Source organism: Amycolatopsis bartoniae, assembly GCF_014191255.1.
Classification (GTDB): domain Bacteria; phylum Actinomycetota; class Actinomycetes; order Mycobacteriales; family Pseudonocardiaceae; genus Amycolatopsis_E; species Amycolatopsis_E bartoniae.
Map to the genome: position 1 here is coordinate 1 of NZ_JACHWH010000012.1, position 112963 is coordinate 112963.

Consider the following 112963-nt stretch of genomic DNA (forward strand, 5'->3'; position numbering starts at 1 on the left):
TCATCGGCACCGCCGTGCCCGGCACCGGGCTCCCCACGACCGTGGTCACAGCAGGTCCTGGATGTCCCCGGCGATCGTGTCGGCCTCCGGGCCCACCACGACCTGCACGACCGACCCCATCTTCATGACCCCGTGGGCACCGGCCTTCTTCAGCGCCGCCTCGTCCACCACGGAGCCGTCCTCCAGCTCGCACCGCAGGCGCGTGATGCAGCCTTCGATGTCGATGATGTTCCCGGCGCCACCGAGCGCCGCGAGGATCTTTTCCGGCCTGTCGTCGGCCATCGCGGCCTCCTTCTCTCTTCGTCGAACACGTTCCCGTAACGGTGGTTGACACCCCAACGGTAGGCGGAGCATTCTGCCCCATCAAGAAATGGTCTAGACCGGAACGTACCACTTTCGGAGCCGGGAGCGAGCCCGGTGACGAAGCCGGAACACAGGGAGGTGGCGACCGTGGGCACGCTCGAAGTCGCCGCCGACCGGGTGGTGGACGGCCCCACGCCGAAACACGCCCAGCTGCGGGAGATCCTGCGCCGCGCGATCGAGCAGGAGCTGCCGCCCGGCTCCCCCATCCCGTCCGAGCGGGAGCTCGCCGAGCGCTACGGCGTCTCGCGGCTCACCGTGCGGTCGGCGATCGGGAAGCTGGTCGAGGAGGGCCTGCTCACCCGCGCGCGGGGCAAGGGCACCTTCACCGCGGCGCGGCGGATGGAGCTGCAGCTGTACCTCATGTCGTTCACCGTGGACATGCGGCGGCGCGGGCTCGTACCCACCACCGACGTGCTCGACCGGGCGGTCGACGTGCCGCCGGTGCCCACCGCGAACGCACTCGGCCTCGGCGCGGGCCGGGCGGCCTACCGGCTGTCCCGGCTGCGGCGGGCCGACGGCGTGCCGCTCGCGCTCGAACGCGGCTGGTACCACCCCGGACCGGTGCCCGGGCTGCTCGACCTGGACCTTTCCCAGTCCCTGTACGAGCTGCTCGCCCGGCACTACGACCTCCGCTTCGACCAGGCGAGGCAGACCGTCTGGTCCGAAGCGGCGGACCGGGAAACCGCGAAGTTGCTGGGCATCCGCACCGGCGACCCGCTTCTGGTGTTCCGCCGGATCTCCACCACCAAGGGAGAGCCGGTCGAGGACATCACCTCCTGGTACCGGGGCGACCGGTACCAGGTGACCATGGATCTGGACCCGACACTCCCCGCCGAACACGGAGGTATGCCGTGAGTACCACCACCGCCGAAGGAACGACCAGAGGGAAGGGCAGGGGTGTCGCCGGGCTGCAGCGCTTCGGCCGCAGCCTGATGCTGCCCATCGCCACGCTGCCGGCCGCCGGCCTGCTGAGCCGGCTCGGGCAGGACGACCTGCTCGGCCGCTGGGACGCGACCAAGAAGGTCGCGGCCGTCCTCGCCGCCGCGGGCGGGGGGCTCTTCGACTGGCTCCCGCTGCTGTTCGCGGTGGGCATCGCGGTCGGCTTCGCCCGCCGGGGCGACGGGTCGACCGGCGTCGCCGCCGTCGTCGGTTTCGTCGTGTTCAACAAGGTCGTCCAGGTGTTCGCGCCGATCAGCGACCTGGAGGGCTTCAAGGAAGGCTGGTACCTGCAGCCGATCAAGTGGCCCTACAGCGTGCTGGGCGGCGTGATCGTCGGCCTCGTGACGGCGGTGCTGTGGCAGCGGTTCCACCGCATCAAGCTCCCCCCGTACCTGGCGTTCTTCGGCGGCCGCCGGTTCGTGCCGATCATCAACGCGCTCGCCCTGCTGGTCCTCGGTGTCATCTTCGGCCTGATCTTCCCCGCCGTCGACAGCGTCATCCAGCACGCGGGCAACGCGGTGACCGGCGCGCCGATCGTCGGTGGCGGTGTCTACGGCCTGCTCAACCGCCTGCTCCTGCCGATCGGCCTGCACCAGCTGATCAACGTGCCGGTGTGGTTCATCTTCAAGGGCGGCGACATCACCAACTTCTTCAACGGTGACCCGAACGCGGGCGCGTTCACCACGGGCTTCTTCCCGATCTTCATGTTCGCCCTGCCCGCGGCGGCGCTCGCGATCTGGCACACCGCCCGGCCGGAGCAGAAGAAGGTGGTCGGCGGCATCATGATCGCCGCCGCGCTGACCTCGTTCCTCACCGGTGTCACGGAGCCGATCGAGTTCGCGTTCATGTTCGTGGCGTGGCCGCTGTACCTGATCCACGCGGTGCTCACCGGGCTGTCGCTGGCGATCTGCAACGCGCTCGGCATCCACCTGAGCTTCTCGTTCTCCGCGGGAGCGATCGACTACCTGCTGAACTTCAGCGCTCCGGCGGCCGCGAAGGCGTGGTTGCTGATCCCGATCGGGCTGGTCTACGCGGTGATCTACTACTTCGTGTTCCGCTGGGTCATCACGAAGTGGAACCTGCGCACCCCCGGCCGCGAGGAGGAGGGCGCGGAGGTCGTCGACACCACCAAGGTCTGACGCTCACCCCGGCGGCCCGGTGCGGATTCCCGCGCCGGGCCGTCGTCGTAGGGTGACGGGGTGGAAAGCCTGCGCGGGATCGAGGACTGGCCGGTGGACAACGCCGCCGCGGCGGTGGTGGCCGCCGACGGCACGCTGCTGGGAAGCCACGGCGACGACGGAAGGCAGTACCGGCTCGCGTCGGTCACCAAGCTGCTGACCGCCTACACCGCGCACATCGCGATCGAAGAGGGCGTCGTCGAGCTGGACACGCCCGCAGGGCCGCCCGGCTCGACAATCCGGCACCTGCTCGCGCACACCTCGGGGCTGGCGTTCAACGAGCACCGCGCGATGGCGGAACCGGGCACGCGGCGGCTGTACTCCAACGCCGGGTTCGAGGAGCTGGCGGACGCGCTCGCCGAGCACTCCGGAATCCCGTTCGCCGAGTACCAGTCCGAGGCGCTGTTCGTGCCGCTGGCCATGGGCGCCACGAAGCTCGACGGTTCCCCCGCCGCCGGTGCCGTCTCGTGCCTGCGCGACCTCGTCGCGTTCGCCGCCGAACTGCAGGCGCCCACGCTGCTCGACCCGGTGACGCTCGGCGCGGCCACCGAGGTCGCCTTCCCGGGGCTCAACGGCGTGCTGCCCGGGTTCGGGCACCAGAAACCGAACGACTGGGGGCTGGGCTTCGAACTGCGTGATTCCAAAACCCCGCATTGGACGGGTTCGGCGTCCTCTCCGCGCACGTTCGGCCATTTCGGCCAGTCGGGCACCTTCCTCTGGGTGGATCCGGTCGCCCGGGTGGCGTGCGTCGCGCTCACCGACCGTGCTTTCGGGCCGTGGGCGGCGCAGGTCTGGCCGCCGTTCACCGATCGGGTGCTCGCGGAACTAACGGCGTGACCCGTTCGGGGCCGCTTTCCTTTTTCGCGACTTTAGTCGGATCCGCACGGGTTACCAGGGCGGATAGTTTTTCCTGCACTGCGCCTTTTCCGCGCACGTCCCCCGACCCCGCGGAGGTTTTCCCGTCATGCGCTTTTCCCGGTTGCGCCGCGCCCTGGTGGGCTTTGGCGTGCTCGCGACAGCGGTGGCCACGCTGGCCACCGGCTCGGCCCAGGCCGCCACGCCGTTCGTCGTCGGCGGCCAGAACGCGGCACAGGGCCAGTTCCCGTGGATGGTGCGGCTGTCGATGGGCTGCGGCGGCGCGCTCGTCGCGTCGAAGGTGGTGCTGACCGCCGCGCACTGCGTCAGCGGCACGGGCAGCAACACGAGCATCACCGCCACCATCGGCAAGGTGGACCTGCAGGGCAGCGGCGGCCAGTCGATCCGCTCGACCTACGTCTACCGCAGCCCGCAGTACGCCAGCACCGGCGCGCAGGACTGGGCGCTGATCGAGCTGGCCTCCGCGCCGCCGGCGCCGCTGCTGACGATCGCCGCGCAGGGGCAGACGTCGCTCAACACCGGCAACTTCACGATCATGGGCTGGGGCGCCACCACCGAGGGCGGCGGCCAGTCGCGCTACCTCAAGTACGCAGGAGTGCCGTTCGTGTCGGACGCGTCGTGCCAGCAGTCCTACGGCAGCGACCTGCAGCCCGCCTACGAGCTGTGCGCCGGGTACCCGCAAGGCGGCGTGGACACCTGCCAGGGTGACTCCGGCGGCCCGATGGTGAAGCAGGACTCGGCCGGCAACTGGATCGAGGTCGGCATCGTCAGCTGGGGCCAGGGCTGCGCCGAACCGGGCTACCCCGGCGTCTACGGCGAGGTGCAGTCGTTCTCGAACAACATCAAGGCCCGGATCAGCTCCAGCGGCACGATCGTCAGGTAGCGCTCATCACCCGCACCGGGCTGCCTGCCCGCCAGGCGGCGATGTCCTCGACCGCGTCGCGGAAGAAGATCTCGTACACGTCCCGGGTCACGTAGCCCAGGTGCGGGGTGAGGGTCACGTTGTCCAGCGTCCGCAACGGATGGTCGGCGGGAAGCGGTTCGACGTCGAACACGTCGAGCGCCGCCCCGCCGATCTCCTTGCGGCGCAAGACGTCCAGCAGCGCGGTCTCGTCGACGATGGGGCCGCGCGAAGTGTTGACCAGCAACGCGTCCGGCTTCATCAGCGCCAGCTCGGCCGCCCCGACCAGACCGCGGGTGCGCTTGCTGAGCACGAGGTGCACCGACAGCACGTCTGCGCGGGCGAACAACTCCTCCTTCGCCACCGCCGTCACACCGTGTTCCGCGGCGCGCTCGGGGGTGAGGTTCTGGCTCCAGGCGATCGTCTCCATGCCGAACGCCTGCCCGACCTTCGCGACCCGGGACCCGAGGCGGCCCAGCCCGAGCAGGCCCAGCGTCCGGCCGTGCAGCGGGACGCCGACGGTGCTCTGCCAGCGGCCTTCGCGCATCGCGGGCAGCTCGGTACCGAGGTGCCGGCAAGCCGCGAGGATCAGCGCCCACGTGTGCTCCGCCGTCGGGTGCGAGAGGTAGCCCGTACCGCAGACGACGATGCCGTGCTCCTCGGCGGCCTTCAGGTCGATCGCGGCGTTGCGCTGTCCGGTGCTGACCAGCAGCTTGAGGTCGGTCAGCCGGGCGAGCAGCTCGGCGGGGAACCGGGTGCGCTCGCGCATGGCCACCACCACCTCGGCTCCGGCCAGGCGCCGCACCAGCTCGTCCTGGTCGCCGAGGTACGAGGTGACCACGTCGAGCTCCGCGCCGAGGGAGTCCCAGTCGGCGAAGTCCCGGGCCACGTCCTGGTAGTCGTCGAGGATGGCGATCTTCACCCGCTCGACGGTACCCGCACGGTTCAGGCGATGGGCAGCGGCAGCACGCTGCCGGTCGCCTCGCGCAGGGCGGCCCGCATCTCGGCGCGGGGAGCCGGGTGGCCGGTGAAGTGCTCGACCTGCCCGAAAGCCTGGTGCAGCAACATGTCCAGCCCGGTGGCGATCCGCCCGCCGCGGGCGGCCGCCGCTTCGGCCAGCGGCGTCGGCCACGGGTGGTAGATCACGTCGAGCAGGCACGGCGCGGCCGCGAGCTCCGCCGCCACGTCCACCACCGCCGCCGGGGGCACGGTGTTCACCAGCACGGACACGTCCGCGACGAGCTTGCCGAAGTCCACTTCGGACCAAGTGAGCACCTCGGCCCCGACACCGGCGCGCTCCGCCGCGGCCACCGCTTCCCCCGCCCGCGCGGGGTCGCGCACCACGAGCCGCACGCGGGTCACGCCCAGCTCGGCGAACGCCACCACGGCCGCGGCCGCTGTGCCGCCCGCGCCGAGGACCACTCCCGTCGAGCCCGCCCCGGCGGCGAAACCGCCCGCCCCGCACAACGCGCCCACCACGCCGTCGACGTCCGTGCAGTCGGCGAACCAGCCCGAATCCCGTGGCACCAGGGTGTTCGCCGCTCCCGCCGCGACCGCGCGCGGGCTCGCCCGCGCCGCGAACTCCAGTGCGGCCCGCTTGCCCGGCATCGTCACCGACAGCCCGGCCCACTCCGGCCCGAGCCCGGACACGAACCCCGGCAGCCCCGCGGCGTCCACCTCGATCCGCTCGTAGCTCCAGCCGGGCAGGCCGAGCGCGCGGTAGGCGGCCTCGTGCAGGACGGGCGAGAGCGAGTGCGCGACCGGTTTGCCCAGCACGGCTGCTCTAGTACGCGCCACGCTGCCTCGCGAGGTCCTTGTTCTGGTTGTGCTCGGCCAGCGTGGAAGCGAAGCAGGACAGCCCGTTCTTCTCGCACTTGACGAAGAACAGCCAGTTGCCCTCCGTGGGCTTCAGCGCGGCCGCGATCGCGTCGGAGCTCGGCGAGCCGATCGGCGTCGGTGGCAGGCCCGTCACGAAGTAGGTGTTGTAGACGCCGGGACGCTGGCGGTCGGCGTCGGTGGTGGTCACGACCGGCTTGTCGAGCAGGTAGTTCACCGTCGAGTCCAGCTGCAGCCGCTGGTTCTGCGCGAGCCGGTTGTAGATGACGCGGGAGATCTTCCCGAAATCCTGGCTCACGCCCTCGCGCTCCACGAGCGAGGCGATGGTCAGGATCTGGTACGGGTTCTCCCCCTGCACCGACGAGGACGCCGCCAGCCCCGCGGACTGGATCTTCGTCGCCGAGCTCTTGAGCACGAACCCGAGCAGGTCCTGCGCGTTCCAGCCGGGCTTCACGTCGTACACGCCGGGCGCGACCAGACCCTCGATGCGCCGCGCGTCGGTGCCCTTGGCCGCGACGGAGGCCGCCCAGTCGGGCACGCCCATCGCGGCGAGGTCGGCCGTCGCCGCGGTCTTGCGCAGCTCGTCGGGCGACACGCACGTGCTCTGCCCGTTCAGGTCCGCGCACGACGCCTTCGACAGCAGGCTGAACACGCCCGGCGTCACCGAGCCGTCGGGCTGGGTGACGTCGTCGAGCTGCGTGCCCGCGCGCACCTGCAGCACGCCCACGCGGGCCTGCGCGGACGTCAGCTTCGCGACCGCCGCCGCGCCGGACATCTTCGTCTTCATGACGTAGTAGCCCGGCTGCAGGCTCAGCACCTTCGAGTTGTCCTCGCTGGCCTTGACGAACGCCTTCGCGCTCGCGACCACGCCGGCCTTCGTCAGCTCGCTGCCGATGGCGTTCGTCGAGTCGCCCTGGCCGATCTCGACGAGGACGTCGGAGTCGCCGGAACCGTCGTAGTCGTCGTAGCCGAAGACCTGGTCGATGCCGTACCAGGCGCCGCCGCCGATGAGCGCGATCACCGCGAGGGCGGCCACCCAGCGGAACAGCTTGCGCCCCCGCTTGGTACGCCGCGGCGGCTCGCCGGCGTCCTCCGGCGGTTCGAGGTACTCCGGCTCCGCCCGGTCGTCCTCGGCGTAGTCGTCCTCGTAGCCCTCTTCGTCCTCGTAGTCCTCGGCGTAGTCCTCTTCGTCCTCGTAGAAGTCGTAGTCCTCGACGGGGATGACGTCGGTGGGGCTGTCGTCCGGCGGGATCTGCCTCGGCCGGGGCGGCAGCCGGCGCGGCGGCTCGGGGCGGTCGTCGAACAGGTCGAGGCCGGAGTCGTACCCCCGCGGGCGGCCGACCGGCGGGCGCCGCACCGGCGGCGGCTCGGGCGGCATCGGCCGTTCCTGCGGCCGCAGGCGCTCCGGCGGCATCGACCGCTCGCGCGGGAGCGAGCGCTCCTGGGGCACCGGCCGCTCCTGCGGCACGGGACGGGCGTGGCGCGGTGGCTGGTTGCGTTGCGGCGGGGGCGGCGGCGGGCCGGGGCGGCGCCTGCGGCCCCCGGGCGGGAGCGGCGGAAGCTCGTGGCTCACGATCGCCCCTCCCGAGCAAGGTAGGCAGCCCGGCCGTCCAGCCAGCCCTGCAGGATTTCCACCGCGGCGGCCTGGTCCACCACCGCGCGCTGCTTGCGTCCCTTCACGCCGCGCTGCGACAGCATGCGGGCAGCGCTGACCGTGGTCAAGCGTTCGTCGGCCAACCGTACCGGGACCGGAGTGATCATCGCGGCGAGCTTTCCGGCGTAGGCAACGGCGGTCTGCGCGGCCGGGCCGTGCCGGTCCGCGAGCGTCCTGGGCAGCCCCACGATCACCTCCACCACCTCGTGCTCGGTGACGAACCGGGCGAGCTGGTGCACGTCGCTGTCGCTGTGCTCATCACGGGCCAGGGTAACGAGCGGGGACGCGAGCACGGGGGCGGGATCGCTGAGCGCGACCCCCACCCGGACCGAGCCGACGTCCACCGCGAGGCGGCGGCCGGCCCCGGGATCGGACTCCCCGGGCCGGTCCGCGGCGGGGGCCGTCACCCGGCGGCGACCGCGGCCCGCAGCGCGGCGATCGCCTGCCCGATCCCGGCGGGGTCGGTGCCGCCGCCCTGGGCCATGTCCGGCTTGCCGCCGCCGCGGCCGCCGATCGCGGCCGCGAACGAGGGCACCAGCTTGCCCGCCGCGAAGCCCTTGTCGCGGGCCTCGGCGGTGGTGGCCACCACGAAGCTCAGCTTCTCGCCCTGCGGCGCGAACAACGCGACGATGCCCGGACGTGAACCCAGCCGGGCGCGCACCTCGCCCGCCAGCGACCGCAGCGCGCCCGCGTCGATGTCGCCGTCGAGCCGCTCCGCGACCAGGGCCACACCGTTGACGTCCTGTGCCTTGTCCGCGAGCGAGCCCGCCGAGCCGAGCACCTGCTGGGTGCGCAGCTGCTGGATCTCCTTCTCGGCGTTGCGCAGCCGGGTCAGCACGTCGTCGATCCGGGACGGCAGCTGGTCGCTGGGCACCTTGAAGGTGCTCGCCAGCTGCGAGACCAGCAGCTGCTCCTTGCGCACGTGCTTGAGCGCGTCGGTGCCCACCAGCGCCTCGACGCGGTGCACGCCCGAGCCGATGGACGAGTCGCCGACGAGCTTGACCAGGCCCAGCTCGCCGATGCGGCCCACGTGCGTGCCACCGCACAGCTCACGCGAGTAGTCGCCCATGTCGACCACGCGCACGTCGTTGCCGTACTTCTCGCCGAACAGCGCGACCGCGCCCAGTTCGAGCGCCTTGTCCTTGGTGGTGACGTAGGTCTGCACCTCGACGTCGTTCTGGAGGTAGTCGTTGACCTCCTCCTCGACCTCGGTGAGCACGTCGGCGGACACCGGCCCCGGCGTGGTGAAGTCGAACCGCATGCGGCCCGGCGAGTTCAGCGAGCCCGCCTGCGCCGCGCGCCTGCCGTAGGCGCCGCGCACGGCCGCGTGCACGAGGTGCGTGGCCGAGTGCGAGCGCGCGATGGAGCCTCGGCGGGTCTCGTCGACCGAGCCGGTGACCTCGGTGTCCAGCCCGATCTCGCCCTCGGTGACCTCGACCCGGTGCACCCACAGGCCCGGCACGATCTTCTGCACGTCGAGGACCTTCGCCTCGCCGCCGTTCCCGACGAGCACACCGGTGTCGGCGACCTGGCCGCCGCTCTCGGCGTAGAACGGGGTGCGGTCCAGCACCAGCTCGGCCTTGTCACCGGCGCGGACGCTGCGCACGCCCTGCCCGTCCTTGAGCAGGCCGATGACCTTCGCACTCGCCTGCAGGTCGGTGTAGCCGAGGAAGTCCGTCTCGCCGTGGCGCTCCAGCAGCTCCCGGTACACCGACAGGTCGCCGTGGCCCTTCTTGCGGGCCGCCGCGTCCGCCTTGGCGCGCTGGCGCTGCTCCTCCATCAGCGTGCGGAAACCGTCCTCGTCGACCTCCAGGCCCTGCTCGGAGGCCATCTCCAGGGTCAGGTCGATCGGGAAGCCGTAGGTGTCGTGCAGCTGGAAGGCGCGGTCGCCGGCCAGGACGTTGCCGCCCGCCTTCTTCGTCTCCTCCGCCGCCAGGTCGAAGATCCGCGACCCGCTGGTGAGGGTCTGCAGGAACGTCTCCTCCTCGACCCGCACGACCTCTCTGATCCGGTCGAAGTCCCGCGCGATCTCCGGGTACGACGGCGCCATCGCGTCGCGCACCACCGCGGCGAACTCCGGCAGCACCGGCTCGTGCACGCCGAGCAGCCGGACCGACCGCACGATGCGGCGCAGCAGGCGGCGCAGCACGTAGCCGCGCGCCTCGTTGCCCGGGGTGACGCCGTCGCCGATCAGCATCACGCCGGAACGGGCGTGGTCGGCGATGACGCGGAAGCGCACGTCGTCGATGTGGTTCGCGCCGTAGCGGCGGCCGGAGAACTCCTCGGCCTTGGCGATGACCGGGCGCACCAGGTCGGTCTCGTAGACGTTCTCGACGCCCTGCAGCAGGTACGCGACCCGCTCGATGCCCATGCCGGTGTCGATGTTCTTCTTCGGCAGCTCGCCGACGACCTGCCCGCCCTTCTTGGGGCTCACGTCGCCGCGCACGTCCTGCATGAAGACGAGGTTCCAGATCTCCAGGTACCGGTCCTCGTCCATCGCCGGGCCGCCCTCGCGGCCGTGCTCGGGACCCCGGTCGTAGTAGATCTCGGAGCAGGGACCGCCCGGGCCGGGCACGCCCATGTCCCAGTAGTTGTCCTCGGCGCCGCGGACCTGGATGCGGGACTCGGGGATGTCGGTGGCCTTGCGCCACAGCGCGGTGGTCTCCGCGTCGTGCTCGTAGACCGTGGCCCACAGCCGGGACGGGTCGAGTCCGAGGCCGCCTTCGGCCTGCGGCTTCGTGATGAACTCCCACGCCAGGGAGATGGCGCCTTCCTTGAAGTAGTCGCCGAAGGAGAAGTTCCCGGCCATCTGGAAGAACGTGTTGTGCCGGGTGGTCTTGCCGACCTCGTCGATGTCGCCGGTGCGCACGCACTTCTGAATGCTGGTGGCGCGCGGGAACGGCGGCGGGACCTCACCGAGGAAGTACGGCTTGAACTGCACCATGCCCGCGTTGACGAACAGCAGCGTCGGGTCGTCGAGGATGAGGGACGCGCTGGGCACCCTGCTGTGGCCGTTGCGCTCGAAGTGCTCGAGGAACCGCTTGCTGATCTCGTGTGTTTCCACTGGTTTTTTCCTTGAGGCCGGGGCGGCAGGCGCTGGTGCGCCGCGCCGGGAGGTTCGGGGTGCGGCGACGGCGGAGAGCGCGCGGGAAGGTCAGCTCTCCGCCCGGCGCGCTCGCGCCGGGCGCGGGCGCACCGCGTGCCGCCCGTCGGACGGGCGCGCGGCCGGCACGCCCGACCGCTGCTCCACCATGTCCCGCAACTCCTGCTCCCGCTCGGTCATCCCGGCGCGGATGTCGGCGCCGAACGACCCGATCGCGCCGGCCAGCTCCTGCACGGCGTCACCGAGGTTCGAGGCCAGCCCGGCGGGCGTGGCCTGGCGAACCGTCCGGCCCGCCTTGCGGGTGGCCGCGACACCGGCCGCGACACCCACCCCCAGCCAGAATAGCCGCTTCATGACCGGTTGCTCCCCTTGCGGCCGCGGCGCGAGTGGCGGCCCTCGGCGTCGCCCTTGGCCTTGCGGCGGGCACGAATGGCCTTGCTCACGCCGTAGGACAGCGCGGCGGTCTTGACCAGCGGGCCGCCCAGCGTCGCGGTGAAGACCGACGAGAGCGCCGAGACGTTGCCGCTGACCGCCTGCGCGTTCGAGGTGATCCCGTCGACCCGCTCGAGCTGGGTGTTGACGTGGGTGATCGTCTCGTTGGCGCCCAGCAGGATCGGGTCGGAGTTCTCGTGCGCCTTGCGGATGGCGACGGTGGCCTCGTCCAGCGTCCGGCCGAGCTTGAGCAGCGGGACCGCCAGCAGCAGCACCAACAGCACGAATGCACCAGCGGCGATCAGCGCGGCGATCTGCCCTGCCGACACAGGCCCTCCTTCAAGCAACGGCGTGAATGCCGGTCAGGCTACCGTGCGGCCCCCGCCCCGGCAGGGCTACCCCTGCCGCGTGCCGCGGTGCAGCACCGCCATGTCCTGTTCGCCGTGCCCGGCCTCGATCGCGGCCTCCAGGTGCGCGAGCGCCGCGCGCACGCTGCCGAGGTCGAGCGGGCCTGCGGCGTCGAGGACCAGCCGCGCGTCCTTGGCGGCGTGCTCGGCCGAGAAGGACAGGGGGAACTCGCCGGAGATCATCGCGCCGCCCTTCGCGTGCGCGTACGGCGAATCGAGCGCACCGCCGGAAATGGCGTCGAGGAACAGCTTCGGGTCCAGGCCCAGCTGTTGCGCGAGGGCCACGCTCTCGGCGGTCGCGTTGGTCAGCGCGAGCACCCACGCGTTGGCGACCAGCTTGAGCCTGCTGCCGTTGCCCGCCGGGCCGAGCCAGAGCGTACGGGCGCCGATCGCGTCGAACACCGGGGCGCAACGCTCACGCTGTTCCTCAGGGCCGGAGGCGAGCACGACGAGTTTGCCCTGCTCGGCGGGCTGTTTGGTGCCCAGCACGGGCGCGTCGACGAAGGCGACACCGGCCTTTTCGGCGAGCGCGGCGAGCTTTCCGGTCCACTCCACGCCGACGGTGCTGGCCTGGATCCACACCGGACTGCCGGTCAGCGCGCGCTCGGCGACCTCGTGCACGGCGGGCCCGTCGGAGAGCATCGTGAGCACGAAGTCGGCGTCCGCCACGGCTTCCCGGGGCTCATCGACGACCTCGACGCCGCGCCCGGCGAGCAGCTCGGCCTTCTCCCGGCTGCGGTTCCACGCCCGCACGGTCAGGCCCGCGGCGGCGAGGTTCGCCGCCATCGGGCCGCCCATGATCCCGGTGCCGAGCACGGCGACAGTGGTCCCGGTCATGCGCAGTCCTCCTCGCTCGTGGTTCGAGACCCGGCTTTCCCTCCGCACGCCACGCGCAAACGGCTCACTCGCCCCGCACCGTCCGGCGCAGCTTCGGCACCCGGTCGGCGAGCGTGCGCTCGGCGCCGCGCTGCGTCGGCTGGTAGTAGTCCCGGCCGACCAGCTCGTCCGGCGGGTACTGCTGCGGCAGCACCCCTTCCGGCACGTCGTGCGGGTACCGGTAGCCCTGGGCGTTGCCGAGCTTGGCCGCGCCCGCGTAGTGCCCGTCGCGCAGGTGCGGCGGGACGGTGCCGATCCGCCCGGCCCGCACGTCGGCCAGCGCGCTGTCGATGCCCGTCACCACGGCGTTCGACTTCGGCGCCGTGGCCAGGTGGATCGTGGCCTGGGCGAGCGCGAGACGGCCTTCGGGCATGCCGATGAACTGCACGGCGTGCGCGGCGGCGACGGCGGCCTGCAGCGCCGTGGGGTCGGCCAGCCCGATGTCCTCGCTCGCGTGCACGACGAGCCTGCGGGCGAGGAACCGCGGGTCCTCCCCCGCCTCGATCATCCGCGCCAGGTAGTGCAGCGCGGCGTCCACATCGGACCCGCGGATGGACTTGATGAACGCGCTGATGACGTCGTAGTGCTGGTCGCCGTCGCGGTCGTAGCGCACCGCCGCCTTGTCCACAGTGGACTCGACGGTGGCGAGGTCGATGGTGCGGTGCTCGGTGGCCGCCGCCGCGTCCGCGGCCGCCTCCAGCGCGGTCAGCGCCCGGCGGGCGTCCCCGGAGGCGAGGCGCACCAGGTGTTCCCGGGCCTCCTCGGTGAGCTCCAGCTCACCGCCGAGCCCGCGCTCGTCGGTCAGCGCCCGGGTGATCAGCTCGCGCACGTCGTCGTCGGTCAGCGGCCGCAGCTGCAGCACCAGCGAGCGCGACAGCAGCGGCGAGACGACCGAGAACGACGGGTTCTCCGTGGTGGCGGCCACCAGCAGCACCGTGCGGTCCTCGACCGCGCCCAGCAGCGCGTCCTGCTGGGTCTTGGAGAACCGGTGCACCTCGTCGATGAACAGCACGGTGTTCTCCGCGTTGTACAGCCGGCGGCGCCGGGCCTCTTCGATGACCCCGCGCACTTCCTTGACCCCGGCCGAAAGCGCCGACAGCGCCACGAACCGCCGGCCGGTGGCGGTGGAGACGAGGTTGGCCAGCGTGGTCTTGCCCGTGCCGGGCGGCCCGTAGAGCAGGACCGACGCCGGGGCCGCGCCTTCGACGAGCCGCCGCAGCGGCGCGCCCTCGCGCAGCAGGTGCTGCTGGCCCACCACCTCGTCCAGCGTCCGCGGCCGCATCCGCACCGCGAGCGGGCTGCCCGGCGGCGGCGCGGACGGCTCCCGTGGCGCCTCCACCGGGTCGGGGCGCTCGAGATCCGGGTTCACGGTGAAGAGTTCGTCCTGCACCCTTCCACGTTAGTCGGCAGGTCCGACAAACCCTTCACGCCTGCGGGCTCACCGCGGGCAGCTCGGCGGGCTCCGGCACCTCGACGATCTGGCCGTCGCGCCAGGCGAGGTACGTCTCCTTCGCCGACGCGGCCAGAATGCCCGCCGCGTACGGCAGCAGGTCCCGGCCCCGCCGCCACAGCCACGGGAGGCCCTTCACCACGAGCCAGCCGACGTGGTCGACCGTCCGCGGCCGGATCCCGCCGGAGCACACCAGGCTCACCGGCTCGGCGACCGCGATGCCGGCCGCCGCGAGCAGCCCCGTCAGCCCGGCGGCGAGCATCCGGTGCCCCAGCTCCGAGGGGTGCAGCCGGTCCACGCTCCACGCCGACAGGTCGTAGGCGCCGGGCATGCTGCCCAGGTCCAGGCACGGCACGCCGTGGTGGCGCACCACGCCGTCGATCGCGGCGTTCAGCTCGTCGATGCGGGCCTTCAGCGCCCGGTACAGCGGCCCGGGCAGCCGGAACACCTTGCCGTGGTCGTGGAAGCGCACCGGCACCACCACCGTGCCCAGCGCGCGCAGGGTGGTGACGACGTGGTCGAGGTCGGCCGCCATGTCGACCGGGTCGAAGTCCGAGCGCAGGGTGTCGTTCATGCCGACGATCACCAGCGCCACGTCGGGCCGGTGCGCGACGGCGGCGGGCAGCTGGTCGTAGCGCACGCAGCGCATCCGGGCACCGGTGACGGCCGCGTTCAGGTAGCCGTCCGCGGGCACGGCCAGCGCCTGTGCCACGAACGGGCCGACGCCGCGCCAGCCGCGGCCGGGCACGGGGTCGCCGAGGCCCACGGCGGTGGAGTCACCGAGCACGGCCAGGCGCCGCACCCGTCGGGGAGTCAGTTCGGTCGGGAGGATCGGCTCGCTCACGCCTGTAGACACTCGGGCACGCAGGCTCACCCGCGGTGAGCGCAGGGTAACGAGGCCGGGACCTTCTACCGAAATGCTGGGTACAGCGGCAGTTCCAGGCCGGGGCCATGGCGCGCGTCGAGCGCGGCGGCGACCGCGTGGGCGTGCGCGGCGATCTCGTCCACCCCCAGCCGCTCCGCCTCCGCGGCCAGGTTCCGCCACCACGTGACGAGCGCCGCCGCCCGGCCGCCGGGACCGGCGAGCACGGTCCACGTGCTCACCCAGACCAGCAGCACCTGGTGGTCGAGCAGGTGCGCGAACAGCACGTCGGGGTCGCCCAGCCCGGGCCACACCCCGGTCACCTCGGACCGCCACGCGGCGACCATCGCCTCGCTCATGCCCGGCGGCAGCGCCATCGGCTCGGGGCACGTCGCGAACGGCACCCGCAGGTGCGCGGCGTCGACGAGCGCGTTGCGCACCCGGCCGCGCTCGAAGTCCAGGAACCGCACGCCGCCGCTGGTGACGAGGTTGTTGTCGGGGCTGAGGTCGACCGGGCTGAACGCGCGGTAGGCCAGCGACCGGGCCCGCTCCCCCGCCGTTTCGGCGAACCGGCACACCACGTCCGGCGTGGTGACGCCCAGGTGCTCTTCCAGCAGCGCGGGCAGCTGCGCGCACGCCGTGAGCGGGGTGCTGTCCTCGTGCTTGACCGGGCCGCCGAGGCGGCGCAGCAGCGCGTCGAAGTCGGCCTCGCGGCCCGCGGTGGTGGCGTGCATCCGGCCCAGCGAGCGCGCCCACGACAGCAGCGCCCGCTCGGCGGCGCGGGCGTCGCGGCCGAGCAGCTTGTCCCGCAGTGTCGGCGCGTGGCCGAGGTCGTCGATCACCAGGACGCGGCGGGCGCCGTCGTGCGCCAGCAGCTCCGGGCACATCCGCTCCTCGGCGGGCAGCGCGGTGAACAGCTGGTAGCTGACCGCCTCCTGCGCGAACGGATCGGGCGCACCCTGCGGCGCGGGCTGCGGGTAGTGCTTGATGACCAGGGTGCGGGGCAGGCCGAACGGCGAAGACGCGATCTTCGCCCGGACCACCGTGGCCGGGCCGCTGCCCGGGAGCTCCTCCGGGCCGACGAGCGCGATCGCGCTGCCGAAGCGGTGTTCGAGCACCGCCTCACCGGCCGCGACCGCCGCCGCGACAGCCGGGTCCACGGGGACCTCGGCGCCTGCTGAGCCTTCTTCGGAAGTGTCCACGGTCATCGTCTTCGACCCTACTAGTGGCCGGGAGGCCAACTCCACCACCATTTCAACCAGCGGACCCCGGCCCGACCCGTCCCCGCGGCCCGCGGCGGCGCACGGCGAGGACCACCGACGCCGCGACGACGATGCCGGCCAGGTTCACCGCGAGCTGCGCCACGGAATGCCACGAGCGCGTCCAGTCGCCGGTGACGGCCGCGACGGCGGCGTATCCGGCCGCGGGGACCGTGGTGACCGAGATGAACACGCCCACCAGCGCGGCCGACTTCGCCGACGTCATCGCGAGCATCCCGGCGGCACCGGCGAGCAGCGCCACGATCAGCGAGTACCACCCGACCTCGTACACGAAGTCGACCTGGGGCCGCGCCCCGCCCCGGAACTCGCCGACGTCGAGCAGCCCGACGGCCACGCTCAGCAGCGTCACCAGCGCCGTGACCACCATCGCCACCGGGAAGCCGACGCCCAGCGCGAACCCGGCCCGGCGCATCAGGTCGCCGCGGCGCAGCACGAAGCCGACCGCGAGCGCCGCCAGCGGCCCGAACTCCGGCCCCACCACCATCGCGCCGACGATCGTGACCGGGGAGTCGGTGATCACGCCGACCGACGCCAGCAGGCACGCGATCGTCAGGAAGGCCAGGAAGGTGACGTTGAGCTGCGACTCCTCCCCGGTGCGGCTGAGCAGCTCCTCCCAGACCACGGCGTTGGCGCCCTCGCCCGGTGCGGCCTCCTCGGCGCGTTCGGCCGCGTCGGACAGCGCCGTGTCCAGCGCTTCCAGCGTGATGGCGCCGTCGTGGTCGAGGCCGAGCCCGCAGAGCAGTTCGAGGACCTCGTCGGCCGCTTCCCGCGCTATGTCCGCTTCGACGAGGTCACCGGCCGGCTCGACGGCGGCGCCCCGGTGCACGACGAGGTGCGCCGTGCCCGGGTGCGACCGCAGCCGCGCCACCGCCTCGTCGGTGTCCTCCGCCGGGCTGATCACCCGCAGGTGCAGCACCTAGCTCTCCCGGGCCTCCGGCTTGACCTGCGGCTTCGCGTCGATGCCCGCCTCCTTGCGCTGCTGCGCCGTGATCGGCGCGGGCGCGCCGGTGAGCGGGTCGTAGCCGCCGCCGGTCTTCGGGAAGGCGATCACGTCACGCAGCGAGTCGGCCTTGGCCAGCAGCATCACGATGCGGTCCCAGCCGAACGCGATACCGCCGTGCGGCGGGGCGCCGAACTGGAAGGCGTCGAGCAGGAAGCCGAACTTCTCCTGCGCCTCCTCCTCCGACAGGCCCATCACCTCGAAGACGCGCTTCTGCACGTCGGCGCGGTGGATACGGATGGAGCCGCCGCCGATCTCGTTGCCGTTGCAGACGATGTCGTAGGCGTAGGCCAGCGCGTTGCCCGGGTCCTGCTCGAACTTGTCGATCCACTCCGGGTTGGGCGAGGTGAACGCGTGGTGCACGGCGGTCCACTTGCCCGAGCCGACGGCCACGTCGTCGCCGATCTCCTCGACCGGCGCGAACAGCGGCGCGTCCACGACCCACACGAACGACCACTCGTCCTCGTCGATCAGGCCCAGCCGGTGCCCGATCTCCACCCGCGCGGCGCCGAGCAGCGCCCGGGCGCCGCTGGGCGTGCCGGCGCCGAAGAACACGCAGTCGCCGGGCTTCGCGCCGACCGCCTCCGCGAGGCCCGCGCGCTCGGACTCGGAGATGTTCTTCGCGACCGGGCCGGACAGGGTGCCGTCCTCGGCGATCAGCACGTACGCCAGGCCCCGCGCGCCGCGCTGCTTGGCCCACTCCTGCCACGCGTCGAGCTGGCGGCGCGGCTGGCTGCCGCCGCCGGGCATCACGACCGCGCCGACGTAGGGCGCCTGGAACACGCGGAACGGGGTGTCGGCGAAGTAGTCGGTGAGGTCGGTGAGCTCGAGGCCGAAGCGCAGGTCCGGCTTGTCGGTGCCGTACTTGGCCATCGCGTCGGCGTAGGTCATCCGGGTGATCGGGCGGGGCACCTCGTGCCCGATGAGCTTCCACAGCGCGGCGACGATGTCCTCGCCGACCTTGATGACGTCGTCCTGCTCGACGAAGCTCATCTCGATGTCGAGCTGGGTGAACTCGGGCTGCCGGTCGGCGCGGAAGTCCTCGTCCCGGTAGCAGCGCGCGATCTGGTAGTACCGCTCCATACCGCCGACCATGAGCAGCTGCTTGAACAGCTGCGGCGACTGCGGCAGCGCGTACCACGAGCCCGGCTTGAGGCGGGCCGGGACGACGAAGTCACGCGCGCCCTCGGGCGTCGAGCGGGTCATGGTGGGGGTCTCGATCTCGACGAAGTCCTGCGCGTGCAGGGTTTCGCGCGCGACGCGGTTGGCCTCGCTGCGCAGCCGCATCGCGGCGGCCGGGCCGGAGCGGCGCAGGTCGAGGTAGCGGTACTTGAGCCGCACCTCCTCGCCGACGTCGACGCGGTCGTCGATGGGGAACGGCAGCACCGCCGCCTCGGACAGCACCTCCAGCCCGGTGGCGAGCACCTCGATCCCGCCGGTGGGGATGTCGGGGTTCTCGTTGCCCTCGGGGCGCTTCGACACCTCGCCGGTGACCCGGACGCAGAACTCCGAGCGCAGCTGGTGGGCGCGCTCGGCCATCTCGCCCTCGCGGAAGACGACCTGCGCGACCCCGCTGGCGTCCCGCAGATCGATGAAGATCACCCCGCCGTGATCGCGCCGCCGGGCGACCCACCCGGTGAGCGTGACGATCTGGCCGGCGTGCCCGGCACGCAGGGTGCCGGCGTCGTGGGTGCGAAGCACTGCGGTTGCTCTCCTTGGAAGGCACGGAACTAGCAGGGGATTTGCTGTCCGTCAAGGCTAACGAACGCACCCGCGGCGGCCGTCGGCAGGTTTCACCTACAGCAGCTTCATCTGCTCCGGCACCGCGGCCACCTCCGGCTCCCGCGGCTCCGGCACCCGGTGCGAGGCCGCACCCCGATCCCGCGCGAAACCGTGCCGCCGCAGCAGCGGGCCCACCCGCGCGGCCAGCTGGCGCTGGTAACGCCCGCCTGCGTAGCTGCCCCGGCCGTAGATCTCGCGGTAGCGCTCCACCAGGTGCGGGTGCTCCCGCGCGAGCCACTGCGCGTACCACTCGCGCGCGCCGGGGCGCAGGTGCAGCGCGAGCACCGTCGCACTCGTCGCGCCCGCGTCGGCCACCGCGGCGAGCAGCTCGTCCAGCTGCTCCACCGAGTCGGTCAGGCCGGGCAGCACCGGCGCCACCATGACGCCACACGGCAGCCCCGCGTCCCGCAGCCGCCGCACCAGTTCGAGCCGCGCCTGCGGGCTCGGGGTGCCCGGCTCGACGCGGCGCTGCAGCTCCCGGTCCAGCAGCGCGATGGACACGCCGAGCCCGACCTCGACCTCCGCGGACACCGACCGCAGCAGCGGGATGTCGCGGCTGAGCGTGGTGCCCTTGGTGAGGATCGAGAACGGCGTGCCCGACCCCGCGAAGGCCCGGATGATGCCCGGCATCAGCTGGTACCGGCCCTCCGCCCGCTGGTACGGGTCGGTGTTGGTGCCCATCGCTACGTGCTCGCGCCGCCACGACGGGCGCCGCAGCTGCGCGGCCAGCACCTCGGGCGCGTTGACCTTGACCACGACCTGCGTGTCGAAGTCCCGGCCCGCGTCGAACTCCAGGTACGTGTGCGTGCCGCGGGCGAAGCAGTAGGCGCACGCGTGGCTGCACCCGCGGTACGGGTTGACGGTCCAGGAGAACGGCACGGCCGAGCGGCCTGGCACCCGGTTGAGCACCGAGCGCGCCCGCACCTCGTGGAACGTCACGCCGGCGAACTCCGGCGACCGGACCGAGCGCACCAGCCCGTCGAGCCCCACCAGGGCCTGCTGCGGGTCGGTGCCCGCTCGTTGACTGTCCCACCTCATGCCCGTCAGTCGAACATGCGTTCGACTACGCTGTCAAGGCACCAGCACGACGGCGGCGGGCCCGCTCGTCCTCGCGGCCAGCTCCAGCGCCGCGCCGGGATCGTCGAGACCGACCCGGTGGATCTCCAGCGCCCCGAGGTCGATCAGTCCGCTCGCCACGAGGTGCCACACGGTCAGCACCGTGGCGGGCGAGGCCATCCACGAGCCGCGGACGGTGAGGCGGCGGCGCATCAGCTGCCCGTACGGCAACGGCAGGTCCTGGCGCACGCCGCCGATCAGCACGAGACTTCCGCCGTCGCGCACCGCTCCGAACCCCGCGAGCGTCGGCCCGGGGCCGGGGACCGGGCCGAGCGCGTCGAGCACGACATCGGCGGGCCCGCCCGCGGCGAGGATCGCCGCCGCGTCGCCGTTCCCGGTCAACCGCACGGGAAGCACGCGGTGGTCGAGGGCCTTCAGTCCGTCGAGGACAGTCGCATTGCGACCGACCGCGACCACGCGGGACGCGCCGCGGGCCAGCGCCACCAACACCGCGGCCGTGCCCAGCTGTCCCGTCGCGCCCAGCACCACCACCGAGTCCCCGGCCCGCTGTCCCGCGCGCTCCAGCCCCTCCGCCGCGATCGAGAGCCACGGCAGGAAGGCGAGCCGTTCCGGCGGATGCCCGTCGGCGCCCGGCAGGCGGATGAGAACCTCCTTGGGGCACAACGCTTGTTCGGCCGACATCCCGTCCCGCCAGACCGCCTGCATCGCGCGCGTCCGCTCCGTCGCGACCCCGCGCCCGCCGACCCCGGTCCAGCCGACGAGGATCTCCTCGGGCGCGTCCGCCGCTCCGGTGGACAGCAGCGCGGTCGCCACGACGAGGTCACCCGGCTCGACGTTGAACACGTCGTCCGCGACGGCGCGCACGCGCCCGATTCCCGCCGCACCGAGCACGAGCGGCGTCGGGAGATCGCCCCGCGCCCCCTGCGTCAATGCGGCGGTGTACGCGGGGATGTGCACCGCCAGCACGTCGACGACCGCGCCCCCGCCCCGCACCCGGGGTTCCGGCACCTCGCCGAGCCGCAGTGGTTTTCCCGCCTCGTCCAAGATCCAAGCTCGCATGTCCCCGAGTCTCGGCGGGACGGGAGGACCGAACCAGAATCGGCTTATGCTGGAACCGGAGGTACCAGTGTCCCAGCCCGACGCCCGGCGCGAACTGGGCGCGTTCCTGCGCAGCAGGCGCGCCCGCATCACCCCCGCCGACGCGGGCCTGCCGCGGACCGGACGGCGCCGCACCCCGGGCCTGCGGCGCGAGGAGCTGGCGCTGCTCGCCGGCATCAGCGCGACCTGGTACACCTACCTCGAACAGGGGCGGGACGTGCGCCCGTCGGACCAGGTGCTGGGGGCGCTCGCGCGGGCGTTGCGGCTCAGCGATCCGGAACGCGACCACCTGTTCCGGCTGGCGAACGGCGAGCGGACGCCCCAGGAACCTGCCCCCGGGCAGGCCGCGGCCGTGCCCCTGCTGCTGCAGCCGAACCCCGCATACCTCACCGGTCCCCGCTACGACGTGCTCGGCTGGAACCCCGCGGCGGCGGAGCTGTTCCCGGGCATCGACGCGGCGCCGAACCTCGCCCGCTGGGTGTTCACCAGTCCCTTCGCCCGTGACGTGCTGACGGACTGGGAGCTCGTCGCGCGGGGGCTGCTCGCCCGCCTGCGGGCCGCGGCGGGCCGGCATCCCGGTGACCCCCTTTTCGCCGCGCTCGTCCGCGAGCTGCGGGCGGCCAGCCCGGAGGCGGACGCCTGGTGGCCGCGTTACGACATCCAGGCGGCGCAGGCCGGGACGAAGCGCGTGCGCCATCCGCGGCTGGGCCCGCTGACGCTGGCGCACTCCGCCTTCCACCCGGCGGGACAGCCCGAGCACACGCTGGTGGTCTACGCCCTGCCTTGACATGCAACCTGGAGGTTGCCTATTCTCGGCCGCGTGCCCGAACTGGACGCGGTGTTCCGCGCACTGGCCGATCCGAGCCGCCGCCTGCTGCTCGACCGGCTGAACGAGCGCGGCGGGCAGAGCCTGAGCGAGCTGTGCTCGGGCCTCGACCTGACGCGGCAGGCGGTGACGAAACACCTGGCCGTGCTGGAGGCGGCCGGGCTGGTCACCACCGAGCGGCGGGGCAGGGAGAAGCTGCACCACCTCAACGCCGCGCCCATCGCGGAGCTGTCCGCGCGCTGGATCAGCTCCTACCACCGCGAGCGCGCCCACGCGCTCGCGGACCTGAAACGAGCTTTGGAGGACCAGCCGATGAACCGCACCGAATTCCGGTACGTGACCTACATCCGCACCACACCGGAGCAGCTCTGGCGTGCCCTGACCGAGCCGGAGTTCACCCGGCGGTACTGGGGTGCCGAGCTCAAGTCGGACTGGCAGCCGGGCTCGCCGCTGCTGTGGCGCGAGGGCGACGGCGAGTTCGAGGACCTCGACCAGGTGGTGCTGGAGGCCGACCCGCCGTGGCTGCTGTCCTACAGCTGGCACACCTACCAGCCGCAGCACGCGGAGCTGTTCGGCTGGAGCGCGGAGAAGCTGGCCGAGCTGCGGCAGGAGAAGCGGTCGAAGGTGACGTTCCGGATCGAGCCCGCCGGGGAGACGGTGAAGCTCACCGTGCGCCATGACGGCTTCGACACGGAGACCGAGATGCTCAAGGCCCTCAGCGGGGGGTGGCCGGCGATCCTGTCGAACCTCAAGACGCTGCTGGAGACCGGCGAACCGCTGCCCGAAGCGAAGCCGGCGAAGGGGTCCGCCGAGGCCCTGGCGGAGCGTTAACCGGCGCGTTCGACCAGCTCCCGCAGCAGTGCGACCACCTCCCCGGGGCTGAACTCCAGCGCGTTCTCCCCCACCGTCACTTCGAAGCTGCACCGCGACGGGTCCGGCGACGACCGCACCCGCAGGAAAAGCTGCACCCCCTGTTCCTCGATCAGCTGCTCGCCCGCGCGCTCCGCGGCCGCGCGCGGCACAGGCAGGTGGACGTGGAACAGCGGGGTCTGCGGCGGATCGGGGAAGACCCGGGCCACGCCGTCCGCGTTGATCGCCGCGGCCAGCGCCACCGCGTGGTCCCGGAACTCCGCCATCCGCGGCACGAGGGCGTCCAGTCCCGCGAGGGCCCCGAGCGCCAGTGGCCACGCGTCGGGGATCGCCCCGCCGAGGCGGCGGCGCCACACCCCCGCCTCGGCGACGAGGTCCGCGCCGCCCGCCAGCACCGCCCCGCGCGTGCCCTGGATCCCCTTGTACAGCGACACGTACACCGAGTCGAACAACCCCGCGATCTCGGCGAACGGGCGCCCGTAGTACGGCTGCGCCTCCCACAGCCGCGCCCCGTCGAGATGCGCCGCCGCCCCGCGGGACCGCGCGAGCGCGACCTGTTCGGTCAGGTCCGCCCACTCCGGCAGCACCCCGCCGAGGTCACGCTGCGGCAGCTCCCACACCATCGCCGCGAGCGGCTCCGCCACCGCGGCCAGGTCCGCCGTGCGCAGCAGCTCGTGGCGGTCCCCGATCGCGTGGAAGCGCAGCCCGTGCACGGCGTTGTAGCCCTGCAGCTCCCAGGAGTCCAGGTGCAGCTGCGGGTGCCCGCCGAACGCCCGCCGGCCGCGGCGCTCGGCGTGCACGTGCAGCACGGCCTGCTGCGCCATCGTGCCCGTGGGGAAGAACAGCGCCGCCTCCGTGCCCAGCAGCCCGGCGATCCGCTCCTCCAGGCGCGCCACCGGTTCCTCGGGCAGCGTGTCCTCGTCCACCTGCGCGAGCCACTCCCGCAGCAGGGCCGCCGGCCTGCGGCGGATCGGGGCGTGCAGGGCGAGCGAGCGCTGGATGCCGGTCATGCCCTGATCCTGCCAGTGACCTCCGACAGTTCCGGCTTTCCGGCCAGCGGAAGGTGCCCTGGGCAGCGGGCTCCGGGCTGGCGACACTGGCCGCGAAGCCCGAGCCGACGCAGGAGTGGAGCGCCGTGAGTTTTCTCGACGACGAGGAGTGGACCGGCCGGATCTGGACCGGCAGCTGGGAACGCGGGACGGGTGGGACCGCGCCGGTGGTCGAGCCCGCGACGGGCGGCGAGCTGGGCCGCGTCGGGCTCGCGTCGCCCGAGGACGTGGCCTCGGCGGCCGCCCGCGCCGCCGAGGCGCAGCGGGCATGGTCCGCGACGCCGTTCCAGGAGCGGGCCGCGATCCTGCGCCGTGCCGGGGACCTGTGGCAGGAGCACGCCGACGAGCTGCGCACGTGGCTCGTGCGCGAGGCCGGCAGCGTCCGGGGCAAGGCGGACTTCGAACTGCACGTCGCCGCGCAGGAGTGCTACGAGGCCGCCGCGCTGCCGTCGCACGCGACCGGTGAGCTGCTGCCGAGCGAGGCGCCGCGGCTGAGCATGGTCCGGCGGGTGCCCGCGGGCGTGGTCGGCGTGATCTCCCCCTTCAACGCCCCGCTGATCCTGTCCATCCGCTCGGTCGCGCCCGCGCTCGCGCTGGGCAACACCGTGCTGCTCAAGCCCGATCCCCGCACCGCCGTGTGCGGCGGGGTGGCGCTGGCCCGTGTCTTCGAGGAGGCCGGGCTGCCCGCCGGGGTGCTGCAGGTGCTGCCCGGCGGCGCGGACACCGGCGCCGCGCTCGTCACCGACCCGCACGTGCGCGTCATCTCGTTCACCGGCTCGACGGCCGCGGGCCGGTCGGTGGGCGAGCTGGCCGGGCGCCACCTCAAGCGGGCGCACCTGGAGCTGGGCGGCAACTCGGCGCTGATCGTGCTGGAGGACGCGGACCTGGAGGAGGCGATGGGCGCCGCCGCGTGGGGTTCGTTCTTCCACCAGGGCCAGATCTGCATGACCACCGGACGGCACCTGGTGCACGCGTCGCTGTACGACGAGTACGTCGAGCGGCTCGCGGACAAGGCCGACGCGCTGGCCGTGGGCGATCCCGCCACCGAGGACGTCGCCCTCGGCCCGATCATCGACTCCGTGCAGCGGGACAAGATCCACACCCTGGTCACCGCCAGCGTCGACGCGGGCGCCAAGCTCATGGCGGGCGGCACGTACCGGGACCTCTTCTACCGCGCGACGGTCCTGGCCGACGCCGGCCCGTCCGTGCCCGCGTACGACCAGGAGGTGTTCGGCCCGGTCGCGCCGGTGACGAAGTTCAGCACGCTCGACGAGGCGGTGCAGCTGGCCTCGGACAGCGAGTACGGCCTGTCGCTGGGCATCCTGACCGCCGATGTCCACAGTGGACTCCGGCTGGCCGACCGGATCCCGACCGGGATCGCGCACGTCAACGACCAGACCGTGAACGACGAGGCGCTCGCCCCGTTCGGCGGCGTCGCCGCGTCGGGCACCGGTTCGCGCTTCGGCGGCCCGGCGGCGAACATCGAGGCGTTCACCGAGACCCGCTGGGTCACCGCGCGCGGCGACGTGGCGAGCTACCCGTTCTGAGGCCCGCTCAGCCGACGACCCGGTCGACGAAGCACCAGCGCCAGTCCTCACCGGGCTCGTAGCTGCGGATCACCGGGTGCTCGGTGTCGTGGTAGTGCTTGCTCGCGTGCCGCCGCGGGGAGGAGTCGCAGCACCCGACGTGCCCGCACTCCAGGCACAGCCGCAGGTGCACCCACGTGGTGCCCTCGCGCAGGCAGTCCTCGCAGCCCTCGGCGTCGGAAGTGGCGTCGCCGGGGTGGGTCAGGTGGTCGCACGAACCGGCGGTGCTCGCCGGGGTGCGCAGCTCCAGGCCGTCGGCGCGGGCGGCGTCGTCTTGCGGTTCCAACATGGACTCCTCGATGTCCAGGGTGTCGAGCACGCGCCGCAACACCTCGTCGTCGACCGTGCCGCGGTCGCGGGCGGTGAGCAGCACCTCGCGCTCGGCCGTCAGCATCTCCGCCCGCAGCCGCCGGTAGGCCGCGCTCGGGGTCTCCCGGAGGTTACTGCCGTAGCCGAGCCGTTCCCAGGCCGAGTCCGAGCGGTAGGTCTGCTTGTCCTCCAGCCGGGCGATGACGTCGGCGGGGTCGTCGGGGGTGCGCACCTCCTGCAGGCGGGCGAGCCCGGCCTGCGTCATGTCGTGCAGCAGGGCCGCCTGCTGCAGCGCGTCCTCGCCCGGGTCCGGCGCGGGCAGGTCGAGGCGGCGCACCAGCCGCGGCAGCGTGGTGCCCTGCAGCATCAGCGTGCCCGCCACCACGACGAACGCGGCGAGCACGAGCACCCCGCGTTCCGGGGTGTCGGCGGGCAGCACGAACGCGGCGGCGAGCGTCACCACGCCCCGCATGCCCGCCCAGCCGATGGCCGCCGAGTAGGACCACGGCAGGTCCCACGCGGGCAGCAGGCGGCGCGCGAGCGCCGTGGCGAACACCCACACGATGCGGCTGAGGATCGTCACCAGCAGCACGCACGCGCAGACGCCGAGGATCGCCCAGGCCGAGAGCCTGCTGTCGGCGACCTCGCCGATGATCCGGCGCAGCTGCAGGCCGATGAGCAGGAAGACGACGTTCTCCAGCAGGAACTGGATGGTGCGCCAGTTGATCCGGCTCGCCAGCCGGGCCGGGCCGGGCAGCGTCCGCGGCATCTGCTGGCCCAGCACGAGCCCGGCGACCACGACCGCCAGCACGCCCGAGCCGTGCAGCGCCTCGGCGGCCAGGTAGGCCACGAACGGCACCACGAACGACCAGGCGGTGTCGAACACCGGGTCGAGCAGCCGGCGCCGCAGCTGCACCGCGAGCCAGCCGACCAGCAGGCCCACGACGAGCCCGCCCACGGCCGCGAGCAGGAAGTCCAGCCCGACCTGCCACATCGCGACGGAACCGGCGATGGCCGCGATCGCCGTGCGCAGCGCCACCAGCGCGGCGGCGTCGTTGAGCAGGCTCTCCCCTTCGAGGATGCGCACCACCTGGCGCGGCATGCCCACCCGGCGCGCGACGGCGCTGGCGGCGACGGCGTCCGGCGGCGCCACGACCGCGCCGAGCGCGAGCCCGGCGGCGAGCGGCAGGCCCGGGATGACCAGCCACGTGGCCAGTCCCACGGCGAACGTGGTGAAGACGACGAGCCCCACCGACAGCAGGCCGATCGGCGTCCGGTTGGCCCGGATCTCGACCAGCGACGTGGTGAGCGCGGACGCGTACAGCAGTGGCGGGAGCAGCCCGACCAGCACGAGCTCGGGGTCGAGGTGGTAGTCGGGCATGCCCGGGACGAACGACGCGGCGACCCCGAAGACGATCAGGCACAGCGGCGGGGACCAGTCGAACCGGCGCGCGATCCCGGTGACGGTCAGTACCGCCACGACGAGGCCCACGATCTGGATGGCTAGGTGCATTCGGCCCGTTCCGGGGTGTTCGGAGGAGGAAAAGGCCTCCATGACGAGGAGTACTGCCGGGGCGTGACTCCGGACAATGATGATATCCGCCCCGTTCCCGCCGAGGAGCCGCCGTGCTGTGCTCGTCCGTCCTGCCGTGGACCCGGCGCGCGCTGCCCGCGATGACGGCGGACCTGCGGCGGCTCGTGGAGCTGGAGACCCCGAGCGAGGACAAACCGCTGCTCGACACCGCGGCCACGGCGCTCACCCGCTGGGTCGCCGCCCGGCTCGGCCCGGGTGTGGCGGGCAGGCGGCACCACGGAGGCGACCACGGCGACGTGCTGGAGGTCACCTGTCCCGGTTCGGCGCCGGGGCACGTGCTGCTGTTGTGCCACTACGACACGGTGTGGCCGGCGGGCACGCTGGCGGGCTGGCCGTTCCGGGCGGAGCGGGGCCGGGCGAGCGGGCCGGGTACCTTCGACATGAAGCTCGGCGTCGTGCAGGCGGTGTGGGCGCTGCGGTGCGCGCACGAGCTGGGGCTGGCGGTGCCCACCGTGCGGCTGCTGCTGACCGGGGACGAGGAGATCGGCAGCCCGGTCGGCCGCGCGCACATCGAGCGGCTCAGCGCCGGGGCACTCGCGACGCTCGTGTTCGAGGCATCGCTGGACGGGGCTTTGAAGACGGGCCGCAAGGGCGTCGGGTTGTTCGACGTGACGGTGCTCGGGGTCGAGGCGCACGCCGGGCTCGAACCGGCGGCCGGGGTGAGCGCGATCCACCAGCTGGCGGAGCTGATCCCGGCGATCACCGCGCTCGGCGACGAGGACCGGGGCACCACGGTGAACGTCGGGCTGGTGCGCGGCGGCACCGCGCTGAACGTGGTCGCCGGTCAGGCCGGCTGCGGGATCGACGTCCGCGTCGCGCAGCCCGGCGAGACCGCCCGCCTCGACGCGGGGTTCGCCGCGCTGCGCACGTCCGACCCACGGGCCCGGCTGACCGTGCGCGGCGAGTGGAACCGGCCGCCGATGGTGCCGAACGAGGCCACCCGGCGGCTGTTCGCCCTGGCCGCCGGCGTCGGCGCGGAGCTGGGGCTGGCGCTGTCGGAGGTGTCGGTGGGCGGGGCGAGCGACGCGAACTTCGTGTCCGCGCTGGACCGCCCGGTGCTCGACGGCCTGGGCGCCCTCGGCGGCGGCGCCCACGCCCGGCACGAGCACGTGCTGCTCGACCAGGTCCCCGTACGGACGGCGCTGGTCACCGGGCTGCTCACCGCGCTCGCGCCGACGTAGCCGGAAGCCCGCTGGACGGGGTGCCTACGCTGGGGCGCATGTCCGCCGAACCGGCCGCGCCCGGAGAACTCGACTACCTCTCGTTCGTCGACTACGCCATCGCGCGGACCACGGCCGAACTGCCCGCCGTCGACCCCGTCGCGATGCGGCTCGGGCTGACCCTGCACCGGCTGACCAGCGCGCTCGTCTACGACTGGGAGTCGACCGTGCACCGGCCGCGCGGCTGGAGCTGGGGCGGGTTCCGCGTGCTGTTCGCGCTGTGGCTGGCCGGGCCGATGGAGGCCAAACGCGTCGCGCAGCTGTCCGGGATGAGCCGCGCCGCGGTGTCGGCGCTGGTGAACACCCTGGAACGGGACGGGCTGGTGTCCCGGACGCCGGCCGAGCACGACCGCCGCGCCGTGCTGCTGTCGCTCACCGACTCCGGGCACGACGCGATCACCAGCGCCTACGTCGCCCACAACGAACGCGAACAGGCCTGGGCGAACGCGCTCACCGAGTCCGAGCAGACCGTCCTCATCGGACTGCTGGAGAAGCTCACCACCAGCTCGGCCGCCACCGAGGCCAAGCGGCGCTTCTGAAAGCCCTACCGCGCCAGCGCCGCCTCGATCGCGGACACGACCTCCGGCGACCCGGGCTCGGTGCGCGGGCGGAACCGGGCCAGCACCTCGCCGTCGCCGGTGACGAGGAACTTCTCGAAGTTCCACTGCACGTCGCCCGCCTCCCCCTCGGCGTCCGGCGTGCGCACCAGCTCCTCGTACAGCGGGTGCCGCCCCTCCCCGTTCACCTCGACCTTCTCGAACATCGGGAACGTGACGCCGTAGGTGGCCGAGCAGAACTGGGCGATCTCCTCCGCCGTACCCGGCTCCTGCCCGGCGAACTGGTTGCACGGGAAGCCCGCGACCGAAAACCCCTTGTCGCCGTAGCGTTCCTGCAGCCGCTCCAGCCCGGTGTACTGCGGGGTCAGACCGCAGCGCGAAGCCACGTTGACCACCAGCAGGACACGGCGGCCGAGGCCGCCGAGGGTCGCCGGTTCCCCGGACAGCGTGCGCAGTGGAAGATCACCGAGTGCCATGCCGCCATCCTGCCTCAGCGGCGGCCGGCTCCGCCAACCTCCCGCTCAGTCCGCCGAGCGCGGCCCCGGCACCGTGGTCAGGCCCTCGGTGGGCTTGAGGCCCAGCGCGTCGAGCAGCAGGGCGCAGTCGTCGGCGTCCGCCGCGGCCGAGGCGATCGCCCGCACCGCGCGGCGCCGCTCGTCGCGCACCGCCGCGCTGTCCTCGAAGACGTCGTGCGGCGCGATCACCGTGAAGCCGTTGTCTCGCATTCGTTCCCCTCCGCCTGGTCGCCGAGCCCGTGTAACACCCGGGCACCCGGGGTAGCCGGACACCGGAGAAAGGAGCGGTAATGAGCTACTCCCCCGACCCGGTCCGCGCCGACGGCCCCGCCGTCGTCACCGAAGGTACCCTCGACGGGCCGATCGTGCTGGTGCTCGACCCGGCGGGCGAGGCCAAGCACGACGGCCTGCCCGCGACGTGGCGCGACCAGCTGGACAACTGGCGGGTGATCTGGTGCCGCGTGCCCGCCGAGGGTGGCCTGACCGAGGCCGGCGAGATCCTGACCGACCCGCCGGGCTCCGGCAAGGTGCACGTGGTGACGAGCGGTCCGTGCGCCGACGAGGCACTGCGGCTGGCCGAGGCGCACCCGGATTCGGTGCGCTCGGTGCTGCTGGTCGACCCCGGCGCGTCCGGCTACGTCGAGTCCGGCCACGGTGACGCCGCCGACGAGCACTGGAGCCAGGAGACCGAGCAGCGGCGCTGGGCACTCACCCGGTCCGGGGTGGACGTGCGGATCGTCGCGCACAGCACGGGCGGTCCGCGGGACCGCATCCCCGCCCCGCTGCCGCTGGGCCACCCGGACGTGGTCGCCGGTATCCAGCAGTCCATCGCCGAACTCGGCTGAGAACGACCCCGAGGAGTGTCCGTGACCGATCCCGTCGATATCGAGCAACCCGTCGAAGACGTGCTGGAGCAGCGTCAGGACGTCACCGCGGTGGGCCCGGAGCCCGGCGTGCCCACCGAGGCCGATCCCGCCGACGTGGCCGACCAGCAGCGACCCGTGCCGCTCGACGAGGAGGAGCGCGAGTACGGCTGAGCACGCGCGCGAAGGCGGCGCCGGTCCCCGTGGGGGCCGGCGCCGTTTTCGTCCCTCGAAAGGACGCGTTGACACCCGTTCGAGGGAGGACGAGCATTTGTTGGGTTCTGTTGGCTTCACCGCCGAACCCAACACCGGGGTGTCTGATGTCGTTCACTTCTCGTCTGCTCGCACTCCTGTCGGCCGGTCTGCTCGCGGCGGGAACGGTGTCCGCCCCGGCCGTGGCGGCGGTCCCGGCCGCGCCGCCACGCAGCAGCGACTTCGACTCCGGGTGGCAGTTCTCGCTCGTCAACACCACCGGCGCGGACGCTCCCGAGCCGGCGCCGGGCGACCGGTCGTGGCGGCCGGTGACGCTGCCGCACGACTGGAGCATCGGGCTGGACCCCGTGCAGAACGCGACAACCACCGCGGGCACCGGGTTCCTGCCCGGCGGCCTCGGCTGGTACCGCAAGACCTTCACCCTGCCGCGGTCGCTCGCGGGCAAACAGCTGTCGATCGAGTTCGACGGCGTGTACATGGACTCGACGGTGTACTTCAACGGCCAGGCGGTGGGCAGCCACGCCTACGGCTACACGGGCTTCGCCGTCGACCTCACCGCGCTCGCGCACACCGACGGCCACGCCCCGAACACGCTCGACGTGAAGGTGCGCAACCAGGTGCCGAGCAGCCGCTGGTACTCCGGCAGCGGGATCTACCGGGACGTGCACCTCGTCGTCACCGACCCGGCGCACATCACCCGCCACGGCACGTACGTCACCACCCCGGACCTGGCGAACACCGTCAAGGCCGGATACGGGACCGTGCACGTCGACACCACGACCACCGGCGCCGCCGGGGCGACGCTCACCACGACGGTCCGCGACGCCCGCGGGCGCGCGATGGCCACGCGGAGCGTGCCGGTGAGCGGGGACACCACCGGCACCGACCTGCGCGTGGCGCACCCGGCGCTGTGGTCCACCGACTCGCCCGTGCGGTACACAGTGGACAGTCAGCTTTCGGTGCGTGGCAAGGTGGTCGACAGCGTCTCCACGCCGTTCGGCTTCCGCTGGACCACCTTCGACCCCCAGCACGGCTTCTTCCTCAACGGCAGGGCGATGAAGCTGCAGGGCGTCAACCTGCACCACGACCTCGGCGCCCTCGGGTCCGCCACCGACTACGGCGCTGTCCTGCGGCAGCTGGAAATCATGAAGAGCATGGGCGTGAACGCCCTGCGCACCTCCCACAACCCGCCCTCGCCGCAGGTGATCGAGGCGTGCGAGCAGCTCGGCATCGTGATGATGGTCGAGGCGTTCGACACGTGGCGCACGCCGAAGGTGCAGTACGACTACGGCCGGTTCTTCGACGCCGACAGTGACGCCGACATCGCCGAGATGGTCAACTCGGCGAAGAACTCCCCCGCCGTCGTCCTGTGGTCCATCGGCAACGAGATCCCGGACTCCACGTCGGTGTCCATCGGGGTGCCGATCGCGCGGCGGCTCATCGCGGACGTGCGGGCGCTCGACCCGACGCGGCCGATCGTGATGGGCTCGGACAAGTACCGCTCGGTGCCCGCCGATGGTTCGGCGCAGGACCAGATCCTGCGGATGCTCGACGGGATCGGCCTGAACTACAACACCGCCGCGTCGGTCGACGCGCTGCACGCGAAGTACCCGGACAAGTTCCTCTTCGAGTCCGAGTCCTCCTCGGAGACGTCCACGCGCGGCGTGTACGACAGCCCGGACCAGCTCAACAGCGGCGAGAACTACACGCCCGGCAAGCGCGGCGCGTCCTCCTACGACAACAACCTCGCGTCGTGGACCTACAGCGGCGAGTACGGGTTGAAGAAGGACCGCGACCGCGAGTACTTCGCGGGGCAGTTCCTGTGGTCGGGCATGGACTACCTCGGCGAGCCCACCCCGTACGACAACGTCTTCCCCGTGAAGTCCTCGTTCTTCGGTGCCGTCGACACGGCGGGTTTCGCCAAGGACCAGTACTGGTTGTTCCGCAGCCAGTGGACCACCGACCCGATGGTGCACCTGCTGCCGATGGACTGGACCGACCACAAGCCGGGCGAGCCGGTGACGGTCTGGGCCTACAGCAACGCCGACACCGTCGAGCTGTTCCTGAACGGGAAGTCGCTCGGCACGCGGTCGTTCGACACGAAGACGACCACGTACGGCAAGCGGTACCTGGAGACCACGGAGGCGACCGGCGACGACAAGACCGTCACCAGCGGCCCGTATCCCGGCAGCTACACGAGCCCGAACGGCAGCGCGGGGCACCTGCACCTGACGTGGACGGTGCCGTTCGCGCCGGGCGAACTGGTGGCGGTCGCGAAACGCGGCGGCAAGGAGGTGTCGCGGGACGTGCTCACCACCGCGGGCAGGCCGGACCACGTGCGGCTGAGCACCCAGCGATACGGCTCGCTGTCGTTCGTCACCGCGGACGTGGTGGACGCGCGCGGGGTGCTGGTGCCCGACGCCGCGAACGAGCTGACCTTCCACGTATCGGGCGGCCAGTTGCTGGGGACGGACAACGGGCAGCAGGAAAGCGCGGAGAACTACCAGTCGCGGTCGCGGGCGGCGTTCCACGGCAAGGCGCTGGCCATCGTCCGGGGCGACGCGCGGGTGACCGTCACGTCGCCGGGGCTCGGCGCGCCGGATCCCGGGCCCGTCGGCGCCGACGCGAGCTTCTCCGGCGCGGCCGACACGGTGCCGGCCGCGATGCTCGACGGGGACCTGGCCACCGGCTGGTCGAACTACTACCGCAAGGACCCGACGGCCCTGCTGCCCGCGGTCAGCCGCCCGCACGCGAGTGACTGGGTTTCGGTCGGGTGGTCCGCACCACGGCCGGTGTCGAGCGCGGATCTCCTGTTCACCACGGGCGGTATGAACGGCCTCCCGTCGGCCATCGCAGTGTCCTATTGGGACGGTCGTCGCTACGTGCCGGTGCGGGACCTGCGGGTCACGTGGGCGACGGCGTCCAACTCGCCGACGCACGTCACCTTCGCGCCGGTGTCGACCACGCGGCTGAGGTTCGACCTGACCAGCGGGGGGACTTTCCTGCGCATCGCGGAGCTGGAATCCTCGTGACGTGAGCGCATACGTGATCTCCGAATCGGAAGTGCTGGACGAGGAAGCGGCGGTCCGCTACCGGGCCATCGCCGCGCAGGCGATCGAGCAGTACGGCGGCCGGTACGTCGTGCGGGGCGCCGTACCGGAAGCCGTCGAAGGCGAGTGGCCCGCCCGGCGGCGGCTCATCATCGTGGAGTTCCCGAGCCTGGAGCAGGCCCGCACCTGGTACGAGTCGCCGGAGTACGCCGAGGCGCGGAAGATCGCCGACACGGCGATGGACCGCAGCCTGACCTTCGTCGAGGGGCTGCCGGGCTGATCCGTGTTAGCGTCGCCAGGGTGGACCTGATCACCCTGCGCCGTGACGTGCACGCCCATCCGGAACCCGCGTTCTGCGAGCTGCGGACCGCCGCGCTCGTGCTCTCCCGCCTGCGTGAGCTGCCGGTGCGGGTGCGCACGGGCGCGCTGCGGCTGGACGGGATCCCGGCGTATCCGGACCGCGCGACGCTCGACCGCTTCGCCGGGCTGGCCGTCGAGTCCGGCGCCGACGAGGCGGACGTGACCCGGCTGGCGGCCGAGGGCACGGCGATCGTGGCGGAGCTCGAAGGCGACCGGCCCGGGCCGACGTGGGCGCTGCGGTTCGACATGGACGCGCTGCCGGTCACCGAGGCGTCCGACGGCGGCCATTTCCCCGCGGCGCAAGGGTTCCGGTCCGCCTACGAGGGGTTCATGCACGCCTGCGGGCACGACGGGCACGTCGCGATCGGGCTCGCGCTCGCGGAGCGCCTGGCCGGCCGCGACTTCCCCGGCACGGTGCGGTTCCTGTTCCAGCCCGCGGAGGAGGGCGGCCGCGGGGCGCGGGCGATGCTCGGCGCGGACGTCGTGGCCGGGGTGGACCGGTTCGCCGCCGTGCACCTCGGGCTCGACCTGCCGGCGGGGGTGGTGGCCGCGGGCATCACCGGGATCTTCGCGACGACCAAGCTGCGCGCCCGCTTCACCGGCACCGCGTCGCACGCCGCCGCGGCGCCGCAGGACGGGCGCAACGCGCTGCTCGCCGCCGCCACGGCGGTGCTCGGCGTTCACGGACTGCCCCGGTTCTCGACCGCCGACACCCGCGTCAACGTCGGCACGCTGCGTGCCGACGGGAACGTCAACATCGTGCCCGCGCTGGCCGAGCTGACGTGCGAGGCGCGGTCGAAGGACGGCGCGGTCAACGCGGACCTGACCGAGCGCGTCAAGCAGGTCCTGCGCGGGGCGGCGCTGTCTCAGGGCGTCGACGTGGACATCGAGGAGACGGGCGGCTCGACGTCGCTGGACTGCGACGGCGAACTGCTCGACGCGGTGCTCGCGGCGGCGGAGGCCACCGGGCACGAAGCGGTGCGGCTGCACGAGATGGGCGGCAGCGACGACGCGAGCCTGTTCGCCGAGGCCGTGCAGCGCTCGGGCGGGCTGGCGACGTACATCGTGGTCGGCGGCGGCAACCCGGCGCCACACCACAACCCGCGCTTCGACGTGGACGAGGTGGCCCTGCCCGTGGCGGTCGACGTGCTCGAAGCCCTCGTCAGGCGCGGGGCGGCAGCGCCGGGTCGGTGACGATCGCGCCCGGGTGCGCGATCACCTTCGCCGCGACGACGTGCCCCGCCGCGGCGGCCTCCACGGCGTCGGCTCCGGAGAGCCGGGCGGCGAGGTAGCCGGCGTTGAAGGCGTCCCCGGCAGCTGTGGTGTCCTTTGTGGACTCGACGGTGACCGCGGGGACCAGGCGCGGCGCCGTCCCGTCCCACACCACGCAGCCGTTGCCGCCGTCCTTGACCACGACGTCCGGAATTCCCAGGCCCCGCAAGCGTTCGACCGAGGCCACCGGGGAGTCGTCGCCGAAGAGCGCGTGCTCGTCGGAGAACGTGGGCGTGGCGATGCTGGTCAGCTCCCAGGTCCGCCGCACCGCCTCCCGCGCCTCGTCGGCGGACGCCCAGCCGGCGGGGCGGTAGTTGCTGTCGAACACCACGTGCGCGCCCCGTTCGCGCGCCGCGGCCAGCCCGGCCCACAGCCGCTCCCGCGCCCGCGCGGTCAGCAGCTGCACCGTGATCGCCGACAGGTAGAGCACGTCGTACCCCGACAGGTCCGGGTCGTGGTCGCCGTCGAACAGGCGCCGCGCCGGGGACTCCGAGCGGTAGTAGGTGAAGCTGCGCTCCCCGTTCTCGTCCGTGCGCACGAGGTACAGCCCGGGCTGGGTGCCCGGCACGCGGTCGGTGAGCGCGGTGCCGATGCCCTCGGCCCGCATGGCGCCGAGGATGCCGGCGCTGTACTCGTCGTCACCGAGGCGGGTGAGGTAGTCCACCTCGACGGCCTCGGGCGGCGTCAGGCGCGCCAGGTACACCGCGGTGTTGAAGGTGTCCCCCGCGTAGCCGAGCGACAGCGTCCGCCCGCCCGTGTGCGTGAGCTCGATCATGCACTCGCCGACGGCGAGCACTCGGGTCACCCTCGGCTGTTCCGGAAACCGCGACACCTCATAGGTATAGCGGTTTGGCCGGGGAGCCGAGCGCCTCGGGGGTCTCCCAGTCGATCCCGGGGACGTCGACGTACAGCTCGATCTCGTTGCCGTCCGGGTCCGCGATGTAGAGGCTGTGCGTGGCGGTGTGGTCGCTCATGCCCAGCACCGGCGTGCCGGTCTCCGCCAGCTTCGCCAGCGCCGCACGCAGCTCGTCGTCCGTGGTGCCGATCTTCAGGCCGAAGTGGTACAGCCCGACGCGGCGGCCCTCGGGCAGGGCGGCCGCGTCCTCGCCGACCTCGATGAGCAGCAACTCGTGGTGCGTGCGCCCGGACGGGGCGTTGAACGCGGCGAAGGGCTTGCGGTCGAGCTCACCGCCGTCGCCCGGCGCGGGCAGGATCTGCCGCCAGCCGAGCACGTCGCGGTAGAACCGGACCGAGCGCTCGATGTCCCGCACGTACAGCACGAGGTGCCCGAGCTCCTGAACCTGCACCGCACACCTCCGGTTGAATTTGAATCTTCAACCGAAGCATACCCGTCAGGCCGCGTCGTGGTCCGCTTCGATGACGGAAGCGAGCTCGCTCAGCGCGGACTCCGCCTCGGGCCCCTCCGCGCGCAGGACGACCTCGTCCCCGCCGCGCGCGCCCAGGCCCATCACCGACAGCAGGCTGCGGGCGTCGACCGGGTCGCCGTCACCGACTCCGATGGTCACGGGCACCGGCTGCGCGGCCGCGGCCTTGACGAACAGGGCGGCCGGGCGGGCGTGCAGGCCCACCGACGAACCGACGATCACCCGGCGTTCCGGCATGACGACACTCCTCTGAAGACGTTCTGGTTTCCGCCGACGATAGCCGAGGGAGCCGTAAAGGTCTAGACCACACTTTCCCGGCGGGCCGACCGGTACTACCGTCGGGGGATGATCGGCATAGTGCACCCGGGCGCGATGGGCGCCGCCGTCGCGAAGCTGCTGGACTCCGCGGCGTGGGCGTCGGACGGGCGGAGCGAGGAGACCCGGCGCCGCGCGGAGGGGTTGGTGGACCTGGGCTCGGTCGAACGGCTGAAGGCGGAGTGCCCGGTGGTGCTGTCGGTGTGCCCGCCGCACGCGGCGGTGGAGACGGCGCGGCTGTTCCGGGACTACGAGGGGCTGTACGCGGACCTGAACGCGGTGAGCCCGGCGACGGCCGCGGAGATCGGCGGGCTGGTGCCGCGGTTCGTGGACGGCGGGATCGTGGGCCCTCCCCCGCGGCGGGCGGGGACGACGCGGCTGTACCTGTCGGGCGAGGAGGCGCCGGCGGTGGCGGCCTTGTTCGAGGGGTCGGTGCTCCAGCCGCGGCTGGTGGGCGACGCGTCGGCGGTGAAGATGCTGTACGCGAGCTGGACGAAGGGCACGACGGCGCTGCTGCTGGCCATCCGGGCGGCGGCGCGGTCGCTCGGGGTGGAGGCGGACGTGCTCGCCGAGTGGCGGCTGAGCCAGCCGGACCTGCCGGAGCGCTCGGAGCGCGCGGCGCGGCTCGGGCTGGACCGCGGCTGGCGGTGGGCGTTCGAACTGGAGGAGACGGGCCGCACCCTGGCCGCCACGGGACTCCCGGAGGGTTTCGGAGCCGCGGCGGCGGAGGTGTACCGCCGCCTGCCCCGGAGCGCCGGAGAGGGCGACGGACTGGCGGAGGCGCTGGGGTTTCTGGTGGGGGGTTGAGGGTGAGGTGCTCGCGGGCAGGCGGAGGCTGCGCGCCGGACTCGCGGGGGATGGTGGGTGTGGGGGCGCCGGGGTTGCGGGTGCAGGCTGAGCCGCCGCGGTCAGCACCATCGCCCCCGCACTCACGCACGGCGGCGGCTACGGAAGCGCTCGTTCCGGGCGAGGGCTGACTCGCCGCGCTCACCGCCATCGCACCCCGCACCCGCGGGGGGCGGTGGCTGCGAAGGCGCCGGGGTCGCGGGCGAAGACTGAGCGCCGCGCTCAGCAGCACTCGCGCACGGCGGCGGCTACGGAAGCGCTCGTTCCGGGCGAGGGCTGAGTCGCCGCGCTCACCGCCATCACCCCCGTACTCGCGCAGGGCTGTGGCTGCGACGGCGCCCAGGTTTCGGGCGAAGGTCGAGTCGCCGCGCTCACCGCCATCGCACCCTGCACCCGCCCGGGGTGGTGGCCGCGAAGGCGCCGGGGTCGCGGGTCGCGCCGGAGGCAGCCGCGGAAGCGCCGGGATTCGGGTCGAGCCGCCTTCACCGCCGTCGCCCCCGCACCCGCGCCGGGGTGGCCGCCCCGCGGAAGCGCCACCGTCCCCCGCGGGCGCCAGCCACCGCGCTCACCGTGGCCCGTCCTGACGCGCCGCTCTTGCGGCTACCTCCTCGTAGCTCACCGCGTCCGCGCCGGGGTGGTTGCCCGCCGCGATGGCGTGCGCCGTGGCCACTGCCGCGTCGAGGGCCGCCCGGAACAGCAGCGAGCCACAGCTCAGCCTGGCCACCCCCAGCTCCGCGAGGCGCTCGTAGCCCGGCCCCGCGGGCGAGTACAGCACGTTCACCGGCACCCCCACCGCGGCGACGAGCGAGGCGATCACCCGCTCGTCCGTCAGGCCCGGTACGAACACGCCGTCCGCACCGGCGTCCACATAGGACTCGCAGCGGGAAAGCGCTTCCCGGTCCGCGTCCGCCGCTCCGAGCCAGTGCGTGTCGGTGCGGGCGTTGACGAACAGGCCACTCGTCCGCGCCGCCGCGATCAGCTCCCGCTGCCGCCCCACGTCACCCAGGCCGTCCTCCAGGTTCACCCCCACCGCCCCCAGCCCCGCCAGCTCCGCGACCAGCTCGGCCAGCTCCTCGGGCGGCAGCCCGAACCCCGCCTCGATGTCCACCGTCAGCAGGCACTCCAGCCCCGACAGCCGCCGCGCGAGGGTGAGTGTTTCGGCGCGCGTCGCGCCCGTGCCGTCGGGCAGCCCGGCCGCCGCGGCGACGCCCAGGCTCGTCGTGCCGACCGCCCGGAACCCCGCCGCGACGAGCGCCGCCGCCGAAGCGTGGTCCCACGCGTTCGGCAGCAGCAACGGCCGCGGACCCCGGTGCAGCGCGGCAAATTCTGCAGAACTCATGCCCGTCACGCTAGGCGCGGGACGTGTCGGCGGCGGCCGACATCCGGCCGCTACGGCTTCAGCTTCAGCACCCGCACCGCGTTGTCCTTGAGGATCTTGGGGCGCACGTGCGGCTTCATGTCGAGCTTCGCGAAGTCGGCCAGCCACCGGTCCGGGGTGATCAGCGGGTAGTCCGACCCGAACAGCACCTTGTCCTGCAGCAACGAGTTCGCGTAGCGCACCAGCTGCGGCGGGAAGTACTTCGGCGACCAGCCCGACAGGTCGATGTGGACGTTCGGCTTGTGCGTGGCGACCGCCAGCGCCTCGTCCTGCCACGGGAACGACGGGTGGGCCATGATGATCGTGAGGTCGGGGAACTTCACCGCCACCTCGTCGAGCAGGATCGGGTTGGACAGCGCCAGCCGGATGCCCCCGCCGCCCCGCATGTTCGCGCCGATCCCCGTCTGTCCGGTGTGGAACAACGCCGGAATCCCGTACTCCTGCGCCACTTCCAGCAGCGGGTCGGCGGTGCCGTCATCCGGCGCGAAGCCCTGGATGCTCGGGTGGAACTTCAGCCCGCGCACGCCGTGGTCCTCCACCAGCCGCCGCAGCCGCCGGGCGCCGGCGCGGCCCTTGTGCGGGTCGACGCTGGCGAACGGGATCAGCACGTCGGAGTGCTTCGCCGCGCCCTCGGCGATCTCCTCGTTCGACAGCGCCGGATGCCCGGTGAAGTTCTCGATGTCGACCGAGAACACGACCGCGCCCATGCGCCGCTGCCGGTAGTACTCCGCGATCTCGTCGAGCGTCGGCCGCTTCGCGTCGGCCCCGAAGTGCTCCGACGCCGCCTCGGCGAACTCCCCGGGCAGCGACAGGTGCCCGTGCGCGTCGATCTCGACGTGGACGTGCACGTCGATCGCTTCGAGCTGTTCGATGTCCACGGTAGTAGGTGTAGTCCTCAATCGTTGATAATGTCAATCGTTGTAGCTCTCACGGACCGAGGAGGAGCCATCGCCACGCTCGATTCCGACGCGGGGTTCCTGCTGGCGCGTGCCGGCGGGCGGGCGATCCGCGCGCTCAACCGGGCGCTGGAGCCGTTCGGCCTGCGCAGCAGGCACTACACGGTGCTGCTGGCGGCCGCCGAGCACGGCGGGCTGTCGCAGCGCGAGCTGGGCGACCTGCTGGGCGTCGACCCCAGCGCGGTCGTCGCGCTGGTGGACGACCTGCAGCGCGCGGGCCTCGTGCGCCGCGACCCGCACCCGGACGACCGCCGCACCCGGCTGGTGGTGCTCACCGAGGCCGGCACCGAGGTCTTCGGCCGCGCCGCCGAACTGGCCGCGAAGGTCGAGGACGAGACCCTCGGCCCGCTCGGCCCGGACGAGCGAGCCGCCCTCCTCGGCCTGCTGCGCCGCGTCGCCCGGTGACGCCGGTGACCACCTCCCACACCGGCATCAGCGACGTGGGGCCGCCGGACAAGGCCCCGGCCTGACGCTGCGTGGGCGGTGCGACAGGGATCACGTCAACTTGATCAGTGACCCGGATCGCCGGAACGAGGGAAAATCCGTTAGCATAGGTCAACTAATTTTCGCGCAATGCAGTCAACGGCGACATGACCTTCCCTGGTTGGAGTGATGGAAGTGCAGTCTGCCCAGCAGACGGTGGACGCACCGGTGGAGAAGCACCGGCACAAGCACACGTGGACGGTCGACGAGCTCGGTCCGCGGTACAAGTGGATCGCACTGTCGAACACCACGCTCGGCATGCTCATGGCCACGATCAACTCCTCGATCGTGCTCATCGCGCTGCCGGACATCTTCCGCGGCATCCACATCAACCCGCTGGAGTCGAGCAACACCAGCTACCTGCTGTGGATGATGATGGGCTTCCTCGTCGTCACCGCCGTGCTGGTGGTGGGCTTCGGGCGCCTCGGCGACATGTTCGGCCGCGTCCGGATGTACAACCTGGGGTTCGCCGTGTTCGCGGTCTCCTCGGTGTTGCTGGCCGTGACATGGATGGACGGGGCCACGGCGGCCATCTGGCTCATCGGCTGGCGTGTCGTGCAGGGCATCGGCGGCGCGTTCCTGATGGCGAACTCCAGCGCGATCCTCACCGACGCCTTCCCCGCCAAGCAGCGCGGGCTCGCGCTGGGCATCAACGGTGTCGCGGCGATCGCGGGCTCGTTCCTCGGCCTCGTGATCGGCGGCCTGCTCGGGCCGGTGCAGTGGCACCTGGTCTTCCTCGTGTCCGTGCCGTTCGGCGTGTTCGGCACCATCTGGGCGTTCCTGAAGCTGCGCGACACCAGTGAGCGCCGCCCCGCGAAGATGGACTGGTGGGGCAACCTGACCTTCGCGGTCGGCCTCATCGCCGTGCTCGTCGGCATCACCTACGGCATCCAGCCCTACGGCAGCCACACCATGGGCTGGACGAGCCCGATGGTGCTGTCCTGCCTCATCGGCGGCGTGCTCGTGCTGATCATCTTCGCCGTCATCGAGACCAGGGTCGCCAACCCGCTGTTCAACCTGAGCCTGTTCAAGATCCGCGCGTTCAGCTTCGGCAACGCGGCGAACCTGGCGGCCTCGCTCGGCCGCGGTGGCCTGCAGTTCATGCTGATCATCTGGCTGCAGGGCATCTGGCTGCCCCAGCACGGCTACAGCTTCGAGCAGACCCCGCTGTGGGCCGGTATCTACATGCTGCCGATGACCGTCGGCTTCCTGGTGGCCGCGCCGGTCTCCGGCGTGATCACCGACCGCATCGGCGGCAGGCTGCTGGCCACCGTCGGCATGGTCGCCACCGCGGTCAGCTTCCTGCTCCTGCTGATCCTGCCGGTGGACTTCAACTACTGGGCCTTCGCGGCGATCCTGCTGCTCAACGGCCTGGGCATGGGCCTGTTCTCCTCGCCGAACCGGGCCGACGTGATGAACAGCCTGCCACCCACCTCGCGCGGCGCGGGCGCCGGCATGACCGCCACCTTCCAGAACTCGGCGATGGTGCTCTCGATCGGCTTCTTCTTCAGCCTGATGATCGCGGGCCTGTCCGACTCCCTGCCCGGCACGCTGAACCAGGGCCTCACCGCGCACGGCGTGCCCGCCGACGCCGCCGCCGGGATCGCCGCGCTGCCGCCGGTCGGCGTGCTGTTCGCCGCGTTCCTCGGCTACAACCCGATCCAGCAGCTGCTGGGCCCGGTGCTCAACCAGCTGCCCGCCGACCAGGCGTCGTTCCTCACCGGCCGCAGCTTCTTCCCGAACCTGATCTCGGCGCCGTTCTCCGACGGGCTCACCGCCGCGTTCTGGTTCGCGATCATCGTGTGCCTCGTCGGCGCGGTCGCGTCGTGGTTCGTCGGCAAGCCGAAGCCCCTCGCGGCGACCGTGCCCCAAGAGTCGGTGGGCTCGGAGCTCGCGGCCGAGGGCGGCGAGCTGGTCAACATCCTCCCGGACGACACCCCCACGGCCGTGCTGCAGCGCCCGCGCCGCGCGGTGGGCAGGCCCGGGGAGATCAGCGGGACCCTGCGCACCAACAGCGGTGCCCCGATCGCCGGCGCGGTCATCACGGTGACCGGCGCGGACGGCATGCAGGTCGGCCGCGCGCGGGCCGGCCAGACGGGCGCCTACGCGCTCGACGGCGTGCGGCCGGGGACCTACACGCTGATCGTGACCGCCCCCGGCTTCCAGCCCGCCGCCGCCTCGGTGACGGTCAACGGGCTCGGCGCGGTGCACGACTTCGTGCTCCTCGGCGGCGGGGTCGTCGCCGGCACCGTGCACCGCTCCGGCGGCACGCCGGTGGAGGGCACCGCGGTGCTCGCCACCGACGGCACCGGGCAGGTCGTCGGCCAGGCCACCACGGCCCACGACGGCAAGTTCCTGCTCACCGGGCTGCCCGCGGGCGAGGTCACGATCACGGCGAACGTCGACGGGCACCGCCCGCACGCGGTCACCGTGCTCGCCGGCGCGGCCGAGCCCGCCGACGTGGAACTGCTCGTCGAGGCCGTGGGCGTGCTGCACGGCACGGTCACCGGACCCGACGGGCTCGGCCTGGCCAACGCGACCGTGACGATCAGCGACAGCCAGGGGCGCACCGTGGCCACCACGCTCACCGACGACGAGGGGCACTACGAGCTGCACGACCTCGAACCGGGCGAGTACACGGTCGTCACGAGCCTGTACGAGCCCGCGGTGCGGCAGGTGGACCTGAACACCGGCGAGACCACGACCGTGGACGTCGACCTCGCCTCCGGCGCCCGGGCGGACGCGGCGTCATGACCGAGTCCGGCATCCCGCAGCAGACCCGGTACGGCATCGAGGTTTCGGGGCGGGTCGCCGACGTGGACGGGGCGCCGGTGCCCGGCGCCGCCGTCACGCTCGTCGACGCCGCCGGGCGGCAGACCGGCCGCACCACCGCCGACGACGGCGGCCGGTTCCGCCTGGCCGCCCCGGGCATGGGCTCGTACGTACTCATCACGTCCGCGCCCGCGCATCAGCCCGAGGCCACCACCGTCACCGTCACCGGCTCCCCCGTGCGCCTGGAGATCGCGTTGCGCGGCTCGGGCGGGCTGCGCGGTGTGGTGCGGGCCGCGGTGACCGGCGTGCCGATCATGGGCGCGGCGGTCACGCTGACCGACTCGCGCGGCGACGTCGTGGACTCCCGGCTGTCCGGGCCGGGTGGCGACTACGCCTTCACCTCGCTCCCGCCGGGAACGTACGTGCTGGCCGTCAACGCGGCCGGCTACCGCCCCGCCGCGCTCGCCGTCACCACGGGCGAAACCGGGGCGGCGCAGCAGGACGTCGAACTGCCCGACGGCGCGGTCCTGCACGGCTCGGTGAGCCTGCCGGAAGGGCCGCGCCCGGCCGTGTCGGTCACGCTGCTCGACGAGGGCGGGCACGTGGTGCGCACGACGTACGCCGACGAGTCGGGGCGGTACGCCTTCCACGACCTCGACCCTGGTACGTATACGGTGGTGGCCACCAGCTATTCGCCGTCGCGCACCGTGGTGCGCGTCGTCGACGGTGCACGGACGCAGCACGACGTGCAGCTGGTGTAAGCGCTTACTCCGTGTGCCGTAAGTAGTTTCGGCGTCTACGCTGCGTAGATATTCCGTCACGGACTGGACACGGCGGCCACTCTCTGATTGCATGATGCAGCCCGGAGGGGCGGGCGGGGGAAGCCCCGCGCCGGGTGTCAGAGACCCGTAATGCGACAAGAAAGCAGTGGGAGTACATGGCTACGCGGGCTCGGGAACTGCTCATCCGTTCACGAGCGCTCCTGGAGCGCTCCCGTGAGGCGGCGGCCCAGTTCCTCAACACCCCCCACCCACCACCACCCCGGCCGCCGCGCGTGCTCGAGGCACCGGCCCCGGAGCGGCACGAGCCCGCCGCGGCGGGCGAGACGCTCGCCGCGATCTGCGCGAACGTCGCGCTGCGCGACCTCAACCTGGTCGACTCCCTGCTCTCGCAGCTGGAGGAGATGGAGGCCAGGGAGGAGGACACCGACCGGCTCGCCGAGCTCTACAGCCTCGACCACCTGGCCACCCGGCTGCGGCGCAACGCGGAGAACCTGCGTGTGCTCGCCGGCCGCGACGCCAGCGATTCGACGTCGGACACGTCGTCGCTCGTCGACGTGGTCCGCGCGGGCATGTCGTCGATCGACCACTACTCCCGGGTCACCATCGGCCGGGTCGTGTCGCTCGGCGTCGTGGGCTTCGCGTCGGAGGACCTGAGCCGGCTGCTGGCCGAGCTGCTCGACAACGCCACCAAGTCCTCGCCGCCCAACGCGCCCGTGCGGGTCAGCGCGCACCTCACCGAGCAGGGCAGCGTGCTCATGCGCATCGAGGACGAGGGCATCGGCCTGCCGCCGGAGCGGCTGCACGAGCTCAACGAGCGGCTGTCGGACGCGCCGGTGCTCGACGACTCCGCGGTGCGCCACATGGGCCTCGCCGTCGTGCGGCGCCTGGCCGTGCGGCACGACCTGCGCGTGTGGCTGGACCGCCGCGTCCCGCACGGCACCACCGCCTCGGTGCTGCTGCCCGCCGCCGTCGTCAGCGAGCTGCCCGAGGCCAGCTGGTCCGGCGCGCAGACGGTGATCTTCCCGTCCACGGGCGGGAACGACGGGGCGAGCTCGTTCGTGCCCGAGGCGCCCGCCCGCCCGGCCACGTCGGGCCTGCCGCGGCGCTCCGCGACCGTCACCGAGGAGCGGGCGCCGGTGCCCCCGTCGCCGCGGCCCCGTCCCCCGGCCGAGCCGACGATCGGCGGCACCACGGCCAGCGGCCTGCCGCGCCGGGTGTCGCAGAGCATCAAGGCACCCAACGGGCACCAGGCCGCCACCCCCGCCCCACCGCCGGCCGACCCCGAGGCCGAGCGCAAGGCCGGGCACGACAAGCTGCTCGCCGACCTCGGCGCCTTCTCCGACGGGGAGCGGGCCGCCAGGCAGGACCAGCGGCAGGACCAGCGCGACACGGACGCAGACGAGGACAAGCAGCAGTGACCGACGGCAAACACCGGCAGCCCGACCAGGACTTCACCTGGCTGATCAACGACTTCGTCCGCAAGGTGCACGGCGTCAGCCACGCCCTGATCATGTCCTCCGACGGGTTCCCCCTCACCGCGTCGGACGCGATGACCACCACCGAGAGCGAGCAGCTCGCCGCCATCGCCAGCGGCCTGCTCAGCCTCGCGGGCAACAGCGCCAGCCTGTTCAACAAGGGCACCTGCGAGCAGATCATCATCCGGCTGTCCCAGGGCTACTTCCTGTTCATGGGCATCGACAGCGGGGCCGGGCTGGCCGTGCTGACCGGACCCGACTGCGACATGAAGGTCGTCGCGTACGAGATGACCCAGTTCGTGACCAGCGCGGGGCACGCGCTGACACCCGAGACGCGCGCCGACCTCAGGCGCGTGCTCACCGCACGCCGCCCGATCGGCTGACCCGGCAAGGAAGTGATCACGATGTCCCAAGATCCGGGGCGGGGACAGGCGACGGTGAAGAAGCCGCGCAGCAAGCGCATCCGCCCGTACACGCTCACCGGTGGCCGCACCAGAGGCCGCCACCAGCTGCTGGTGGAGACGCTGATCTCGGTGCCGCGCTACGATCCGGCGCTGGCCGACAAGCTGATGCCCGAGTCGAAGGCGCTCTACGAACGCGCCCGCTCGCAGGTCTCGATCGCCGAGCTGTCGTCGCTGCTGGGCATCCCGCTGGGTGTGGTGCGGGTGCTCGTCAGCGACCTGGCGGCACAGGGCGCGGTCTTCATCCACCCCACCGCACACGCGTACCACCACGACCGGAACGTGCTCGAGAGGATCCTCAATGGACTCAAGCAGCTCCCCGTCTGAGCCCGGCGCGCTCACGATCTCCGCGAAGATCGTGGTGGCCGGTGGCTTCGGCGTCGGGAAGACGACCTTCGTCGGGTCGGTGTCCGAGGTCCCCCCGCTCAACACCGAGGCTTGGATGACCGAAGCGAGCGAGGGCGTCGACGACCTGCCCCCCGACGGCACCAAGACCACCACCACCGTCGCGATGGACTTCGGCCGGATCTCGCTGTACGACGACCTCGTGCTGTACCTGTTCGGCACGCCGGGGCAGGCGCGGTTCTGGTTCCTGTGGGACGACCTGTCCCGCGGGGCGCTCGGCGCCATCGTGCTCGTCGACACCCGGCGGCTCGACCAGTCCTTCGCCGCCATCAACTACTTCGAGAACGACTCGGAGCTGCCGTTCATCGTCGCGGTCAACCTGTTCGACGGCGAGCTCGGCCACGACCTCGACGAGGTCCGCGAGGCGCTCGCGCTGCGCCCGGAGATCCCGCTGATCACGTGCGACGCGCGCAAGCCCGCGTCCACCGCGGCCGCGTTGCAGGAGCTCGTGTCGTACACGCTGTCGCTGGCAGAGGTCTCGGAGTCCGGGAGGGTGCGCGCCCATGCGTAAGGTCCTGATCGTCGGTGCGGGCCAGTCCGGCCTCCAGCTCGCGCTGACGTTGCGGGAGCACGACTACGACGTCACCGTCATGTCCGCCCGCACGCCGGAGGAGATCCGGCGCGGCAAGGTGATGTCCACGCAGGCGATGTTCCACACCGCCCTGCAGCACGAACGCGACCACGGGCTGAACCTGTGGGAGGAGCAGACCGTCAACATCGACGGGCTCGGCGTCACGCTCGGGGACCCCGAGGGCAACCCGGCGCTGAACTGGTTCGGGCTGCTGGACCACTACGCGCAGTCGGTGGACCAGCGGGTGAAGATGGCGGGCTGGCTGGACCTGCTGGAGCAGCGCGGCGGCAAGGTCGTCATCCACGGCGTCACCACCGCCGACCTCGACCGGCTGCCCGAGCACTACGACCTGGTGATCGTGGCCGCGGGCAAGGGCGAGCTGGTGCAGCTGTTCGACCGCGACCCGTCGCGTTCGCCGTACACGAAGCCGCAGCGCGCGCTGTCGCTGGTGTACGCGCACGGCGTGGGCCGAAGGCCCGAGCACCCGGAGCACGCGGGCGTGCGGTTCAACATCGCGCCCGGGGTCGGTGAGCTGTTCATGATCCCGGCGTTCACGCTGAGCGGCAACTGCGACATCCTGTTCTTCGAAGGGATTCCGGGCGGTCCGCTGGACTGCTTCGCCGACCAGCCCGAGCCCGGCGAGTTCTTCGACCGGCTCCTTTCGCTGATCCGCCAGTACTTCCCGTGGGAGTACGAGCGCTGCCGCGGGGCGGAGCTGACCGACTCGAAGGCGACGCTCGCCGGCGGGTACACCCCCGTGGTGCGCCATCCGGTGGGCGAGCTGCCGTCGGGCGCGGCCGTGCTCGGGATGGCCGACGTGGTAGTGGCCAACGACCCGATCACCGGGCAGGGCTCCAACAACGCGTCGAAGTGCGCGGCGTCCTATTTGGACAGCATTCTGTCCCACGGGGACAAGCCGTTCGACCGCGCGTGGATGCAGGCCACGTTCGACCGCTACTGGGACGATGCCCAGTGGGCCACGGTCTGGACCAACGCGATGCTCCAGCCGCCGCCCCCGCACGTGCAGCAGATCCTCGGTGCGGCGCAGGCGAACCCCGTGGTGGCACGGCGGTTCGTCAACGGCTTCTCCGACCCCAGCGACTACCGGCACTGGCTGCTGGACCCGGCGAAGACCGAGGAGTACCTGGCGAGCGTGAGCAGCTCTTCCTGACGACCGGCGGTAGCGATAAGATCACTGCCGATCTGCCGGAAAGGGCTTTCTGATGCGTAGGATCCTGATCGTCGGTGCGGGCCAGTCCGGGCTCCAGCTGGCGCTCACGTTGCGGGACCACGACTACGACGTCACGCTGATGTCGGCGAAGACACCGGACGAGATCCGGGCCGGCTGGGTCACCTCGACCCAGTGCATGTTCGCCGACTCGCTGGCCATCGAGCGCAAGCACGGGCTGAACCTGTGGGACGACGTCGCGCCGTTCGCCGGCGGCCAGGGCTTCTCGATGGGCCAGCCGGACGGCACACGCGTGCTGAACTGGATGGGCAAGTGGGAGGCCGGGCCCGCGCAGTCGGTGGACCAGCGGGTGAAGATGTCCACCTGGCTGGAGCTGCTGGAGGAGCGCGGCGGCAACGTGATCACCCACGGGGTGACCACGGCGGACCTGAACTCGCTGGCGCGCATGTACGACCTGGTGATCGTGGCCGCGGGCAAGGGCGAGCTGGTGCAGCTGTTCGACCGCGACCCGTCGCGTTCGCCGTTCACCAAGCCGCAGCGGGCGCTGTCGGTGTCCTATGTGCACGGTGTCCGGTCGCGGCCGGAGACACCCGGCGCGGTGGACGTGTGGGTGAACGTGGTGCCGGGGATCGGCGAGCACATCAGCATCCCGGGCTACACCCTGTCCGGGCCGTGCCAGATCCTCTACATGTCCGGCATCCCGGGCGGGCCGTTCGACGCGTTCGCCGACCGGCCCTCGCCGGACGAGCTGCTGCGACGGCAGCTGGAGCTGTTCAAGCAGTACATGCCGTGGGAGTACGAGCGCTACCGCGACGCGGAGCTGACCGACCCGAAGGGGGTGCTCACCGGAGGCTACCCGCCGGTGGTGCGGCACCCGGTGGGCGAGCTGCCGTCGGGCGGGCTCGTGCTCGGCATGGCCGACGTGGTGGTGGCCAACGACCCGATCACCGGGCAGGGCGCCAACAACGCGGCCAAGTGCGCGGAGTCGTACCTGGGCAGCATCCTGGCGCACGGCGACAAGCCGTTCGACCGGGACTTCATGCAGGCCACGTTCGACAAGTACTGGGAGTACGCGCAGCACGTCACGCGGCTGACCAACACCATGCTGCTGCCGCCGCCGGAGCACATCCAGAAGATCCTCGGCGCGGCGCAGGAGCACGAGCAGGTCGCGAACCGCTTCGCCAACGGCTACAACAACCCGCCGGACATGGCGGACTGGTTCTTCGACGCGGACAAGGCGGAGGCGTACCTGGCGAGCGTGGCCTGATTCCGTCTCGGCGGTTGAAGCGGCGGAGCCGCTTGCTGTGGGCCCTCAACCGGCACCGCTGCGGGTTCTCAGCGGTCTTCTCGCGAGGACAGCGCCTCCGTGGTGACCTGGCGGTCATGAGGAGGCGATCCCGGAGCGAGAAGGCCGCTGAGGTTCCGCCACCCGCACCGCTACGCAAGCCCTGACTGGTGCATCTTCATCTTCAGCGCGGCGCGTACATGATGACGGCGACGCCGGCGAGGCAGAGCAGGGCGCCGAGGACGTCGAAGCGGTCCGGCCGGTAGCCGTCGGCGAGCACGCCCCAGGCGAGCGACCCAGCGACGAACACCCCGCCGTACGCGGCGAGGATCCGGCCGAAGTGCGCGTCGGGCTGCAGGGTCGCCACGAACCCGTACACGCCGAGCGCGAGCACCCCGGCGCCGATCCAGGCCCAGCCGCGGTGCTCGCGCACGCCCTGCCACACCAGCCACGCCCCGCCGATCTCGAACACCGCCGCGAGCACGAACAGCACCATCGACCGAGCCACCGTCACGCCCGGTATCTTCCCAGCACCTTCTCAGGGTTTTCACGGTCGCCCCGAAGGCGGTTCTCAGGCCCCGCGGGTTTCCTGGTGCCATGAGCTACTACCCGCCGCCTCCGCCGCAGCGCACCGCGGGCCCGCTGCGCACGCTCGGCCTCGTGCTGGGCGCCCTCGCGCTGACCCTGCTCGTCGGCGCCGGGTTCTTCGTCGGCAGCCTGCACCACACGTCCTCGAACCGCTCGCTCGGCCTCGCCCCGGACAGCGGGACCAGCCAGAACACCGGCACCAGCGTGCAGTCCCTCGACGCCGGCGCGGTCGCCGAGAAGGTCGACCCTGGCCTGGTCGACGTCAACACCACGCTGGGCTACCAGAACGCGCAGGCCGCGGGCACCGGCATGGTGCTCACGGCCGACGGGATCGTGCTCACCAACAACCACGTCGTGGAGGGCGCGACCAGCATCTCGGTCACCGACATCGGCAACGGGAAGACCTACCAGGCGACCGTGCTCGGCTACGACCGCACCGAGGACGTCGCGGTGCTGCAGCTGAAGGGCGCCTCCGGCCTCAAGACCATCACCGCCGCGGACTCGTCGAAGGTCGCCGTCGGGGACGCGGTCGTCGGGATCGGGAACGCGGGCGGCACCGGCGGCACGCCGAGCGTCGCGGCGGGCACCGTGACCGCACTGGACCAGTCCATCACCGCGAGCGACGAGTCGAGCGGCAGCTCCGAACAGCTCGAAGGGCTGATCCAGGTCAACGCGAACATCCAGTCCGGTGACTCCGGTGGCGCGCTGGCGAACAGCAACGGCCAGGTGGTCGGCATGAACACCGCCGCCTCCACCGGCTACCAGTTCGGCGGCGGGCGCGCGGGCCACCGTGGCGAGCAAAGCCAGCAGCAGAGCCAGAGCGCCGGCGCCACGGGCTACGCGATCCCGATCAACCAGGCGCTGGGCATCGCCACGCAGATCGAGGCGGGCAACGCCTCGAACACCGTGCACATCGGCAGCTCGGCCTTCCTCGGGGTGTCGGTCACCGACTCACAGGAGGGCGCCGTCGTCCAGCAGGTCGTGTCCGGCGCGCCCGCCGAAGAGGCCGGGCTGGCCGCGGGCGACGTCCTCACCGGGATCAACGGCAAGACCGTCGACTCGGCCACCACGCTGACCACGCTCATGGACGGCTTCCACCCCGGCGACAAGGTGACGCTCACGTGGACCGACCAGAGCGGCGCCGCGCAGAGCGGCACGGTGACGCTCGCCGACGGCCCGGTGGGCTGAGCGCGCATCGAAGCCCGGCCCGGGGGTATGCGGAAGCCATGACGCACACCGCACCCCTCCCCCAGGACCAGGCGGGCCGGCCGCGGACGGCCATCGTCACCGGCTCGGACTCCGGCATCGGCCGCGCGATCGCCGCCGCCCTCGGGGGCGGCGGCGTCGACGTGGGCATCACCTACCACTCCGACGCCGACGGCGCCCGGGACACGGCCGAGGAGGTCCGGCGGCTCGGCGCCCGCGCCGAGGTCCGCCACCTCGACCTCACCGACCTGCCTGCCGCGGCCGCCGCGGTCGACGAGCTCGCCGACGCGCTCGGCGGGGTCGACGTGCTGGTCAACTGCGCGGGCACCGGCACCCGCACGCCCGCGCTGGAGATGGACTTCGCCACGTGGCGCCAGGTGATCGACGTCGACCTGCACGGCGCTTTCCTGTGCGCGCAACGGGCCGCCCGCCGGATGATCGACGCCGGACGGGGCGGCCGGATCGTCAACATCACCAGCGTTCACGAGCACGCACCACGCGTCGGCGCCGCGCCCTACTGCGCGGCGAAGGCCGGGGTGGGCATGCTGACCAAGGTCCTCGCGCTCGAACTGGCCGAGCACGGCATCACGGTGAACTCCGTGGCGCCCGGCGAGATCTCCACGCCGATGACGGGACAGACCGACGCCGACCCGAGCGACCAGAAACGTCCGGGCGTGCCCCTGGGCCGCACGGGTGACGCGCGCGAAGTGGCCGCCGTGGTCGCGTTCCTCACCAGCCCGGCGGCGAGCTACGTCACCGGCGCGTCCTACGTCGTCGACGGCGGGATGCTGCTGATGGGACCGCAGGGCGCGAGCGGACTGCCGGACGACTCCTGGCGCGAGGGCTGACAGCGCAAGATTGGAGAAGACTCCCGCTCCCCCGCCGCCTAACGTGGACGCACCAGCGGCGGAAGGAACGGCCATGACGGGTGTACGGGTGCTGGTCGGCACGCGCAAGGGTGCGTTCGTGCTGACCTCCGACGGCACGCGGCGGCAGTGGCAGGTCGAAGGCCCCCACTTCGCGGGCTGGGAGGTGTACCACTTCACCGGCTCTCCCGCCGATCCGCAGCGGTTGTTCGCCTCGCAGTCCACGAGCTGGTTCGGGCAGCTGATCCAGCGCTCGGACGACGGCGGGCGGACGTGGCGGCCGGTGGGCAACACGTTCACCTACGAGGGCACACCCGGCACCCACCAGTGGTACGACGGCACCCCGCACCCGTGGGAGTTCGCCCGCGTGTGGCACCTCGAACCCTCGCCCACCGATCCGGACCTGGTGTACGCCGGCGTGGAGGACGCCGCGCTGTTCCGGTCCGTCGACGGTGCGCAGTCCTGGCAGGAGCTGCCGGGGCTGCGCACCCACGGCTCGGGGCCCTCGTGGCAGCCGGGCGCGGGCGGGATGTGCCTGCACACCATCAAGCTGGACCCGGCCAACCCGGAGCGGATCTACGCGGCGATCTCGGCGGCGGGCGCGTTCCGCAGCGACGACACCGGCAAGACGTGGCAGGCGATCAACCACGGGCTGCGCTCGGAGGGCATTCCGGACCCGGACGCCGAGGTGGGGCACTGCGTGCACCGGCTCGCCCAGCACCCGGCGCGGCCGGACACGCTGTACATGCAGAAGCACTGGGACGTGATGCGCACCGACGACGCCGGGGAGAACTGGCGCGAGATCAGCGGGGACCTGCCGACGGACTTCGGGTTCGCGATCGACGTGCACGCGCACGACCCGGACACCGTGTACGTGGTGCCGATCAAGAGCGACTCCGAGCACTTCCCGCCGGACGGGCGGCTGCGCGTGTACCGCAGCCGCCGCGGCGGCGACGAGTGGGAGCCGCTCGCGAACGGGCTGCCACAGGAACACTGCTACGTCAACGTGCTGCGGGACGCGATGGCCGTGGACCGCCTCGACGACTGCGGGGTGTACTTCGGCACCACCGGCGGGCAGGTGTACGGCTCGGCCGACGGCGGGGACAGCTGGGCGCCGATCGTGCGGGACCTGCCCGCGGTCCTGTCGGTCGAAGTCCAGACGCTGCCGTGATCCGCGTCCACCTGCCCGCGCACCTGCGCACGCTCGCGCGGATCGACGGCGAGGTGGGGCTGGAGCTGGCCGGTCCGGTGACGCAGCGGGCCGTGCTCGACGCGCTGGAGGCGCGGTACCCCGCGTTGCGCGGGACGATCCGCGACCAGCGCACGCACCGGCGCCGGGCCTTCGTGCGGTTCTTCGCGTGCGAGCAGGACCTGTCGCACGAGCCGCCGGACGCTCCCCTGCCCGAGCGCGTGGTCAGCGGGGATGAGCCCTTCCTCGTCGTGGGCGCCATGGCGGGCGGCTGAAATAAACTGGGGTCGTGGCGAGACCCAGCAGCACAGTGGTGGTCGTGGCGGGCGAAGGCGCGGCGGAGATCCTGCCGCGGCTGGACGGGCTGGCGAACGTCCGCGCCGCGCCCGCCGGGAACGCCGAGGACGCGAGCCGCCTAGTGGCGCAGTCGCACGCCGCGTACGTGGTGCACGACGCCGACCCGCTGGCGGACGTCGCGGCGGCGTGGGCGGGGTTCTTCGACCGGCAGGACCCGGCGGGCACGCTGGAGGTCGCGGTCGAGGCCGCGCTTGCCGGGCTGCGGTGGGGAACCGTGCAGCTACCGGACTACTACGTCGTGCTCGACCCGGAATCCCTTCCGGCGACGCGGAAACACTGGTGGCTCGGCGTGCTCGCGGGTGTCTCCCCGAGCCGCGTGATCCCGGCGCGGGCGAGCGCGGGCGCGGTGGCGGACGTGCTGTCGCGGCTGCCGTCGGGACGGTGGTGGCCGGAGCCGCCGGACGAGTGGCTGCGGGGACTGGGCCGGGCGGTGCCGGATCGTGTGGGCGTACCGGGCTCCGCCTGAGGTTTGTACGCGTTTTGTGCGGGCGGTCCCGACGATGAGGCCGCCCGGGGGAACCTCCCGGGCCTTTCCACGAAGGGATCCCGCTATGAGACTCCGGACCGTGGCCGGCGCGTGCGTCGCGCTGCTGGCCCCGTTCGTCACCCTGGCCGCCCCGGCGGCGCCCGCGCAGGCGGCGGTGTCGAACACCGTGATCTTCCAGGAGAACACCGACGGGCACGACTGCTATCGCATCCCGTCCATCGTGAAGGCGAAGAACGGCGATCTCCTCGCGTTCGCCGAGGCCCGCAACGGCGGTGCGAGCTTCTGCAACGACCTGGGCGAGATCGACCTGGTCATGAAGCGGTCCACCGACGGCGGCAAGACGTGGGGCGCGCAGCAGACGGTCATCAAGGCGAACGGCGACACCAAGGGCAACCCGGCCCCGATCGTGATCCCGTCGACGGGCCGGATCGTGCTGCTGTCGACGATGCAGTGCTACACGAACCCGTCGTGCGGCCGGATTCCGCGCGTGCAGTGGAGTGACGACAACGGCGCGACGTGGAACGCGCCGAAGGTCCTGACCACCGAGCTGGGTTTCGCGTCGGCACCCGGCTGGCTGGCGACGGGCCCGGCGCACGGCCTGGTGCTCACCCGGGGGGAGCACGCAGGGCGGCTGGTCGCCGGGATGAGCTACAAGATCGGCTCGCAGAACTCGGGTTCGATCATCTACAGCGACGACCAGGGCGTGACGTGGCACCGCGGGGCGACGGACTCCCCGGCCACCACGGCGCTGAACCCGCAGGAGATCAGCCTCGTCGAACTGGCCGACGGCCGCATCTACGCGGCGGCGCGCAATGACGCCAACGACGACAACAAGTGCCTCGACGACGGCACGAAGAACCGGGCGTACGCCATCAGTTCCGATGGTGGTGCCACGTTCTCGCAGAAGTTCACCTACGAGCCGGACCTGATCACGCCGGTCGTGCAGAGCTCGGTGGTGCGGATGAGCGCGACCGACCAGGGCGGGGCGTACGACCGGATCCTGTTCGCCGGTCCGTCCACTTGCGACCGTCGCAAGGAGCTGGTGGTGCACTCGTCGTTCGACGAAGGCGGGAACTGGACGAGCAAGGGCAGCAGCGTCCTGGTGTGGGACCAGGATGCGGCATACTCGGACATGGTGCAGCTGAGCCAAAGTTCGGTCGGCGTGATGTACGAGGCGGGCCCCGAGTACAACGCGAGCGCCTCCATCCGGTATTCGGTGGTGACGGAAGCGATGCTGGGCGCCCCGGCCTGCGGGGCGGGTTACAGTGTGATCGACCAGCAGGCCCTGGGCACGGCGGGCACGGTTTACCTGTCCTACAACGCTTCGACGGGCAAGAACTGCGTGTCCACGATGAAGAAGACGAGTGTCGGTACGCCGAGCGCCACGTCAGCGTTCCTCCAGGTCGAGGACGGTACGCGCGTCACGGACTCGGGCAACTTCTCCTACTACGCGGGCCCGGTGACCGCCGGCGCGGCCGGCAAGTGCGTCCAATGGGGCGGCAGCGCAGGAACGAACAGCTACACCAGCCCAATGGAACACTGCGGCTAACACCACGCACACAAAGCCCGCCACACAACGCCGTGTGGCGGGCTTTCCCTTTCACCCCATCTGGCACCCGGCAACGCGATAACCCTGACCACTACCCAGACCTCCCCCGTCCCCGATCCCCAGCCGCCTTAGCAGTTGACTCGCCGTGATGCTCCTATGGTTGTCAAGGGGTGTTTGTGCTGGTGGTGGGGTTGGTGAGGGTGTTGTAGATTTCGCGGGCGATGTAGCGTTTGAGGCAGCGGATGATGTCTTTGTTGGTGAGTCCTTGGTGGGTGCGGCGTTGTTGGTAGTCGCGGGTGCGGGGGTCCCAGCGCAGTCGGGATAGCGTGATGCGGTAGAGGGCGGCGTTGGCTTGGCGGTCGCCGCCGCGGTTGAGTCGGTGCCGGTGGGTGTGTCCGGAGGAGGCGGGGATCGGGGCTACTCCGCAGAGATGGGCGAACGCGGCTTCTGAGTGCAGGCGGTCGGGGTTATCCCCGGCGGTGACCAGCAACTGGCCCGCGCAGTCCGGGCCGACTCCCGGTAGCTGCAGCAAAGCGGGGTTGATCCGTTCCACCAGAGCGGTCGCGACCTGGTCCAGTGCGGTGATCTCACCGCAGAGATGGTGATGACGGCGAGCGAGGTGATACAACGCCAGCCGGGTCGCTGTGGCGGGGTCGCCGATGTGGGCGGGGTCGGTCAGCTGCGCTGGATCCTCTCCGGCGCAGACGGCGATCACGCGGGCGGGGGCCAGTCCCCGCAGCTGGCTGCGCAGTGGTTCTGGGGCGGTGACCAGCAGCGTGTGGATCTGGTTGAGCACGATCGCGCGAGCAGCCACCGCCGAGCGGCGCGCCACCCGCACCGCCCGCAACGCTTCGGTCGCGCCGGCCCGGTCCTTCGGTGTGCTGACCCGGGTACCGTCCTGCGACAGGACCGCACGGGCGGCGTTTTCGGCGTCGAACGGATCAGACTTCCCGCGGACGCGCCGGGCACGCCGGTCCGGGCGGGCGACCTCCAGCACGGTGATTCCGTGACCGGCCAGAGAGCGGGCCAGGCCGGCGCCATAGGCACCGGTGCCTTCCACCCCCACCCGCGACAGCGGCCCGAATCCCCGCAACCACGCCAGCACCCGCGCATAACCGTCCTGCGTCGCGGGAAACTCCGCCGTGCCCAGCAACCGCCCCCGCGCATCCAGCACCGCCGCGGTGTGGGTATCACGATGGGTGTCCACCCCGCCCACCACACCGCCACCGCTGTCATCCATCGCCGACTGTGTCATCGTGGTCATGGCCATCCTGTTCTCCAGCAGGGCATGGGGCCACGCACACCGGCGGGGTGGTCGGACAGGACAATGACGGGTCGCCTGCGGCAACAGGCTCCTATGAAGTCACACCACCCCGCACGGTGCACGCGCGTGAACACCCACCCAGGACGGGACAAATCCCAGCCAGGACACCACCATCAGTCAGTCAAGGGTCGGGTCACCACCCCAGACAGGCGATCACACACCCATCATCCTCACTGTCAAGGGTCGCGCAGCGATCGCGAAGCGACGCCGAAGGCGCCCTTGACGCGGTGGGGCAACTGTTGAACGCTCGGCGGGAGGGGTGGGGGTGGTCGGGTGAGGAGGGCGGCCACGCCCGGCCCACAACGGGCGACCCACCGTGGGACGAAAGACAAGAGATCAAAGAGCGGGCAGGCTCCAGGATGAGCCCGGAAAGCCCTCCTCCCGCTACCCGGAAGGAGGGCTTTCACCAAACCTCAACAGTGCGGTGCCACCGGCTCATCCGACCCGGTGTACAGATAGCTGTCCGACACGTAGTGCCCTGGCCCGATCCGGTCCCAGATCACGCTCGTTCCGTACGTCCCGGTGACCGAGTCACCCTCCACATAGCACTCGATGGTCACCTTGGCGTAGTTCGCCGCCAGGCCCTTGATGCTCGCGCTGGTGCTCGCCGACGACCGCACGTTCATCGGGTCGCCCGCGGTCTTCACCGTGCCCGTCGGACCGGAGCCGGTCCACAGGTAGGTCACGTTGACCCAGCCGTTGTCCGACAGTTGCAGCCCGTCCAGGAAGGTGCCGTCCCCCAGGTCGATGCCCGCCGGGTTCGCGACCTTGCGGCCGAACTCGTCCTTGCCGCCGTTGTAGCCGTCCTGGTAGGCGGCCTGCGCCTCCGGCTTGCCCTGCGGCAGGTCCGTCCACGACTGGCGGTTCGCGTTCCAGTAGTCGTCCTTGGTGTTCCACGGCCCGACGTCCCACACGGGCGTGTACTCGCACCGGCTGCCGTCGGTCTTGCACACCCGCACCGTGTAGTCGCCCGTTGCCTTCGGGGCCAGGCCGCGGCCCGAAGGCAACGCCACGAAGTGGTCCCGGCTGGCGATCACGTGACCGTTCGCGGTGGTACCGCCGGTCAGGCCCTCACGGGTGGCGAAAACCTTGTACGTCAACGGGGTCGCGGCCGCGGCGGCCCTCAGCTGCGGGGCCTCGTCGGCGGTGAGTTCCACACCGGTGACCGCCGAGCCCGGGTCGGCCTCGACCCGCACCTGCACGGTCGACACGTCGGCGGGCAGCACGGCCGCGCCGCCGCTCGCGGGTGTCCATTCCGTCCAGTCCTGCCCGCCGAGCTTGCCGCGCACGTCCACCTCGAAGGCGCCGGTGCCCTGGGTTCCGGCGACGACGCGGTTCACCCGCCGGTCCAGTTTCCGCTCCGGCAACACCAGGTAGCCGGCCTCCGGACCGGACGCCCGCAGCGCACCCCCGGCGTAGGCGACCCCGGCGTCGTCACCGTCCACAGTCGACAGATCGGCCTGCCAGCTCGTCCCGCCGGACGGCGCGGCCTGCGCGGGCACGGCGGCGAACGCCGGCGGCAGGGCCAGCGCCGCCGCGACGGCCAGTGCGATTCTTCGGTTCTTCCCGGTCACGTCTGAGTTTCCCTTCGGCTGGGGCATCGGGTCGTTACCCGCCGAAGTCTCAGAAATCCCTGTACACGATTCATACAATCGGGTCGTGCCCGAGTTGTTCACACCGTTCCGCCTCGACGTGCCCGAAGCGCAGCTGGCGGACCTGCGCGAACGCCTGCGCCGCACCCGCTGGCCCGACCGCGAGCCCGTCGCGGACTGGTCGCAGGGCGTGCCGCTGGCGTACGTCCAGGACCTGTGCCGCTACTGGGCCGAGGAGTACGACTGGCGCGTCACCGAGGCCCGCCTGAACGCGCTTCCCCAGTACCGCACGGAGATCGACGGGCTCGGCATCCACTTCGTGCACCTGCGCTCCCCACACCCGGACGCGCTGCCGCTCGTGCTCACCAACGGCTGGCCCGGCTCGCTCATCGAGTACCTCGACGTCCTCGAACCGCTCACGAACCCGCCCGATCCGGCCGACGCGTTCCACCTCGTCCTGCCGACGCTGCCCGGCTACGGTTTCAGCGACAAGCCCGCCACCACCGGCTGGGGAGTGCAGCGCATCGCCCGCGCCTGGGCGGAGCTGATGGCCCGCCTCGGCTACGAGCGCTACGGCGCGCAGGGCAGCGACTGGGGCACGAGCGTCAGCACGGCCCTCGGCCAGCAGGACGCCGCGCACCTGGCCGGGATCCACGTGATGCCGCCGATCGCCGCCCCCGACCCGGCGACCTTCGACGACCTCACCGACGCCGAACGCGCCGGCCTCGACGCGCTCCAGCACGCCGCGCGGTACGAGTCCGGTTACTCCGCCGAGCAGTCCACCAAGCCGCAGACCCTCGGCTACGGGCTCGTCGACTCCCCCGCCGCGTTGTGCGCGTGGATCGTGGAGAAGTACCGCTCGTGGACCGAGCGGCCGGACGACGTGCTCACGCGCGACCGCCTGCTGGACAACGTGATGCTGTACTGGCTGCCCGGCACGGGCGCGTCCTCGGCGAGGTTGTACTGGGAGAGCTTCCGCCAGGTGTCGGACTGGTTCACCCGCGCGGCCGAGGACACGGTGCCGGTGCCGACCGGCTGCACGGTCTTCCCGCGGGAGGTGCCGCGCCCGTCCCGCCGGTGGGCCGGCCGGCGCTATCCGGACATCCGCTGGTGGCACGAACCGGACCGCGGCGGGCACTTCGCCGCGCTGGAGGAACCGGAGCTGTTCGCCGGGGAGCTGCGCTCGTTCTTCCGCCTGGTGCGCTGAGCATCCAGCCGTCGTGGCGTGCATGGACGCGCGCCTCGACGTCTACGGCATGCTCACCTTCACCGACGACGGGTTCCGCCAGGCGATCCAGGACGAGACGGGGATCAAACCGGCGTGGGCGGCGGAGGCGTTCGACGACCTGGAAACCGATGTGCGCCAGTCGGTAGCGCGCATCAAGGCCAGCCCGTTCATCCCCAGGAAGGACTCCGTCCGCGGCTTCGTCTTCGACGTCGCCACCGGCAAGCTCAACGAAGTCGCCTGAACCTCACCAGTCCGCCAGCACCGCCTCGAACGCCAGCTCGGCGGCGCCCAGCAGCTTGGCGTCGGAACCCAGCGCCGACGTGACCACCCGGGTGCCGCCGAGGGCGCGGCTCACCAGGCTGCGCTCGCGCACGATCTCCTCCACCCGCGTCACCACCGGAACGGGCAGGGCCGCGAACAGGTCACCGAGCACCACCAGCTGCGGGCACAGCAGGTTCACGACGTTCCCGAGGCCGAGCGCGAGCCACTCGACGAACCCGTCCAGCCGGTCCAGCGCCCCTTCGCCGCGCGCGTCCAGCGCCCGCAGCTCCGCGATGATGGCCCCGACGGGCGTGTCCTCCTCGATCCCCAGCGCCCGGCACAGCGCGCGCTCGCCGACCTCGGTCTCCCAGCAGCCGTGCGCCCCGCAGTAGCAGGGCAGGCCGCCGGGCTTCACGACCATGTGGCCGACCTCGCCGATATGGTGCCCTCCCGCGCCGCGCAACGACCGGCCGTTGGAGATCACCCCGCCGCCGACACCGACGTCCGCGCCGATGTACACCACGTCGTCGCCGCGCCGGGCGGCTCCGCGCAGGTACTCGGCCAGCGCGCCCAGCTCGGCGTCGTTGCCCATGTGCACGGGCAGCTTCAGCGCGTGCGACAGCCATGCCCCGAGCGGCACGTCGCTCCAGTGCAGGTTCGGCGCCTCGTGCACGAACCCGTCGGAGCGGCGCACCACGCCGGGCACGGACACGCCGACCGCGACCGGGCCGACCTCCTGCTCGGCGACCAGCGGGCCCACGTAGTCCATGATCTTCGTGAAGACCTCGCGGGGCTCGTTGCTGCCGCGCACGCGCCAGCTGTCGCGCCCGAGGATCTGCCCGCCGATGCCGACGAGCGCCATCGCCGCGCGCTCGACGCGGATGTCGATCGCCAGCACCACCGCGGCCTGCGGCTGCGGCAGCACCAGCAGCGACGGACGGCCCGCCCCGCTGCGCTGGGCGGGCACCCGTTCCTCGACCACCCCGTCCTCGGCGAGGCCGTCCACCAATGCCTTGATGGTGCTGCGGTTGAGCCCCAGCGCCGTCGCGAGCGTGGCCCTGGTGGAAGGCCCGTCGACGTGGAGGCGGCGCAGCAGGGCCGCCCGGTTGTGGCGACGGACGTCGTCCGGGCGCGTCCCGGAGGTCGAAGTCGTCGTCACCTAGGGCTTCCCTGCTGCTGTCGTCTCCTCTTCGGCCGCCACCGAATCTAGCGTGCCGCCGCGGCGCGCCTGCGGGACAGCGCGTCCACGGCCGCCGCGACCAGCAGCACGAGTCCGGTGATGATGTTGACCGTGTCCGCCTGGTACCCGAGCAGGCCGAGTCCGTTCTGGACGGTGGCGAGCACGAGACCACCGATGACGGCGTCGCGGATGCGGCCGCGGCCGCCGAACAGCGAGGTGCCACCGATGACCGCCGCGCCGACCGCGAACAGCAGCGTGTTGCCGTTACCGGCGTTGCCGTCCACCGAACCGACCTTGGAGCTGTAGACGATCGCACCGATCGCCGCCACCGACGAGCAGATCACGAACACGCTCATCCGGATCTTGTCGACCTTCACCCCGGCGCGGCGCGCGGCCTCCTTGTTGCCGCCGACCGCGTAGACGTGCCGCCCGTAGCGGGTGCGGTCGAGCACGAACGTGCCGGCGACCAGCAGCACCAGGATGATCGGCACCACCCACGGCACACCGGCGATCGTGGTCAGGTCCGGGTTCGGCGAGCGGTTCACCGTCAGCAGGTACGTCGCCACGGCGCCCAGCACCACGACCGCGCCGACCTTGATCGCGATCAGCGTGGTCGGCTGCGCGACCAGGCCGTTGCGCAGCCGCGAGAAGTGCCGGAACAGCACCACGATCGCGTAGCCGCCGCCCGCCACGACGAACAGCAGCCAGCTGGCCAGCGTGCCGAGGTTGCCGTTGGCCACGTCGTACAGCACCTTGCTGTCGCGGATGGTGATCGTGCCGCCCTCGCCGACGAGCGCCAGCACGACGCCGTACCACGCGATGAACAACGCCAGCGTCACGACGAACGACGGGATGCCGATCTTGGACACGAGCGCGCCGGTGATGGAGCCGATCACGGTGCCGACCGTGATCGCCAGGACGATCTCGATCCACGGGTTGCTCGTGAACCCGACGAGCAGCACGATCAGCGCCACCGCCGACAGCGCCGCGCCGATCCAGATCCGCATCCAGGCGCACAGCGCGATCGCGACCACGGCCCCGATGACGAAGCCGTAGAACATCGTCGGGCCCATGGTGCCGAGCAGGTTGCCGTGTTGCGTCCAGTGCAGCGCGAGGATGGAGGCGCACACTCCGGACGCGGTACCCGCCGACAGGTCGATCTCGCCGAGCAGCAGCACCGGCACGATGCCCATCGCGATGATGGTCTGCCCGCCGCCCTGCGCGAACAGGTTGGCGATGTTGTTCAGGGTCAGGAAGGAGTCCGACAGGCTCGTGAACACCACGACGAGCACGAGCAGGCCCAGCAGCGCGGGCACCGCGCCGAGCTCGCCGCCGCGCAGCCGGCGGAAGTAGTCGCCGATCGCCTCGGACGTGGTGCGCGAGGTGGTGTCGATCCCGAAGTCGGCGATCGCCGCGTCGGGCTCGGAAGACTTGGTGGGTGTCTCGGTCATTTCGTTCCCTCGCTACACAGCCGCGACTTCGGGCCGGGCCAGGCCGAGCTCGCCCGACCGGCCGGCGGTGATCAGCTCGACCACCTGGTTGTTGGTGACGTCCTTGGTCGCCACGTCGGCGGCGAGCCGGCCGAGGTAGAGCACCGCGATGCGGTCGGCGACCTCGAACACGTCGTTCATGTTGTGGCTGATCAGGACCACGCCGAGGCCCTGCTCGGCCAGCCGCCGCACCAGGTCGAGCACCTGGCGCGTCTGGGCCACGCCCAGCGCGGCGGTGGGCTCGTCGAGCAGCACCACCTTGCTGTTCCACAGCACGGCCTTGGCGATGGCGACGGTCTGGCGCTGGCCACCGGACAGCGACGCGACCGGCGTGCGCACCGACTTCACCGTGCGGACCGACAGCGAGGCCAGGGTCTTGCGCGCGTCGAGCTCCATCGACGCCTCGTCGAGCAGTCCCCTGGCCGTGCGCTCGCGGCCGAGGAACATGTTCTGCACGATGTCCAGGTTGTCGGCGAGCGCGAGGTCCTGGTAGACGACCTCGATGCCCAGCGCGGCGGCCTCGCGCGGGTTGTGGATCTGCACGGACTCGCCGTTGAACAGCACTTCACCGCTGTCGATGCCGTGGATGCCCGCGATGCACTTGACGAGCGTCGACTTGCCGGCACCGTTGTCGCCGACGAGCGCGGTCACCTCCCCCGGGCGCACCGTCAGGTCCACGTCGTGCAGCACGTGGACCGGGCCGAAACTCTTGTTCACACCGCGCAGCGCGAGGATCGGCTCGTTCACCGCGGTACCTCCACATCGTTGGGGGCAGCACTGCGGGGAAGCACCGTTCCCGGCACTTCCCCGCAGTCGCTGCGAGGGTCAGGAAATACCCAGCTGGGTGCAGGCCGCGGCGACCTCGGCCGTGCAGACCTCACTGGCCTTCACGTAGCCCTGGTCGACCACGAGCTTGACGTTCTGCTTCGTGATCGTCTGCGGCTGGAGCAGCACCGACTTGACGGTACGGTTGTTCTTCGGGTCCGACGAGGACGCCGTGGCGATCTTGTCGGCGCTCGCGGTGTCGCCCTTGACCAGCGCGGCGGCCAGCTGCGCGGCGGCGTCGGCCTCCTGCTGGATCGGCTTGAACACCGTCGAGTACTGGGTGCCCGCGAGGATCGCGGTCAGGCCCGCGGCGCTGGCGTCCTGCCCGGTCACCGGGACCTTGCCGGCGAGGCCGTTCTTCTGCAGCACCGTGATGATGGCGCCGGCGAGGCCGTCGTTGGCCGCGAGCACGCCGTCCACCTTGCCCCCGTTGGCCGAGAGCAGCTGCTCGAAGGTCTGGCCGCCCTTCTGGTTGTCCCAGCCGTCGATGGCCTGGCTGGCGACCTTCTTCAGCGCGCCCGAGGTGTAGAGCGGGCCGACGATGTTCTCCTGCCCGTTGTGGAACAGGGTCGCGTTGTTGTCCGTCGGCGAGCCCTCGATCTCGATGACCTGCGCGCCCTGCTTGCCCTTCAGCGCGTCCGCGAGCGCCTGGCCCTGCAGCTCGCCGACCTTCGTGTTGTCGAAGCTGACGTAGTAGTTGGCGCTGCCGCCCAGGTTGAGCCGGTCGTAGTCGATGACCGGGACGCCCTGCTGCGCGGCCTTCTGCTCCACCGTCGCGCCGACGTCCCCGCTCGGCGCGGCGATGATCAGGGCCTTGACGCCCTGGCTCAGCATGCTGTCGGCGTACTGCGAGAACTTCTGGTTGTCACCCTGCGCGTTCTCGATGATCGGGCTCAGGCCCGCCTTCGTCAGCGCGGCCTGCAGCATGGGCTGGTCGAACCCGGCCCACCGGGCGGAAGTCGCGGTCTCCGGGAGGATGACGCCCACCTTCGGGCCGCCGTTCGAGCTTCCGCCCTGGTCACCGCTGCCCGAGCCGCCGCTGGAACTGTTCGCCCCGCAGGCCGTCAGCGCCAGGGCCACGCCCGTCCCGGCGGCCAGCAGGGCAAGGGTCTTTCTCCGCTTCATTGCGTCCCCTAGGGAAATGTTGTGGTCGGCAACATTTGAATGTTGTGTGCGACAACATACGTCCCGGAGGCCGGTGTGCGGAAGATTTCTAGATCGATTCAGACGCGAAGAGTGTTCACGTTCTGGTAACAGTCCCCCGATCGGACCGGAACCGGGCGGTGCGCAGGGGCGATGGGGTCCCGAGCGTGACCAGAAGGGCACGCGCCGCAGCGGAACCGCTCTTGGACGGCGGCCGGTGCCGGACGCGAGACTGGGAGCATGTTCCAGACGCGTCCCACGTTGCAGGGCACCTTCGGCATGGTCTCGTCCACCCACTGGCTCGCCTCGGCCACCGCCATGGCGGTGCTCGAGGACGGCGGGAACGCCTACGACGCGGCCGTGGCCGCCGCCTTCGTGCTGCACGTCGCCGAGCCGCACCTCAACGGGCCCGGCGGCGAGGTCCCGATCCTCCTGGCGCCCGCCGGGCAGCCCCCGCGCGTGCTGTGCGGGCAGGGCCCGGCCCCGGCCGGTGCGGCCATCGAGCACTACACCTCGCTCGGCCTCGACCTCGTGCCCGGCACTGGCCCGCTGGCGGCCGCGGTGCCCGGCGCGGTCGACGCGTGGCTGCTGCTGTTGCGCGACCACGGCACGAAGTCCCTGCGCGAGGTGCTGCGCTACGCCATCGGATACGCCGAGCACGGGGTGCCGGCGGTCGAGCGCATCGGCGCGACGATCGACACCGTCCGTGAGCTGTTCGAGACCGAGTGGACCACCTCCGCCGAGGTCTACCTGCCCGGCGGCAGGGCACCCGCGCCGGGCGAGCTGCTGAAGAACCCGGCGCTCGCGCGGACGTGGCAGCGGCTGCTCACAGAGGCCGAGGCCGCGGGCGGCGACCGGGAGCACCAGATCGAGGCGGCACGCAGGACGTGGCGCGAGGGCTTCGTCGCCGAGGCGATCGCCGGGTTCGCCGCGAAGTCCACTATGGACACTTCCGGCGAGCGGCACGCGGGCACCCTCACCGGGGACGACCTCGCCGCGTTTTCCGCCACCTACGAGGATCCCGTCACCTACGACTGGCACGGCTGGACGATCGCGAAGGCCGGGCTGTGGAGCCAGGGACCGGTGTTCCTGCAGCAGCTCGCGCTCCTGCCCGGCGAGCTGGACTACGCCACACCGGACTACTACCACACGCTCGTCGAGGGCACGAAGCTCGCGATGGCCGACCGCGAAGCCTGGTACGGCGACAGCGCGGACGTCTCGCTGGAGACGCTGCTTTCCCCCGCCTACAACGAATCCCGGCGCAGGCTGATCGGCGAGTACGCCTCGCGCGAGCTGCGCCCGGGCAGCCCGGACGGCCGGGAGCCACGGCTGAGCGAGCACGCCCGGTTCGTCGCCGCGGGCGGCGAGATCCGCACCCCGGCCGGCGCGGGCGAACCGACCGTGGCCGAGAACGGCGCGACGCGCGGCGACACGTGCCACGTCGACGTCGTGGACCGCTGGGGCAACATGGTGGCCGCCACGCCGAGCGGCGGCTGGCTGCAGTCCAACCCCGTGATCCCGGGACTCGGCTTCCCGCTCGGCACCCGCTTGCAGATGGCCTGGCTCGACCCCGGGCTGCCGAACTCCCTGGCACCGGGGAAGCGCCCGCGCACCACGCTGAGCCCGTCGCTCGCCCTGCGTGACGGCGTGCCGGTGCTGGCGTTCGGCACTCCCGGCGGCGACCAGCAGGACCAGTGGAACCTGCACTTCTTCCTCGCCGTGGCGCTGCGCGGAAAGGTGCGCGGCGGGCTCGACCTGCAGGGCGCGATCGACGCGCCGAACTGGCACACCGACAGCTTCCCCGGCTCGTTCTACCCGCGGGGCATGGTGCCCGGCGGGGTGACCGTGGAATCGCGGATCGGTGACGACGTGATCGGCGCGCTGCGTGGCCGCGGACACGACGTGACGGTGGGCGACGCCTGGTCCGAAGGCCGGTTGTGCGCGGTGGCGCGGGATCCGGAGACCGGCGTGCTCGCGGCCGCCGCGAACCCCCGCGGCATGCAGGGCTACGCCGCCGGGCGGTGACCGCGGGGCACAGCGGCCGGGAGGGCGTCCCGGCCGCTGGCTCCCCTCACGCCGCCTGCAGGCCCCGCTGCCCCGCCTGCAGGACGAACGACCTGTCCGTCGACACCGTGACCTTCGCCGGGTCGGGCTCCAGCACACTGGACACGACCCGGAAGTCGGCCTTCAGCTGCCCCGGCGTCGCGGTGACCCGGACGTACCCGCGCTTGTTCTGGCAGTACTTGATGTGCGGGTTGTTGGCGAGCCACGCCGAGGACGGTGCCGTGGCGTCGGTGTAGGTCGAGACCGACGTGGCCACCAGCTCCGAGCCGACGATCGGGCCGGAGTGATCGAAGTAGTCCTGGCGCAGGTCGGCCGCCCAGTGCCGGTGCACGTCGCCGGTGAGCACGACGGGGTTCGGCACGCCCCGGTCGACCCAGCCCTGCGTGATCCGGTTGCGGGAAGCCTCGTAGCCGTCCCAGGAGTCGGGATCGTCGCAGGTGGACTTGTCGCCGTCGCCGTCGCGCTGGGCGAAGAACACCTGCTGCCCCAGGAAGTCCCACGTCGCGGGGTGGGTGCCGAAGGCGTTGAGCAGCCACTGCTCCTGCGCGCTGCCGGTGATCGTGCGGCTGGTGTCCCGGTAGACGGTGCACGCGGTGCCGGTCGCCTGCGCGCTGCGGTACTGGCGCGTGTCGAGCATGTGGAAGCGCGCGAGGTTCCCCCACAGGAACTGCCGGTACAACTGGATGGTGCTGCCGCTGGGCTTGGCGGTCGAGCGGATCGGCATGTGCTCGTAGAACGCCTGGAACCCGGCGGCCTTGCGCGCCGCGCTGGCGGGGCTCGTGGTCCCGTTCCAGTTGTTCATGACCTCGTGGTCGTCGAACACGACGAGCCACGGCGCCGCGGCGTGCGCGGCCTGCAGGTTCGCGTCGGTCTTGTGCTGGCCGTGCCGGGCGCGGTAGATCGCGAGCGTCGTGGTGTCGTCGGGCACCGCGAGCCCGCGTGCCTTGAGGCTCGCCGCCTGCCCGGAGGGCTTCTCGTAGATGTAGTCGCCGAGGAACAGCACGAGGTCCGGATCGTCGGCGACGATGCCGCGGTGGGCGTGGTAGAAGCCCTCCTCCCAGTGCTGGCAGGAGCCGAAGCAGTACTTCAGCTGGCTGACCGCCGCGCCCGCCGCGGGCGCGGTGCGCGTCCGGCCGACCGGTGAGATGTACCCGGCGCTGCGGAAGCGGTAGAAGTACTCGCGTGCCGGTTCCAGCCCGGCCGGTTCGACGTGCACGCTGTGTGCCGCCGCCCGCGTCGTCGACACGGTGCCGCTCTGCACGATCGAGGTGAACGCCTCGTCGTTCGCGACCTCCCAGGCGACGTCGTAGGTGGCGTCGGGCATTCCGCCGAAGCCGTCGGGGTTCAGCGGCGCCGGCGCGAGCCGGGTCCACAGCACGACGCTGTCCGGCAGCGGGTCACCGGAGGCGACGCCCAGCTGGAACGGGTCGTGGATGGCGGGGGCGGCGGCCGCGGTGCGGGCGGCCGCCCAGGACGGCAGCGAGGCCGTCGCGGCGACGGTCGCGGTGGCGAGCCCGCCGAGCAGGACGGACCTGCGGTTGACCTGACCCATGGGTGCGTTCTCCTTCGTCGGTCAGGCGGCGTAGTCGGTCAGGCCGCCGCTGCAGTTCTGGAGAGTGGGAGTGGCGGAGTAGTCCGCGACGCAGACCTTGTAGTAGATCCAGTCGCCGGAGCCGGCTCCCGTCGCGCGGTCGGTGTTCGTGCCCGAGCCGCCGGAGTTCCAGGCGTAGAACGGGCCCGCGCCGCCGGCGAGCCAGTAGGCGACGACGGCCGACTTGCCGTCGGCTTCCTTGTCGTAGACCAGGAAGTGCGCGTCGGAGGCCCGGAACTGCCCCTCCCCCGCGCAGGAGCCGGAGCTGCACTCGGCGCTGCCGCTGCCGACCCCGCAGTCGGGCGCGACCCGGCCGTCCGAGCCGGTCTTGACGTAGCCGTCGGACAGGTAGCCGCCCAGCGCGGGCACGTAGTCCCACAGGGTGGTGGTGCCGAGCGGGCCCGCGACGGAGGTGCCCGTCGTCTGGCAGTCGATCGCCACCGTCGTCCCGTTGGCGACCGTGCGCACCGCGGTCGCGCTCGTGCTGGGCGCCCGCCGCACGGTGAGCGGGTCGCCGGCGGTCTGTACGGTGCCGCTCACCGCCGCGCCCGCGGGCAGGGCTCCGGCGAGCAGCACCCCCGCGGCGGCCACCACGACCGCCGCCGTTCTCCCGGCCGTCCGCCGGATCTGTGCACGCGTCATGCCGGAGAAGGTTCCGGCAACCGTGTACACGAACCGTACAAACGATTTCCCATGTCAATTCCCCGCATCACTGTGCGCAATGCCGGAATTCGACGCTCGGTGAGCGTTGCCCGCGGCCACACCGGAATGCGGACTGGTGACTTTTTCCCAGTGCCCGCAAGGTCTTGAATGCAAATTGCGACCCGATTACGCTGTTCCGCGAGTCGCCCGAACCGGCACACTTTTCCGCTCCCACCGGCACGAAGGGAATCAAGATCCACTGTGGACACGGCTCGGCTGCGCAGCAGCTGGAACACGGTCGCGGGTTTCGGCGGCGGCGTACCGTTGTTCTTCTATTCGACCTTGTTCCTCACCCATCCGCACCTGCGCGAGATGTTTCCGGCGGGCATGTCCGCCCAGCGGGACAAGCTGGTGCGGGCGCTGGGGCGGGTCGTCGCCTCGGTCGACGACCTGGAGTCCGCGGTCCCGTTCCTGCAGCAGCTGGGCCGCGACCACCGCAAGTTCTCCGTGACGCCGGACCACTACCCGGCGGTCGGGCAGGCGCTGCTCACGACGCTGGAGCACTTCCTGGCCGATGACTGGACCCCGGAGCTCGCCGAAGACTGGACAGCCGCCTACAAGCTCGTCGCCGACGTCATGGTGGCCGCGGCCCGCGAGGGTGCGCACACCGCGCCGCCCTGGTGGAACGCGGAGGTCGTGCGGCACGAGCGGCGCGGCCTCGACATCGCGGTGCTCACGCTGCGGACCGACCGGCCGCTGCGGTACCGGCCGGGGCAGAGCGTCGCGGTGGAAACCGCGCTGCGGCCCCGGATCTGGCGGTACTTCTCCCCGGCGAACGCGCCGCGGGAGGACAACCTGCTGGAGCTGCACGTCCGCATGGTCGACGGCGGGGCGGTCAGCTCCGCGCTCGTCCAGGCGGTCGGGCCGGGCGACGTGCTGCGGCTGGGCTCACCGGTCGGTTCGCGGCTCACGCTCGACCACGCCCAGGACGTCGTGCTGATCTCGGGGGGCACCGGGCTCGCGCCGTTCAAGGCGCTGCTCGGCCAGATCGCCGACGAGTCCTTCCCCCGCCGGGCGCACCTGTTCACGGGTGCCCGCACGGCACGCGAACTGTACGACCTGCCGGCGCTGCAAGCGCTTTCCGCGGCGCAGCCGCGGCTGCGGGTGACCCCGGTCGTCTCGGACGACCCGCGGTTCCCCGGCCCGCGCGGCGAGGCCGGCGAGATCGCCCTGCGCCACGGGCCGTGGCACGACCAGGAGGTGTACGTGTGCGGTTCACCGGCGATGGTGACCACGACGCGCGGCCTCCTGCGGGACGCGGGCGTCGACGCCGAACGCGTGCGGTGGGAGGACTTCTCCGGTTACCAGGACCCGGTGGAGACCGGGATCGGCTTCTTGACGAGGGGATAAGGACTACCCGGCATGACACTGCAGGCCGACGACCAGCGGCAGCCCGCCGCCCGGCGGATCCTCACCCCCGAACGGATCCGCAGCATCACCTTCAGCAAGTCCCCGCTGGGCCGGCGCGGGATCGACCCGGACGAGGTGGAACTGTTCCGGCACCGGCTCGCCGAGGAGATCGCCGCGGGCGAGGCGGAGAACATGCGCCTGCGCGCGGAGGTCGAGCGGCTGCGCGACTGGTACCGCAGCCACGGCGAGAACGTGGACCCCGTGCTGCTGCCGCGGCAGGTCGACGTCGAGGCCGTGGCGCTGCTGTCCGAGGCGCAGCTGCAGGCGGAGGCGTACATCGCGCAGGCGGAGGCGCACTGCCGGAGGCTGACCGGGGACGCGCGCCGCCAGGCGATGACGTTGCTGCGGGACGCCGAGCAGCGCGCGGAGGTCGCGGCGCAGGACGCGGTGCGGGTGTACCGCGCCGAGGCGGGGCAGCACCACGCTGCGGAGGTCGAGGAGCTGGAACGCCGCCTGGCCTGGCTGCGCGCGTTCTGCCACGCGGTGCAGGTCCAGCTGCACGCGGCGTCCGACGCGTTCGCGCAGGAGATCGACAAGCTCACCCAGTTCACCCCACCCGACCGGAGGCAGCCATGACGAGCATCTACGAGCAGATCGGCGGACAGGAGGCCATCAGTGCCGTGGTGGAGGACTTCTACGACCGCGTGCTCGCCGACGAGGACCTGAAGGTGTTCTTCGCGGGCGCCAACCTGCCGCGCCTGAAGGGCAGGCAGGTGGAGTTCTTCGCGGGGGCGCTCGGCGGGCCGGACCTGTACGAGGGCCAGAGCATGAAGGAGGCCCACCGCGGGCGCGGCATCGGGCAGGCCCAGTTCGACCGGGTGGCCGGGCTGCTGGCGGAGTCCCTGCGGGACGCGGGCGTCCCGCGGGAGCTGGTGACCCAGATCCTCACGGCGGTTGCCCCCCTGGCGGCGGACATCGTGTCACCGGGTCTGGCGGGGCGGCGGGTGTGACGGGGCGGCGGGAGGCCGGGGGTCGGCAGCACGGTTGAACCGCTGATCCCTGCAGCCTGAGGTCGCGGATACCCAGGAGGTTCAGGCCACTTCCCCCTTGCCGGTCTCCGGTGGACACCGCGAGTTCCGGCCCGCCTCCGCCCGTTCCCGCCGCAGGCCCAGCCCTCCCGACCCCTCCGCCCTGTCGGCAGCCCTCCGGCGGCTCAGGTCGCGTCGCACTGGCCCTCGACCCGCTCTCCGCCGCAGCCCCAAGCCCCGCCACCTCGACCCCTCGGCCCTGCCCACGCCACTCCGACGGCTCACGTCACTCGCCCACGCCCTGTTCCTCGCCACAGCTCAAGCCCAGCCACCTCGGCCTTGCCCGCGCCCCGTTCCCGCCGCAGCCTCGCTCTCGGCGCTCGGTCGACTCCCGCCACGTTCCCCGCCGCAGCCCACGCCCCGTTCCCGCCGCAGGCCCAGCCCACGCCCCATTCCCGCCGCAGCCTCGCTCTCGGCGCTCGGCCGACTCCCGCCACGTTCCCCAGCCTCTCCCGGGCACGCAGGACCGCCGGTGGCCTCGCCTCAGGCCGGGCCGTCGAGCAGTCCGGCGTCGGCGAGCAGGGTGTCCACTGTGGACTGTTCGCGGTCGTCGAGGGGCTGCATCGGCAGGCTCGTCGTGCCGGAGGCGAGGATCCCGCGGGCGACGAGCGCGTGCTTGAAGGCGCCGATCGCGGAGGCGTACGGCCCCACGCGCGTCCCGCCCACCTCGACCATCCGGAAGAGTGCCCGCAGCCTGCGCTGCTCCGCCGCGGCGGCGACCCAGTCACCCCGGCGGGCGGCTTCGTAGAGGCGGACGTAGCCGTGCGGGTCGACGTTGCCCAGCCCCGGCACCAGCCCGTGCGAACCGAGGAACAGGGCGACGTCGGCCATCGTCTCGGAGCCGGTGAACACGCGGAAGTCCGTGTCACCGGTCAGTTCGAGCACGGTGCGGGAACCGTCGAGGTCACCGCTGGAGTCCTTGAGCCCGTCGAGCGTCCCGTCGGCGGCGAGCTCCGCGACGACCTCGGGTGGGAGCTTGGCGTGCACCGACCCCGGGATGTCGTAGGCCACCAGCGGCAGGTCGACGGCGGCCCGGATGGCGCGGAAGTGGCCGGGGAACTCGACCGGCGCGGTGGGTGCGTAGAACGGCGCGGTCGCGACGAGGGCCTGCGCGCCGTGCTCCTTCGAGGCACGGGCGTGGCCGATGACGCGGGCCGTGGTGGTGTCGACGATCCCGGCGAGCACGGGCACCTGCCCGGCCACGGCACCGGCGACGACGTCCAACGTCCGGTAGCGCACCTCGTCCGGGAGGTACGCCACCTCGCCCGTGGAGCCGGTGACGAACAGCCCGTGCACCCCGGCGTCGAGCAGGAACCCGACGAGCCGCTCCAGTGAGGGCACGTCCAGGTCACGCTCCGGCGTGAGGGGCGTGCACAAGGGCGGGACGACTCCGTGGTCCAGGACAGGGGCAGGCATGGAACTCCGATCGTTGACGAGGTGACATAGGACGTTGGACGTCCTATGTCCAGGCTAGGCGCCTCGCCCGACTCGGGTCAAGACGGCCCCATCCGCTCTCGCCCGAGGCGCGATTTCCGGAAAGGGAAAATGTCGACCACCCGGCCGGGGGAGAAATCAATCGGGTCGCCAATTGCGATCGAAGCAGGAACGCGCCCTCCGGCGGTTCGCAATGCGAACAATCGGAACAGCGTGAAATAGCAGAATTACCAGAGCCGCTACCTTGGAAAAGCTCCCTGCAGCAAATTGCAGCGACCAGCGAATGGGCGTCAATGTCACGGCGCACCGCCACTCGCGATCAATTCGAGCCCCGGCGGCCGACGCCGGGTGGCAGGCGAGCCGGGCGGCGGCTGGGCGAGTTGGCCGGAGGCTGGCGACGCCCGGCTGCCGCTGGCTACGCCCGACTGGATCCGCCTGCGGTGGGCTGGTTTCGGCTCCGGCGAAGTAGGCCCGGCAGCAATGGCGAGGCCGGGACTTCCGCTGACAGGCCCGGCTGCCGCAGGCTGGGTGCGGCCGCGACTGGCCAGCCTCGACTCCGGCTGGCCAGGCCAGGCAGCAGCCACGTGACGCACGCGACCGCTAGCCGGATCCCGCTGCGGGCTGCCTAGATCACGCCGCAGCCAGGCCCAACTCCGACTGGCCAGGCCAGGCAGCAGCCACGTGACGCGCACGACCGCTAGCCGGATCCCGCTGCGGGGCTGCCAGATCACGCCGCGGCCCAGACCCGGCTCCGGCCAACCGAGGCGAAGTCATCCGACGGCCGAGCCAAGCCCGCCGCCCCCCGGCCGCCCACCAAACCCACCCGAACCCCCGACCCCGGCTCACCCCGCCTCGATGCGTCTCCGGATCTCGTCGAAGTGGCGGCTCACCGCCTGGCCGATCGCGGCCGCGTCACCGCCGGCGATGGCCGCCAGGATGTCCTCGTGCTTGGCGACCAGGCCTTCCGGGCGGGAGGTGGGGGCGCCGATCAGCGACTCGGTCTGCCGGTACACGTCCCAGAACAACCGGATCAGCTCCAGCGCCAGCTCGTTGCCCGCCGCTTCGCCGATGAGCTCGTGGAAGCGCCGGTCGGCGGCCGCCGCGGTGGCCGGGTCCGCCATCCGGTCCACGCACTCCCCCAGCTCCGCCAGCAGCTTCCCGTCCCCCACCGCCCGGCACGCCAGCTCCGTCTCCAGGATCTGCCGCACCTCCAGCAGATCACTGAGCCCCCGCAGGTCGTCCCGCGAGCGGGTCCTCGTCCGGAACAGCAGCGACGGGCTCAGCGCCGCCATGCTGGCATCCCCCACGAACGTCCCGTACCCGTGCCGGATCTCCACGATCCCCAGCGCCTGCAACGTCCGCAGCGCCTCCCGCACCGAGTTCCGCGCCACGCCGAACTCCTCCATCAGCCGCGGCTCCGGCGGCAGCGGGTCGCCGGCCCGCAGCCGGCGGCGGTCGATCAGCTCGATGATGGAGTCGACCAGCTCCTGGCTGCGTGTGGTGCGCACTCTTGCCCTCGCTTCGACGTGTGAGCTAGCGTACTGGCGCATCATACGACGTCCAACGTCCTACCAATTCCTCGACGAAGAGGTGACCATGAGCACCACCCCCGTCCCCTGGTACCGGCAGCTCGGCCCGGGCCAGTGGAAGGCGTTCAGCTCGGCCTGGCTGGGCTACCTGCTCGACGGCTTCGACTTCGTGATCATCACGCTGGTCCTGACCGAGATCCGCGCCGAGTTCCACCTGTCGCTCGCCGCCGCCGCGACGCTCGTCTCGGCGGCGTTCGTGTCGCGCTGGTTCGGCGGCCTCGCCCTCGGCGCCTTCGGCGACCGCTTCGGCCGCCGCCCCGCCATGATCCTCAGCATCTGCTGCTACGCCGTCGGCACCGCGCTGTGCGGGTTCGCCTGGAGCTACTGGGCGCTGTTCGCCTTCCGCGCGGTCGTCGGCATCGGCATGGCGGGCGAGTACGGCTCCAGCAGCACGTACGTCCTGGAGAGCTGGCCGAAACACCTGCGCAACCGCGCGAGCGGCTTCCTGCTGTCGGCCTACCCGATCGGCACGATCCTCGCCGCCCGCGCCTACGACCTCGTCGTCCCCCACCTCGGCTGGCGCTGGCTGTTCTGGATCGGGATCATCCCGGTGCTCGTCGCGCTGTGGCTGCGCCGCGCCCTGCCCGAAGCGCACGACTGGACCGAGCAGGTGGCCACCCGCGCCGAGGGCAGCACCAGCGCCACCGTCCTGCTCGACCGCCGCTGGACCGCCGCCAACGTGGTCATCGGGGTCGTCATCGCGGTCAGCCTCGTGCTGATCTTCTCCGGCCACGCGGGCTCGCTGTACCCGCTGTACATCGCGTTGTGCGTGCTCGGTTTCGTCGCGTTCGCGGTGCAGGTCAGCGGCCGCTCCTGGGCGATGGCCGTGGCACTCATGGCGACGGTGTTCTGCGCCTTCCTGTACTCGTGGCCGATCCAGTCCCTGCTGCCGACCTACCTCAAGACCGACCTGCACTACAACGCGGGCCAGGTCGCGAACGCGCTCACGTGGGCCGGCCTCGGCTACGCCCTCGGCTCGTGCCTGGCGGGCTCGCTCGGCGACCGGTTCGGCACGCGGACCACCTACGTCGGCGGCCTCGTGCTGTCGCTGGTGTTCGTGTTCCCCGCGTTCGCCCTCGGCGGGGCCGGGATCGTCGCGGTGTGGGTGCTGCTGTTCGCCCTGCAGGCCACCAGCTCGGGCATCTCCGGCCTGCTGCCGAAGTACATCGGCGACCACTTCCCCGTCCGGGTGCGGGCCGCGAGCCTCGGGTTCACCTACAACGTCGGCGCCCTCGGCGGCGCGGTCGCCCCGCTCGCCGGGGCCCAGGTGTCGGCGCACATCGGGCTCGGCCCCGCGCTGATCTGGCTGGCCGGCGGCCTGACGCTGGTCACGGCGCTGCTGGTCGGGTTCAACGTGCCGGCCCGGCTCGCCCGGGAGCGCCGCGAGCAGGGCGCCGCCGCAGGGTGAAGCCCAGCAGCGCACCCACGAGGAACCCGGCGACGTGCGCGGCGTAGGCGACCGAACCCGCCTGCGCCGTGCCGTAGCCGGTCGCGTAGAACGCCTGCAGCACGAACCACATGCCGAGCATCAGCCACGCCGGCACGCGCAGCGGCAGGAAGAACAGCACCGGGATCAGGCCCCACACCCGGGCCCGCGGGTAGATCACGAGGTACGCGCCGAGCACGCCCGCGATCGCCCCGGACGCGCCGACGAGCGGCTGCGTGGACGACGGGTCGGTCAGCGCGAAACCGTAGCCCGCGGCGTACCCGCACACCAGGTAGAACAGCAGGAACCGCACGCGGCCCAGCCGGTCCTCGATGTTGTTGCCGAAGATCGCGAGGAACAGCATGTTGCCCAGCAGGTGCGTCCAGCTGGAGTGCAGGAACATCGCCGTCAGCACCGACAGCACGGGCGACTTCGCGTAGCCGGGCGGGCCGAGCAGGCAGCCCGCGCCCTGTGGGGTCAGCACCGCGCGGCCGGTCGGCACGAGGGCGGGTTCCTGGTTGCGCAGCAGCTCGCGCGGCACGGCGCCCCAGCGCTCCACGAACGCCTGCAGGTCGCACAGCTGCGCGGCGGAGGTGTGCCCGACGAGGGTGTGCGCGGCGGACGGCATCAGCAGGAACACGACCACGTTGGCCGCGACCAGGGCGTAGGTCAGCCACGGGGTGCGGCGCAGCGGGTTGACGTCGTGGACGGGGATCACGCACCAGGGATACCCCATGGGAGCGCGGGTAGCATTCTCTGCGTGCGCGAGATCGCCGTTTTCAGCGGTAGTGCCCATCCCGAGCTGGCCGAGGAGATCTGTGCGAACCTCGGCGTCGAGCTGCATCCCGTCAGCGTCCGCCGGTTCGCCAACGACTGCCTCGAGGTGCAGCTGCAGGCGAACTGCCGCGAGCGCGACGTGTTCCTCATCCAGCCGATCGTCGCGCCGGTGCAGGAGCACCTGGTCGAGCTGCTGCTGATGCTCGACGCGGCGCGCGGGGCGTCGGCCGGGCGCACGACGGTGGTCATGCCGCACTACGCGTACGCGCGCTCGGACAAGAAGGACGCGCCGCGCATCTCGATCGGCGGCCGGCTGGTGGCGGACCTGCTGGTGACCGCGGGCGCGAACCGGGTGCTCGCGATGACGCTGCACTCGCCGCAGGTGCACGGCTTCTTCAGCATCCCGGTCGACCACCTGCACGCGCTGCGTGAGCTGGCCGGGCACTTCCGCCGGTACGACCTGAGCAACACCACCGTCGTCTCGCCCGACCTCGGCAACGCCAAGCCCGCGTCGCACTTCGCGCGGTTGCTCGGCGTGCCGGTGGCGGCGGGCGCGAAGGAGCGGTTCGCCGACGACCGGGTGGCGATCAGCTCGATCATCGGTGACGTCGCCGGCCGGGACGTGATCGTGCTCGACGACGAGATCGCGCGGGGCAGCACGGTGCTGGAGGTGCTGGCGCGGCTGCGGGAGCTGGGCGCACGGTCGGTCCGGGTGGCGTGCACGCACGGGCTGTTCTCCGACGGCGCCCTCAAGCGGATCGGCGACCAGCCGGACGTGCTGGAGATCGTGTGCACCAACACGGTCCCGGTGGAGCCGGACGAGGTGGCGCCGAAGCTCACGGTGCTGTCGATCGCGCCCGCGCTGGCGGAGGCGATGCGCCGCATCCACAACGGCGAGTCGGTGAGCGCGTTGTTCGACGCGCAGTGAGCGCTCAGGCCAGCCGCTGGCGGCTGAGGAAGTCCCACATCACCGTCGCCGCCGCGGCTTGGTCTCCCACGGGCGTCGTGTAGGGGGCCGAGGTGTGGGTGGCGACCGGCCAGTAGTGCGTCAGTCCTGAGTAGACACCCGAGGCCAGTTCGGTGCCCCCGCGGCACCCGGTCCACGTCGTGAGGGTCAGCGGGCCCGTGTGCCGCACGACCGGGGTTCCCGTGCAGCCGTTGCGGCGCTGCCACTGCGCGACGGCGTCGTTCAGGGCCGCGACCGCGCTCGGCGAGTTGTGCTCGGTGCGCACGTACGGATCCGCCGTGCCCGCCGTCAGCAGAGCCGAAACCGGTTGCCCCGCCGGGCAGGCGGCCAGCGGGACGGCGCCGTAGGTCGCGAGACCGGCGAAAAGCCCCGGATGCCCGCAAACCTCCTCGAACGACAGCTTCGCCCCATTGCTGTACCCCACGAGATAAATGCGACGCCGATCGCTGTCGAAATACTGCGAGGCGTCCGAAACGAGCTGCGTGAGAAAGGCCGTGTCGTGCACGCCTTGCCGGCCCGCCACCCCGCAGCAGCCGTGTCCGGCGTTCCACGACTCGGAGATCCCGAGTGGATAGACGAGGTTCACCAGCCCGCGCTCGGCGTAGGGCAGGAACCCGGTCCTGGTGGACTCCTGCTGCGCCGTGATGCCCCGCCCGTGCAGCACGATCAGCAACGGAAGTCCCTTGTGCCGCAAGGAAGACCCGATGGCGAGGTACGTCCGCTTCGTCCCGTCCACGGTGAGCTGGCGCGACACCGTGGTGGTGCCCGCCGTGACCGCCGGCCGCGCCGTCGCCGAATGCCCCGGCGTGCCACCGGCGGCCGGGGAGGCACACGCCGCCAGAACGAACGCCACGAGAACGGGGAACAACCGTCGCATTTGTCCTGTTGCCCGCCGGAAGCGCTGGTGACGCACCGATTCCATGGTCCGGAGTGTCCCTCGCGCGCCGCGAAGAAGGCGTAAGAACGTTCAACTTCTCAGGTGTCTCTCAGAACGCTGCCAGCGGGCACCTAGGAACGATGACCAGACTCGCCCGTGTTCGACGAGAAAGCGTGTGTGGAGGGCTTCATGGCGATTGTGTCCCGGTTACTGTCCACCCGGGCACGCGAGCAGGCGGAGTCCCTCGCGTTCCTCTCCGGGGAGGACGAGCGGGCACTGACCTGGCGCGCGGTGGCGGAGCACGCCACGCGGTGGCCCGGGATCGCCGAGCCCGGCAGCCGCGTCGGGCTGGTCGTCGCCGATCCGCTGGCCTTCACCGCCGCGTACCTCGGCTGCCTCGCCGCGGGACTGACGGCCGCGCCCGTCGACCCGCGCCTGACACCCGCGGAGCTGTCCGCCACCCTGGCCCGGCTGCGGGTCGACGTGCTCGCCACCGACCAGCCGGACGCCATTCACGCCGAGCTCGACACCGTGCTCGTGGACCTCGCCGGACCACGGCGGATCTGGTCCGCCACCACGGCGAACCGGCCCAGCGACGCCGCCGCGCTGCGGCCCGCGGTCCTGCTCACCAGCTCCGGCACCACCGGGCGCCCCAAGGGCATTCCGCTCACCGAGTGGCAGCTGCTGCACGCCGCCGGGCGCGTCGCCCGGCACCACGGCTTCGTCCCCGGTGAGCGCGGCTACACACCGCTGCCGCTGTTCCACGTCAACGCTCAGGTGATGGGCCTGCTCGCGACCGTGGTGAGCGGCGCCTCCCTGGTGATCGACCGGCGTTTCGACGCCGGGGAGTACTGGTCGCGCGTCGAGCGGCACCGGCCCACCTGGCTCAACGCCGTCCCGGCGGTCCTCGCCTCGCTCGCCACGCGCCCGGCGCCGCCGTCATGGCTCGCCGAGCGGATCCGCTTCGCCCGCTCGGCCTCCGCGCCGCTGCCGCCCGCCACCGCCGCGGCCTTCGCCGCGCACACCGGCGTCGGGGTGCTGGAGACCTACGGCATGTCCGAGGCCGCCGGGCAGATCACCGCGAACCCCCTCGACCCGGCGCGGCGCCGCGCGGGGTCGGTGGGCCTGCCCGTCGAGCTGGAGCTGGTCGTCGCCGGTCCGGACGGCGCCGAGGTCGCACCTGGCGAGGAGGGCGAGGTACTGCTGCGCGGGCCGCAGATCGTGAGCGAGTACCTGGAGCTCGACGAGCACGCGCCCGAGCGCACGCGGCCCGCGCGCGCCGCGGACGGCTGGCTGCGCACCGGGGACGTCGGCGTCCGCGACGAGGCCGGGTTCCTGCGCCTGGCCGGGCGCGCGGACGACGTGATCAACCGCGGCGGCGAGAAGATCTACCCGCAGGAAGTGGAGAACGTGCTGCTCGCGCACCCCGGTGTGGCCGCGGTCGCGGTGGTCGGCGCCCCGCACGAGCGCCTCGGGCAGGTGCCCGTCGCGTTCGTGACCACGCGCGGCCCGGACGCCGAGGCGCTGCGCCGGTCCCTGACCGTCTGGTGCGAGCAGCGGCTCGCCCGCTACAAGCGGCCCGCCGTCGTCGAGGTCACCGACGCGCTGCCCACCGGGCCCACCGGCAAGGTGCTGCGCCGGGCCCTGCGGGCGGAGCTGGCGGGCAACCGGTGAGCGGACGCGGCGAACATCTGCACTACGTCGACGTCGTCCGCGTGCTCACCGTGGGGCTCGTCATCGGCACGCACGTGCTGGCGCTCGCGCCGGTGGAGCCGACGGTGCTCGACGGCGCGCTCGGCATGGTCTTCCACGTCAGCCGCGAGGTGTTCTTCCTGCTCACCGCGTTCGTGCTGACCTACAGCACGGGGCGGAAGAAGGTGCGGTGGCCGCGGTTCTGGCGGCGGCGGTTCCTGTTCGTCGCCGTGCCGTACCTCGTGTGGACGGTGCTGTACTTCTTCGCCAACGGCGCGCCGTTCCTCGGGGCGAACCTGGTGCAGCAGCTGCTCACCGGCACCGCGCGCTACCACCTGTACTTCCTGCTCGTCTCGATGCAGATCTACCTGGTGTTCCCCCTGGTCCGCGCGCTGCTGCGGGCCACGCAGCGGTGGCACGGCGCACTGCTGGCGGTAGCCGCGGCCTTTCAGCTGACGTTCGCCTACGCCGTCCAGCAGAACTGGGACCTCGGCCCGCTGTCGGGCTGGGTGCACGCGCCGGACGCGCTGCTGCCCAGCTACCTCGGCTACGTGCTGGCGGGCGCGATCGCCGCCTGGCACCGGGAGGCGCTCGTCGCGTGGACGCGGCAGCACGTCCGGACCGTCTTCGCCGGCTGCGCGGCCCTGGTCGCGCTGAGCGTCGTCGTCTACCTGGTGCACGTCGACGTCCTCGGGCAGCCGCCGCTGCAGGCGAGCATGGTGTTCCAGCCGGTGGTGGCGGCCGAAAGCGTCGCGGTCGCGTGGGCGTTCCTCGCCGCCGGGCTGCTGTGGCAGGAAACCAGCCGCCCCGGCGAGAAGGTCGTGCGCGCCACCTCGGACGCGTCCTTCGGCATCTACCTGCTGCACCCGCTCGTGCTGCAGGGCGCGTTGCTCGGGGCCACCGCCGCCGGGCTGGTCGATTTCGCCCAGACCGTGCCGAACGCCGTGGTGCTCGCGGTGCTCGTGCTGGTGCTGCTGCCCCTGCTCTACCTCGTGTCCGGGCTGGTGACCGCCGCCGCCCGGCGCACACCGGTGAGCCTCGCGCTCACCGGCCGGGCCCGGGCGCGCCGCGCCCGGCCCGTTCCCGCCCGGCCGCGCGAAGACCTCGCGCTCGCGAACTCAGGAGGAGCCCGATGACCCGCACCACGATGATGATCGACCCGGGACTGCCGACGGGCCTGTTCACCGACGTGATCGCCAGCCACGGCGAGTACGTCGGCCTGGTCAAGTTCGGCTGGGGCACCGCGCTGGTCACGAAGCAGCTGGACCACAAGATCGCCGTGCTGCGGGAGGCCGGGATCGGGTTCTACTTCGGCGGCACGCTGTTCGAGTGGTACCTCGTGCAGGACCGCCTCGGCGAGTACCTGTCGCTCGTCGAGCGCACCGGCGCCACGCACATCGAGGTGTCCAACGGCACGATCCCGCTGGACCAGCACGGCAAGGCCGCGTGCGTGCGGCGGATGGCGCAGCACCGGCCGGTGCTCTCGGAGGTCGGCTACAAGGACGCGGACCGCTCCGCGCGCCTCACCCCCGGCGACTGGGTGGGCGCGATCCGCGAGGACCTCGACGCCGGCGCGGAGCTGGTGATCACCGAGACCCGCGAGAGCGGCCGCAGCGGGATGGCCCGCCCGGACGGGCACCTGCGTGACGACGTGCTGCGCGCCGTGCTGGCACGGGTGGACGCCACCCGCCTGCTGTTCGAGGCGCCCACCAAGGACCTGCAGGTGGAGCTGATCCGCGCGATCGGCCCGGAGGTCAACCTCGGCAACATCGCCGCGGCCGACCTCGTCGGCGTCGAGACCCTGCGCCGGGGACTGCGCGGCGACACGCTGCTGCAGCTCACCCCGTGTGCCGGCGGAGTTCCCGTGCCCCGCGCGGTGTCCGTCGCCTGAAACAGTCCACAAAGGAGAGACCGGAATGCGCAACACCCACGACGCCTGCCACATCGCGGTGCCCGCGAAGGACCTCGACGAGGCGGTGCAGTTCTACGTCTTCGGGCTCGGCGCGAAACTCGCCCGCCGCTACGACGACCGCGTGACCTTCGACTTCTTCGGCGACCAGCTGGTGTGCCACCTGTCCGACGACGTGCCGGACGAGCCGGTGATGTACCCGCGGCACTTCGGCGTCAGCTTCGCCGCCGCCGAGGACTTCGACCGGCTGCTGCGGCTGGTGGAGCACCGCAAGCTGCCCGTGCTGGCGGGACCGGCGGTGCGGTTCGAGGGCACCGCCGAGCAGCACCGCACGATCGCGCTCGTCGACCCGTCCAACAACGTGCTGGAGTTCAAGAACTACGACGACCCGCGGCTGCAGTTCTGATGCCCGTGCTCCACCTGGTGCGCCACGGCGAGAGCGAGTGGAACCTCGCCGGCCGGGTGCAGGGGCAGTCGGCCGAGGCGGGCTCGCTCACCGCGCGCGGGCTGCGGCAGGCCGCGCAGGCCGCCCGCCTGCTCGCCGAGCGGTACCCGGACATCGACGCGATCTTCAGCAGCGACCTGCCGCGCGCCCGCGAGACCGCCGAGGTGATCGCGAGCGTGCTCGGCCTGCCCGTGCGCACCGACCCGTGCCTGCGCGAGCAGCACCTGGGCTGCCTGGAGGGGCGGCGGTTCGCCGACCCGCTCGGCGAGGGCACGGTGCAGGACGCCGTCGAACGGCTGTGGCGCGAACCCTGGCGGCGGCCCGGCGACGGCGAGAGCATCACCGACCTCTACGAGCGCGTCCACGCCACGCTGGACCGGTACGCGGCCGGACCGGGTCGCGAGGTGGTGCTCGTGGCGCACGGCGGTCCCGTCCGCGTGGCCACGACCAGCGCCGATCCGCGGCGGCGGGAACCCGTGCCGAGGGTGACTGTGGGCAACGCGACGGTGACCACGGTGGACCGTTCCCGCTGTTGCTGAACAGACACACTCGCCCGGCACCGGCTATGGGAAAGTTACCGCGATGTCGTTCGAGTCGGGAAGCAGAGCGGGGTACCTGGTGGGTGCCGCCGTGGCCGCGGCGGTCGCCGTGGCGGCCGGGCTGCTCACCAGCCAGGGCGCGCTGCCCGCGGCCGCCGGGTGGACCGTCGAGGTGGTCGCCGCGGCGGTGACCGGCCTGCTGGCGCTGCTCGCGTTCCTGCCCCGGCGACGCGGACAGCGTGCCGAGCCGCCGCCCGTCGCGGCGGTCCCGGCGCGGCCGGACCTCGGTGGTACGGGGGCGATTCCCATCCTGCGCATCAGTGAGCTGGACCCGGTCCGGCTGGGCGTGCACCCCGCGTGGAAGCTGCCGGGCGGCGCGCCGATGCCGCCGTACGTGCCGCGCACCGCCGACGCCGAGCTGGACCGCCTGCTCGCCCGCGGCGGGCTCGTCCTCGTGCAGGGCGACGCGGCGGCGGGCAAGACGCGCACGGCGTACGAAGCGGTGCTGCGCAACGCTTCTCGCCTCGGCTGGGAGACCGTGGTCGTGCCCGCCGACGCGGACGCGCTGCGCGAGCTGGCGCGCACGCCGCCGCGGCGGACGGTGGTGTGGCTCGACGACCTGGAGCGCTACCTGGCGACCGACAGCCTCGACGACTCGCTGCTGACGGACCTGTGCACGCGTGGTCCTTCGGACACCGTCGTGCTGGCCACGCTGCGCACGCGGGCGCGCGTGGCGCTGGGCGTCGACACCGACGGCCCGGGCGGGCGGTCACGGCGGGTGCTGACCCGGACGACGCCGATCGAGCTGCCCCGCAGGCTCGACCGCACGGAAACCGCGGCGGCGCACCGGTTCCGCACCGACGCGCGGATCGCGGGCGCCCTCGTCGACGAGAGCGGCGCGGGGCTGGGCGAGCACATCGCGGCCGGCCCGGCCGCGCTGCACCGCTGGCGGTCCGGGCGCGACGGCGAGAACGAGGCGGGGGCGGCGCTGGTCAGCGCGGCGGTCGACCTGCGCCGGGCCGGTTACCTGGACCCGGTGCCGCTGGACTGGCTGGTGTCGCTGCACGGCCGCTACCTGTCGGGCCGCTACCGCAGCCGCTTCGGCGAGACGGACCTGGCGGCGGCGCTGGAGTGGGCGTCGCAGCCGGTGCGCGGCGCCAGCTCGTGCCTGATGCGGGCGGGCGCGGACCGGTACCTGGCGTTCGACTACCTGGTGGACTCGGCCGATCCGGCCGTGCCGGTGCCGGACGAGGTGTGGGGGCTGCTGCTGGGCGCCCACCTGCTGACGGCCGACCAGGCGTTCCGCGTCGCGCGGGCGGCCGTGGGCTTCGGGCGGCTGGCGGACGCGGGCAGGCTGTGGACGCGGCTGGCGGAGCAGGGCGACCAGTACGCGCTGTTCAACCTGGGCTGGGCCGCGCAGACCTCGGGGAACCAGGCGGGCGCGGAGCAGTGGTACCTGCGGGCGGCGCAGGCGGGCAGCAGCTGGGCGATGTCCAACCTGGGCACGCTGGCCGAGAACCGGGGCGACGTGCGGATGGCCGAGCTGTGGTACCAGCGGGCCGCGGAGGCCGGGGACACCACGGGCATGACGAACCTGGGCGGCTTGTTCGCGCAGACCGGCCGGATCGACGACGCCCGCGAGGCGTACCGGCGGGCGGCGTCGGCGGGTGACCCGAACGGGTTGCGCAAGGAGGCCGTGCTGGAGCTGCTGCACGGCGACCGGCAGCGGGGCGCGGCGCTGCTGCGGAAGGTGGCGCTGTCCGGGGATCCGGCGGCGGTGCGGCTGATGGGCCTGCTGTCGCGGACGGAGGAGGGCGAGCACCGGCCGGACGTCGAGGCGCTGCGGCGGCTGGCGGCGGAGATGGGCGACAGCCAGGCGGCGCTCGACCTGGCGCGGAACCTGTGGAACCAGGGCGACCTCGACGCGGCGGAGACGTGGTTCCGGCGCGCGGCGGAGACCGAGAACGGGCCGGTGGCGGAGTTCGGCCTGGCGGTGCTGCTGGAGCAGCGGGGGCAGGCCGGGGAGGCCGAGCAGTGGTACCGGCGCTCGGCGGAGCACGGCCTGCCCGAGGCGATGCTGAACCTGGGCACGCTGCTGCAGGACAGGGGCGCCTACGACGACGCCGAGCGGTGGTACCACCGGGCACTGTCGGCCGGGCACCTGCCGGCGGAGGTCAACCTGGGCGCGCTGCACTGGCGGCGCGGCAACCTCGAAGAGGGCCGCGCGTGGTACCAGCGGGCCGCCGAGCGGGGCGACGAACTCGCCCGGCAGGCACTGGAGAACCTCCAGCTGCGCGGCTGAGGTGGTGTGCTCTTTCTGAGCGGCGGAGCCGCTCGCCGTGGGGCCGCCAACTCGCACTCTGCTGCCGAATTCTGAGGCGGCCTCTCGCGAGGACAGCGCCTCCGTGGTGACCTGGCGGTCATGAGGAGGCGATCCCGGAGTGAGAGGCCGCCTCAGGTTCCGCTACCTGCACCGCCACGCAAGCCATTCCCGGCACAGTCTCTAAGCTCCCTTCATGGCGAAGTACTTCGATGTGCACCCGGAGAACCCGCAGCGCCGCGCGATCGACCAGGTGGTCGGGATCGTGCGGGACGGCGGGCTGATCGCGTACCCGACCGACTCGTGCTTCGCCCTCGGGTGCCAGCTCGGCAACAAGGACGGGATCGACCGGATCCGCGCCGTGCGCCGCCTCGACGACCGGCACCACTTCACGCTGGTGTGCCGCGACTTCGCCCAGCTCGGCCAGTTCGTGCACGTGAACAACGCCGTCTTCCGCGCCATCAAGGCCGCCACGCCCGGCAGCTACACCTTCATCCTCCCGGCCACGAAGGAGGTGCCGCGCCGCCTGCTGCACCCGAAGAAGAAGACCGTGGGCGTGCGGATCCCCGACCACCTCGTCGCACAGGAGCTCGTCGCCGCGCTCGGGGAGCCGCTGCTGTCCAGCACGCTGCTGCTGCCCGACCGGGAGGAGCCGCTCACCCAGGGCTGGGAGATCAAGGACGAGCTGGACCACGTGCTGGACGCCGTGATCGACTCCGGTGACTGCGGCACCGAGCCGACCACGGTCGTCGACTTCTCCGAGGACGAGCCGGAGATCATCCGCCGCGGCGCGGGAGATCCGGCTCGCTTCGAGTCCTGAATGGACGGTCAGGCCAGCTGCGGGTAGAGCCCCGCCAGGTCACCGGACAGCTTCGACCGCACGTGGCGGCTGGCGTCGTCGGCGATCACCTCGAACAGTCCCCGCTCGACGCCGTCGAGAGCCTGCGCCGCCACGGTGGCCGGGTCCACCTTCGGGCCGTCGACGTGCGCCGCCATGTCGGTCTCCATGTACCCCACGTGCAGCGCCGTGACCTGCGTGCCCTGGTCCCGCAACTCCAGGCGCAGCGCGTTGGTGAGCTGCAGCGCGGCGGCCTTGGCCGCGGAGTAGGCGGCGGCCCGCGGCACGGTGAGCCAGGACAGGACCGACAGCACGTTCAGCACCGCGCCACCGCCGCCCCGGGCCAGGACCGGCGCGAACGCCCGCGCCATGGCGAGCGTGCCGAAGTAGTGCGTCTCCATCTCCAGCCGCACGTCGCCGAGGTTCCCGTGCAACGCGGACGCGCCCGTGCTCACCCCGGCGTTGTTGATCAGCAGCGTCACGTCCCCCGCCTGCTCCGCGGCGGCCCGCACCGAGGCCGGGTCCGTGATGTCGAGCGCGAGCGGCACGACGCCCGGCAGGTCGACCGACTCCGGCCTGCGTGCCGCCGCGTACACCTTCGCCGCGCCCCGCTCCAGCAGCGTGGCGGCGAAGTGCCGGCCCAGCCCCCGGTTCGCGCCCGTGACCAGCGCGACCGATCCCTTGATCTCCATGAGTCCTCCTCTGGCTTGTATTTTTCAAGCTAGCCAGCTGAGTTTCAAAAGGCAAGGTAGAGTGGCTCGCATGACACCCCGGCTCGACGAGGACTCCCCGGCCTGCTCGATCGAGCGGTCGCTGACGGTGCTGGGTGAGCGCTGGACGCCGTTGATCCTGCGCGAGCTGTTCTTCGGGTTCGTGCGTTTCGCGGACATCCAGCAGCGCCTCGGCATCGCCACGAACCTGCTGACCACGCGGCTCGCGACGCTCGTCGACGCGGGCGTGGTGGAGAAGCGGCCCTACCGCGAGGCGGGCGCGCGGACCCGGTACGAATACCACCTCACCGGCGCCGGGCGGGACGCGCTGGTGGTGCTCGGCGCGCTCCAGCAGTGGGGCGACCGGCACCTGCCGCGCGCGTCGGGGCCGTCGTTGAGACGCCGCGACCGGCGCACCGGCGCACCGCTCGACGTGACCTTCACCGGCCCGGACGGTCGGGCGGTGCCCCTCGACGAGGTGGAGTTCACCTCCCCCGCCGGCCGCTGACCGGTGGTGAAAACCGCCTCCGGGCGGTCAGTTCAGCGTGGGGTTGGACGGCAGGCAGACCGCCAGGCGCGACCACGGCGCGGGCGCCCGCCCGGGGGTCCGCGACGGCAGCGTCAGGTAGGCCCACGCGGTCATCCCCTGCTCGCGGTAGGTGAGGCCCCAGCCCGCGGAACCCTGCGGGCCGCCGCCGTCCATGAACGACGGGCGGGTGGGCGGCATCAGCTCCGGGCCGGCCACGTCGATGCGCAGGTAGTCCGGGTCGGCGCCGCGGACCAGGCAGACCTCGATGGGGAACTTCCCGTCCGCGTCGGGCGCGCTGCACACATCGTCGACGAACAGCAGGACGCTGACGACCATTTCGGCCGGGCAGTCGAACAGGAGCCCGCAGATCGCGTTGCGGAGCCGGTCCAGATCGGGCAGCGCGGTGACGCGCCGCCACACGATCTGCTCTCCACAGGGGCGTTCGAACGCCATGTCCGGTCCTCCGCTGTCGGTCTCAACGGTCAGCTCGGGCGAGTACCCCTTTTCCGGGGCGTAAAACCACACCTTCGGCGGAGAAGCTGGCGTGCCGGTCGCGCGTCGGCGAGACTGAGCCGATGACCGACCGGACCGCCCCGCCGAGAGGCGATGCCGGGGACTCCGACCTCGCGCTTCCCGAGGTGCTGAGCGACATCGTGCGCACGATCGAGCCCGAGCCGGACGTCGAGCGCACTGTCCAGCGTATCGTGACCGCGGCCGTGGACACGGTCCCCGGGGTCGAGAACGCGGGCGTCTCCCTGCTCGCGCGGGGCGAGGTCCGGTCCGTGAGCCCCACCAGCCCGGTGGTGGCGCGGCTCGACGCGCTGCAGCACGAGCTGCGCGAGGGTCCCTGCGTCGGCGCGGTGTTCGACGAGCCGGTCTTCCGCACCGGGAACATCGGGGCCGACTCGCGGTGGCCCCGCTTCGGGGCGGCGGCGAACGAGCTCGGCATCCGTTCGATGCTCAGCGTGCGGCTGTTCACCGGCTCGGCCAACCTGGGCGCGCTCAACCTCTACGCGAGCGCCCGCGCCGCGTTCGACGACGATGCGGTGCAGCTGGCCGGCCTGTTCGCCGCGCACGCGGCGGTGGCGCTCGCGGGGTCGGCGCGGCAGGAGCAGCTGCGGGAGGCGCTGCGCACCCGGGACACGATCGCCACGGCGAAGGGCATTCTCATGCAACGTCACTCGATCGGCGACGACGAGGCGTTCCACCTGCTGGTCAAGGTCTCCCAGCGCGCCAACCGGAAGCTGCACGACGTCGCGAGCTGGCTCGTGCAGGAGGTCACGCGCGGCGCGTGAGCCGCCCGCGGGCGGGTATGCCCGCGTCAGGAGCGAGTCGGGCAGGGACACTCCACGGATTCTGCGGGCCCGGTTCCGGCCCCTCAAGCGGGACGATTTCGACCGGCGCCCGGGGTCCTTCGGGCCGCCCCGCGGTGCACCGCCCGGACGAGCTGCACACGTCCTAGCCCGGGCGGCGTCTTCGGCGGGCGGGTCAGACCTGCCCGTAGCCACCGTCGACCTGGTAGTCGGCGCCGTTGACGTGGGAGGCCGCGTCCGACGCGACGAAGGCGATCACGGCGGCGACCTCCTCCGCCGTACCGGCCCGGGTCATCGGCGTGCCTTCCCCCATCTTCGCGAAGAACGCCCCGCGCTGCTCCGCGTCTCCGGCGAGCCGCGCGATGGCGGGCGTGTCCGTGGGGCCGGGGCTCACGACGTTCACCCGGATCCCGCGCGGCGTGAGTTCCAGCGCCCAAGTGCGGGCCAGGGCGCGGACCGCGGCCTTGGACGCGGCGTAGACACTGCGCCCACGCGACGCCTTGTGCGCGGCCATCGAACCGGTCAGCACGACGGCACCTCCGTCGGCCAGCAGGGGCAGCGCCTGCTGGACCGTCATGATCGTCCCGGTCACGTTGACGTCGAAAGTCGTCGTGACGATCTCCCGCGTGATCTCGCCCAGCGGCGCGGTGCCGATCGCGGCAGCGTTGGTGACAAGCACGTCGAGCCGTCCGCTGCGCTGCCGGACCTGGGTGAAGAGCCGGCCGAGGTCCTCGGCGGAGGACGAGTCGGCCGGGACGCCGACGACGTCGCCCGGGATGCGCGAGGCGGCGGCCGACAGCCGGTCACGGTCGCGGCCCGTGATGTAGACGGTGCCGCCGGCCCCCGCGATCTCGTGCGCGGTGGCGAAGCCGATCCCGGCGCTGCCACCGGTGACGACCGCGACCTTGTCGTGGAAAGCGTTGCTCATGTGGACTCTCAGCTCTTTCTTCCGGAAAACACCAGCGCTTCGAGCCTGCGCCCATCCCGGTACCAGAGCTGAGAGCCCGCTGATACTGGTATCGACAGCACCCGGCAGGCACCGCGCGGCTCAGGCATGGTGGATTCATGACGACGACCGGCCGCCGGCCCGAGCTGAGCGCGTTCCTGCGCTCACGGCGTGCGCGGGTCACCCCGGACCAGGTCGGAATGCCGCCCGGAGCGCGGCGGCGCACTCCCGGGCTCCGGCGGGAAGAAGTCGCCCAGCTGGCCGGGGTCGGCGTGACCTGGTACACCTGGCTGGAGCAGGGCCGGCCCATCAACGCCAGCGCCCACGTGCTCGGCGCGATCGCCCGCACGCTGCGCCTGGACGCCGCCGAGCGCGAGCACCTCTACCGGCTGGCAGAAGTCCCGCCGCCCGCGGCCGACGCCGAGGCGCCGGCCGAAGTCCCCGGCGACCTCGACACGATCCTGCGGGCCCTGGACCCGCTGCCCGCCATGGTCGTCAATGCTCGTACGGACGTCCTGCGCTGGAACCGGGCCTACGCCGCCCTGCACCCCGGCCTGGTCAGCGCGCCGAGCGGCGAGCGCAACACGATCTGGAACCTGTTCGCGGTGTCCCCGGCGCACACCCACATCGCCAACCGGGACGAGCAGGCCCCCGAAGCCGTGGCCACCTTCCGCTACCGCTACAGCCGGCACCTCGACGAACCGCACTGGCAGGGCTTCGTCGCCCGCCTGTGCAGCGCGAGCCCGCTCTTCGCCGGGCTCTGGGCCACCCACGACGTGGCCGCACCGCGCCTGTGCGACAAACGCTACGACATACCGGCAGTCGGAGAGATCGCTCTCCGCTCCACCGGCATGGACCTGACCGACCACCCCGGCCTCCGGCTCGTCGTCCACACCCCGGCCGACGAGCGCAGCCGCCAGCACCTCGACCGGATCCTCCGCCAGGGATGAGACGTACCCGGTCCGGCTCAGGCCACGTCTTCGGCGTCGGCCAGCCTTTCCAGCACCAGCTCGGAGATCTCGGTGAGCGCCCGGACCTGTTCGGGTGTCAGCGCGTCGAACACCAGGCGGCGGACCTCGTCGACGTGGCGGGGCGCGGCCTTCTCGATGGCGGCCCGGCCCTCGGCGGTGAGCACGATGAACGCCCCGCGCGCGTCCGACGGGCATTCCTCGCGCGCGACGAGCCCCCGCTTCTGCATCCGCGCGACGTGGTGGGACACGCGGCTCTTCTCCCACTGCAGGGCGCGGGCCAGCTCGACCACCCGCACCCGCTCCTCCGGGGTGTCCGTCAGCTGCACCAGCACCGCGAAGTCCGCGTGCGACAGGTCCGAGTCGGCCTGCATCCGCTTGCCGAGGTGCGCGGTCAGCCGCGCCTGCATGGCGATGTAGGCGCGCCACGCGCGCTGCTCGGCGTCGGTGAGCCAGCGAGTTCCCGTCACGCGATCAAGTGTACGGGAATAGTTGACACGTCACCGAGGTTGGGACAGGCTGGATGACACGTCACCAATCCGGAAGGGACACCATGACCACCCCCACGCAGTACGCGCAGCTGACCGGCACCTACACCCTCGACCCCACGCACACCCGCATCGGGTTCGTCGCGCGGCACGCGATGGTGACCAAGGTCCGCGGCGCGTTCAACGAGTTCACCGGCACCGCGCAGATCGACGGGGAGAACCCGGAGCGTTCCAGCGCGACCGTGACGATCGAGGCGAAGAGCATCGACACGCGCAACGCCGACCGCGACGCGCACCTGCGCAGCAACGACTTCCTGCAGATGGACGAGCACCCGCAGATCACGTTCCGGTCCACCTCGGTGAAGCAGACCGGCGAGGACACCTTCGACGTGACCGGCGACCTGACCATCAAGGGCGTGACCAAGGCGGTCACCATCCCGTTCAGCTACGAGGGCACCGCGCAGGACCCGTTCGGCAACACGCGCGTGGGCTTCGAGGGCTCCGTGGTGATCAACCGGAAGGACTTCGGGATCACCTGGAACGCGGCGCTCGAAACCGGCGGCGTGCTGGTGAGCGACAAGGTCACCCTGGAGTTCGAGGTCTCGGCCGTGAAGAACGCCTGACGCGACCAACGTGAGGAAAGCCCCCGCCGCGGCGGGGGCTTTCTCCGTGGTGGGGGTGGGGTGACGGCTTGAGAGGTGGCTCAGCAGCAGGGAACCGGCGCGGGCGCGGTGCGCGCCGCGACCGTGGTGCGCCGCCGGACGCGGTGGGTTGGGGGCGCCGCGGCCGGCCCCAGCAGGTGCCACTCGCGGCGGCCGTGCCACAGCCGCCCAGTCGCGGCCGCGGCAAGGTGCCGGTCGCGCGGAAGCGCCCCGTCAGCCAGCCCCTCCAGCAGCACCACCGGCCGCGAGGAGTCACCCCCCGCGGCCGGTCGCCCGCCTACGCCGCGGCCGTCGTGAGCGCTCGCTTCGTCAGCACCCGCGCCAGGTGCTCGCGGTACTCGGCGCTCGCGTGGGGTTCCGAGACCGGGCTGGCGCCCTCCGCGGCCAGGGCCGCCGCCTCGGCGATCGGGGCTCCCGACGCCAGCGCCTCCTCCGTCGCGGTGGCTCGGATCGGCGTGCCCGCCATGTTCACCAGGCCCACCTTCCCGCCCACGACGGCGACTCCCACGATGGCCCAGTCGATCGAGCGGCGGGTGAACTTCTCGAATGCCCACCCCAGCCCGGTCTGCGCCGGCACTCGCACCTCGGTCACCAGCTCGTCCGGCTCCAGCGGGGTCGTGAACGGGCCCAGGAAGAACTCCCCCGCCGGGATCTCCCGCTCCCCCCGCGGCCCGCGCACGACGAGCACCCCGTCGGACGCGAGCAGCGCCGCCGGCAGGTCCGCCGCCGCGTCGGCGTGCGCCAGCGAGCCGCCGATGGTGCCGCGGTGGCGCACCTGCGGGTCGCCGATCGCGCCCGCCACGTGCGCCAGCAGCGGGGCGTGCTCGCGCAGCACCTCGTCGGAGTGCAGGTCGTGATAGCGCGACAGCGCGCCGATCGCGACCGTGCCGTCCTCGACGCGCACGTACCGCAGCTCGTCGAGCGGCGCGACGTCCACCAGCAGCTCCGGCGTGGCGAACCGCAGCTTCATCAGCGGCAACAGGGAATGCCCGCCCGCGAGGACCTTCGCGTCCTCGCCGTGCTCGGCCAGGACGGCCAGCGCCTCGTCCACAGTGGACACCCGGCGGTAGGTGAACGAAGCCGGGATCACCGGTCCACCTCCTGTCCCGACGCCTCGATCACGGCGTTGACGATGTTGTGGTAACCCGTGCAGCGGCACAGGTTCCCCTCCAGCCCCTCGCGCACCTGCTCGCGCGTGGGCTTCGGGTTCTCGGCCAGGAGCGACACCGACGCCATGATCATGCCCGGCGTGCAGAACCCGCACTGCAGCCCGTGCTGCTCGCGGAACGCCCGCTGCACCGGGTGCAGCTCGCCGTCACCGGGGGCGAGCCCCTCGACGGTGGTGACCCGGTGCCCGTCGGCCTGCGCCGCGAGCACCGTGCAGGACTTGACCGACTCGCCGTCGAGCAGCACCGTGCACGCCCCGCAGGACGTGGTGTCACAGCCGATGTTGGTGCCCGTCAGGCCCGCGTTCTCCCGCAGGTAGTGCACCAGCAGCGTGCGGTCCTCGACCTCCTCGGCCACCGTCTCGCCGTTGACCTCGATGGAGACCTTCACTTCGCCTCACCTTTCCCAGAAAGCGCTTCCCACACCCGCTGCGGGGTCGTGGGCATGTCCAGGTGGCGCACGCCCAGGTGCGCCAGCGCGTCGACCACGGCGTTGTGCACCGCGGGGGTCGAACCGATCGTCGCGGCCTCGCCGATCCCCTTGACGCCCAGGGGGTTGCGGTCCGTCGGCGTCTCCGAGTCGACGAGCTCGAAGTCCGGCAGCTCGGTGGCCGTGACGAACGAGTAGTCCGCCAGCGTGGCCGTGGTCGGGTTGCCGTCCTCGTCGTAGCTCATGACCTCCAGCAGGGCCTGCGCGATGCCCTGCCCGAGCCCGCCGTGCCGCTGCCCGCGGAACACCAGCGGGTTGACGATCGGGCCCGCGTCGTCGGCCGCGATGATCCGCTTCACCACGACCTTGCCGGTCTCGGTGTCCACCTCCACCACCGCCAGGTGCGCGCCGAACGGGAACGTCGGCGTGCCCGTGCCGAACCACACGTCCGCCGACAGCGCGCCCTCCTCGGCGCGGGCGGCCAGCCGCACCCAGTCGACCGAACCGCTCGCCGGCGCGCCCCGGACCTGCCACACGCCCTCGTCGACGTTGAGCTCCAGGTCCTCCGGCGACGCCTCCAGCATGTCCGCGGCGATCTCGCGGGCGTTGGCGAGCACGCGGTCGGCGGCCTGGCGGACCGCGGAACCGCCGAGCTGCAGGGAACGCGAGCCGAAGGTGCCGATGGCCTTGGGGATCTCGTCGGTGTCGCCGTGCTTGACGGTGATCCGGTCCATCGGGATGCCGAGCTGGTCGGACAGCAGCATCGCGAGCGACGTGTGCAGGCCCTGCCCGTGCGGCGAGCTGCCGGTGTACGCGGTGACCGTGCCGTCGGGGTTGATGTCCACCCGCCCGCTCTCGCCGCCGCCGTCACCACCGGTGATCTCGACATACGTGGCGAGGCCCAGCCCGAGCGCCACCGGGTCGCCCGCCTCGCGTCGCCGCCGCTGTTCCGCCCGCAGGTCCGCGTAACCGGCGGCCTCCAGCACCTGGTCGAGCGCCTTGGCGTACTCGCCGCTGTCGTAGTTCGCGCCGGACTTGGTGGTGTACGGGAACTCCTCGGGCCGGATGAAGTTGACCCGGCGCACCTCGGCGGGATCCATCCCGATCTCGGTGGCGAACAGGTCCATCGCCCGCTCGATCGCGGCGGTCGCCTCCGGCCTGCCCGCGCCGCGGTAGGCGGCGATCGGCGTGGTGTTGGTGACCACGCCGCGGCTGCGGGTCTCGATCTTCGGGAAGTGGTAGACGCCCGAGGCCATCAGCTCGGTGAGCGTCGGCAGGAACAGCGTCCGCGGATAGGCCCCGGCGTCCTGCACCACGTCCAGGCGGAACACCTCGACGGTGCCGTCGCGGCGGCCGCCGATCGTCACGGTGTTCTGCTGGGCGCGCCCGTGCGTCATCGACGTCAGGTTCTCGCTGCGCGTCTCGCTCCACCGCACGGGGCGCCCGGCGCGCCGCGCGGCCCAGCCGAGCACGATGGGCTCGGGATCGGCCCCGATCTTGGCGCCGAAGCCGCCGCCGACGTCGGGCGCGACCACGCGCACGCGGTCCTCGCCGATGCCGAGACCGGCGGCGATCGCCATCCGGCCGAGCTGCGCGTTCTGCGTGGACAGCCACGCCGTGAGCCGCCCGTCCTCGCCCCACGCGAGCGCCGCGCCCCGCACCTCCAGCGGCGCCGGGGCGACGCGCTGGTTCACGATCGTCCGCGTCACCACGACTTCGCAGCCGGCGAAGGAGTCTTCCGGGAACTCGCTCATCCCGTTGACCTGCATGACGTTGCTGCCGTTGTCCGGGTACAGCACGGTCTCGCCCGCCAGCGCGGCGTCGATGCTCGCGACCGCGTCCAGCGGGTCGTAGTCGACGTCGACGAGCTCGGCGGCGTCCGCGAGCTGGTAGCGCTGCTCGGTGAGCACGAGCGCGACCGGCTCGCCGACGTAGCGCACGACCTCGCTCGCGAGCCACGGCTCCACCACCGGGCCGGCCTGCCGCGGCCCGAGATCCAGGTCCGCCGCGGTGTACACGGCGACGACACCGGGCGCTTCGAGCGCGGCGGAGGTGTCGATCGACGCGATGCGCGCGTGCGCGATGGGACTGCGCACGAACACCGCGTGCACCGCTCCGGTGAGCGCGGGCTCACGCAGGTCCTCGACGTACGTGCCGCCTGTGGTGATCAGCTTCTGGTCCTCGACGCGGACCACCCTGGTACCGACGATGCTCAACTCTGGGCCTCCATCAGATGCGTACGGCGAAGATCATGCCCCACGTGTCGCCCAACTTACTCCGGCTGCCGCGTACTTCCGCCGGGCGGAAACCGTTCAGGCCGCGAACGCCTGCCACGCGAGGCTCGCGGCCAGCCCGAGCCCGGCCAGTCCGATCGCGATGCGCAGCGGGGTCGCGGGCAGCCGCCGCACGACAGCGGGGCCGATCCACGAGCCGAGCACGGATCCCAGGCACAGCGCCACCACCGCGAGCCAGTCGACCTTGCCGGTGAAGGCGAAGACCACGGCGGCGACGAGGTTCGCCGCTCCCGTCGCGATGTTCTTCGCCGCGTTGGACCGCGCGAGCGACTGCGCCCACACCGTCGACAGCAGCGCGAGCATCAGAACTCCCGCCGCCGCACCGAAATAGCCGCCGTAGATGGCGACAGCGAACGCCGCGGCACCCGCGAGCGGGCCAAGTCCGTGGCCGTCGGCGCGTTCGGCGTACTTCCGCAGACGCGGACCGAGGAACAGCAGAACCGACGCACCCGCGATGAGGAACGGCACGATGAAGGTGAACGTGCCGGACGGCGTCCACAACAGCAGCGCCGCCCCGACCGCGCCGCCGGCCGCGGTGATCGCGCACAGCGTTTTCAGCGAAGAGCGCTGCCCCGCCAGTTCCGGCCGGGAGCCCGCCGCCGCGCCGACGGTGGTGCCGAGCATCGCGATGGTGTTGGTGACGTTGGCGGACACCGGCGACAGCCCGACGGCCAGCAGCGCCGGATAGGAGACCAGCGACGCGAGCCCCGCGATGGACCCGGTGAGCCCGGCACCCACACCGGCGAGCAGCAGGAACACCAGGGACAACGGGTCGGAGATCACCCGGGGATTGTCGCCCGCCGCCGGTCCCCGGCCCGCCGGTGGACCGTCCGGCAGTGGGCCGCGTCACGCACCGGGGTTTCCCCTTCCCGGACAAACGGCACTGGGCCGAACAGGGTAATGCGGGCGCAGGTCGGAAAATACCTACCCAGGTCTCTTGAAGGTCTGGACCACTGCGCCCATACTTTGTTCCCGCTCACAACAAACGAGCAGATGAGAGGCAGTGATGTCGATGAAGACAACCACCCGCCTGTCCCGTCTCCTGCGACTCGGCGTGCCGGCGCTCGCCGTCGCCGCCCTGCTGGTGGCGCCCGGCAACGCCAGTGCCGCCACGGTGTTCAGCGACGACTTCGACGGCCCCGCCGGAGCCGCCGCGGACGCCTCGAAGTGGACCAACGAGACCGGCGACAACGTCAACAACCACGAGCTGCAGTGGTACACGCCGGGCGCGCAGAACGCCGCGCTCGACGGCCAGGGCCACCTGGTGATCACCGCCCGCCAGGAGGGCGGCCACACCTGCTGGTACGGCGCCTGCACCTACACCTCCGCGCGGCTCAACACCGCGGGCAAGTTCACCCAGACCTACGGGCACTTCGAGGCCCGCATGAAGCTGCCGCGCGGCCAGGGCATGTGGCCGGCGTTCTGGGCACTGGGCAACGACATCGGCTCCAACGGCTGGCCGAACTGCGGCGAGATCGACTTCATGGAGAACGTCGGGTACGAGCCGAACACCGTGCACGGCACCATCCACGGCCCGGGCTACTCGGGCTCGGGCGGCATCGGCGCGGCCTACAACGGGCCGAACTTCTCCGACGACTTCCACACCTACGCCGTGGACTGGTCGCCGAACAGCATCAAGTGGTACGTCGACGGGAACCTGTACCAGACCAGGACCCCGGCGGACCTGAACGGCAACCGGTGGGTGTTCGACCACCCGTTCTTCATCATCCTCAACCTCGCCGTCGGCGGGGACTGGCCGGGCAGCCCGAACAGCAGCACGCAGTTCCCGCAGCAGCTCGTCGTGGACTACGTGCACGTGACGGCCTGACGCCCTCGTCCCGGGCGCCGGTGCGCGGACCGGCGCCCGGGACCTTCCGCACGACAGTAGAACGTGTTCTAATTCGGGGCATGCGCCACGGCATCGTCCTGTTCACCAGTGATCGCGGCATCACCCCGGCCGAAGCGGCGAAAACCGCCGAAGAGGCCGGGTTCTCCTCGTTCGCGGTCCCGGAGCACACCCACATCCCCGTCCGCCGCGACGCCCCGCACCCGCGGACCGGCGACGCGTCCCTGCCCGACGACCGCTACCGCCGCACGCTCGACCCGTGGGTGTCGCTCGCGATGGCCGCCGCCACGACCACGCGGATCCGGCTCACCACGGCCGTCGCGCTGCCCGTCGAGCACGACCCGATCACGCTGGCGAAGACCATCGCCTCGCTCGACCACCTCTCCGGCGGCCGGGTCACGCTCGGCGTCGGGTTCGGCTGGAACACCGACGAACTGGCCGACCACGGCGTGCCGCGCGGGAAGCGCCGCACCGTCCTGCGCGAGTACCTCGAAGCGATGCGTACATTGTGGACGGACGAGGAAGCCTCCTACGCCGGGGAGTTCGTCGAGTTCGGCCCGAGCTGGTCGTGGCCGAAGCCGGCGGGGCCGGTCCCGGTGGTCGTCGGCGCGGCGGGCACGGAGAAGACGTTCCGCTGGCTCGCGCGCTCGGCCGACGGATGGCTCACCACCCCGATGGAAGGCGAGATCGACGCCAAGATCGCGTTGCTGCGCCGGTGCTGGCACGAGGCCGGGCGCGAGGGATCACCGGAGATCACCGTGCTCGCGGGCAAACCCGAGCCGGAAACACTGGCGCGTTACGAAGATCTGGGCGTCACGGAAGTCCTTTTCGGACTTCCCGACCGGCCCGCCGAGGACGTCGTCTCCTACCTCGGCAGGCTGGCCGGGAAGCTCGGCCTTCACTCCGAAGCCTGCTCCGCGAGCGGCAGCAGCACCTGAAACCGGGTGTCGCCGGGCTCGGAGCGCACCCGCAGGTCGCCGTGGTGGCGTTCGACCACGATGCGCCACGAGATGTCCAGGCCCAGTCCGGTGCCCTCCCCCACCGGTTTGGTGGTGAAGAACGGCTCGAAGATCCGCTGCCGGTCCTCGGCCGGGATGCCGGGCCCGGTGTCGCCGATCTCGACGCACACCTGGTCCTCGTACAGCGTGGTGTGGACGGTCAGCGTGCCGCTGCCGCCCATCGCGCCGACGGCGTTGTCGATCAGGTTGGTCCACACCTGGTTCAGCTCGCCCGGATAGGCCGGGACCTCGGGCAGCGTGCGGTCGTAGTCCTTGACCACGCGGATGTCCGGGCCGATCTTGCTGGCGAGCATCACGAGCGTGGAGTCGAGCCCGTCGTGCACATCGATCCACTGGTGCGGCGCGCGGTCCATCTGCGAGTACTGCTTCGCCGCGCCGACGAGCGCCGAGATGCGCGTGGTGGAGTCCTCGATCTCGCCCATCAGCATCTCGGTCTCCAGCGCGTACGCCAGCCACCGCACGGCGCTGTCGATCAGCTCGTCGCCGACCGACTCCAGCACCTCGTCGAGGTTCTCCCCCGTCAGCCCCGCGCCGACGAAGATCGGCGCCAGGTCCCAGCCCTGTTCCAGGCCGTGCTCGTCGAGCCAGTCGGCGATCTCGTCCTCGCGGTCGGACTGCTGCATCGCGGTGAGCGGTGGCGCCGAGGCGACCCGCTTGACCAGCTGCTCCTGCACCTCGATGAGCTGGTCGAGCAGGGTCGGGTCGATGTCCTTCTTGGCCAGGATCGCGAGCTTGTGCCGCATGCCCGCGACCCGCTCCCGCAGCGCGGCCGTCGCCCGCACCGCGGCCGCGGCGGGGTTGTTCAGCTCGTGCGTCAGGCCCGCCGACACCTGGCCCAGCGCCAGCAGGCGGCGACGCTGGCCGATCAGCGCGTCGGAGTTGCGCCAGCCGAGGTACGAGCCCTCCAAAAGGTGCGTGGCCATGGGGAACCACCGGCGGAACTGCCCGGCGAACTCCTTCGCGGGCAGGGTCAGGAACGTCAGGTCACTCAGCGCGTAGACCGACGCCCCGTACCGCTGCTGGTCCTGCCCGTAGAAGAACTGCGTCGCCCCGCAGTAGGCGCCCCGCTGGTCGGAGCGGGTGGTCTCCACCTCGCCGCCGGAGTCCTGTTTGGTCATCCGCAGCGCACCGGACAGCAGCACGTAGAAGCAGGTGGCCTCGTCGCCCTCGCTGATCACCTTGACGCCGCCGGGATAGTGCTCCACGGAGGCGTGGCCGAGGATCCAGTCGAGCTGCTCGTCGGTGAGGCTCGTGAACAGGAACAGCTCCCGCAGGAACTCCCGGGTCAGAACTGGCTCTGTCATTGCTGCTCCAAATACCGGTGCACCAGCGTCACGGCCATGGCGCCCTCGCCGACGGCGGAGGCGACCCGCTTCACCGACTGCGAACGCACGTCCCCGGCGACGAACACGCCCGGGATCGAGGACTCCAGGTGGTGCGGGTCGCGGTCGAGCGGCCAGCCCGGCGGCCGCCTGCCCTCGACCACGAGGTCCGGGCCGGTGCACACGAACCCGTGCCGGTCACGGATCACGTCGTCGCCGAGCCACTCCGTGCGCGGCGCCGCGCCGATGAACACGAAGAGGTGGCTTGCCGCCACGGTCTCCCGCGCGCCGTGCTGGTCGCACAGCGTCAGCTTCTCCAGGTGGTCCTCGCCGTGCACCCCGACGACCGTGGTGTGCGTGCGTACGTGGACGTTCTCGATCTGGTCGAGCTGCTCGATGAGGTAGTGCGACATCGACGCCCGCAGCGACTCGCCGCGCACCAGGATCGTGACCTCGCTGGCGTAGCGGGAGAAGAACACGGCCGCCTGCCCCGCCGAGTTCGCCCCGCCGACGATGTAGACGTGCTGGCCGGTGCACTCCCCGGCCTCGGTGGCCGCGGAGCCGTAGTAGACACCGCGCCCGGTCAGCTCGGCGCAGCCGTCGGCCTCCAGCGCCCGGTAGGACACGCCGGTGGCGAGCACGACCGCGTGCGCGCTCAGCTCGGTGCCGTCGCCGAACTTGATCACCCGGGCGGAGCCGCGCGCCTCCAGGCCGACGACGTCGCGGGTGGTGAGCACCTCGGCGCCGAACTTCTGGGCCTGGCGGCGGGCGCGGTCGGTCAGCTGCGCGCCGGAGACCCCGTCCGGGAAGCCGAGGTAGTTCTCGATGCGGGAGCTCTGCCCGGCCTGGCCGCCGGTCGCCTTGCGCTCGACGAGCACCGTGCGCAGCCCCTCCGACGCCCCGTACACCGCGGCGCCCAGCCCCGCGGGCCCGCCGCCGACGACGATGAGGTCGTAGAACTCCTCCGCCGGGCGGGTGGACAGGCCGACCGCGTTGGCGATCTCCTCCCCGGACGGCTTGCGCAGCACCGTGCCGTCCGGCGTGACGAGCACCGGGATCTCCTCGGCGGTCGCGTCGGCCGCCTCCAGCAGGCGCGCCGCCTCCGGCTCGTCCACGGAGTACCAGCGGTAGGGCACGGAGTTGCGGGCCAGGAAGTCGCGGACCTGGTAAGAGGGCGCCGACCAGCGGTGGCCGACGATCTTGGTCTCCTCGACGGGCCGGTCACCCGCCGCGCGCCAGGCGTCGACGAGCGCGTCGACCACCGGGTACAGCTTCTCCTCGGGCGGGTCCCACGGCTTGAGCAGGTAGTGGTCGACGTCGACGACGTTGATCGCCTGGATCGCGGCGTCGGTGTCGGCGTAGGCGGTCAGCAGCGCGCGGCGCGCGTGCGGGAACAGATCCATGGCCTGTTCCAGGAAGGAGATGCCGTCCATGTGCGGCATCCGGTAGTCGGCGAGGATCGCGGCGACCGCGTCGCCGCGGAGCTTGATCTCGCGCAGGGCGTCGAGCGCGTCGGCGCCGGAACCGGCGCGGACCACGCGGTAGTCCTGGCCGTAGCGACGGCGGAGGTCGCGCGCGACCGAGCGGGACACGGCGGGGTCGTCGTCGACCGTCATCAGGATGGGCTGGCTCACGGGGAAACCCTACGGCCCTGACCTGCTCTAGTCGATCGTGTGTCCCCCGTTGACGGTGATGCGTTCGCCGTTGACGAACGACGCGGCGTCGGAAGCGAGGAAGCACACCGCGGCGGCGACCTCCTCGGGACGCCCGAAGCGGCGCAACGGCACCTCACCGGTGTAGGCGCGCCGGTCGTCCTCGCTCACGTCGGCGTGCCGCTCGACGGGGATCCAGCCGGGGGCCACCAGGTTGACGGTGATGCCGTGCGGGCCGAGCTCCCGCGCCCAGCTGCGGGTGAGCCCGAGCTGCGCGCCCTTCGCGGCGAGGTACGCCGACACGCGGGGCAGGCCGCGCTCGAAGATGTCCGAGCCGATCTGGATGACCCGGCCTCCCCCGGCGGCCTTCATGCCGGGCAGCACCGCCTGCACGAGCAGGGTCGGGCTCTTGACGAAGAACTCGAGCTGGTCGAGGTGGTCCCGCCAGGTGAGCTGGTCGAGCGGGATCTCGGGCTGCGGCCCGGTGGCGTTGGGCACGAGCACGGCGACCGGCCCGAGCGCGCCTTCGACGTCTTCGACGAGCTGCCGGACGCCGTCCTCGTCGGTGACGTCGGCGGCGAAGGCCTGTGCCTGGCCGCCATGGTGACGGATCTCGTCGACGACCCGCCGCGCACCGGCGGCGTCGGACCGGTAGTTGACGGCGACGGCCCAGCCTTCCGCGGCCAGCGCACGGGAGATCGCGGCCCCGAGCCCACGGGAGGCTCCGGTCACGAGGGCGGTACCACGGGTCATCGGGCCTCCTGGTCGGTGGTGGCACCGACCCTACTGTTCACCGCCTCCAGGACGCGGCCCGTGGTGCGCGGGCCGAACAGGCCGACGTCCACCACGACCAGGACCATCGCCGCCGCGACCACCGTGAACAGGACTCCCGCGCCCGCGGAGTTCAGCAGCGGCAGCAGCACGAACGGCAGCACACCGCTCGCCAGCCGCGACAGGGCGTACGTGCCGCTCGTCGCCGTGCCGCGCAGGGCCGTCGGGAAGATCTCGGCCTGGTAGATGTGGAACGCGTTGGAGAACAGGTTGCTCGCCGTGGTGTAGAGGAAGCCGCAGGCGACGATCAGCCAGCTCGCCGACGCCAGCCCGAACGCGATGCCGAACACCGCCATCAGCACCGCCGAGCCGAGCACGAGGAACTTCCGCTCCACGCGTTCCACGAGTGGCAGCGACACCGCCGAGCCGATCGGGTAGCCGAGGTACGTCAGTGCCGTGAACAGCAGCGACTGCACGACCGGAAAGCCCTTGGCCACCAGCACGATCGGCGCGAGCGTGCCGAACCCGTAGTAGCCCATGGTCTGCAGGACGTGGAACACCGCCATCATCGCGGTCCGGCGCCGGTAGGGCGGCACGAACAGCTCCCGCAGCCGGCCGCTTTCCGCGGGCACCACGGGGTTTTCCACCGGCTCGGGCAGCTCGCCCGCGTCCCGCTCGAAGCGCGCCACGATCTCCTCGGCCTCGCGCTCGCGTCCGACCGCGGCCAGCCAGCGCGGCGACTCCGGCAGCCTCGTCCGCAGCGCGAACACGATCAGCGAACCCAGCGCGCCCAGCACGAACATCCAGCGCCAGCCGTCGAAACCCAGCGGCGCCTCGGGCACCAGCCACCGGCCGAGGAAGCCCGCGGCGGGCACGCCGAGGAACGCCAGCGTGTACGCCCAGGCGGTGTAGCGGCCGCGGTGCTTCGGCGGCAGCAGGTCGCCGAGGTAGGTGTCCGACACCGGTGGCTCGGCGCCGATGCCGAGCCCGGCGAGGAACCGCATGACCACGAGCATCACCGGGCCGGTGCTGAACGCGGCCAGCAGCGAGAACAGCGAGTACGTGCCGAGGCTCAGCAGGAACGCGCGGCGGCGGCCCAGCCGGTCGGCGATGCGGCCGAAGGCGACGGCGCCGACGAACATGCCGAGGAACGCCGAGGCCAGCAGCAGCGCGAGCTCCGACTTGCCGAGGTGGAAGTGCTTCTCCAGCACGCTGCCGAGCACGCCCGCGAGGAAGATCTCGTAGAGGTCGAAGAACAGCCCCAGCCCGATCGCGACCGTGGCGACCCGGTGCCGCCGGGTGACCGGCAGGCGGTCCATCCTCGCCGCGATCGTCATCGACCCGCTCCATTCCCAGATACCGGGACAGCACTCCTGCCCCCTGGGAGCCTAACGGGGAGGCAGCGCGGGGAGCAATTGCCTCACCGGCAGGGAAACCGGCGAAGTCACAACGCGCGCGTGCGCCCGCCGTCGACCGGGATCATCGCGCCGGTCAGGTAGGACGCGGCCGGCGACAGCACGAACGCGGCGACCCGGCCGAACTCCGCGGGCTCGGCGACGCGGCCGAGCGGGATCGCCGACGTGCTGGGGGTGCCCAGCTCGCGCATCCGGCCGGTCGCGGTGAGCCCGGGCAGCAGCGCGTTGACGCGGATGCCCTTCGGGCCCAGCTCCCCCGCCAGCGACTTCGCGACCATCGCCAGGCCCGGCCGCAACCCGTTGGAGAGGGCCAGGTCCGGGATCGGCTCCCGGACCGAAGTGGACAGCACGAACGCGATCGCGCCACCGGATTCCAGCCGGGCGGCGGCCGTGCGGGCGAGCCGCACGCTGCCGAGGAACACGGACTCGAAGGCGCCGCGCCAGTCGTCGTCGGCCATCTCCAGCACCGCACCCGGTGGCGGGCCGCCGACACTGACGAGCAGCCCGTCGAGGCGCCCGAACCGGGACAGCGCCGCGGCGACGAGCCGTTCGGCCGCTCCGGGATCGGCGTTGTCCGCGCAAACCCCTTCGGCACTGGCGGCACCGAGCGACTCCACGGCTCCCGCCAAGCGCTCCTGGTCCCGCCCGCTGAGCACGACGCGCGCCCCGTCGGCCACCAGCTCCTTCGCGGTGGCGAAACCGAGCCCCGCACTGCCGCCGGTGACCAGGAAAACCCGCTCCCGCAACCCGAGATCCATACCCCGCCCCTCCGTGTGCCGCTGGGAAGGACGATAGCCGGGAGAACGGCAAGTGGCTCCCGGCGCGGGGGGACAAGGGAGCCCGCAGCCGGGAGCACTCGCCTGCCGCGGCGCCCCGAGGGGGGAGTCCGGACGCCGGGCGGGACGGATCGTGCCGGTATTTGCGGCACGTCGTGCCCCGTAGTCGCCGGTCCGGGGCCGCTCGTTACAGCGGGGGCTTCCGTCCTGTTTGTCGGTTGTTTACGGTTCGGAGGTGACGGAACGAAGACCGGTGGCAGTGGTGGCCGGAGCGACGGGCGGGATCGGCCGCGCGGTGGTGGCGCGGCTGGCCCGGCTCGGATACCTCGTGTGGCCCACCGGGCGCGACGGGACCGCCGTGAAAGCGCTTTCAGCGGAGCTGCCACACGCGGTTCCCTGGCCCTTCGACCTCGGCAACGGGCCCCCCGTCGTCCCACCCGAACTGACCGAGGTGGACGTGCTCGTCCACGCGGCCGGGCTGTTCGAGTCCGGCGTGGTGGACGAGACGCCCGCCGACCGGTGGCGGCGCGTGTTCGACGTGAACCTGTTCGGCGTGGTGGACCTGACGCGTGCCCTGCTGCCCGCGCTGCGCCGCGCCCGCGGGCGCGTCATCGTGATCAACTCGACCGTCGTGCGTGGTTCTCCCGCCGGGCGCGCCGCGTACGCCGCGAGCAAGGAGGCGCTGCGGGTGTTCACCGAGGCCCTGCACCAGGAGGAGCTCGGCACCGGCGTCCGCGTGACGGCCCTGTACCCGGGTCGTGTCGCGACCGCGATGCAGCGTGAGGTCCGGCGACGCGAGGGCGGCCCGTACGAACCGGAGCGCTACCTCGCGCCGGAAACCGTGGCCGCCGCGGTCGCGTCCGTCCTCGGCACGTCCGGGGAAGCGCACCTCACGGAACTGGTGCTGCACCCCGCCCGCGGGCCTCAGAGCAGCTGACCCACCCGGGAAAGCGCTTCCCGGACGTTCGCCTCACTCGCCTCGGCCAGCGCGTCCGGCAACGACAGCCACCGCAACTCGGCGCCGGGCCGCTCCGGGCGCACCGCGTCCGGCTGCCCCGTGGCGAGGACGAACCGCAGATCCGCGTGCTCGTGCGCCGGTTCCGCGCCCTTCGCGGGCACCGGCACGACGGCCACCTGCAGCAGGGCCTCGCCGGGCCACGGCACGAGGTCCGTCAGGCCCGTCTCCTCCTGCCCCTCCCGCAGCGCGACGCCGAGCGGCTCCCGTTCCCCCGGCTCGCCGTGCCCGCCGACCTGCAGCCACGCCTGCTGCCGCGCGTGCCACCGCAACAGGACCCGGCCGCTGTCCGGGTGCACGACGAACGCGGACGCGGTGACGTGCAAGGGAAGCCGTCGTGACCAAGGGTCCTTTTCGGACGATGCCAGCGCACGGATCCTGGCGACGTCCCGGGCCTCCTCCTCGGTCTTCGCGCGGTAGGAGGCCAGCAGCTCGGCGACGGTCATGCCGCGCAGCCTAGCCGGGGAAGTCGAACCGGTACCCCTGGGAAACGAACCACGGCAGCAGCTGGTTCAGCGCCTCGACGGTCTGGACCCGCTTCCCGCCGCCGTCGTGCAGCAGGACGACCGCGCCGGGCCGGACCGCCTGCTGCACCCCGGCGACGATCTGCGGCGTGCCCGGCAGTGTCCAGTCGCGGGAGTCGACGCTCCACGCCAGCGACTTCATGTTCTGCCGGGCCGCGACCGCGCTCAGCGGGGCGGACCAGTTCCCGCCCGGGGCGCGGAAGTACGGCACCGCCACGTCGGTCCCGGCGGCGACCTGCAGTTCGGACCAGCAGCCGGCGATCTCGGCGGTCATCCGCTGTTCGCTGCGGCCCGGCAGCTGCTCGTCGTGGCTGAGGGTGTGGTCGCACAGGCGCATCCCCCGTTCGACGACCGCGCGCACGAGCTCGGGGTGCCGCGTGACGTTGGCGCCGATCATGCAGAACGTCGCGACCGCGCCGGCGCGGGTGAGGGCGTCCAGGATCTGCGGCGTGTACGTGGGGTCGGGGCCGTCGTCGAAGGTGAGCGCGACGAACCGGCCCTGCCGCGCGGTGGTGCGGACGAGGTCGCCCCCGACCGGCGGCGGTGCTTCGCCCGGCGGTGGGGTGGGCAGGGACTGCGCGGCCGGAACCGGGGTGGGCGCACCCTCGGCCGAGTGGAACAGCGAGACCGTCCCGGCGACGGCCAGCACGACCACGCCGAGCAGCACGGCCCAGCGGTAACAGTAGGGCGGGCGCAGCACCCGATACGGCATTTCGCCTCCAGCACGGACACCGAAACGAAGTCAGCTTGTCGACTCGGGCTGCACGATAGGGTGAGACCACGGGAAATCGGGGGAACCGCGCCGGAGTTTCGGTCGCGTCGCGTGATCGGCTTCGTTCAGTCGGCCGGTGCCGAGCGCCCGCCCGAGGTAGCGGGCACTGAGCGCGGCGAAGAGGTACGCCTGGATCACCTGAGCGTCAGCGGGTCCAGGAAGAACCGGGCGGAAGCCCGGAAATCATTTCCGGGACAGCGCGACCCAGTGGAGCTTTTCCTGCTCCCGGCGCGGCAGCCCGGCCACCACGAGGTCGTAGGAGTCCTCGACCATCTCCCGCACGAGCTGGTCCGGCACGGAACCGTCGAGCACGATGCTGTTCCAGTGCCGCTTGTTGAGGTGGTAGCCGCCGGTGATCGCGGGGAACTGCAGGCGCAGCTGCACCGCGACGTCGGGATCGCACTTGAGGCTGACCCGCAGCGGACTGCTGTCCAGCGGGCTGAGGGCGAACATCTTGCCCGCGACCTTGAAGACGCTGTTGCCCTCGCCGAAGGGGAACTCCTCATGGGCCCCGGGCATGGCGAGACAACAACGCTTCAGCTCAGCAGGCGTCATCCGGCAAGCCTAACCCGGTTTCCGGACCAGGCCGGTGAAGCCCGCGACGAACAGGGTCAGGAACGCCCAGCCCAGTGCCTGCAGCAGCCACGTCGCCGCGAGGAGGGCGCCTCCCGCCCCCGTCGGCGACACCTGGCAACGCTGCTGCGCGTCGGTTTTCACCAAGGGGGTCACGGTGTTCAGCGCGAGGCCCACCTGCTCCACCAGTGAGCACGTGCCCTCCTGGCCCGCGCGCACGACCAGGCCCGCGGGCCCCCCGACGCCCGCCACCAGCAGCACCGCCGCCACCACGACGCCCGCCCACCACAGCAGCGCGACGGCCGGCCGGTAGCCGTAACCCACGGTCAGGCCCGTGATCCGGTGCCACAGCCTGCCGCCGAACGGGAGGCTGCCCCGGCGCAGCAGGTCTCGTTGCCGCGCCAGGTGGACCCGCCGCACGTCACGCTCGTTGCCCGCCGCGCGATGGCCCTCGGCGAGCTGCAGGTAGGGCTGGCTGGAGTAGTGCGAAGTGCGGTGCGCCAGCAGGTCCAGCCACTCGCCGAGGTTCCCCTTGCGCGGCACGCCGGTGTAGGTCAGGCCGTCCAGGTTCACCAGGCCCTGGGCGAACGACGCCGACAGCTGCACGGTGCCCGTGACGTGCACCTGCCCGAGGTTCAGCACCAGGTCTGCGGGCTCCGCGGCGAACGCGTGCCCGCCCTCGCCCGCGAACCGGCCGCCGATCCGCGCACCCACCAGCCGCACGGTGCCGTTCTCGTGCCTGCCCTCCGCGTGGAATCCCTGGTTCAGCATCAGGTTGCTGCGGGTGCGCAGGTAGTCGCCGACGAGCGTCGGGCCGTCCGGGTTCACCAGCCACGCGCCGCTGAGGTTCAGCTGCCCGCCCAGCCGCGCCCCGGACAGCCGGACCGTGCCGAGCGGGCCGCCACCCTCGGCGCGGAACCCGCGGTTGAGGAACACCCCCGCGCCGATGCCGAGGTTGTTGCCGTGGAAGGCCGGGGACTCCGGTTCGGTGTTCACCAGCCGGCTGCCGGACAGGTCGACCACCGTGCCGACCTCCGCCGCGGCGAGGTTCACCGTGCCGTCGGTGCTCGCGCAGCTCAGGTGCACGCCGACCAGCAGCAAAGCCCGCTCGAACCGGGCCTCCACCGCGACCACGTTCCGCCCCTTGAGCCCGGACAAGTCCACAGTGGACATCCGCGCGCCGCTGAGTACGACGCTGTCGTCCGTGTGGCAGTCCACCAGGTGCAGCGGCAGCTTCGTCTCGACCCCCGACAGGTCGAGACCTCCGCTCAGTTCGGCGTTGCGCAGCCGCACGCCGCGTGGATCCGGGCCGTCGCCGGGCCACTCGAAGCGGCCGAGCAGCATCCGCCGGATCACCTCGCCGCGCACCGGTTCTCCCCCGGCGTCGCACCACTCCCCCGCGGCGGCCGCCTCCGCGAGCCGGCGTTCGGTTTCGGTGATCACGTCGTCCACCCGGGCACCCTACGGCCTTTCCGCCCCCGGCGGGAGCGGAATCCGGGAACGCCCCGGGGCCGCTTCCGGGAGTCGTCGGAAGCGGCCCCGGGGGCTTCCCTCACTGGAACGGGGCGAGTTCCACGGTGAAGGAAGTCGGTGCGGTGTCCTGGATGTAGGACGCGAACCCGGCCACGTCGTCGAACGCGAAGCCGTACGCCTTGCCGTCCGCGCTGTTCTCGTGCAGCAGGCGGGCGTAGTGGTTGGTCACCGACTCCCGGTAGAACGTGCCCGGGTCGGTCGCGGGCTGGTTCGGCTGGCTCAGCAGCGTCGAGCGGTTGAGCCCGGCCGCCAGCACCGCGGCCACCGGCCCGGTCACCCCGTCGTTCGGGGCGGCGAGCGCGCCGTCGCAGAACAGCACGTCCCGCGTGCTGGGCTTGGCGAACGGCGCGACCCCGCCGTCGAACTGGAACGTACCGCCCGACACGCGGCCGGTGCGGGTGCCCCCGTTCACCGAGACCGTGAGCGGGGTCGAGGCGTACTTCTGCCACACCGCGTCGATCGCGGAGTCGAAGTACGTCGCCGGGAACAGCCCGGCCTCGATCCCGTGCCCCGGCGCGATGATCCGCAGGTCGTCCACGACGAGCGAGGCGAACTCCGGCACCTGCGCGAGGCCGCGGAAGATCGCGTCGCGCCCGCCGGGCACGAGCCCGCCGGTGCTCTGCGTCGCCGACCCGGTCAGCGTGATCGCCAGCGGGACGGAGAACATGTCGACCATCGTGGTGTTGCAGAACATCCCGGCGCTGTTGTGGGTGAACTCCACGAAGTCGTGCAGCACGCCGTAACTGGGGTCGCTCGACACCCAGCCCGCGGGGTACTGCAGCGCCGCGTTCCCCGCGCCGTCGGTGACCACCTTGAACTTCAGCTTCTCCCCGAGGGAGAAGTAGACGCGGCCGGACATGTCGGCGGGGATCGTCAGCTTGGTGTCCCCGTCCCCGGCCAGCGGTATCGACAGGTCCGCGAACCCGTCGGAACCGTTGTCGGAGGCGGAAACCTGCTGCTTGGTGCCGTCCGCCCGGACGTACACCTGCTTGCCGCTGACCAGGTCCGTGCCGACGACGTAGCACCAGATCTGGCCGTTGGCGTAGCGGTAGGTGTGGTTGACGACGGTCATGGGCAGGGTCGCGCCCGCGGCCTGCGCGCCGCGGCCGGAGGTCTGCGCCGCGATCGCGGCGGCGCCGATCGGGGCGCCGACGAGGGCGACCGCCATCCCCTGCAGGAACGAACGTCGGGTGGGCATTGGCGCTCCTCTCGCTCAGAAGGTCCCGAAGGCCCTGGTGAAGTCCAGCGGCTGCTGGTCGATGCTGCTGCAGGTGGCCTGCGCGTAGCCCGCCGGCCCGCCCGGGCAGGGCTGGTCGCGGGTGGCCGACCACATGGCGAGCCACGCGAGGTCCTTGCCCACAGCGAACTGCGCGAGCTGGGTCGCGTCGGCGACGGTGAAGACCTCGGTCGCGGTGTCGTTGACGCCGATCATCGGGGTGACCGCGACGTGGTGCCACGCGTCGGCGTCCGACAGCCCGAGCACGTCCTTGATCTGCGCCTGGGTGGCGGTGGCGGCGTCGATGGCGAACTGGCCCATCCGGCCGGCCGGGTTGGGGGCCGCGCCGTCGCCGTAGTCCATCGCCATGACGTTGACGGAGTTCACGTCGACCCCGTTGGCCTTGGCGTTCTGCACCAGGTTCACGCCGTCCTGCGTCAGGCCGCTGGGCAGCACCGGCAGGGTGAAGGACACGTCGAGCGGGGTGCCCGAGGCGGCCGCCTGCTGCTGCAGCTGCGCGATGGCCTGGGCGCGGCGGGTGTTGGCCGCGACGTCGCCGAGCGCGCCGCCCTCGATGTCGAAGTCCACCTTGGACAGTCCGTAGGTGCTGATCACCTTGCCGTAGGCCGCGGCGAGCGAGGACACGTCGGAGCACGCCTGCGCCAGCTCGGTGCCGTTGGCGCCGCCGAACGAGACCCGGACGTCACCGCCCAGCTGCCGCAGCTGCCCGATCTGGCCCGGCACGCCGTCGGTGTTCAGGTCGCTGACGCCGCCCCACTTCGGGGTGCAGCCGCCGCCGGAGAGGACGAACGCGAGCGTGAAGTCCTTGACGCCGGTGGCGTTCGCGGTGGAGATCAGGTCGTAGGGCGGGTAGAGCGAGGTGTCCACGTAGGGCGCGAACCGGCCGGAGGCGTCCGTCGCCGGGTGGCTCGTGCTGGTGGTGCTCGACGGCGGTGCGGTGGTCTTCGTCGTCGGCGGCGCGGTGGTCGTGGTCGGCGCCTGCGTGGTCGTGGTGGTCACAGGCGGCGAAGACGTGGTGGGCGCCGTACCGGGGGTGGTGCAGTCGGCACCGTTGATGCGGCACTCGGTGGGGTCCGCGGTGCCGCTGACGACGAAGCCGACGTCGACGGAGCCGTCGGCGGGCAGCGTGGGCTGCCAGGCGGGCGGGGTGACGGTGACCTGCTGCCCGGAGACGGTGTACGAGGCGTTCCACAGCGAGGTGACCTTCGCACCGGCCGGGAGGGTGAAGGTGAGCTTCCAGGCGCTGTCCTGGCCGCTGGGGTTGCTCACCTGGTACTGCGCCGAGTAGCCGGTGCTCCAGTCGCCGGTCTTGACGTAGACCGCGCTGGGGCCCGCGGCGCTGGCCGTGCCGGGGATCGCGGCGAACGCGACTCCGCCCGCGATCGCGAGGGCCGCCGCCGCGCCGGAGATCAACGTGCGCCGGCGGCGGTGCCGGCCGTTGGGGGACGACATCGGGGAATTACCTCCTTGGGGACGAGCTGACGCCGGGACGCTAGTGCGCTTCCGGCGTGCTCCGGCCCGACCTCAGGGAGGGCGAAAGGTCTCTTAAGGGCCCGTTAAGGCGGCGGGGCCGAATGCCCTACGAGGCCTTCGACAACGCTCTCGCCGTGCGCAGGCGCAGGCGGATGTCCGCACCGCCGCGGGAGGTGCGGCCGATGGTCAGCTCGCCGCCCGTCGACTCGGCCACCCGGCGCGCGATGTCCAGGCCCAGGCCCGTCGAACCCGCTCCCCCGGCGCCCTCGCCCCGCCGCAGCGCGGCTTCCGGGTCGGGGATACCGGGACCCGAGTCGTAGACCCGGATCGTCACCGCGTAGTCCGTCGTGCGCACGTCCACGCCGAACGAAACACCCTCGTCGGTGTGGCGGAACACGTTGCCCAGCACCGCATCCAGCGCGTTCGCGAGGTCGGCCCGCGACACCGGCACCAGCGCGCTGCGGCCAGTCCCGTCCACCCGCCAGCGCCGCCCCTGGTCCTCCGCCAGCGCCGACCAGAAGTCGGTCCGGTCACGCACCACGTCCGCCGCGTCGCAGCCGAGCACCACGGTCTCGTCCTCGCGGCGGCCGCGGGCGGCGCGGATGATCTGGTCCACCTCGTGCTCCAGCCGCGCCACCGCGAGCCTCGCCTGGTCCGCGCTCTCCGACTCGCCCAGCGCGGCCGTGTTCAGCCGCAGCACCGTGAGCGGGGTGCGCAGGCGGTGGGACAGGTCGGCGGCCAGTTCCCGTTCGCTGGCCAGCAACTGCCGGACCCGTTCCGCCATCGCGTTGAACGCCGCCGCCGCTTCACGCAGCTCGGGTGGCGCGTCGGCGTCCGCCGCCGGGGCGCGCGCGTCGAGATCACCCGAGCCCAGGTCCCGCGCCGCCGCCGCGAGCCGCCGCGCGGCGCCGACGATCCGCGTGCCGAGGCGGTCC

General features: G+C 72.3%; 110 protein-coding genes and 1 pseudogene (1 of these 111 cut by a window edge). 52 read left to right on the forward strand and 59 right to left on the reverse strand.

Translation table 11 applies throughout. The features are described 5' to 3' along the window. Positions 1-45: 45 nt before the first annotated feature. On the reverse strand, positions 46-282 hold the full coding sequence (locus tag FHX82_RS32500) for a PTS sugar transporter subunit IIB (protein ID WP_145933920.1): 237 nt from the start codon (positions 280-282) through the stop codon (positions 46-48). Between the two features lie 168 nt (positions 283-450). Here FHX82_RS32500 and FHX82_RS32505 point away from each other — a divergent pair, with 168 nt between their 5' ends. The 4 genes from FHX82_RS32505 (at position 451) to FHX82_RS32520 (ending at position 4239) form a co-directional block, all read left to right on the forward strand. Then, positions 451-1218, forward strand: coding sequence for a GntR family transcriptional regulator (locus FHX82_RS32505; protein WP_145933921.1), 768 nt, complete (start codon positions 451-453; stop codon positions 1216-1218). Then, the gene (locus FHX82_RS32510) at positions 1215-2441 is read left to right on the forward strand and encodes a PTS transporter subunit EIIC (protein WP_145933922.1); all 1227 of its coding nucleotides are present in this window, start codon (positions 1215-1217) and stop codon (positions 2439-2441) included. Before FHX82_RS32505 ends, FHX82_RS32510 begins: the two co-directional genes overlap by 4 nt. Positions 2442-2501: 60 nt before the next feature. Continuing rightward, the gene (locus FHX82_RS32515; RefSeq protein ID WP_145933923.1) at positions 2502-3317 is read left to right on the forward strand and encodes a serine hydrolase domain-containing protein; all 816 of its coding nucleotides are present in this window, start codon (positions 2502-2504) and stop codon (positions 3315-3317) included. Between the two features lie 127 nt (positions 3318-3444). Continuing rightward, on the forward strand, positions 3445-4239 hold the full coding sequence (locus tag FHX82_RS32520) for a S1 family peptidase (protein ID WP_145933924.1): 795 nt from the start codon (positions 3445-3447) through the stop codon (positions 4237-4239). Here the strand turns inward: FHX82_RS32520 and FHX82_RS32525 are convergent. From FHX82_RS32525 to FHX82_RS32595, 15 genes are all read right to left on the reverse strand, one after another. After that, positions 4232-5179 (reverse strand): D-2-hydroxyacid dehydrogenase family protein, encoded by a 948-nt coding sequence (locus FHX82_RS32525; RefSeq protein WP_145933925.1) that lies wholly within the window; start codon positions 5177-5179, stop codon positions 4232-4234. The two genes, FHX82_RS32520 and FHX82_RS32525, sit on opposite strands and share 8 nt — an antisense overlap. A 23-nt stretch (positions 5180-5202) precedes the next feature. Then, positions 5203-6033 carry a shikimate dehydrogenase gene (locus tag FHX82_RS32530; protein WP_145933926.1) on the reverse strand — a complete coding sequence of 277 codons (831 nt, stop codon included), beginning with the start codon at positions 6031-6033 and terminating at the stop codon, positions 5203-5205. A gap of 7 nt (positions 6034-6040) precedes the next feature. Beyond that, positions 6041-7543, reverse strand: coding sequence for an endolytic transglycosylase MltG (gene mltG, locus FHX82_RS32535; RefSeq protein ID WP_229880303.1), 1503 nt, complete (start codon positions 7541-7543; stop codon positions 6041-6043). Positions 7544-7662: 119 nt separating this feature from the next. Next, positions 7663-8154 (reverse strand): Holliday junction resolvase RuvX, encoded by a 492-nt coding sequence (gene ruvX / locus FHX82_RS32540; protein ID WP_145938457.1) that lies wholly within the window; start codon positions 8152-8154, stop codon positions 7663-7665. Next, entirely contained in the window at positions 8151-10811 is a 2661-nt protein-coding gene (gene alaS, locus FHX82_RS32545) for an alanine--tRNA ligase (protein WP_145938458.1), read from the reverse strand. Before alaS ends, ruvX begins: the two co-directional genes overlap by 4 nt. A 90-nt stretch (positions 10812-10901) precedes the next feature. Next, positions 10902-11204: a hypothetical protein gene (locus FHX82_RS32550; RefSeq protein ID WP_145938459.1), complete on the reverse strand. Its 303-nt coding sequence runs from the start codon at positions 11202-11204 to the stop codon at positions 10902-10904. Next, a complete protein-coding gene (locus FHX82_RS32555) occupies positions 11201-11611 on the reverse strand; it encodes a DUF948 domain-containing protein (protein WP_145938460.1) in 411 nt (136 codons plus the stop codon). The genes FHX82_RS32550 and FHX82_RS32555 overlap by 4 nt, the downstream gene beginning before the upstream one ends. A 66-nt stretch (positions 11612-11677) precedes the next feature. After that, entirely contained in the window at positions 11678-12574 is an 897-nt protein-coding gene (locus tag FHX82_RS32560; RefSeq protein WP_261377264.1) for an NAD(P)-dependent oxidoreductase, read from the reverse strand. Positions 12575-12590: 16 nt separating this feature from the next. Further along, the gene (locus tag FHX82_RS32565) at positions 12591-13955 is read right to left on the reverse strand and encodes a replication-associated recombination protein A (RefSeq protein ID WP_145938461.1); all 1365 of its coding nucleotides are present in this window, start codon (positions 13953-13955) and stop codon (positions 12591-12593) included. Between the two features lie 34 nt (positions 13956-13989). Then, entirely contained in the window at positions 13990-14859 is an 870-nt protein-coding gene (locus FHX82_RS32570; protein WP_229880304.1) for an SGNH/GDSL hydrolase family protein, read from the reverse strand. A gap of 65 nt (positions 14860-14924) precedes the next feature. Beyond that, the gene (locus FHX82_RS32575; RefSeq protein WP_145938462.1) at positions 14925-16085 is read right to left on the reverse strand and encodes a phosphotransferase; all 1161 of its coding nucleotides are present in this window, start codon (positions 16083-16085) and stop codon (positions 14925-14927) included. A gap of 46 nt (positions 16086-16131) precedes the next feature. Beyond that, positions 16132-17073 carry a DUF389 domain-containing protein gene (locus FHX82_RS32580; protein ID WP_145938463.1) on the reverse strand — a complete coding sequence of 314 codons (942 nt, stop codon included), beginning with the start codon at positions 17071-17073 and terminating at the stop codon, positions 16132-16134. After that, on the reverse strand, positions 17074-18858 hold the full coding sequence (gene aspS, locus FHX82_RS32585; RefSeq protein ID WP_145938464.1) for an aspartate--tRNA ligase: 1785 nt from the start codon (positions 18856-18858) through the stop codon (positions 17074-17076). Positions 18859-18954: 96 nt separating this feature from the next. Next, positions 18955-19977, reverse strand: coding sequence for an Rv2578c family radical SAM protein (locus tag FHX82_RS32590; protein ID WP_145938465.1), 1023 nt, complete (start codon positions 19975-19977; stop codon positions 18955-18957). A 33-nt stretch (positions 19978-20010) separates the two neighbouring features. Next, on the reverse strand, positions 20011-21075 hold the full coding sequence (locus FHX82_RS32595; RefSeq protein ID WP_145938466.1) for a zinc-binding dehydrogenase: 1065 nt from the start codon (positions 21073-21075) through the stop codon (positions 20011-20013). A gap of 46 nt (positions 21076-21121) precedes the next feature. Between FHX82_RS32595 and FHX82_RS32600 the strand changes: the two genes are divergently transcribed. After that, positions 21122-21901: a helix-turn-helix transcriptional regulator gene (locus FHX82_RS32600; RefSeq protein WP_145938467.1), complete on the forward strand. Its 780-nt coding sequence runs from the start codon at positions 21122-21124 to the stop codon at positions 21899-21901. Between the two features lie 42 nt (positions 21902-21943). Further along, positions 21944-22771 carry an ArsR/SmtB family transcription factor gene (locus FHX82_RS32605; RefSeq protein ID WP_145938482.1) on the forward strand — a complete coding sequence of 276 codons (828 nt, stop codon included), beginning with the start codon at positions 21944-21946 and terminating at the stop codon, positions 22769-22771. On the opposite strand, the gene FHX82_RS32610 is transcribed toward FHX82_RS32605, so the two are convergent. Next, on the reverse strand, positions 22768-23820 hold the full coding sequence (locus FHX82_RS32610; protein WP_145938468.1) for a threonine aldolase family protein: 1053 nt from the start codon (positions 23818-23820) through the stop codon (positions 22768-22770). The two genes, FHX82_RS32605 and FHX82_RS32610, sit on opposite strands and share 4 nt — an antisense overlap. Before the next feature lie 125 nt (positions 23821-23945). On the opposite strand from FHX82_RS32610, the gene FHX82_RS32615 reads away from it, so the two are divergent. Further along, positions 23946-25406 carry a benzaldehyde dehydrogenase gene (locus FHX82_RS32615; protein WP_145938483.1) on the forward strand — a complete coding sequence of 487 codons (1461 nt, stop codon included), beginning with the start codon at positions 23946-23948 and terminating at the stop codon, positions 25404-25406. A gap of 7 nt (positions 25407-25413) precedes the next feature. On the opposite strand, the gene FHX82_RS32620 is transcribed toward FHX82_RS32615, so the two are convergent. Next, positions 25414-27267 carry a Na+/H+ antiporter gene (locus tag FHX82_RS32620; protein ID WP_145938469.1) on the reverse strand — a complete coding sequence of 618 codons (1854 nt, stop codon included), beginning with the start codon at positions 27265-27267 and terminating at the stop codon, positions 25414-25416. Between the two features lie 161 nt (positions 27268-27428). Here FHX82_RS32620 and FHX82_RS32625 point away from each other — a divergent pair, with 161 nt between their 5' ends. Next, on the forward strand, positions 27429-28529 hold the full coding sequence (locus FHX82_RS32625) for a M20 family metallopeptidase (RefSeq protein WP_145938484.1): 1101 nt from the start codon (positions 27429-27431) through the stop codon (positions 28527-28529). Positions 28530-28567: 38 nt separating this feature from the next. Then, positions 28568-29107, forward strand: a complete 540-nt coding sequence (locus FHX82_RS32630; RefSeq protein ID WP_145938470.1) for a MarR family winged helix-turn-helix transcriptional regulator — start codon at positions 28568-28570, stop codon at positions 29105-29107. Between the two features lie 5 nt (positions 29108-29112). Here the strand turns inward: FHX82_RS32630 and FHX82_RS32635 are convergent, their stop codons facing one another. Together FHX82_RS32635 and FHX82_RS32640 are read right to left on the reverse strand one after the other, a co-directional pair. Next, positions 29113-29601 (reverse strand): glutathione peroxidase, encoded by a 489-nt coding sequence (locus FHX82_RS32635; RefSeq protein ID WP_145938471.1) that lies wholly within the window; start codon positions 29599-29601, stop codon positions 29113-29115. A 45-nt stretch (positions 29602-29646) separates the two neighbouring features. Further along, positions 29647-29850, reverse strand: coding sequence for a hypothetical protein (locus FHX82_RS32640; RefSeq protein ID WP_145938472.1), 204 nt, complete (start codon positions 29848-29850; stop codon positions 29647-29649). 80 nt (positions 29851-29930) lie between these two features. Between FHX82_RS32640 and FHX82_RS32645 the strand changes: the two genes are divergently transcribed. From FHX82_RS32645 to FHX82_RS32665, 5 genes are all read left to right on the forward strand, one after another. Beyond that, positions 29931-30485: a hypothetical protein gene (locus FHX82_RS32645; RefSeq protein ID WP_145938473.1), complete on the forward strand. Its 555-nt coding sequence runs from the start codon at positions 29931-29933 to the stop codon at positions 30483-30485. Between the two features lie 21 nt (positions 30486-30506). After that, positions 30507-30677 carry a hypothetical protein gene (locus tag FHX82_RS32650; protein ID WP_183176977.1) on the forward strand — a complete coding sequence of 57 codons (171 nt, stop codon included), beginning with the start codon at positions 30507-30509 and terminating at the stop codon, positions 30675-30677. A 146-nt stretch (positions 30678-30823) separates the two neighbouring features. After that, positions 30824-33748 (forward strand): glycoside hydrolase family 2 TIM barrel-domain containing protein, encoded by a 2925-nt coding sequence (locus FHX82_RS32655; protein ID WP_145938474.1) that lies wholly within the window; start codon positions 30824-30826, stop codon positions 33746-33748. A 1-nt stretch (position 33749) separates the two neighbouring features. Continuing rightward, positions 33750-34046, forward strand: coding sequence for a DUF1330 domain-containing protein (locus tag FHX82_RS32660; RefSeq protein ID WP_145938475.1), 297 nt, complete (start codon positions 33750-33752; stop codon positions 34044-34046). Between the two features lie 20 nt (positions 34047-34066). After that, complete coding sequence (locus tag FHX82_RS32665) at positions 34067-35320, forward strand: amidohydrolase (protein WP_145938476.1); 1254 nt, start codon at positions 34067-34069, stop codon at positions 35318-35320. On the opposite strand, the gene FHX82_RS32670 is transcribed toward FHX82_RS32665, so the two are convergent. From FHX82_RS32670 to FHX82_RS32680, 3 genes are read right to left on the reverse strand one after another with little or no spacing between them, the layout of a single operon-like run. Continuing rightward, positions 35289-36203 (reverse strand): sugar kinase, encoded by a 915-nt coding sequence (locus FHX82_RS32670; RefSeq protein WP_145938477.1) that lies wholly within the window; start codon positions 36201-36203, stop codon positions 35289-35291. The two genes, FHX82_RS32665 and FHX82_RS32670, sit on opposite strands and share 32 nt — an antisense overlap. Positions 36204-36231: 28 nt before the next feature. Then, positions 36232-36705: a VOC family protein gene (locus FHX82_RS32675; protein WP_145938478.1), complete on the reverse strand. Its 474-nt coding sequence runs from the start codon at positions 36703-36705 to the stop codon at positions 36232-36234. A gap of 45 nt (positions 36706-36750) precedes the next feature. After that, on the reverse strand, positions 36751-37020 hold the full coding sequence (locus tag FHX82_RS32680; protein ID WP_145938479.1) for an HPr family phosphocarrier protein: 270 nt from the start codon (positions 37018-37020) through the stop codon (positions 36751-36753). Between the two features lie 108 nt (positions 37021-37128). Here FHX82_RS32680 and FHX82_RS37910 point away from each other — a divergent pair, with 108 nt between their 5' ends. Next, positions 37129-37905 carry a DUF1932 domain-containing protein gene (locus FHX82_RS37910; protein ID WP_145938480.1) on the forward strand — a complete coding sequence of 259 codons (777 nt, stop codon included), beginning with the start codon at positions 37129-37131 and terminating at the stop codon, positions 37903-37905. Between the two features lie 604 nt (positions 37906-38509). On the opposite strand, the gene FHX82_RS32690 is transcribed toward FHX82_RS37910, so the two are convergent. Together FHX82_RS32690 and FHX82_RS32695 are read right to left on the reverse strand one after the other, a co-directional pair. Then, positions 38510-39283 (reverse strand): isocitrate lyase/PEP mutase family protein, encoded by a 774-nt coding sequence (locus FHX82_RS32690; protein ID WP_183176978.1) that lies wholly within the window; start codon positions 39281-39283, stop codon positions 38510-38512. Positions 39284-39333: 50 nt separating this feature from the next. After that, a complete protein-coding gene (locus tag FHX82_RS32695; RefSeq protein WP_145939321.1) occupies positions 39334-40200 on the reverse strand; it encodes an amidohydrolase family protein in 867 nt (288 codons plus the stop codon). A gap of 30 nt (positions 40201-40230) precedes the next feature. On the opposite strand from FHX82_RS32695, the gene FHX82_RS32700 reads away from it, so the two are divergent. The 9 genes from FHX82_RS32700 (at position 40231) to FHX82_RS32740 (ending at position 49683) form a co-directional block, all read left to right on the forward strand. Beyond that, positions 40231-40683, forward strand: coding sequence for a MarR family winged helix-turn-helix transcriptional regulator (locus FHX82_RS32700; RefSeq protein WP_145939322.1), 453 nt, complete (start codon positions 40231-40233; stop codon positions 40681-40683). A 336-nt stretch (positions 40684-41019) separates the two neighbouring features. Next, the gene (locus tag FHX82_RS32705) at positions 41020-43515 is read left to right on the forward strand and encodes an MFS transporter (protein ID WP_145939325.1); all 2496 of its coding nucleotides are present in this window, start codon (positions 41020-41022) and stop codon (positions 43513-43515) included. Next, positions 43512-44294, forward strand: coding sequence for an MSCRAMM family protein (locus tag FHX82_RS32710; protein ID WP_145939323.1), 783 nt, complete (start codon positions 43512-43514; stop codon positions 44292-44294). Before FHX82_RS32705 ends, FHX82_RS32710 begins: the two co-directional genes overlap by 4 nt. A gap of 176 nt (positions 44295-44470) precedes the next feature. Next, positions 44471-45733 carry a sensor histidine kinase gene (locus FHX82_RS32715; RefSeq protein WP_183176979.1) on the forward strand — a complete coding sequence of 421 codons (1263 nt, stop codon included), beginning with the start codon at positions 44471-44473 and terminating at the stop codon, positions 45731-45733. Beyond that, on the forward strand, positions 45730-46173 hold the full coding sequence (locus tag FHX82_RS32720) for a roadblock/LC7 domain-containing protein (RefSeq protein ID WP_145938640.1): 444 nt from the start codon (positions 45730-45732) through the stop codon (positions 46171-46173). Before FHX82_RS32715 ends, FHX82_RS32720 begins: the two co-directional genes overlap by 4 nt. Before the next feature lie 21 nt (positions 46174-46194). Then, the gene (locus FHX82_RS32725; RefSeq protein WP_145938639.1) at positions 46195-46578 is read left to right on the forward strand and encodes a DUF742 domain-containing protein; all 384 of its coding nucleotides are present in this window, start codon (positions 46195-46197) and stop codon (positions 46576-46578) included. Beyond that, complete coding sequence (locus FHX82_RS32730) at positions 46553-47167, forward strand: GTP-binding protein (RefSeq protein ID WP_145938638.1); 615 nt, start codon at positions 46553-46555, stop codon at positions 47165-47167. Before FHX82_RS32725 ends, FHX82_RS32730 begins: the two co-directional genes overlap by 26 nt. Next, positions 47160-48398 carry a styrene monooxygenase/indole monooxygenase family protein gene (locus tag FHX82_RS32735; protein ID WP_145938637.1) on the forward strand — a complete coding sequence of 413 codons (1239 nt, stop codon included), beginning with the start codon at positions 47160-47162 and terminating at the stop codon, positions 48396-48398. The genes FHX82_RS32730 and FHX82_RS32735 overlap by 8 nt, the downstream gene beginning before the upstream one ends. Positions 48399-48450: 52 nt before the next feature. Next, complete coding sequence (locus FHX82_RS32740; RefSeq protein WP_145938636.1) at positions 48451-49683, forward strand: styrene monooxygenase/indole monooxygenase family protein; 1233 nt, start codon at positions 48451-48453, stop codon at positions 49681-49683. Between the two features lie 202 nt (positions 49684-49885). On the opposite strand, the gene FHX82_RS32745 is transcribed toward FHX82_RS32740, so the two are convergent. Continuing rightward, a complete protein-coding gene (locus tag FHX82_RS32745) occupies positions 49886-50215 on the reverse strand; it encodes a YnfA family protein (RefSeq protein WP_145938635.1) in 330 nt (109 codons plus the stop codon). Positions 50216-50298: 83 nt separating this feature from the next. Between FHX82_RS32745 and FHX82_RS32750 the strand changes: the two genes are divergently transcribed. From FHX82_RS32750 to FHX82_RS32775, 6 genes are all read left to right on the forward strand, one after another. After that, positions 50299-51477 (forward strand): S1C family serine protease, encoded by a 1179-nt coding sequence (locus tag FHX82_RS32750; protein ID WP_145938634.1) that lies wholly within the window; start codon positions 50299-50301, stop codon positions 51475-51477. 38 nt (positions 51478-51515) lie between these two features. Continuing rightward, positions 51516-52343 (forward strand): SDR family oxidoreductase, encoded by an 828-nt coding sequence (locus FHX82_RS32755; RefSeq protein WP_145938633.1) that lies wholly within the window; start codon positions 51516-51518, stop codon positions 52341-52343. Between the two features lie 73 nt (positions 52344-52416). After that, positions 52417-53532 carry a WD40/YVTN/BNR-like repeat-containing protein gene (locus FHX82_RS32760; RefSeq protein ID WP_145938632.1) on the forward strand — a complete coding sequence of 372 codons (1116 nt, stop codon included), beginning with the start codon at positions 52417-52419 and terminating at the stop codon, positions 53530-53532. Further along, the gene (locus tag FHX82_RS32765; protein WP_145938631.1) at positions 53529-53825 is read left to right on the forward strand and encodes a MoaD/ThiS family protein; all 297 of its coding nucleotides are present in this window, start codon (positions 53529-53531) and stop codon (positions 53823-53825) included. The genes FHX82_RS32760 and FHX82_RS32765 overlap by 4 nt, the downstream gene beginning before the upstream one ends. Before the next feature lie 14 nt (positions 53826-53839). Further along, positions 53840-54373, forward strand: a complete 534-nt coding sequence (locus FHX82_RS32770) for a hypothetical protein (RefSeq protein ID WP_145938630.1) — start codon at positions 53840-53842, stop codon at positions 54371-54373. An 85-nt stretch (positions 54374-54458) separates the two neighbouring features. Beyond that, positions 54459-55943: a sialidase family protein gene (locus FHX82_RS32775; protein ID WP_145938629.1), complete on the forward strand. Its 1485-nt coding sequence runs from the start codon at positions 54459-54461 to the stop codon at positions 55941-55943. Positions 55944-56106: 163 nt separating this feature from the next. Here FHX82_RS32775 and FHX82_RS32780 read toward each other — a convergent pair whose 3' ends face one another. Together FHX82_RS32780 and FHX82_RS32785 are read right to left on the reverse strand one after the other, a co-directional pair. After that, complete coding sequence (locus tag FHX82_RS32780; RefSeq protein WP_446323457.1) at positions 56107-57207, reverse strand: IS110 family RNA-guided transposase; 1101 nt, start codon at positions 57205-57207, stop codon at positions 56107-56109. Positions 57208-57680: 473 nt separating this feature from the next. After that, positions 57681-58841, reverse strand: a complete 1161-nt coding sequence (locus FHX82_RS32785; RefSeq protein ID WP_229880305.1) for a DUF8814 domain-containing protein — start codon at positions 58839-58841, stop codon at positions 57681-57683. A gap of 94 nt (positions 58842-58935) precedes the next feature. Between FHX82_RS32785 and FHX82_RS32790 the strand changes: the two genes are divergently transcribed. Both FHX82_RS32790 and FHX82_RS32795 read left to right on the forward strand, forming a co-directional pair. Beyond that, positions 58936-60066, forward strand: coding sequence for an epoxide hydrolase family protein (locus FHX82_RS32790; protein WP_145938641.1), 1131 nt, complete (start codon positions 58936-58938; stop codon positions 60064-60066). After that, positions 60062-60328 (forward strand): annotated as a pseudogene (locus FHX82_RS32795) (carbonic anhydrase); the annotation flags it as partial. The gene FHX82_RS32790 and the pseudogene FHX82_RS32795, both read left to right, overlap by 5 nt. A 3-nt stretch (positions 60329-60331) precedes the next feature. On the opposite strand, the gene FHX82_RS32800 reads toward FHX82_RS32795, so the two are convergent. The 4 genes from FHX82_RS32800 to FHX82_RS32815 all read right to left on the reverse strand — a co-directional run bounded on the left by FHX82_RS32800 (position 60332) and on the right by FHX82_RS32815 (position 64968). After that, positions 60332-61507, reverse strand: a complete 1176-nt coding sequence (locus FHX82_RS32800) for an ROK family transcriptional regulator (RefSeq protein WP_145938627.1) — start codon at positions 61505-61507, stop codon at positions 60332-60334. A 47-nt stretch (positions 61508-61554) separates the two neighbouring features. Next, positions 61555-62979, reverse strand: coding sequence for a sugar ABC transporter permease (locus FHX82_RS32805; protein WP_145938626.1), 1425 nt, complete (start codon positions 62977-62979; stop codon positions 61555-61557). Between the two features lie 12 nt (positions 62980-62991). After that, positions 62992-63765 (reverse strand): ATP-binding cassette domain-containing protein, encoded by a 774-nt coding sequence (locus FHX82_RS32810; RefSeq protein WP_145938625.1) that lies wholly within the window; start codon positions 63763-63765, stop codon positions 62992-62994. A gap of 78 nt (positions 63766-63843) precedes the next feature. Next, entirely contained in the window at positions 63844-64968 is a 1125-nt protein-coding gene (locus tag FHX82_RS32815) for a sugar ABC transporter substrate-binding protein (protein WP_145938624.1), read from the reverse strand. 258 nt (positions 64969-65226) lie between these two features. Between FHX82_RS32815 and FHX82_RS32820 the strand changes: the two genes are divergently transcribed. Further along, the gene (locus tag FHX82_RS32820; protein ID WP_145938623.1) at positions 65227-67011 is read left to right on the forward strand and encodes a gamma-glutamyltransferase family protein; all 1785 of its coding nucleotides are present in this window, start codon (positions 65227-65229) and stop codon (positions 67009-67011) included. A 46-nt stretch (positions 67012-67057) separates the two neighbouring features. Here FHX82_RS32820 and FHX82_RS32825 read toward each other — a convergent pair whose 3' ends face one another. Next, on the reverse strand, positions 67058-68602 hold the full coding sequence (locus FHX82_RS32825; protein WP_145938622.1) for an alkaline phosphatase D family protein: 1545 nt from the start codon (positions 68600-68602) through the stop codon (positions 67058-67060). Between the two features lie 21 nt (positions 68603-68623). Further along, complete coding sequence (locus tag FHX82_RS32830; protein ID WP_145938621.1) at positions 68624-69283, reverse strand: SH3 domain-containing protein; 660 nt, start codon at positions 69281-69283, stop codon at positions 68624-68626. 261 nt (positions 69284-69544) lie between these two features. Between FHX82_RS32830 and FHX82_RS32835 the strand changes: the two genes are divergently transcribed. From FHX82_RS32835 to FHX82_RS32845, 3 genes are read left to right on the forward strand one after another with little or no spacing between them, the layout of a single operon-like run. Beyond that, complete coding sequence (locus FHX82_RS32835; RefSeq protein ID WP_145938620.1) at positions 69545-70693, forward strand: globin domain-containing protein; 1149 nt, start codon at positions 69545-69547, stop codon at positions 70691-70693. A 12-nt stretch (positions 70694-70705) separates the two neighbouring features. Next, entirely contained in the window at positions 70706-71329 is a 624-nt protein-coding gene (locus tag FHX82_RS32840) for a DivIVA domain-containing protein (RefSeq protein ID WP_145938619.1), read from the forward strand. Next, positions 71326-71703 (forward strand): group I truncated hemoglobin, encoded by a 378-nt coding sequence (locus tag FHX82_RS32845; protein ID WP_183176980.1) that lies wholly within the window; start codon positions 71326-71328, stop codon positions 71701-71703. Before FHX82_RS32840 ends, FHX82_RS32845 begins: the two co-directional genes overlap by 4 nt. Positions 71704-72264: 561 nt before the next feature. On the opposite strand, the gene FHX82_RS32850 is transcribed toward FHX82_RS32845, so the two are convergent. Next, positions 72265-73197, reverse strand: a complete 933-nt coding sequence (locus tag FHX82_RS32850) for a dihydrodipicolinate synthase family protein (RefSeq protein WP_145939372.1) — start codon at positions 73195-73197, stop codon at positions 72265-72267. Between the two features lie 860 nt (positions 73198-74057). Beyond that, a complete protein-coding gene (locus FHX82_RS32855) occupies positions 74058-74723 on the reverse strand; it encodes a FadR/GntR family transcriptional regulator (RefSeq protein WP_183176981.1) in 666 nt (221 codons plus the stop codon). An 88-nt stretch (positions 74724-74811) separates the two neighbouring features. On the opposite strand from FHX82_RS32855, the gene FHX82_RS32860 reads away from it, so the two are divergent. Continuing rightward, a complete protein-coding gene (locus FHX82_RS32860) occupies positions 74812-76212 on the forward strand; it encodes a sialate:H+ symport family MFS transporter (RefSeq protein WP_145935160.1) in 1401 nt (466 codons plus the stop codon). On the opposite strand, the gene FHX82_RS37465 is transcribed toward FHX82_RS32860, so the two are convergent. Continuing rightward, positions 76154-76966 (reverse strand): rhomboid family intramembrane serine protease, encoded by an 813-nt coding sequence (locus tag FHX82_RS37465; RefSeq protein WP_145935161.1) that lies wholly within the window; start codon positions 76964-76966, stop codon positions 76154-76156. The genes FHX82_RS32860 and FHX82_RS37465 overlap by 59 nt on opposite strands. A 24-nt stretch (positions 76967-76990) precedes the next feature. On the opposite strand from FHX82_RS37465, the gene FHX82_RS32870 reads away from it, so the two are divergent. Next, positions 76991-77935 carry a ribose-phosphate diphosphokinase gene (locus tag FHX82_RS32870; protein WP_145935162.1) on the forward strand — a complete coding sequence of 315 codons (945 nt, stop codon included), beginning with the start codon at positions 76991-76993 and terminating at the stop codon, positions 77933-77935. 4 nt (positions 77936-77939) lie between these two features. Here FHX82_RS32870 and FHX82_RS32875 read toward each other — a convergent pair whose 3' ends face one another. Continuing rightward, on the reverse strand, positions 77940-78827 hold the full coding sequence (locus tag FHX82_RS32875; RefSeq protein WP_145935163.1) for a CE1 family esterase: 888 nt from the start codon (positions 78825-78827) through the stop codon (positions 77940-77942). 213 nt (positions 78828-79040) lie between these two features. Between FHX82_RS32875 and FHX82_RS32880 the strand changes: the two genes are divergently transcribed. From FHX82_RS32880 to FHX82_RS32910, 7 genes are all read left to right on the forward strand, one after another. Next, positions 79041-80525, forward strand: coding sequence for a class I adenylate-forming enzyme family protein (locus FHX82_RS32880; RefSeq protein WP_145935164.1), 1485 nt, complete (start codon positions 79041-79043; stop codon positions 80523-80525). Beyond that, positions 80522-81679 (forward strand): acyltransferase family protein, encoded by a 1158-nt coding sequence (locus FHX82_RS32885; protein WP_183176982.1) that lies wholly within the window; start codon positions 80522-80524, stop codon positions 81677-81679. Before FHX82_RS32880 ends, FHX82_RS32885 begins: the two co-directional genes overlap by 4 nt. Further along, positions 81676-82434 carry a phosphosulfolactate synthase gene (locus tag FHX82_RS32890; RefSeq protein WP_145935166.1) on the forward strand — a complete coding sequence of 253 codons (759 nt, stop codon included), beginning with the start codon at positions 81676-81678 and terminating at the stop codon, positions 82432-82434. The genes FHX82_RS32885 and FHX82_RS32890 overlap by 4 nt, the downstream gene beginning before the upstream one ends. 25 nt (positions 82435-82459) lie before the next feature. Beyond that, the gene (locus FHX82_RS32895) at positions 82460-82858 is read left to right on the forward strand and encodes a VOC family protein (protein ID WP_145935167.1); all 399 of its coding nucleotides are present in this window, start codon (positions 82460-82462) and stop codon (positions 82856-82858) included. Next, positions 82858-83436, forward strand: a complete 579-nt coding sequence (locus FHX82_RS32900) for a histidine phosphatase family protein (protein ID WP_145935168.1) — start codon at positions 82858-82860, stop codon at positions 83434-83436. Before FHX82_RS32895 ends, FHX82_RS32900 begins: the two co-directional genes overlap by 1 nt. Positions 83437-83479: 43 nt before the next feature. After that, complete coding sequence (locus tag FHX82_RS32905; protein ID WP_145935169.1) at positions 83480-85738, forward strand: tetratricopeptide repeat protein; 2259 nt, start codon at positions 83480-83482, stop codon at positions 85736-85738. A 214-nt stretch (positions 85739-85952) separates the two neighbouring features. After that, a complete protein-coding gene (locus FHX82_RS32910; protein WP_145935170.1) occupies positions 85953-86576 on the forward strand; it encodes an L-threonylcarbamoyladenylate synthase in 624 nt (207 codons plus the stop codon). Positions 86577-86584: 8 nt separating this feature from the next. Here FHX82_RS32910 and FHX82_RS32915 read toward each other — a convergent pair whose 3' ends face one another. Then, on the reverse strand, positions 86585-87286 hold the full coding sequence (locus FHX82_RS32915) for an SDR family oxidoreductase (protein WP_145935171.1): 702 nt from the start codon (positions 87284-87286) through the stop codon (positions 86585-86587). Between the two features lie 70 nt (positions 87287-87356). On the opposite strand from FHX82_RS32915, the gene FHX82_RS32920 reads away from it, so the two are divergent. Next, positions 87357-87812 carry a winged helix-turn-helix transcriptional regulator gene (locus FHX82_RS32920; protein ID WP_145935172.1) on the forward strand — a complete coding sequence of 152 codons (456 nt, stop codon included), beginning with the start codon at positions 87357-87359 and terminating at the stop codon, positions 87810-87812. A gap of 27 nt (positions 87813-87839) precedes the next feature. Here the strand turns inward: FHX82_RS32920 and FHX82_RS32925 are convergent, their stop codons facing one another. Further along, positions 87840-88286 (reverse strand): hypothetical protein, encoded by a 447-nt coding sequence (locus FHX82_RS32925; protein ID WP_145935173.1) that lies wholly within the window; start codon positions 88284-88286, stop codon positions 87840-87842. Between the two features lie 122 nt (positions 88287-88408). On the opposite strand from FHX82_RS32925, the gene FHX82_RS32930 reads away from it, so the two are divergent. Continuing rightward, positions 88409-89128 carry a GAF and ANTAR domain-containing protein gene (locus FHX82_RS32930; RefSeq protein ID WP_145935174.1) on the forward strand — a complete coding sequence of 240 codons (720 nt, stop codon included), beginning with the start codon at positions 88409-88411 and terminating at the stop codon, positions 89126-89128. A 193-nt stretch (positions 89129-89321) separates the two neighbouring features. On the opposite strand, the gene FHX82_RS32935 is transcribed toward FHX82_RS32930, so the two are convergent. Then, positions 89322-90074: an SDR family NAD(P)-dependent oxidoreductase gene (locus FHX82_RS32935; protein ID WP_145935175.1), complete on the reverse strand. Its 753-nt coding sequence runs from the start codon at positions 90072-90074 to the stop codon at positions 89322-89324. Positions 90075-90211: 137 nt separating this feature from the next. Between FHX82_RS32935 and FHX82_RS32940 the strand changes: the two genes are divergently transcribed. Then, entirely contained in the window at positions 90212-91042 is an 831-nt protein-coding gene (locus FHX82_RS32940) for a helix-turn-helix transcriptional regulator (protein WP_145935176.1), read from the forward strand. Positions 91043-91059: 17 nt separating this feature from the next. Here the strand turns inward: FHX82_RS32940 and FHX82_RS32945 are convergent, their stop codons facing one another. Continuing rightward, a complete protein-coding gene (locus FHX82_RS32945; protein WP_145935239.1) occupies positions 91060-91470 on the reverse strand; it encodes a MarR family winged helix-turn-helix transcriptional regulator in 411 nt (136 codons plus the stop codon). A 143-nt stretch (positions 91471-91613) separates the two neighbouring features. Here FHX82_RS32945 and FHX82_RS32950 point away from each other — a divergent pair, with 143 nt between their 5' ends. Then, positions 91614-92171 (forward strand): YceI family protein, encoded by a 558-nt coding sequence (locus FHX82_RS32950; RefSeq protein ID WP_145935177.1) that lies wholly within the window; start codon positions 91614-91616, stop codon positions 92169-92171. A gap of 80 nt (positions 92172-92251) precedes the next feature. Here FHX82_RS32950 and FHX82_RS32955 read toward each other — a convergent pair whose 3' ends face one another. The 5 genes from FHX82_RS32955 to FHX82_RS32975 form a co-directional block, all read right to left on the reverse strand. Further along, the gene (locus tag FHX82_RS32955) at positions 92252-92449 is read right to left on the reverse strand and encodes a hypothetical protein (protein WP_145935178.1); all 198 of its coding nucleotides are present in this window, start codon (positions 92447-92449) and stop codon (positions 92252-92254) included. Positions 92450-92487: 38 nt separating this feature from the next. Continuing rightward, on the reverse strand, positions 92488-93300 hold the full coding sequence (locus FHX82_RS32960) for an FAD binding domain-containing protein (protein WP_145935179.1): 813 nt from the start codon (positions 93298-93300) through the stop codon (positions 92488-92490). Further along, on the reverse strand, positions 93297-93767 hold the full coding sequence (locus FHX82_RS32965; protein WP_145935180.1) for a (2Fe-2S)-binding protein: 471 nt from the start codon (positions 93765-93767) through the stop codon (positions 93297-93299). Before FHX82_RS32965 ends, FHX82_RS32960 begins: the two co-directional genes overlap by 4 nt. Next, on the reverse strand, positions 93764-96022 hold the full coding sequence (locus FHX82_RS32970; protein WP_145935181.1) for a xanthine dehydrogenase family protein molybdopterin-binding subunit: 2259 nt from the start codon (positions 96020-96022) through the stop codon (positions 93764-93766). The genes FHX82_RS32965 and FHX82_RS32970 overlap by 4 nt, the downstream gene beginning before the upstream one ends. A 96-nt stretch (positions 96023-96118) precedes the next feature. After that, on the reverse strand, positions 96119-96883 hold the full coding sequence (locus tag FHX82_RS32975; protein WP_145935182.1) for a sulfite exporter TauE/SafE family protein: 765 nt from the start codon (positions 96881-96883) through the stop codon (positions 96119-96121). 229 nt (positions 96884-97112) lie between these two features. Here FHX82_RS32975 and FHX82_RS32980 point away from each other — a divergent pair, with 229 nt between their 5' ends. Next, a complete protein-coding gene (locus FHX82_RS32980) occupies positions 97113-97928 on the forward strand; it encodes a glycoside hydrolase family 16 protein (protein ID WP_229880306.1) in 816 nt (271 codons plus the stop codon). 80 nt (positions 97929-98008) lie between these two features. Beyond that, positions 98009-98884: an LLM class F420-dependent oxidoreductase gene (locus FHX82_RS32985; RefSeq protein ID WP_145935184.1), complete on the forward strand. Its 876-nt coding sequence runs from the start codon at positions 98009-98011 to the stop codon at positions 98882-98884. Here FHX82_RS32985 and FHX82_RS32990 read toward each other — a convergent pair. The 5 genes from FHX82_RS32990 to FHX82_RS33010 all read right to left on the reverse strand — a co-directional run bounded on the left by FHX82_RS32990 (position 98845) and on the right by FHX82_RS33010 (position 104883). Then, positions 98845-100269 (reverse strand): ATP-binding protein, encoded by a 1425-nt coding sequence (locus FHX82_RS32990; RefSeq protein WP_145935185.1) that lies wholly within the window; start codon positions 100267-100269, stop codon positions 98845-98847. The two genes, FHX82_RS32985 and FHX82_RS32990, sit on opposite strands and share 40 nt — an antisense overlap. Next, on the reverse strand, positions 100266-101921 hold the full coding sequence (locus FHX82_RS32995; RefSeq protein ID WP_145935186.1) for an FAD-dependent oxidoreductase: 1656 nt from the start codon (positions 101919-101921) through the stop codon (positions 100266-100268). Before FHX82_RS32995 ends, FHX82_RS32990 begins: the two co-directional genes overlap by 4 nt. Before the next feature lie 27 nt (positions 101922-101948). Beyond that, a complete protein-coding gene (locus FHX82_RS33000; protein WP_145935187.1) occupies positions 101949-102692 on the reverse strand; it encodes an SDR family oxidoreductase in 744 nt (247 codons plus the stop codon). Next, positions 102689-104047, reverse strand: coding sequence for an MFS transporter (locus tag FHX82_RS33005; protein WP_145935188.1), 1359 nt, complete (start codon positions 104045-104047; stop codon positions 102689-102691). Before FHX82_RS33005 ends, FHX82_RS33000 begins: the two co-directional genes overlap by 4 nt. 107 nt (positions 104048-104154) lie before the next feature. Continuing rightward, entirely contained in the window at positions 104155-104883 is a 729-nt protein-coding gene (locus FHX82_RS33010; RefSeq protein ID WP_145935189.1) for an SDR family oxidoreductase, read from the reverse strand. A gap of 253 nt (positions 104884-105136) precedes the next feature. On the opposite strand from FHX82_RS33010, the gene FHX82_RS33015 reads away from it, so the two are divergent. Further along, positions 105137-105838 (forward strand): SDR family oxidoreductase, encoded by a 702-nt coding sequence (locus tag FHX82_RS33015; protein ID WP_145935190.1) that lies wholly within the window; start codon positions 105137-105139, stop codon positions 105836-105838. Here the strand turns inward: FHX82_RS33015 and FHX82_RS33020 are convergent. The 7 genes from FHX82_RS33020 to FHX82_RS33050 all read right to left on the reverse strand — a co-directional run. Further along, positions 105826-106362 (reverse strand): NUDIX hydrolase, encoded by a 537-nt coding sequence (locus FHX82_RS33020; RefSeq protein WP_145935191.1) that lies wholly within the window; start codon positions 106360-106362, stop codon positions 105826-105828. The genes FHX82_RS33015 and FHX82_RS33020 overlap by 13 nt on opposite strands. A 10-nt stretch (positions 106363-106372) precedes the next feature. Then, positions 106373-107152 (reverse strand): polysaccharide deacetylase family protein, encoded by a 780-nt coding sequence (locus tag FHX82_RS33025; RefSeq protein ID WP_145935192.1) that lies wholly within the window; start codon positions 107150-107152, stop codon positions 106373-106375. A gap of 243 nt (positions 107153-107395) precedes the next feature. Then, positions 107396-107767, reverse strand: a complete 372-nt coding sequence (locus tag FHX82_RS33030; protein ID WP_145935193.1) for an MmcQ/YjbR family DNA-binding protein — start codon at positions 107765-107767, stop codon at positions 107396-107398. A gap of 9 nt (positions 107768-107776) precedes the next feature. Continuing rightward, entirely contained in the window at positions 107777-109237 is a 1461-nt protein-coding gene (locus FHX82_RS33035) for a pentapeptide repeat-containing protein (protein WP_183176983.1), read from the reverse strand. 100 nt (positions 109238-109337) lie between these two features. Then, complete coding sequence (locus tag FHX82_RS33040; protein ID WP_145935194.1) at positions 109338-110516, reverse strand: glycoside hydrolase family 64 protein; 1179 nt, start codon at positions 110514-110516, stop codon at positions 109338-109340. A 15-nt stretch (positions 110517-110531) separates the two neighbouring features. Next, positions 110532-112007 (reverse strand): glycoside hydrolase family 18 protein, encoded by a 1476-nt coding sequence (locus FHX82_RS33045; RefSeq protein WP_145935195.1) that lies wholly within the window; start codon positions 112005-112007, stop codon positions 110532-110534. Between the two features lie 127 nt (positions 112008-112134). Beyond that, positions 112135-112963 carry the 3' portion of a sensor histidine kinase gene (locus FHX82_RS33050; RefSeq protein ID WP_145935196.1) on the reverse strand. It continues 503 nt past the right edge of the window, so the window shows 829 of its 1332 coding nt (coding positions 504-1332); the start codon falls outside the window, past its right edge; the stop codon is at positions 112135-112137.

Bases quoted from the DNA above. Each gene is read 5' to 3' on its own strand.
- FHX82_RS32645 (WP_145938473.1), top strand. From the start codon at position 29,931: ATGAGCTACTCCCCCGACCCGGTCCGCGCCGACGGCCCCGCCGTCGTC.
- FHX82_RS32680 (WP_145938479.1), bottom strand. From the start codon at position 37,020: ATGCCGGAACGCCGGGTGATCGTCGGTTCGTCGGTGGGCCTGCACGCC.
- FHX82_RS33010 (WP_145935189.1), bottom strand. From the start codon at position 104,883: ATGGATCTCGGGTTGCGGGAGCGGGTTTTCCTGGTCACCGGCGGCAGT.
- FHX82_RS32980 (WP_229880306.1), top strand. From the start codon at position 97,113: ATGAAGACAACCACCCGCCTGTCCCGTCTCCTGCGACTCGGCGTGCCG.
- FHX82_RS32500 (WP_145933920.1), bottom strand. From the start codon at position 282: ATGGCCGACGACAGGCCGGAAAAGATCCTCGCGGCGCTCGGTGGCGCC.
- FHX82_RS32905 (WP_145935169.1), top strand. From the start codon at position 83,480: ATGTCGTTCGAGTCGGGAAGCAGAGCGGGGTACCTGGTGGGTGCCGCC.
- FHX82_RS32595 (WP_145938466.1), bottom strand. From the start codon at position 21,075: ATGCGAGCTTGGATCTTGGACGAGGCGGGAAAACCACTGCGGCTCGGC.
- FHX82_RS32775 (WP_145938629.1), top strand. From the start codon at position 54,459: ATGAGACTCCGGACCGTGGCCGGCGCGTGCGTCGCGCTGCTGGCCCCG.
- FHX82_RS32880 (WP_145935164.1), top strand. From the start codon at position 79,041: ATGGCGATTGTGTCCCGGTTACTGTCCACCCGGGCACGCGAGCAGGCG.
- FHX82_RS32610 (WP_145938468.1), bottom strand. From the start codon at position 23,820: ATGACCGGCATCCAGCGCTCGCTCGCCCTGCACGCCCCGATCCGCCGC.
- FHX82_RS33005 (WP_145935188.1), bottom strand. From the start codon at position 104,047: ATGACGATCGCGGCGAGGATGGACCGCCTGCCGGTCACCCGGCGGCAC.
- FHX82_RS32930 (WP_145935174.1), top strand. From the start codon at position 88,409: ATGACCGACCGGACCGCCCCGCCGAGAGGCGATGCCGGGGACTCCGAC.
- FHX82_RS32890 (WP_145935166.1), top strand. From the start codon at position 81,676: ATGACCCGCACCACGATGATGATCGACCCGGGACTGCCGACGGGCCTG.
- FHX82_RS32815 (WP_145938624.1), bottom strand. From the start codon at position 64,968: ATGAAGCGGAGAAAGACCCTTGCCCTGCTGGCCGCCGGGACGGGCGTG.
- FHX82_RS33045 (WP_145935195.1), bottom strand. From the start codon at position 112,007: ATGTCGTCCCCCAACGGCCGGCACCGCCGCCGGCGCACGTTGATCTCC.
- FHX82_RS32735 (WP_145938637.1), top strand. From the start codon at position 47,160: ATGCGTAAGGTCCTGATCGTCGGTGCGGGCCAGTCCGGCCTCCAGCTC.
- FHX82_RS32550 (WP_145938459.1), bottom strand. From the start codon at position 11,204: ATGAAGCGGCTATTCTGGCTGGGGGTGGGTGTCGCGGCCGGTGTCGCG.
- FHX82_RS32575 (WP_145938462.1), bottom strand. From the start codon at position 16,085: ATGACCGTGGACACTTCCGAAGAAGGCTCAGCAGGCGCCGAGGTCCCC.
- FHX82_RS33030 (WP_145935193.1), bottom strand. From the start codon at position 107,767: ATGACGCCTGCTGAGCTGAAGCGTTGTTGTCTCGCCATGCCCGGGGCC.
- FHX82_RS32725 (WP_145938639.1), top strand. From the start codon at position 46,195: ATGTCCCAAGATCCGGGGCGGGGACAGGCGACGGTGAAGAAGCCGCGC.
- FHX82_RS33025 (WP_145935192.1), bottom strand. From the start codon at position 107,152: ATGCCGTATCGGGTGCTGCGCCCGCCCTACTGTTACCGCTGGGCCGTG.
- FHX82_RS32655 (WP_145938474.1), top strand. From the start codon at position 30,824: ATGTCGTTCACTTCTCGTCTGCTCGCACTCCTGTCGGCCGGTCTGCTC.
- FHX82_RS32600 (WP_145938467.1), top strand. From the start codon at position 21,122: ATGCTGGAACCGGAGGTACCAGTGTCCCAGCCCGACGCCCGGCGCGAA.
- FHX82_RS32780 (WP_446323457.1), bottom strand. From the start codon at position 57,207: ATGACCACGATGACACAGTCGGCGATGGATGACAGCGGTGGCGGTGTG.
- FHX82_RS33020 (WP_145935191.1), bottom strand. From the start codon at position 106,362: ATGACCGTCGCCGAGCTGCTGGCCTCCTACCGCGCGAAGACCGAGGAG.
- FHX82_RS37910 (WP_145938480.1), top strand. From the start codon at position 37,129: ATGATCGGCATAGTGCACCCGGGCGCGATGGGCGCCGCCGTCGCGAAG.
- FHX82_RS32985 (WP_145935184.1), top strand. From the start codon at position 98,009: ATGCGCCACGGCATCGTCCTGTTCACCAGTGATCGCGGCATCACCCCG.
- FHX82_RS32820 (WP_145938623.1), top strand. From the start codon at position 65,227: ATGTTCCAGACGCGTCCCACGTTGCAGGGCACCTTCGGCATGGTCTCG.
- FHX82_RS32925 (WP_145935173.1), bottom strand. From the start codon at position 88,286: ATGGCGTTCGAACGCCCCTGTGGAGAGCAGATCGTGTGGCGGCGCGTC.
- FHX82_RS32845 (WP_183176980.1), top strand. From the start codon at position 71,326: ATGACGAGCATCTACGAGCAGATCGGCGGACAGGAGGCCATCAGTGCC.
- FHX82_RS32750 (WP_145938634.1), top strand. From the start codon at position 50,299: ATGAGCTACTACCCGCCGCCTCCGCCGCAGCGCACCGCGGGCCCGCTG.
- FHX82_RS37465 (WP_145935161.1), bottom strand. From the start codon at position 76,966: ATGGGGTATCCCTGGTGCGTGATCCCCGTCCACGACGTCAACCCGCTG.
- FHX82_RS32900 (WP_145935168.1), top strand. From the start codon at position 82,858: ATGCCCGTGCTCCACCTGGTGCGCCACGGCGAGAGCGAGTGGAACCTC.
- FHX82_RS32895 (WP_145935167.1), top strand. From the start codon at position 82,460: ATGCGCAACACCCACGACGCCTGCCACATCGCGGTGCCCGCGAAGGAC.
- FHX82_RS32910 (WP_145935170.1), top strand. From the start codon at position 85,953: ATGGCGAAGTACTTCGATGTGCACCCGGAGAACCCGCAGCGCCGCGCG.
- FHX82_RS32840 (WP_145938619.1), top strand. From the start codon at position 70,706: ATGACACTGCAGGCCGACGACCAGCGGCAGCCCGCCGCCCGGCGGATC.
- FHX82_RS33040 (WP_145935194.1), bottom strand. From the start codon at position 110,516: ATGCCCACCCGACGTTCGTTCCTGCAGGGGATGGCGGTCGCCCTCGTC.
- FHX82_RS32940 (WP_145935176.1), top strand. From the start codon at position 90,212: ATGACGACGACCGGCCGCCGGCCCGAGCTGAGCGCGTTCCTGCGCTCA.
- FHX82_RS32755 (WP_145938633.1), top strand. From the start codon at position 51,516: ATGACGCACACCGCACCCCTCCCCCAGGACCAGGCGGGCCGGCCGCGG.
- FHX82_RS33000 (WP_145935187.1), bottom strand. From the start codon at position 102,692: ATGACCCGTGGTACCGCCCTCGTGACCGGAGCCTCCCGTGGGCTCGGG.
- FHX82_RS32805 (WP_145938626.1), bottom strand. From the start codon at position 62,979: ATGACCGAGACACCCACCAAGTCTTCCGAGCCCGACGCGGCGATCGCC.
- FHX82_RS32990 (WP_145935185.1), bottom strand. From the start codon at position 100,269: ATGACAGAGCCAGTTCTGACCCGGGAGTTCCTGCGGGAGCTGTTCCTG.
- FHX82_RS32520 (WP_145933924.1), top strand. From the start codon at position 3,445: ATGCGCTTTTCCCGGTTGCGCCGCGCCCTGGTGGGCTTTGGCGTGCTC.
- FHX82_RS32640 (WP_145938472.1), bottom strand. From the start codon at position 29,850: ATGCGAGACAACGGCTTCACGGTGATCGCGCCGCACGACGTCTTCGAG.
- FHX82_RS32915 (WP_145935171.1), bottom strand. From the start codon at position 87,286: ATGGAGATCAAGGGATCGGTCGCGCTGGTCACGGGCGCGAACCGGGGG.
- FHX82_RS32825 (WP_145938622.1), bottom strand. From the start codon at position 68,602: ATGGGTCAGGTCAACCGCAGGTCCGTCCTGCTCGGCGGGCTCGCCACC.
- FHX82_RS32635 (WP_145938471.1), bottom strand. From the start codon at position 29,601: ATGGCACTCGGTGATCTTCCACTGCGCACGCTGTCCGGGGAACCGGCG.
- FHX82_RS32620 (WP_145938469.1), bottom strand. From the start codon at position 27,267: ATGCACCTAGCCATCCAGATCGTGGGCCTCGTCGTGGCGGTACTGACC.
- FHX82_RS32690 (WP_183176978.1), bottom strand. From the start codon at position 39,283: ATGAGTTCTGCAGAATTTGCCGCGCTGCACCGGGGTCCGCGGCCGTTG.
- FHX82_RS32760 (WP_145938632.1), top strand. From the start codon at position 52,417: ATGACGGGTGTACGGGTGCTGGTCGGCACGCGCAAGGGTGCGTTCGTG.
- FHX82_RS32850 (WP_145939372.1), bottom strand. From the start codon at position 73,197: ATGCCTGCCCCTGTCCTGGACCACGGAGTCGTCCCGCCCTTGTGCACG.
- FHX82_RS32700 (WP_145939322.1), top strand. From the start codon at position 40,231: ATGTCAATCGTTGTAGCTCTCACGGACCGAGGAGGAGCCATCGCCACG.
- FHX82_RS32730 (WP_145938638.1), top strand. From the start codon at position 46,553: ATGGACTCAAGCAGCTCCCCGTCTGAGCCCGGCGCGCTCACGATCTCC.
- FHX82_RS32590 (WP_145938465.1), bottom strand. From the start codon at position 19,977: ATGAGGTGGGACAGTCAACGAGCGGGCACCGACCCGCAGCAGGCCCTG.
- FHX82_RS32715 (WP_183176979.1), top strand. From the start codon at position 44,471: ATGGCTACGCGGGCTCGGGAACTGCTCATCCGTTCACGAGCGCTCCTG.
- FHX82_RS32935 (WP_145935175.1), bottom strand. From the start codon at position 90,074: ATGAGCAACGCTTTCCACGACAAGGTCGCGGTCGTCACCGGTGGCAGC.
- FHX82_RS32705 (WP_145939325.1), top strand. From the start codon at position 41,020: ATGCTCATGGCCACGATCAACTCCTCGATCGTGCTCATCGCGCTGCCG.
- FHX82_RS32630 (WP_145938470.1), top strand. From the start codon at position 28,568: ATGTCCGCCGAACCGGCCGCGCCCGGAGAACTCGACTACCTCTCGTTC.
- FHX82_RS32945 (WP_145935239.1), bottom strand. From the start codon at position 91,470: ATGCAGGCGCGGCTGACCGCGCACCTCGGCAAGCGGATGCAGGCCGAC.
- FHX82_RS32710 (WP_145939323.1), top strand. From the start codon at position 43,512: ATGACCGAGTCCGGCATCCCGCAGCAGACCCGGTACGGCATCGAGGTT.
- FHX82_RS32950 (WP_145935177.1), top strand. From the start codon at position 91,614: ATGACCACCCCCACGCAGTACGCGCAGCTGACCGGCACCTACACCCTC.
- FHX82_RS32860 (WP_145935160.1), top strand. From the start codon at position 74,812: ATGAGCACCACCCCCGTCCCCTGGTACCGGCAGCTCGGCCCGGGCCAG.
- FHX82_RS32740 (WP_145938636.1), top strand. From the start codon at position 48,451: ATGCGTAGGATCCTGATCGTCGGTGCGGGCCAGTCCGGGCTCCAGCTG.
- FHX82_RS32920 (WP_145935172.1), top strand. From the start codon at position 87,357: ATGACACCCCGGCTCGACGAGGACTCCCCGGCCTGCTCGATCGAGCGG.
- FHX82_RS32625 (WP_145938484.1), top strand. From the start codon at position 27,429: ATGACGGCGGACCTGCGGCGGCTCGTGGAGCTGGAGACCCCGAGCGAG.
- FHX82_RS32830 (WP_145938621.1), bottom strand. From the start codon at position 69,283: ATGACGCGTGCACAGATCCGGCGGACGGCCGGGAGAACGGCGGCGGTC.